The organism is Nanchangia anserum (assembly GCF_015240065.1).
Taxonomy (GTDB): Bacteria; Actinomycetota; Actinomycetes; order Actinomycetales; family Actinomycetaceae; genus Nanchangia; species Nanchangia anserum.
This window is the reverse complement of the sequence record NZ_CP060506.1, coordinates 863,968-979,310: the sequence shown is the minus strand read 5'-3', so window position 1 is coordinate 979,310 and position 115,343 is coordinate 863,968. Positions and strand designations below refer to the sequence as shown.

Annotated in this window: 96 protein-coding genes, 7 tRNA genes and 10 pseudogenes (2 of these 113 only partly in view); 18 read left to right on the top strand and 95 right to left on the bottom strand. The window is 66.7% G+C overall.

Annotated elements, in window-relative coordinates; genetic code table 11:
- Positions 1-10 carry the final stretch of a hypothetical protein gene (locus tag H8R18_RS04515; protein WP_191070913.1) on the top strand. The gene continues 1,313 nt to the left of window position 1, outside the view, so the window shows 10 of its 1,323 coding nt (coding positions 1,314-1,323); the start codon falls outside the window, past its left edge; its stop codon occupies positions 8-10.
- 6 nt (positions 11-16) lie between these two features.
- On the opposite strand, the gene treZ is transcribed toward H8R18_RS04515, so the two are convergent.
- The 5 genes from treZ to H8R18_RS04490 form a co-directional block, all read right to left on the bottom strand.
- Positions 17-1,747 carry a malto-oligosyltrehalose trehalohydrolase gene (gene treZ, locus H8R18_RS04510; protein ID WP_191070912.1) on the bottom strand — a complete coding sequence of 577 codons (1,731 nt, stop codon included), beginning with the start codon at positions 1,745-1,747 and terminating at the stop codon, positions 17-19.
- A complete protein-coding gene (gene treY / locus H8R18_RS04505; protein WP_191071937.1) occupies positions 1,740-4,244 on the bottom strand; it encodes a malto-oligosyltrehalose synthase in 2,505 nt (834 codons plus the stop codon). The genes treZ and treY overlap by 8 nt, the downstream gene beginning before the upstream one ends.
- Positions 4,244-6,373, bottom strand: coding sequence for a glycogen debranching protein GlgX (glgX, locus tag H8R18_RS04500; protein WP_191070911.1), 2,130 nt, complete (start codon positions 6,371-6,373; stop codon positions 4,244-4,246). Before glgX ends, treY begins: the two co-directional genes overlap by 1 nt.
- Positions 6,374-6,462: 89 nt before the next feature.
- Positions 6,463-7,368, bottom strand: a complete 906-nt coding sequence (locus H8R18_RS04495; RefSeq protein WP_191070910.1) for an SPFH domain-containing protein — start codon at positions 7,366-7,368, stop codon at positions 6,463-6,465.
- Between the two features lie 123 nt (positions 7,369-7,491).
- Positions 7,492-7,566: transfer RNA gene (locus tag H8R18_RS04490), tRNA-Val, on the bottom strand.
- A gap of 145 nt (positions 7,567-7,711) precedes the next feature.
- On the opposite strand from H8R18_RS04490, the gene H8R18_RS04485 reads away from it, so the two are divergent.
- Both H8R18_RS04485 and H8R18_RS04480 read left to right on the top strand, forming a co-directional pair.
- Positions 7,712-7,784, top strand: a tRNA-Gly gene (locus tag H8R18_RS04485).
- Between the two features lies 1 nt (position 7,785).
- Positions 7,786-7,860, top strand: a tRNA-Val gene (locus H8R18_RS04480).
- 114 nt (positions 7,861-7,974) lie between these two features.
- Here the strand turns inward: H8R18_RS04480 and H8R18_RS04475 are convergent.
- A tRNA-Pro gene (locus tag H8R18_RS04475) sits at positions 7,975-8,048 on the bottom strand.
- A gap of 107 nt (positions 8,049-8,155) precedes the next feature.
- On the opposite strand from H8R18_RS04475, the gene H8R18_RS04470 reads away from it, so the two are divergent.
- The 5 genes from H8R18_RS04470 to H8R18_RS04450 all read left to right on the top strand — a co-directional run bounded on the left by H8R18_RS04470 (position 8,156) and on the right by H8R18_RS04450 (position 13,842).
- Complete coding sequence (locus H8R18_RS04470; RefSeq protein WP_191070909.1) at positions 8,156-9,355, top strand: cation:proton antiporter; 1,200 nt, start codon at positions 8,156-8,158, stop codon at positions 9,353-9,355.
- Between the two features lie 46 nt (positions 9,356-9,401).
- Positions 9,402-11,924: an aminopeptidase N gene (pepN, locus tag H8R18_RS04465; RefSeq protein ID WP_191070908.1), complete on the top strand. Its 2,523-nt coding sequence runs from the start codon at positions 9,402-9,404 to the stop codon at positions 11,922-11,924.
- Positions 11,925-11,987: 63 nt separating this feature from the next.
- Complete coding sequence (locus H8R18_RS04460; protein ID WP_191070907.1) at positions 11,988-12,428, top strand: FHA domain-containing protein; 441 nt, start codon at positions 11,988-11,990, stop codon at positions 12,426-12,428.
- Entirely contained in the window at positions 12,425-13,180 is a 756-nt protein-coding gene (ftsR, locus tag H8R18_RS04455) for a transcriptional regulator FtsR (RefSeq protein WP_191070906.1), read from the top strand. Before H8R18_RS04460 ends, ftsR begins: the two co-directional genes overlap by 4 nt.
- 101 nt (positions 13,181-13,281) lie before the next feature.
- Positions 13,282-13,842: a MerR family transcriptional regulator gene (locus H8R18_RS04450; RefSeq protein ID WP_191070905.1), complete on the top strand. Its 561-nt coding sequence runs from the start codon at positions 13,282-13,284 to the stop codon at positions 13,840-13,842.
- A gap of 95 nt (positions 13,843-13,937) precedes the next feature.
- On the opposite strand, the gene H8R18_RS04445 is transcribed toward H8R18_RS04450, so the two are convergent.
- Positions 13,938-15,869 (bottom strand): solute carrier family 23 protein, encoded by a 1,932-nt coding sequence (locus H8R18_RS04445; protein WP_191070904.1) that lies wholly within the window; start codon positions 15,867-15,869, stop codon positions 13,938-13,940.
- Between the two features lie 189 nt (positions 15,870-16,058).
- Positions 16,059-17,567, bottom strand: coding sequence for an APC family permease (locus H8R18_RS04440; RefSeq protein WP_223875082.1), 1,509 nt, complete (start codon positions 17,565-17,567; stop codon positions 16,059-16,061).
- A gap of 154 nt (positions 17,568-17,721) precedes the next feature.
- Between H8R18_RS04440 and H8R18_RS04435 the strand changes: the two genes are divergently transcribed.
- Positions 17,722-18,087 carry an RNA polymerase-binding protein RbpA gene (locus H8R18_RS04435; protein WP_191070903.1) on the top strand — a complete coding sequence of 122 codons (366 nt, stop codon included), beginning with the start codon at positions 17,722-17,724 and terminating at the stop codon, positions 18,085-18,087.
- A gap of 5 nt (positions 18,088-18,092) precedes the next feature.
- On the opposite strand, the gene H8R18_RS04430 is transcribed toward H8R18_RS04435, so the two are convergent.
- The 6 genes from H8R18_RS04430 to H8R18_RS04405 are packed head-to-tail and all read right to left on the bottom strand — an operon-like array spanning position 18,093 to position 25,275.
- Positions 18,093-18,824, bottom strand: coding sequence for a polyprenol monophosphomannose synthase (locus H8R18_RS04430; protein ID WP_191070902.1), 732 nt, complete (start codon positions 18,822-18,824; stop codon positions 18,093-18,095).
- A 4-nt stretch (positions 18,825-18,828) separates the two neighbouring features.
- On the bottom strand, positions 18,829-20,349 hold the full coding sequence (lnt, locus tag H8R18_RS04425; protein WP_191070901.1) for an apolipoprotein N-acyltransferase: 1,521 nt from the start codon (positions 20,347-20,349) through the stop codon (positions 18,829-18,831).
- The gene (locus H8R18_RS04420) at positions 20,346-23,063 is read right to left on the bottom strand and encodes a DEAD/DEAH box helicase (RefSeq protein ID WP_191070900.1); all 2,718 of its coding nucleotides are present in this window, start codon (positions 23,061-23,063) and stop codon (positions 20,346-20,348) included. The genes lnt and H8R18_RS04420 overlap by 4 nt, the downstream gene beginning before the upstream one ends.
- The gene (locus H8R18_RS04415; protein WP_191070899.1) at positions 23,060-23,395 is read right to left on the bottom strand and encodes a hypothetical protein; all 336 of its coding nucleotides are present in this window, start codon (positions 23,393-23,395) and stop codon (positions 23,060-23,062) included. The genes H8R18_RS04420 and H8R18_RS04415 overlap by 4 nt, the downstream gene beginning before the upstream one ends.
- 10 nt (positions 23,396-23,405) lie before the next feature.
- Complete coding sequence (locus tag H8R18_RS04410; protein ID WP_191070898.1) at positions 23,406-24,338, bottom strand: helix-turn-helix transcriptional regulator; 933 nt, start codon at positions 24,336-24,338, stop codon at positions 23,406-23,408.
- Complete coding sequence (locus tag H8R18_RS04405; protein WP_191070897.1) at positions 24,331-25,275, bottom strand: helix-turn-helix transcriptional regulator; 945 nt, start codon at positions 25,273-25,275, stop codon at positions 24,331-24,333. The genes H8R18_RS04410 and H8R18_RS04405 overlap by 8 nt, the downstream gene beginning before the upstream one ends.
- A gap of 34 nt (positions 25,276-25,309) precedes the next feature.
- Here H8R18_RS04405 and H8R18_RS04400 point away from each other — a divergent pair, with 34 nt between their 5' ends.
- A complete protein-coding gene (locus H8R18_RS04400; RefSeq protein WP_191070896.1) occupies positions 25,310-26,446 on the top strand; it encodes a DUF3866 family protein in 1,137 nt (378 codons plus the stop codon).
- On the opposite strand, the gene hisG is transcribed toward H8R18_RS04400, so the two are convergent.
- From hisG to aspS, 33 genes and pseudogenes are all read right to left on the bottom strand, one after another.
- The gene (gene hisG, locus H8R18_RS04395) at positions 26,441-27,286 is read right to left on the bottom strand and encodes an ATP phosphoribosyltransferase (RefSeq protein WP_191070895.1); all 846 of its coding nucleotides are present in this window, start codon (positions 27,284-27,286) and stop codon (positions 26,441-26,443) included. The genes H8R18_RS04400 and hisG overlap by 6 nt on opposite strands.
- Before the next feature lie 8 nt (positions 27,287-27,294).
- Complete coding sequence (locus tag H8R18_RS04390; protein WP_191070894.1) at positions 27,295-27,558, bottom strand: phosphoribosyl-ATP diphosphatase; 264 nt, start codon at positions 27,556-27,558, stop codon at positions 27,295-27,297.
- Positions 27,559-27,606: 48 nt separating this feature from the next.
- Positions 27,607-28,272 (bottom strand): ribulose-phosphate 3-epimerase, encoded by a 666-nt coding sequence (gene rpe / locus H8R18_RS04385; protein ID WP_191070893.1) that lies wholly within the window; start codon positions 28,270-28,272, stop codon positions 27,607-27,609.
- A gap of 20 nt (positions 28,273-28,292) precedes the next feature.
- On the bottom strand, positions 28,293-29,663 hold the full coding sequence (locus H8R18_RS04380; protein ID WP_227712889.1) for an RsmB/NOP family class I SAM-dependent RNA methyltransferase: 1,371 nt from the start codon (positions 29,661-29,663) through the stop codon (positions 28,293-28,295).
- Positions 29,663-30,601 (bottom strand): methionyl-tRNA formyltransferase, encoded by a 939-nt coding sequence (fmt, locus tag H8R18_RS04375; protein WP_191070892.1) that lies wholly within the window; start codon positions 30,599-30,601, stop codon positions 29,663-29,665. Before fmt ends, H8R18_RS04380 begins: the two co-directional genes overlap by 1 nt.
- Positions 30,602-30,638: 37 nt before the next feature.
- The gene (locus H8R18_RS04370; protein ID WP_191070891.1) at positions 30,639-32,636 is read right to left on the bottom strand and encodes a primosomal protein N' family DNA-binding protein; all 1,998 of its coding nucleotides are present in this window, start codon (positions 32,634-32,636) and stop codon (positions 30,639-30,641) included.
- 33 nt (positions 32,637-32,669) lie between these two features.
- Complete coding sequence (gene coaBC / locus H8R18_RS04365) at positions 32,670-33,878, bottom strand: bifunctional phosphopantothenoylcysteine decarboxylase/phosphopantothenate--cysteine ligase CoaBC (protein WP_191070890.1); 1,209 nt, start codon at positions 33,876-33,878, stop codon at positions 32,670-32,672.
- A gap of 5 nt (positions 33,879-33,883) precedes the next feature.
- Positions 33,884-34,162, bottom strand: coding sequence for a DNA-directed RNA polymerase subunit omega (rpoZ, locus tag H8R18_RS04360; protein ID WP_191070889.1), 279 nt, complete (start codon positions 34,160-34,162; stop codon positions 33,884-33,886).
- A gap of 35 nt (positions 34,163-34,197) precedes the next feature.
- Positions 34,198-34,764: a guanylate kinase gene (gene gmk / locus H8R18_RS04355; RefSeq protein WP_191070888.1), complete on the bottom strand. Its 567-nt coding sequence runs from the start codon at positions 34,762-34,764 to the stop codon at positions 34,198-34,200.
- 40 nt (positions 34,765-34,804) lie between these two features.
- Positions 34,805-35,119 (bottom strand): integration host factor, actinobacterial type, encoded by a 315-nt coding sequence (mihF, locus tag H8R18_RS04350; protein WP_191070887.1) that lies wholly within the window; start codon positions 35,117-35,119, stop codon positions 34,805-34,807.
- 95 nt (positions 35,120-35,214) lie between these two features.
- On the bottom strand, positions 35,215-36,063 hold the full coding sequence (gene pyrF / locus H8R18_RS04345; protein WP_227712888.1) for an orotidine-5'-phosphate decarboxylase: 849 nt from the start codon (positions 36,061-36,063) through the stop codon (positions 35,215-35,217).
- A 3-nt stretch (positions 36,064-36,066) separates the two neighbouring features.
- Positions 36,067-39,353 (bottom strand): annotated as a pseudogene (gene carB / locus H8R18_RS04340) (carbamoyl-phosphate synthase large subunit).
- The gene (gene carA, locus H8R18_RS04335) at positions 39,346-40,515 is read right to left on the bottom strand and encodes a glutamine-hydrolyzing carbamoyl-phosphate synthase small subunit (RefSeq protein ID WP_191070885.1); all 1,170 of its coding nucleotides are present in this window, start codon (positions 40,513-40,515) and stop codon (positions 39,346-39,348) included. Before carA ends, carB begins: the two are co-directional and overlap by 8 nt.
- On the bottom strand, positions 40,508-41,812 hold the full coding sequence (locus tag H8R18_RS04330) for a dihydroorotase (protein WP_191070884.1): 1,305 nt from the start codon (positions 41,810-41,812) through the stop codon (positions 40,508-40,510). Before H8R18_RS04330 ends, carA begins: the two co-directional genes overlap by 8 nt.
- Positions 41,805-42,776: an aspartate carbamoyltransferase catalytic subunit gene (locus tag H8R18_RS04325; RefSeq protein WP_191070883.1), complete on the bottom strand. Its 972-nt coding sequence runs from the start codon at positions 42,774-42,776 to the stop codon at positions 41,805-41,807. The genes H8R18_RS04330 and H8R18_RS04325 overlap by 8 nt, the downstream gene beginning before the upstream one ends.
- 2 nt (positions 42,777-42,778) lie before the next feature.
- Positions 42,779-43,345, bottom strand: a complete 567-nt coding sequence (pyrR, locus tag H8R18_RS04320) for a bifunctional pyr operon transcriptional regulator/uracil phosphoribosyltransferase PyrR (RefSeq protein WP_227712887.1) — start codon at positions 43,343-43,345, stop codon at positions 42,779-42,781.
- Positions 43,346-43,410: 65 nt separating this feature from the next.
- A complete protein-coding gene (nusB, locus tag H8R18_RS04315) occupies positions 43,411-43,917 on the bottom strand; it encodes a transcription antitermination factor NusB (protein ID WP_191070882.1) in 507 nt (168 codons plus the stop codon).
- The gene (gene efp / locus H8R18_RS04310; RefSeq protein WP_191070881.1) at positions 43,917-44,480 is read right to left on the bottom strand and encodes an elongation factor P; all 564 of its coding nucleotides are present in this window, start codon (positions 44,478-44,480) and stop codon (positions 43,917-43,919) included. The genes nusB and efp overlap by 1 nt, the downstream gene beginning before the upstream one ends.
- Before the next feature lie 47 nt (positions 44,481-44,527).
- Positions 44,528-45,070, bottom strand: coding sequence for a shikimate kinase (locus H8R18_RS04305; protein ID WP_191070880.1), 543 nt, complete (start codon positions 45,068-45,070; stop codon positions 44,528-44,530).
- Complete coding sequence (aroB, locus tag H8R18_RS04300; RefSeq protein ID WP_194189400.1) at positions 45,067-46,737, bottom strand: 3-dehydroquinate synthase; 1,671 nt, start codon at positions 46,735-46,737, stop codon at positions 45,067-45,069. Before aroB ends, H8R18_RS04305 begins: the two co-directional genes overlap by 4 nt.
- Positions 46,734-47,938 (bottom strand): annotated as a pseudogene (gene aroC / locus H8R18_RS04295) (chorismate synthase). Before aroC ends, aroB begins: the two are co-directional and overlap by 4 nt.
- Positions 47,939-47,996: 58 nt before the next feature.
- Positions 47,997-48,380, bottom strand: coding sequence for an A24 family peptidase (locus H8R18_RS04290; protein WP_194189399.1), 384 nt, complete (start codon positions 48,378-48,380; stop codon positions 47,997-47,999).
- A complete protein-coding gene (locus tag H8R18_RS04285) occupies positions 48,355-48,642 on the bottom strand; it encodes a hypothetical protein (protein ID WP_194189398.1) in 288 nt (95 codons plus the stop codon). The genes H8R18_RS04290 and H8R18_RS04285 overlap by 26 nt, the downstream gene beginning before the upstream one ends.
- The gene (locus H8R18_RS04280) at positions 48,639-49,466 is read right to left on the bottom strand and encodes a shikimate dehydrogenase family protein (protein WP_191070876.1); all 828 of its coding nucleotides are present in this window, start codon (positions 49,464-49,466) and stop codon (positions 48,639-48,641) included. The genes H8R18_RS04285 and H8R18_RS04280 overlap by 4 nt, the downstream gene beginning before the upstream one ends.
- Positions 49,466-50,498: pseudogene (gene mltG / locus H8R18_RS04275) on the bottom strand (endolytic transglycosylase MltG). Before mltG ends, H8R18_RS04280 begins: the two are co-directional and overlap by 1 nt.
- 314 nt (positions 50,499-50,812) lie before the next feature.
- Positions 50,813-51,295 carry a Holliday junction resolvase RuvX gene (gene ruvX / locus H8R18_RS04270; protein ID WP_227712886.1) on the bottom strand — a complete coding sequence of 161 codons (483 nt, stop codon included), beginning with the start codon at positions 51,293-51,295 and terminating at the stop codon, positions 50,813-50,815.
- A gap of 4 nt (positions 51,296-51,299) precedes the next feature.
- A complete protein-coding gene (gene alaS / locus H8R18_RS04265; protein ID WP_191070874.1) occupies positions 51,300-53,999 on the bottom strand; it encodes an alanine--tRNA ligase in 2,700 nt (899 codons plus the stop codon).
- 38 nt (positions 54,000-54,037) lie between these two features.
- Positions 54,038-54,220 carry a hypothetical protein gene (locus H8R18_RS04260; protein ID WP_194189397.1) on the bottom strand — a complete coding sequence of 61 codons (183 nt, stop codon included), beginning with the start codon at positions 54,218-54,220 and terminating at the stop codon, positions 54,038-54,040.
- Positions 54,217-54,582 carry a DUF948 domain-containing protein gene (locus H8R18_RS04255; protein WP_191070872.1) on the bottom strand — a complete coding sequence of 122 codons (366 nt, stop codon included), beginning with the start codon at positions 54,580-54,582 and terminating at the stop codon, positions 54,217-54,219. The genes H8R18_RS04260 and H8R18_RS04255 overlap by 4 nt, the downstream gene beginning before the upstream one ends.
- Positions 54,583-54,679: 97 nt before the next feature.
- Positions 54,680-55,300 (bottom strand): 30S ribosomal protein S4, encoded by a 621-nt coding sequence (gene rpsD, locus H8R18_RS04250; protein ID WP_191070871.1) that lies wholly within the window; start codon positions 55,298-55,300, stop codon positions 54,680-54,682.
- 114 nt (positions 55,301-55,414) lie between these two features.
- Positions 55,415-56,754 (bottom strand): annotated as a pseudogene (locus tag H8R18_RS04245) (replication-associated recombination protein A).
- A gap of 14 nt (positions 56,755-56,768) precedes the next feature.
- On the bottom strand, positions 56,769-57,401 hold the full coding sequence (locus H8R18_RS04240; RefSeq protein WP_191070869.1) for an L-threonylcarbamoyladenylate synthase: 633 nt from the start codon (positions 57,399-57,401) through the stop codon (positions 56,769-56,771).
- A gap of 102 nt (positions 57,402-57,503) precedes the next feature.
- A pseudogene (gene aspS / locus H8R18_RS04235) lies at positions 57,504-59,281 on the bottom strand (aspartate--tRNA ligase).
- 181 nt (positions 59,282-59,462) lie between these two features.
- Between aspS and H8R18_RS10055 the strand changes: the two are divergent.
- Positions 59,463-61,219 (top strand): annotated as a pseudogene (locus tag H8R18_RS10055) (DEAD/DEAH box helicase).
- Here the strand turns inward: H8R18_RS10055 and hisS are convergent.
- On the bottom strand, positions 61,216-62,538 hold the full coding sequence (gene hisS / locus H8R18_RS04225) for a histidine--tRNA ligase (RefSeq protein WP_191070866.1): 1,323 nt from the start codon (positions 62,536-62,538) through the stop codon (positions 61,216-61,218). The pseudogene H8R18_RS10055 and the gene hisS overlap by 4 nt on opposite strands.
- A gap of 25 nt (positions 62,539-62,563) precedes the next feature.
- Positions 62,564-63,286 carry an MBL fold metallo-hydrolase gene (locus H8R18_RS04220; RefSeq protein WP_191070865.1) on the bottom strand — a complete coding sequence of 241 codons (723 nt, stop codon included), beginning with the start codon at positions 63,284-63,286 and terminating at the stop codon, positions 62,564-62,566.
- 141 nt (positions 63,287-63,427) lie between these two features.
- On the opposite strand from H8R18_RS04220, the gene H8R18_RS04215 reads away from it, so the two are divergent.
- Together H8R18_RS04215 and H8R18_RS04210 are read left to right on the top strand one after the other, a co-directional pair.
- Positions 63,428-64,780, top strand: coding sequence for a DUF349 domain-containing protein (locus H8R18_RS04215; protein WP_227712885.1), 1,353 nt, complete (start codon positions 63,428-63,430; stop codon positions 64,778-64,780).
- A gap of 80 nt (positions 64,781-64,860) precedes the next feature.
- Positions 64,861-65,397, top strand: coding sequence for a hypothetical protein (locus tag H8R18_RS04210; RefSeq protein WP_191070864.1), 537 nt, complete (start codon positions 64,861-64,863; stop codon positions 65,395-65,397).
- Here the strand turns inward: H8R18_RS04210 and H8R18_RS04205 are convergent.
- The 24 genes and pseudogenes from H8R18_RS04205 to H8R18_RS04085 all read right to left on the bottom strand — a co-directional run bounded on the left by H8R18_RS04205 (position 65,383) and on the right by H8R18_RS04085 (position 87,820).
- A complete protein-coding gene (locus H8R18_RS04205; RefSeq protein WP_191070863.1) occupies positions 65,383-67,695 on the bottom strand; it encodes a RelA/SpoT family protein in 2,313 nt (770 codons plus the stop codon). The two genes, H8R18_RS04210 and H8R18_RS04205, sit on opposite strands and share 15 nt — an antisense overlap.
- Before the next feature lie 115 nt (positions 67,696-67,810).
- On the bottom strand, positions 67,811-68,383 hold the full coding sequence (locus H8R18_RS04200; protein ID WP_191070862.1) for an adenine phosphoribosyltransferase: 573 nt from the start codon (positions 68,381-68,383) through the stop codon (positions 67,811-67,813).
- Positions 68,380-69,495: a protein translocase subunit SecF gene (gene secF / locus H8R18_RS04195; RefSeq protein ID WP_191070861.1), complete on the bottom strand. Its 1,116-nt coding sequence runs from the start codon at positions 69,493-69,495 to the stop codon at positions 68,380-68,382. Before secF ends, H8R18_RS04200 begins: the two co-directional genes overlap by 4 nt.
- Positions 69,492-71,312, bottom strand: a complete 1,821-nt coding sequence (gene secD / locus H8R18_RS04190) for a protein translocase subunit SecD (protein ID WP_227712884.1) — start codon at positions 71,310-71,312, stop codon at positions 69,492-69,494. The genes secF and secD overlap by 4 nt, the downstream gene beginning before the upstream one ends.
- A gap of 15 nt (positions 71,313-71,327) precedes the next feature.
- Positions 71,328-71,783, bottom strand: coding sequence for a preprotein translocase subunit YajC (gene yajC / locus H8R18_RS04185; RefSeq protein WP_194189395.1), 456 nt, complete (start codon positions 71,781-71,783; stop codon positions 71,328-71,330).
- 109 nt (positions 71,784-71,892) lie between these two features.
- On the bottom strand, positions 71,893-72,921 hold the full coding sequence (gene ruvB / locus H8R18_RS04180) for a Holliday junction branch migration DNA helicase RuvB (RefSeq protein WP_191070859.1): 1,029 nt from the start codon (positions 72,919-72,921) through the stop codon (positions 71,893-71,895).
- Positions 72,914-73,504, bottom strand: a complete 591-nt coding sequence (gene ruvA, locus H8R18_RS04175; RefSeq protein WP_191070858.1) for a Holliday junction branch migration protein RuvA — start codon at positions 73,502-73,504, stop codon at positions 72,914-72,916. Before ruvA ends, ruvB begins: the two co-directional genes overlap by 8 nt.
- A 33-nt stretch (positions 73,505-73,537) precedes the next feature.
- Positions 73,538-74,167, bottom strand: a complete 630-nt coding sequence (gene ruvC / locus H8R18_RS04170; protein WP_191070857.1) for a crossover junction endodeoxyribonuclease RuvC — start codon at positions 74,165-74,167, stop codon at positions 73,538-73,540.
- Positions 74,168-74,179: 12 nt separating this feature from the next.
- Positions 74,180-74,932: a sulfite exporter TauE/SafE family protein gene (locus H8R18_RS04165; protein WP_191070856.1), complete on the bottom strand. Its 753-nt coding sequence runs from the start codon at positions 74,930-74,932 to the stop codon at positions 74,180-74,182.
- Positions 74,933-74,935: 3 nt separating this feature from the next.
- The gene (locus tag H8R18_RS04160; protein WP_191070855.1) at positions 74,936-75,697 is read right to left on the bottom strand and encodes a YebC/PmpR family DNA-binding transcriptional regulator; all 762 of its coding nucleotides are present in this window, start codon (positions 75,695-75,697) and stop codon (positions 74,936-74,938) included.
- A gap of 81 nt (positions 75,698-75,778) precedes the next feature.
- Complete coding sequence (locus tag H8R18_RS04155; protein WP_223875081.1) at positions 75,779-76,333, bottom strand: NUDIX hydrolase; 555 nt, start codon at positions 76,331-76,333, stop codon at positions 75,779-75,781.
- A gap of 13 nt (positions 76,334-76,346) precedes the next feature.
- Entirely contained in the window at positions 76,347-77,168 is an 822-nt protein-coding gene (locus tag H8R18_RS04150; protein WP_265087402.1) for a PrsW family intramembrane metalloprotease, read from the bottom strand.
- Complete coding sequence (locus tag H8R18_RS04145) at positions 77,165-77,566, bottom strand: PrsW family intramembrane metalloprotease (RefSeq protein WP_194189393.1); 402 nt, start codon at positions 77,564-77,566, stop codon at positions 77,165-77,167. The genes H8R18_RS04150 and H8R18_RS04145 overlap by 4 nt, the downstream gene beginning before the upstream one ends.
- Complete coding sequence (locus tag H8R18_RS04140) at positions 77,563-78,177, bottom strand: hypothetical protein (RefSeq protein WP_191070853.1); 615 nt, start codon at positions 78,175-78,177, stop codon at positions 77,563-77,565. The genes H8R18_RS04145 and H8R18_RS04140 overlap by 4 nt, the downstream gene beginning before the upstream one ends.
- Positions 78,170-79,333, bottom strand: coding sequence for a glycosyltransferase family 4 protein (locus tag H8R18_RS04135; RefSeq protein ID WP_194189392.1), 1,164 nt, complete (start codon positions 79,331-79,333; stop codon positions 78,170-78,172). The genes H8R18_RS04140 and H8R18_RS04135 overlap by 8 nt, the downstream gene beginning before the upstream one ends.
- Positions 79,330-80,253, bottom strand: a complete 924-nt coding sequence (locus H8R18_RS04130) for a phosphatidylinositol mannoside acyltransferase (RefSeq protein WP_191070851.1) — start codon at positions 80,251-80,253, stop codon at positions 79,330-79,332. Before H8R18_RS04130 ends, H8R18_RS04135 begins: the two co-directional genes overlap by 4 nt.
- Positions 80,250-80,873, bottom strand: a complete 624-nt coding sequence (gene pgsA / locus H8R18_RS04125; protein ID WP_191070850.1) for a phosphatidylinositol phosphate synthase — start codon at positions 80,871-80,873, stop codon at positions 80,250-80,252. Before pgsA ends, H8R18_RS04130 begins: the two co-directional genes overlap by 4 nt.
- 14 nt (positions 80,874-80,887) lie before the next feature.
- On the bottom strand, positions 80,888-81,457 hold the full coding sequence (locus tag H8R18_RS04120; RefSeq protein ID WP_191070849.1) for an HIT family protein: 570 nt from the start codon (positions 81,455-81,457) through the stop codon (positions 80,888-80,890).
- Positions 81,447-83,441 carry a threonine--tRNA ligase gene (gene thrS / locus H8R18_RS04115; protein ID WP_191070848.1) on the bottom strand — a complete coding sequence of 665 codons (1,995 nt, stop codon included), beginning with the start codon at positions 83,439-83,441 and terminating at the stop codon, positions 81,447-81,449. Before thrS ends, H8R18_RS04120 begins: the two co-directional genes overlap by 11 nt.
- A gap of 79 nt (positions 83,442-83,520) precedes the next feature.
- Positions 83,521-84,847 (bottom strand): annotated as a pseudogene (locus tag H8R18_RS09215) (C1 family peptidase).
- A gap of 20 nt (positions 84,848-84,867) precedes the next feature.
- The gene (locus tag H8R18_RS04100) at positions 84,868-85,293 is read right to left on the bottom strand and encodes a PRD domain-containing protein (RefSeq protein WP_194189391.1); all 426 of its coding nucleotides are present in this window, start codon (positions 85,291-85,293) and stop codon (positions 84,868-84,870) included.
- Positions 85,290-85,721 (bottom strand): CAT RNA binding domain-containing protein, encoded by a 432-nt coding sequence (locus H8R18_RS04095; RefSeq protein WP_194189390.1) that lies wholly within the window; start codon positions 85,719-85,721, stop codon positions 85,290-85,292. Before H8R18_RS04095 ends, H8R18_RS04100 begins: the two co-directional genes overlap by 4 nt.
- A gap of 24 nt (positions 85,722-85,745) precedes the next feature.
- The gene (locus H8R18_RS04090; protein WP_191070845.1) at positions 85,746-86,240 is read right to left on the bottom strand and encodes a PTS sugar transporter subunit IIA; all 495 of its coding nucleotides are present in this window, start codon (positions 86,238-86,240) and stop codon (positions 85,746-85,748) included.
- Positions 86,241-86,251: 11 nt separating this feature from the next.
- Positions 86,252-87,820, bottom strand: coding sequence for a PTS transporter subunit EIIC (locus tag H8R18_RS04085; RefSeq protein WP_227712882.1), 1,569 nt, complete (start codon positions 87,818-87,820; stop codon positions 86,252-86,254).
- A 146-nt stretch (positions 87,821-87,966) separates the two neighbouring features.
- Between H8R18_RS04085 and H8R18_RS04080 the strand changes: the two genes are divergently transcribed.
- Positions 87,967-88,923: an acyltransferase family protein gene (locus H8R18_RS04080; RefSeq protein ID WP_191070844.1), complete on the top strand. Its 957-nt coding sequence runs from the start codon at positions 87,967-87,969 to the stop codon at positions 88,921-88,923.
- A 42-nt stretch (positions 88,924-88,965) separates the two neighbouring features.
- Entirely contained in the window at positions 88,966-90,210 is a 1,245-nt protein-coding gene (locus H8R18_RS04075; RefSeq protein WP_191070843.1) for a carboxylate--amine ligase, read from the top strand.
- Here the strand turns inward: H8R18_RS04075 and H8R18_RS04070 are convergent.
- The 4 genes from H8R18_RS04070 to H8R18_RS04055 all read right to left on the bottom strand — a co-directional run bounded on the left by H8R18_RS04070 (position 90,207) and on the right by H8R18_RS04055 (position 91,671).
- A complete protein-coding gene (locus H8R18_RS04070) occupies positions 90,207-91,358 on the bottom strand; it encodes a DegT/DnrJ/EryC1/StrS family aminotransferase (RefSeq protein WP_191070842.1) in 1,152 nt (383 codons plus the stop codon). The genes H8R18_RS04075 and H8R18_RS04070 overlap by 4 nt on opposite strands.
- Positions 91,359-91,405: 47 nt before the next feature.
- Positions 91,406-91,483 (bottom strand) — tRNA-Val (locus H8R18_RS04065).
- A gap of 1 nt (position 91,484) precedes the next feature.
- A tRNA-Cys gene (locus H8R18_RS04060) sits at positions 91,485-91,555 on the bottom strand.
- Between the two features lie 42 nt (positions 91,556-91,597).
- Positions 91,598-91,671 (bottom strand) — tRNA-Gly (locus H8R18_RS04055).
- Between the two features lie 243 nt (positions 91,672-91,914).
- Here H8R18_RS04055 and H8R18_RS04050 point away from each other — a divergent pair.
- A complete protein-coding gene (locus H8R18_RS04050) occupies positions 91,915-93,336 on the top strand; it encodes an MFS transporter (RefSeq protein WP_191070841.1) in 1,422 nt (473 codons plus the stop codon).
- A 75-nt stretch (positions 93,337-93,411) separates the two neighbouring features.
- On the opposite strand, the gene H8R18_RS04045 is transcribed toward H8R18_RS04050, so the two are convergent.
- From H8R18_RS04045 to xerD, 8 genes and pseudogenes are all read right to left on the bottom strand, one after another.
- On the bottom strand, positions 93,412-94,686 hold the full coding sequence (locus H8R18_RS04045) for a peptidoglycan bridge formation glycyltransferase FemA/FemB family protein (RefSeq protein WP_191070840.1): 1,275 nt from the start codon (positions 94,684-94,686) through the stop codon (positions 93,412-93,414).
- Between the two features lie 25 nt (positions 94,687-94,711).
- Positions 94,712-96,887 (bottom strand): annotated as a pseudogene (der, locus tag H8R18_RS04040) (ribosome biogenesis GTPase Der).
- Between the two features lie 41 nt (positions 96,888-96,928).
- Positions 96,929-98,030, bottom strand: a pseudogene (locus H8R18_RS04030) (prephenate dehydrogenase).
- Complete coding sequence (locus H8R18_RS04025; protein ID WP_191070836.1) at positions 98,027-98,770, bottom strand: pseudouridine synthase; 744 nt, start codon at positions 98,768-98,770, stop codon at positions 98,027-98,029. The pseudogene H8R18_RS04030 and the gene H8R18_RS04025 overlap by 4 nt, the downstream one beginning before the upstream one ends.
- 3 nt (positions 98,771-98,773) lie before the next feature.
- Entirely contained in the window at positions 98,774-99,346 is a 573-nt protein-coding gene (gene scpB / locus H8R18_RS04020; protein WP_191070835.1) for an SMC-Scp complex subunit ScpB, read from the bottom strand.
- The gene (locus H8R18_RS04015) at positions 99,339-100,145 is read right to left on the bottom strand and encodes a segregation and condensation protein A (protein ID WP_227712881.1); all 807 of its coding nucleotides are present in this window, start codon (positions 100,143-100,145) and stop codon (positions 99,339-99,341) included. Before H8R18_RS04015 ends, scpB begins: the two co-directional genes overlap by 8 nt.
- Positions 100,129-100,995: a ParA family protein gene (locus H8R18_RS04010; RefSeq protein ID WP_191070833.1), complete on the bottom strand. Its 867-nt coding sequence runs from the start codon at positions 100,993-100,995 to the stop codon at positions 100,129-100,131. Before H8R18_RS04010 ends, H8R18_RS04015 begins: the two co-directional genes overlap by 17 nt.
- Positions 100,996-101,039: 44 nt before the next feature.
- Positions 101,040-101,966, bottom strand: a complete 927-nt coding sequence (gene xerD / locus H8R18_RS04005; RefSeq protein WP_227712880.1) for a site-specific tyrosine recombinase XerD — start codon at positions 101,964-101,966, stop codon at positions 101,040-101,042.
- 153 nt (positions 101,967-102,119) lie between these two features.
- Between xerD and tkt the strand changes: the two are divergent.
- A pseudogene (tkt, locus tag H8R18_RS04000) lies at positions 102,120-104,200 on the top strand (transketolase).
- A gap of 103 nt (positions 104,201-104,303) precedes the next feature.
- Here tkt and secG read toward each other — a convergent pair.
- The 8 genes from secG to uvrC form a co-directional block, all read right to left on the bottom strand.
- Positions 104,304-104,546, bottom strand: coding sequence for a preprotein translocase subunit SecG (secG, locus tag H8R18_RS03995; RefSeq protein WP_191071926.1), 243 nt, complete (start codon positions 104,544-104,546; stop codon positions 104,304-104,306).
- Between the two features lie 104 nt (positions 104,547-104,650).
- On the bottom strand, positions 104,651-105,430 hold the full coding sequence (gene tpiA, locus H8R18_RS03990) for a triose-phosphate isomerase (protein WP_191070831.1): 780 nt from the start codon (positions 105,428-105,430) through the stop codon (positions 104,651-104,653).
- A gap of 4 nt (positions 105,431-105,434) precedes the next feature.
- Complete coding sequence (locus H8R18_RS03985) at positions 105,435-106,625, bottom strand: phosphoglycerate kinase (protein WP_191070830.1); 1,191 nt, start codon at positions 106,623-106,625, stop codon at positions 105,435-105,437.
- Positions 106,626-106,735: 110 nt separating this feature from the next.
- Complete coding sequence (gene gap, locus H8R18_RS03980) at positions 106,736-107,743, bottom strand: type I glyceraldehyde-3-phosphate dehydrogenase (RefSeq protein ID WP_191070829.1); 1,008 nt, start codon at positions 107,741-107,743, stop codon at positions 106,736-106,738.
- A 197-nt stretch (positions 107,744-107,940) separates the two neighbouring features.
- Complete coding sequence (gene whiA / locus H8R18_RS03975) at positions 107,941-108,942, bottom strand: DNA-binding protein WhiA (RefSeq protein WP_191070828.1); 1,002 nt, start codon at positions 108,940-108,942, stop codon at positions 107,941-107,943.
- 48 nt (positions 108,943-108,990) lie between these two features.
- A complete protein-coding gene (locus H8R18_RS03970) occupies positions 108,991-109,992 on the bottom strand; it encodes a gluconeogenesis factor YvcK family protein (RefSeq protein ID WP_191070827.1) in 1,002 nt (333 codons plus the stop codon).
- A 5-nt stretch (positions 109,993-109,997) separates the two neighbouring features.
- A complete protein-coding gene (gene rapZ, locus H8R18_RS03965; RefSeq protein ID WP_191070826.1) occupies positions 109,998-110,951 on the bottom strand; it encodes an RNase adapter RapZ in 954 nt (317 codons plus the stop codon).
- 4 nt (positions 110,952-110,955) lie between these two features.
- Positions 110,956-113,001 carry an excinuclease ABC subunit UvrC gene (gene uvrC / locus H8R18_RS03960; RefSeq protein WP_191070825.1) on the bottom strand — a complete coding sequence of 682 codons (2,046 nt, stop codon included), beginning with the start codon at positions 112,999-113,001 and terminating at the stop codon, positions 110,956-110,958.
- Positions 113,002-113,108: 107 nt separating this feature from the next.
- Between uvrC and glnA the strand changes: the two genes are divergently transcribed.
- On the top strand, positions 113,109-114,533 hold the full coding sequence (glnA, locus tag H8R18_RS03955; RefSeq protein WP_191070824.1) for a type I glutamate--ammonia ligase: 1,425 nt from the start codon (positions 113,109-113,111) through the stop codon (positions 114,531-114,533).
- 5 nt (positions 114,534-114,538) lie between these two features.
- On the opposite strand, the gene H8R18_RS03950 is transcribed toward glnA, so the two are convergent.
- Positions 114,539-114,865 carry an ArsR/SmtB family transcription factor gene (locus H8R18_RS03950; RefSeq protein ID WP_191070823.1) on the bottom strand — a complete coding sequence of 109 codons (327 nt, stop codon included), beginning with the start codon at positions 114,863-114,865 and terminating at the stop codon, positions 114,539-114,541.
- 36 nt (positions 114,866-114,901) lie between these two features.
- Positions 114,902-115,343, bottom strand: partial view of a methylated-DNA--[protein]-cysteine S-methyltransferase gene (locus H8R18_RS03945; RefSeq protein ID WP_191070822.1) — the 3' portion only. It continues 107 nt past the right edge of the window; only the last 442 of its 549 coding nucleotides appear in the window; its start codon lies beyond the right edge, outside the window; its stop codon occupies positions 114,902-114,904.

Sequence of the window (115,343 nt, the reverse complement as noted above, 5' to 3'; positions counted from 1 at the left end):
CTCACGCTAGCGCCGTCTAGGGTGCCCGCGTGATAAGGGTGGCCCCCGCGTTGAGCTGGGTCGGCGAATCGGCCGGATCTTGCCCAAACGACGCGATGACGTGCGAGCGCTCCACATCCGTCAGTGGTAGCCGGACATCGGTTAGCGAGACGTAGCACGTGTAGGGCCCGCGCCGCAGCGTAATGAGATCGTCGCGGCGCTTCAGCTCGCTGTCGGCGTCGCCGATGTCGGCGCGGATGGCGATCAGGCGGCGATACCACCTCTCCATGCGCGCGTGCGCATCCTCATCGCGCTCATCCCACGCCAACACGGCAGCCGCGCGGGTGCGGGGATCTTGAGGATCGGGCACCCGGGGAGCGTCCTCGCCCTCATCCCATCCGTGATCGGCGAATTCGCGTCGGCGGCCCTCGCTCACCGCCTGTGCGAGAGCGGGATCAGGAAAATCGGTGAAGAAGGTGAACGGCGTCGAGCACGCCCACTCCTCGCCCATGAACAGCATGGGGGTAAAGGGAGACAAGATGACGAGGGCGGCCTCGCCGGCCAGACGCGCCGGTGAAAGGTGGGCCTGGGGCCGGTCTCCGCTCGCGCGGTTTCCCACCTGGTCGTGATTGGAGGCGAAGGCGACGAAACGGCGCCGGTCGATGGTGGCCGGGACCCGCCGCCCCCACGTGCGCCCGCGGAAGCTCGAGTAGGTGCCGTCGTGGAAAAAGACGTCGCGATAGACCTTTTCTAGCGCTCCTGGCGTCGCAAAATCCTCGTAGTAGGCCTGCGTTTCGCCGGTGAACTCGACGTGCAGGGCGTGATGGATGTCATCGTCCCACTGGGCATCCATCCCCATGCCGCCCTCGGCCGTCGGCGTCACCATCGTGTAGTCGTTGAGGTCGGACTCGGCGATAACCGTGATGGTTCGCCCCGTTTGCGCGCGCACCTCGTCGATGCGGTTGGCAAGCTCAGCGAGCAGATGCGTGGGCGAGTCGTCGGCGATGGCGTGGACGGCGTCAAGGCGCAGCGCGTCGACGCCGAAATCGCGCACGAGCCGCAGGGCCGCACCGATGAGATACTCGCGCACCGGCGCGGACTCGGGACCATCCAGGTTGAATCCGTCGCCCCATGGCGTCGCGTGACGCGAGGTGAAATAGGGGCCGAACGGGGCGAGGTAATTGCCCTCGGGACCCAGGTGATTGAGGACGAGATCTTGGCAGACGGCGAGTCCGCGGGCGTGGGCGGCGTCGACGAAGCGGCGATAGGCCTCGGGGCCGCCGTAGGCGTGGTGGACCGCGTAGAGCCCCACGCCGTCGTAGCCCCATCCGGCGTCGCCGGCGAATGCGGCCACGGGCATGAGTTCGACGGTCGCTACGCCCAGGTCTCTAAGATAGTCGAGTCGGGCGATTGCGGCGTCGAGCGTGCCCTCGGACGTGAACGTGCCGACGTGAAGCTCGTAGATGACGTGCCCGAGGACGTCGCGCTCGCACGTGGTGGGCGCTGTTGGCGGCGTCCACGTGCGCGAGGGACCGTGGACGCCGTGAGGCTGCCAACGTGAGCGGGGATCGGGGAAGGGACCCTGGCCGTCGAGAACGAAGGCGTAGTCGGTGCCATCGGCGAGCGCTTCAGGTGCGAGCCACCACCCGTTACCGCTCGACTCCATCGCGACCCGACGTTCGCCGAGTGCCAGGTCGACGCGTGTGGTGTGCGGCGCCCACACGGGCACGCGATCACAGCCGGGGGAGTAGGAGTCGGCCTCACGCATCGTCCGCTCCCTCATCGCGGCGCAGAATGCTCGCCCCGCGCTCGCCGAGGAGATCGGTAACGAGCTGTTCCTCGCCTCCGGTCCACGTGCGGCCCGTAATGACGTCGCGCCAGGATCCCGGGGGCAGCACGACCGTCTGGGTGCTCCATCCACCGGGCAGCACACCGTACAGGCGCGCGGCGACCGTGACGACATGGGGCGTGGAATCGAGCCCCCGGGTGAAGGCGCACACGTGCCCCGACGACGTCGGCAACGGTTGATAAGAGGCGCGGGCCGAGACAAAAACCTCGGGCAGATCGCGGCGCAGCCGAGCGATCGCCGCGGTGAGCTGGAGCTTGCGTTCGTCCAGTGACGTCGGTGCCGCACCGGCATCGAGACGGTCCAGAAGATCGGAGCAGCCGGCAAAATCGACGCGACGTCGGTTATCCGGATCCACCAGGGACGTTTGGGTGATTTCGGTGCCCTGGTAGATATCGGCGACACCCGGCAGAGTCAGTTGCAGCGCCTTCGTTGCCTCCACTGTGACGGCGAGAGCGCTCGCCGTCGCCTGCTGCCACTGCGTCATGATGCGCGTGACCTCGGGGTCGTCGAGAACAGCAGTCGCAAAGACGAAGAGGGCGTTTTCGCGCTCGGTATCGGGTGCCGTCCACGTCGTCCACGTCTTCATCTCCCGCACGGCCTTGCGCAGGTAGTCGACGAAACGCTCGGCGCTGATCGGACCGGCTGGGGTCCACGTGCCGACGAGGGTCTGCCACAGCAGATGTTCCGCGCGCCCCTCCAGATCACTTGGGCGCAGGTGGGCGGTGACGGCTTGGAGCTGAGTGAGGGTCGCCGCCCACAGCTGGGGGAATTGCGAGGTGAGAACCAGGCGAGACCTCACGTCCTCGCCGCGCTTGGTGTCGTGGGTGGATCCGCACGTCATCGTTGCCGGCCAGTTTTCCTGCTGGGAGGCGGCGAAGGCGTGCAGCTCGTCGGGGGTAATGCCGAAGCGATCGGGAGAGGAGCCGACCTCGGTGAGGGCACCGAGGTGAGTCCAGCGATAAAACGCCGTGTCTTCGACGCCCTTGGCCTGGACGGCGCCGCAGACTTGCTGGAAGCGGACGACGGCCTCGACGCGGCGATCGTCGGAGGTATCCAAGCCCGCCGATCCCACCTCGTCGGTGAGCAACAGCGCCGTCAGTAGTTCCATCGTGTCGGCGTGGTCGGGGTCTAGGCGGGTGAGCGCGCGAGAGGCGGCGTCAAGAATGATCTGGCGCGAGTGGGCGGGCGCGGGTTCGCCGGGAACGACGTAGGCGCGGTAGACCGGCATCTCGATGATGAGGCCGCGCAGACACTCGATCACCGAGCGGTAGGTGTAGTCGCGCAGCCGCACGTCGTCCTGGCAGATTCCCCAGATGAGTTGACCGAGCCGGCGCACCTCGGCGGCCAGCGAGGTGTCGATGATCTGGCCCTTCGCCTCGGCGACGATATCGGGATAGGACGCCGGCGAGTCGCCGCTCACCCGCTGCATGAGAGCCCCCAGCGGCAGCGACGCCTGCGGATCCACCTGGAGCGCGGTCAGGCGCCACGCCGTGTCGTAGCCGGTCGTCCCCGCCACGGGCCAATCACTGGGCAGGGATTCGTGACCCTCGAGGATCTTTTCGGCGGCAATCCACGCCTTTCCCGTCGCCTGGGAAAGGTGACGGAAGTAGTCACGGGGATTGGCCAGCCCGTCGGGATGGTCGACGCGGAACGCATCGATGTAGCCGGCGTCGTAGAGCTCGAGCAACAGCGCGTGGGTGTCGCGAAACACCTCGGGATCCTCGACCCGGATCGCCGCGAGCGTGCCCACGTCGAAGAATCGCCGGTAGTTGAGCTCCTCATCGGCGACCTTCCAGTGAGCGAGCCGGTAGTGCTGGCGTTCGACGAGGACGGCGAGCGGCAGATCCTGCGTCCCCTCCGCGATGGGGAACACGTGGTCGTAATACGTCAGCAGCCACTGCTTGCCGCGCTCGGGCTCGGTGGGAATCTCGCGATGGACGACGCGCAGCTCCTGGTTGGCGATGACCTGTCCGATGCGCGCACCCAGGATGGGCATGAGGATCGGCTGGTCCATATCGACATCGAACCAGTTGGCGTAGGGCGAGTCCTTACCGCGCTTGAGAACCGACCACATCGCCCGGTTGTGCCACACGGGGGTGGGCACGGCCATGTGATTGGGAACGACGTCGACGACGATATTCATGCCTGCCGCATGAACGGCGTCGGCCAGGCGGGTAAACCCGTCGCGCCCGCCCGCCTCGGCCGAGATCGCCGAGTGCGAGACGACGTCGTAGCCGTGGGTCGACCCCGGCGCTGCCTGCAGGATGGGGGAGAGATAGACATCGGTGATCCCCAACCGGCAGAGGTAGGGCACGAGGTCGATCGCCTCATCGAACGACAGGTTCGGCCCGATTTGGAGCCGATAGGTCGTCACCGGCACGTGGGCGGTGTCTGCGGGCAGGTGGGGGTGATCCATCACGCTTGTTCATCCTTCGGGTTCATGAGTACGACCGTGGAGCGTCCTTCCACGCGCAACGAGTCGCCACCCAGGTGCTCGCGAATCTCAGCGTCTTCGCGCGCGGGAGCGAACGTGTTGACGACTTCGGTCCACACCCTGCCGTAGAGGCCGTCGGGAATGGTGAATACCACCGCATCGGGTGAAGCGTTGAACAACAGCAAAAAGTCGTCGTCGACGATCCTCAGCCCGTGCGGATCGGGTTCGCGAATGGCCTGGCCGTTGAGGAAGATCATGACCGAGCGTGCCGAGGCTTCGTTCCAGTCGGTCTCGGACATGTGCTGGCCCTCGGGGGTCAGCCACTCGATCTCGCCGAGCGCCGACTCGCCGCCGCGCTCGGGGCGCCCGGCGAAGAAGCGTCGGCGTCGAAACACCGGGTGATCGGTGCGCAGGGCGACGAGGTGCTTGGTGAACTGCGCCATGTCGCGCTGGTAGTCGTTGAGATCCCAGTGCACCCACGAGATCTCGTTGTCTTGGCAATACGCGTTGTTGTTGCCGCCCTGGGTGCGGGCGAATTCGTCGCCGTGAGAGATCATGGGGATGCCCTGGCTCAGCAGCAGGGTGGTGAGGAAATTGCGGTGCTGACGAGCGCGCAATTCGATGATTGCCGGGTCGTCGGTGGGTCCCTCAGCGCCGCAGTTCCACGAGCGATTGTTGTTGTCGCCGTCGGCGCCGCCCTCGAGGTTGTCCTCGTTGTGCTTGTCGTTGTAGGACACGAGGTCGTTCATCGTGAAGCCGTCGTGCGCGGTGACGAAGTTGATCGAGGCCATGGGACGGCGCCCGGTTTGCTCGTAGAGATCGGCCGAACCCGACAGGCGCGAGGCGAACTCGCCCAGGCGGGAGTATTCACCGCGCCAAAAGTCGCGCACGGTGTCGCGGTATTTGCCGTTCCATTCCGACCATTTCGGCGGGAATCCCCCGACTTGATAGCCGCCGTCGCCGACGTCCCAGGGTTCGGCGATGAGCTTGGTCTGGGACAGGACGGGGTCCTGGTGAATGATGTCGAAAAATGCCGAGAGCTTGTCGACCTCGTGGAACTGACGGGCAAGTGTTGAGGCGAGGTCGAAGCGGAATCCATCCACGTGCATGTCGACCACCCAGTAGCGCAGCGAGTCCATGATGAGCTGCAGCACCGCGGGGGAGCGCATGAGGAGGGAGTTGCCCGTCCCCGTCGTATCGAAGTAGTGGAAGGCGTCGTTGTCGACGAGGCGGTAATAGGCGCTGTTATCGATGCCGCGGAACGACAGGGTCGGGCCCAGGTGATTTCCCTCGGCCGTGTGGTTGTAGACGACGTCGAGGATGACCTCGATGTCGGCCTCGTGCAGCGACTTCACCATCTGCTTGAACTCTTGGACGGCGCTGGCCGGGTCCGGGGCCGAAGCGTAGCTGTTGTGCGGGGCGAAGAAGCCGATCGTGTTGTAGCCCCAGTAGTTCGATAGCCCGCGTTCTTGCAGGTAGGGATCGTTGACGAACTGGTGGACCGGCATGAGCTCCAGGGCAGTGATGCCGAGGTCTTTTAGGTGGGCGATCGTCGCCGGATGCGCGATGCCGGCGTACGTGCCGCGCTGCTCGGGCGGGATCTCGGTGTTGAGCTGGGTCAATCCCTTGACATGGGCCTCGTAGATGACGAGGTCGTGAACGGCGTGCCCCGGAGGTCGATCGCGCCCCCAGTCGAAATAGGGATTAGTGACGATCCCGACCATCGTGTCGTGGATGGAATCCTGCTCGCAGCGTTGGGAATGGTCCGACCAGTCGTAGGAATACAGCGACTGGGCGGTGCCGACGTTGCCCGTGAACGCCTTGGCATAGGGATCAGCCAGGAGCTTCGACGGGTCGCAGCGGTGGCCGTGTGCTGGGTCATAGGGTCCTTCCACCCGATAGCCGTAGGCCTGCCCGGGCAGGATCTGGGGGAGGTAGACGTGCCACACGTGGTTGTCGACCTCGGTGAGTTCGACCCGGGTTTCGTTGCGATCCTCGTCGAGGAGACACAGCCACACGCGCTGCGCGATCTCAGAGAACAGCGCGAAGTTCGTGCCCGTGCCGTCGTAGGTTGCCCCTAGCGGATAGGGGAGTCCTGGCCACTTATCCATACTCCTAGGTAATCATGAACTTTCGTCCAGGGCGCGAAAAGGCTCGGCACCCTGGAAGCTATCCGGGGCGCCGAGCCGGAAAAGTTGCCCTAGTTTTCGGGCATGTCGCGCGCGTATTGCGACGTCGCCATAGACGAGGACAGCAGTGAGTTGCGCAGCTCGGTCATGGCATCGGCCACACCGCCGGGATTCGACGGCAGCATGAGCGTTTGTGTGCGCGAGTGCTTGGCGATCTCTTGGAGCGTGTCGAAATACTGGGTGAGCAGGAGCATCTCTTGGGCCTCCGAGCCGATTCCCGCGTCGCGCAGCGACTCGTACTGGCTGACGAGACCATCGACGATCGCCTTGCGCTGGTTCGCGATGCCCTCACCCTGAAGCTTCTTCGACTCCGCATCGGCCTCGGCCTGCTTGACGATCTTGATCTTTTCCGCCTCGGCGAGCGAGATCGCGGCCTCGCGCTCACGCTGAGCAGCGTTGATCGAGTTCATCGAGGCGCGCACCGTCGGATCGGGGTTGATATCCGTCACGAGGGTGTTGACGATACGGAAGCCGTAGCCGTCCATCTCCTGCGACAGCGTCAACTCGATCTCGCGCGCGATGCGGTCTTTCGACGAGAACGCGTCGTCGAGGTCGAGCTGGGAGAGCGAGGAGCGCACGCGGTCGAAGACGTAGGCCGTGATCTGTTGCGACGGCGAGGCCAGCCGGTAGTAGGAGTCGGCGGCGTTGGAGACCTGGTACTGCACCGAGACGGGGATCGTGACAAAGACGTTGTCGTGCGTCTTCGTTTCCACCGTCAAATCGAGCTGCTGGATGCGCAGCTCGACGCGCTTGACGATGCGGTCGAAGAACGGGATCTTGACGTTCAATCCCGGCTGTGCAACGCGGTTGAACTTCCCCAGACGTTCGATGATGTAGGCCTGCTGCTGTTTGACGACGAACAGGGCTTGGGTCAACAACACCATGACGATGACGAGTACGGCGATAGTCGTGTACATGAGCTCCTCCCGAGCAATTCGATGGGCGAGGCACTCGCGCGAGCGCGCATGTCCCCATGCTACGGCAGAGGCTGAGCCGGCCTCGAGTACAAAAGAACCCGCGCAACAGCGCGGGTCGTAGCGTGGTGGGCGGTGCGGGGATCGAACCCGCGACCTCTTCGGTGTGAACGAAGCGCTCTACCACTGAGCCAACCGCCCAAGCGTCACTCAGGTTAACCCACGCCGCGGCCGTGACCAAATCGTGGGGACGGCGGTGCCTGGCTCGCACCACCGGTGTCGATTTTGACACCGCGAGACGACCTGCTACAGTTTCAACCGCTTGACCGAGGACGGTTCAAGACATGCGGATGTAGCTCAGTTGGTAGAGCATCACCTTGCCAAGGTGAGGGTCGCGGGTTCGAGTCTCGTCATCCGCTCGGGCGATTGGCGCAGTTTGGTTAGCGCGTTTCCTTGACACGGAAGAGGTCGCTGGTTCGAGTCCAGTATCGCCCACGAGAGCGCCGCTGTAAGCGGCGCTTTTTGGTATCTACCCGCCCCACATGCATCAACCACGATAGAAAAATCTCCCGGGTCGCGGATTGCACCGCCACCCGGGAGAGTGATTCGTCGGGCTGACAGGATTTGAACCTGCGACCCCTTGACCCCCAGTCAAGTGCGCTACCAAACTGCGCCACAGCCCGTTGCCTCACCAAAGGTACCCCGTTTGTCGGTGATGTCCAAATCGAATCGACGGCGTGCGCGATGGCGGGTGTACCGGAACAATAGGGCGATACCGAGAGGAGGTGCCGTGTCCGCGCTCAGTGCTCTGTTTGTCATCTTGGTTGGCTGCGTTCTTGCGGCCTCGATTGCCCACTTTGTCCCTCACCGGTTGTTGCCCGAAGTCATCGTCTTGCTCGGCTACGGCATCGCGGTCGGACCGCACGGGTTGGGATGGGTCCATCCGGGTGCCGAACTGGGGCTCATCGGCGAGATCGGCATGGCCTTTCTGTTTCTCATGGCCGGCTACGAGGTCGACCAGCGCGACCTCGTCAGCAGGCTCGGGCGCAACGCGACGTACACGTGGATCGTCTCCCTGATGCTGGCTGCCGGCGTCATCTGGTGGCGGGGACGCATCGACGTCATCTCGGTCGAAGGTGGTGCGACGATCATCGCGATGACGGCCACGGCACTCGGCACGCTGCTGCCAATATTGCGCGATCGCGGGATTCTTGGCAGCCCCCAGGGGCGCTTCATCATGACGCAGGGCGCGGTCGGTGAGGTCGGCCCCATTCTGCTCATCGCCCTCGTGCTCTCGGCGCGGTCGACGGTGATCTCGGTCATCGGAGTCATCGGTTTCGCCGTCGCGACCTTCGTCATCATGATCGTGCGCAAGCGGGTCGTCGAGGCGGGGGAGCGGATCGTCCGGATGATCCACCTCGAGGCCGAAACCACCGCGCAGTTGAGCGTCCGCCTCGCCGCGGTTCTCCTCGTCGGTCTCGTGGCACTGGCCGACGGTCTCGGCATCGATCTCGTCTTGGGGGCATTCGCTGCGGGCTTTATCGTGCGCCAGACCATCCCGAATGGGCGCGAGGAATTTGACGGCAAACTCGACGGGTTGGCTTACGGGTTCTTCATCCCCATCTTCTTCGTCATCTCGGGCACGGCGATCGATCCCGCGGTGGTGGTCAACGATTTCGCCGGCTGGCTGTGGTTCCTCGCCTGCCTCATCGCCGTGCGGGGGCTGCCCATTTTCGTTGCATCCTTCTTCCCGCTCACGGACGATCTCCACACCCGTCTGGGCTTCCGGGAACGGATATCGGCGGCCTGCTATGCGACGACGAACCTGCCGATTATCGTCGCCGTCACCCAGCTGGCCGTCAGCCAGGAGGCGATGTCGGTGACGACGGCGTCGACCCTCGTGTGCGCCGGTGCCGCGTCGGTGCTCGTCATGCCGTTGGCGGCCTTCCTCGTGGGGGCGCGCTCGCCCGCCTCCCGCGATCTTCGTTAGGCACGCGCGTTTTGGCCTCGCAGGTGCGCGACTTTAACCTGGAACAATGAGTGTGCTCACCCGGACCCAAGCCGCCCACCGCAGTGAATCCGTGACGCTCACGGCGATGGAGGTCGACGTCGATCTCACGGGCGCCACCGGGGAGGAGACGTCATACCCCGTTACCTCGACGTTCACCCTGAGCGTGGACGGTGGCGACCTCATGATCGACATCGCGGGCGAGGTCGTCTCGGTCGAAATCGACGGCACGACCTGGCCGTACGAGCGCGACGAGCACCACATCTACCTCGCCGATGTTCCAGACGGCGAGATCCGCATTCGCGTGCAGGCCCGGTGCGCGTACTCGACGAATGGCCAAGGCCTGCACCGCTACGTCGATCCCGAGGACGGGCGGGTCTACTGCTACACCCACTTCGAGCCGATGGATGCGCACACCGCGTGGCCGTGCCTCGACCAGCCCGATCTCAAGGCGTCCTGGACGTTCCATGTTCACGCGCCCCAGCACTGGATCGTGCGCGCCAATCAGCCCACCGAGTGCACTCGCCGCCTCGGTGAGACGGCGCTCACGTGGGACTTCGCTCCGACGCCGCCGCTGTCGGCCTATCTCACCTGTGTCATCGGCGGCGATTATCACGAGGTCCGCGGAACGCCGTGGCGCGGAACGTGTGCGGGGCGCGACCTCGAGATCGAGCTGACCTACCTGTGCCGGGCGGCGCTGGCCGTTGACCTCGACGTCGACGACATCGAGCGGGTCACCCACCAGGGCCTGAGCTTCTTCATGGAGCGTTACCGCTTCGCCTACCCGTGGGGTAAGTACGACCAGGTGTTTGTCCCCGAATACAACATCGGGGCGATGGAGAATCCCGGGCTCGTGACGTTCAACGAGCATTACATTCGCCGCGGTGGCCCGACGCGGGCCAGTCGGCAGGCACTTGCGGGCACGGTGTTGCACGAGATGTGTCACATGTGGTTTGGCGATCTCGTCACCCCGCGTTGGTGGGACGACCTGTGGTTGAAAGAATCCTTCGCCGATCACGAGGGCACCGAGGCGCTCACCCACGCAACGGAATACGCGACGGGATGGAGCGAATTCACGCTGCGACGCGAAGGCTGGGCCCACGTCGAGGATCAACTGCCGACGACTCACCCCATTCTCGCGACAATCGACGACGTCGAGGCGGCGAAACAGAACTTCGACGGCATCACCTACGCCAAGGGTGCGTGCGTATTGCGTCAGCTCGTCACGTGGGTCGGCCACGACCACTTCGTCGAGGCAACCCGTCGCTACTTCGCCGACCACGCGTTTTCCTCGGCGACGTTCAGCGACCTCATCGAGGCCCTCGCCTGTGCCTCCGGCCGCAACGTGACCTCGTGGGTGGAGGCGTGGCTGGCGACGTCGGGACCCTCGATCCTGGAGGTTGAGGGCGACACGCTGTCGCAGCGGGCGAACGATGTCGATCCCGAAGCAACCCTGCGCCCGCATCGGCTCGCGGTGGTGAGCCTGAGCCGTGCCGAAGATGGTCCGGCGCTGAGTGAGCGACGCGACATCGAGCTCGACCCGGTTCCCGCACCGACTTCGCTGAGCGGCACCGAGCCAATCGTGGTGAACGCCACCGGTGCGACGTATGCCATAACTCGCCAGGATCCGCGCGTGTGGGAGGCCTGTCTCGATGACCTCGCGCGTATCCCCGATCCCCAGGCGCGCGCCGTGCTGTGGCTGTCGCTGTTCGACGCTGCCCGTGACGGCAAAATCGGCATCGTCGACGTGCTCAGGCGCGGCTGGATTCAGGCCGATCGCGAGGATCCCGCCCTGCGGCCCTCCGCGATCGCCGGAGTGGGCGACCTCATGGCATTCATCCCGCGCAGCCTCCACGACGCCGTTGCCCGGCCGCTGAGCGGGGCCATTCTTGACGCGCTCGAGGGCGCGGATCGTACGCGGCTCGACGCGTGGGTCCCCCACCTGTGTCGGATTCTCATGCACGGGTGCCCCACGCCGGGTGAGCTCGACCGGCTCGAGGCGCTGGGGACCAGCCCGCTGCTGTCGCTCGATCAACGCTGGTTCATCGTCCGCGCCTGCGCCGCGACGGGGCGGTGGGACGCAGCCGATATCGACGCGTTCTACCGAGATCACGATTCGTCGGGTCGAGGCCGCATGCGCGCGCTCGCCGCCCGCTCATCGCTGCCCGGACGCGAGGCAGAGGTGCGCGAGCGGGTGTGGTCGGACACGAGCGCGTCGAATGAGGAGATCGACGCGCTCCTGGAAGGACTGTGGCTGCCGACACGCGAGCCGGCGCGAGACGCCCATCGCTACTGCCGCGACATCCTCGCCGCCTGGCAGGCGCGCCCGCTACACATGGCGATGAAAGTCGCCTACGGCGCATTCCCGGCTGCTGTCGATGGTGGCGATGGCGACGCGGCGACGCACCCGGCGGTGCGAGAGATCGCCGACTTCGTCACCACGGATATGCCCGAGGCCCTGCGCCGCGTCATCAGCCAGGGACTCGATCACCAGCGTCGTCGGCTCGCACGCCACCGCGAGGTTGCCGCGGCATCCGCGCTCAGCGCTTAACGATTTTGTGACCTCACCGCTATGATGTTGATACATACGTTTCGTTCGTGAGGAGGGCGCGTGATGTCGACTAACCCCCATGTGGATCCGACGCAGACCGCCGTATTCGGCGCCGTGCACACGGGTGAAATCGACGTGTCTCACCTCAATCTTCGCGAAGATGCCCGCACTGCCGTCGAGGCACTTCCGGCGGGATCGGCCCTCCTCGTCGTGCGGCGCGGACCCAACGTCGGTGCGCGCTTTCTCCTGGATTCCCCGCGCGTGACGATCGGGCGCAAGCCGTCATCGGACATCTTCCTCGACGACGTCACGGTCTCGCGCAAGCATGCCGAATTCAGTGCGCAGCCGGGCGGGGGATACGCTGTGCGCGATCTCGGCTCGCTCAACGGGACCTACGTCAACCGCGAACGGGTCGAAGAAGTCGGCTTGGTCAGCGGCGACGAGGTCCAGATCGGCAAATTCCGGATGACCTATTACCCGTCGTTGCAGGGATTCGCACAGTGAGTACGGCGGCCACCGCTGCCACGCACCCAGAGGATCCTCAGGCCGGCCCCTGGCCTCGCGGGGTCTCGCGCACGCCGCAGATGTCGATCGGTCAGGTCGTCACCCGGCTGCGCGCCGAATTCCCGACGGTCACGAACTCGAAGGTGCGTTTCCTCGAAGAGCAGGGCGTCGTCAGCCCGGCGCGCACGGCGACGGGATATCGCAAATTCAGCGAGTCCGACGTTGAGCGGCTGCGGTTTTGCCTGGCCTCGCAGCGCGACACCTATATGCCGTTGGCGAAGATCGTCCAACGTCTGCGCGCCCTCGACGCGGGTCACGAGGCCGACATCGAGCCGACGGCACGGATTGTCGCCTCGCAGGGGCAGCTGCGGGCACCGGTTCGCTCCGATCTGACGATCACCGCGCGCGAGCTGCGCGACCTCAGCGGAATCAGCGAATCCGAGCTCGGTGAGATCGTCTCGATCGGACTCGTCACGCCCGATCTCGCCGGCTATTTCCCCCAGCGCGCCCTAGCGATTATTCACGCGGTCGTCGCGTTGCGCAGCGAGGGAGTGCCGATTCGGAACCTGCGCTATCTACGCACGTTCGCCCAACGCAATATCGACCTCGCCGAGCAGATCATCGGTGCGGGCCGCCACGATCGTTCGGGCGCCGATAAGGAGCGCCGACTCGCAAGAACCGCCGAGCTGACGCAGGTGTTGACGACGCTCGCCACCGAGCTGACGCGCCACGAGGTCGACCAGCTAGATTAAGTTTCAACTGAAGGTTGAAGCTTTCCCGCGTGTGTCGTTGACCGGCCCCAGGGTGGGGCATAGGTTTGAGATGTTCAATCCCCGCAAGGAGTACACGTCTCATGTCTCGCACCACGGTTCCCGACGCTGGCGCGCCGGAACGCACTCAGGGTCTGTTATTCGGTGACCAGCCGGCGCTCGATGCGTTCACGGGATATCGCGGGCCGATCGCCTGCAAAGCCGCGGGAATCACCTATCGACAGCTCGACTATTGGGACCGCACCGGCCTCGTTCAGCCGAGCGTGCGCTCGGCCACCGGCTCGGGGTCGCAGCGGCTGTACTCCTTCCGCGACATCATCGTGCTCAAGGTCGTCAAGCGGCTGCTCAGCGCAGGCGTGTCGCTCCAGCAGATCCGCAAAGCGCTCGAATCCCTGTCGCAGCGCGGCGTCGAGGATCTCGCCGAGATCACCCTCATGTCGGATGGGGCCTCGGTCTACGAGTGCGTCTCGGCCGACGAGGTCGTCGATCTCATCCAGGGTGGGCAAGGCGTGTTCGGCATCGCGGTGGGGCGCGTCTCGCGCGAGGTCGAATCGGAACTCGCGGCGTTCCCGTGCGAACAGGCTCACGAAATCGGCGTCGTCGACGAGCTGGCGGCTCGGCGCGCGCGCAAGAACGCCGTGTGAGCAGCTGAGCGTCTCGCCGGCCGGATGATACGGCTCGGGCGGTGACCCGCAACCCGCATGGGGGAGTGAGTCACCGCCCGATTGTTTTTCGTGGCCTAGTTCAGCTGCTCGAACTTGCGTGCCCACGCCGTGCGCACGGGGTTGGCGTCGGCGAGCATGATGTCGAAGCGGTCCGAGACGACCTCACCGACCTCGCCGATGGCGACGATGCGCTCCATGGCGGGGGAGTTCTCCAAGCGGTGAAGACCCTGCTCGATGATGTCGTCAACAGAGTCCATGCGCTCGAGACACACGACGAACGGGATCCCGAACTTGTCGCGATAGGACGCCGAGAGCGCTTCGAGCTGCTCGCGCTGGTCGCCCTCGATGTCGCCGAGTGCGAAGGATCCGACGTCCTGGCTGATCGCGCGGGCCTGATCCTCGTCGGCGACGAGCATCTCGACGATGTCCGGGTAGTTCTGGACCAGGGCGTCCTGGTCGGTGCTCGATGCCGACAGCGCGGCATCTTGGAGGATCTCCTTGAGCTGGCCGACGTCGGTGAACGGACGCCGCTCCCACGCCCGCTCGAGCGGCCACGTCGCACCGTTGTACAGCGTCGTGAACGTGCGCACGAAGGCGTCCTTGTCCATGGCGTTGATCTGGCCGAGGCTGACGCGTCGACCCGTCGGCGACAACGCGATGTTTTCTCCGCGCTTGGGCCCCACGTGGAAGAACAACAGGTTGAGGACGATCGCCGTGATCGAGCCGACGGTGACGCCCGAGGCGAAGAAGATCTGCGCCCACGACGGGAACACGTTGGCGATGTCGGGCTTGAACGAGACGAGCATGGCGAGGCCGAGCGACGTCGTGAGGATCACCGCGTTGCGGGTGTCGGCGAGGTCGACGCGACCGAGCGTCTGGAAGCCGACAAGGGCGACGTTGGCAAACAGCGCGAGTGAGGCGCCACCGAGGACAGGAGCCGGAATCGCCGCGACGATCGCGCCGGCCTTAGGAATGAGGCCGAGGACGATCATGAAGACACCGGCTAGGGCCACGACCCACCGAGACTTCACGCGCGTGAGCCGGACGAGGCCGACGTTCTGGGCGAAGCACGTGTAGGGGAACGAGTTGAAGATGCCCCCAAGCGTCGTCGAGAGGCCGTCGGCACGCAGCGCGGCGGCGATGTGGTTACGCGTGATGCGCTTGCTGACGATCTCACCGGCAGCGAAGACGTCGCCCGTCGTCTCAACCATGGTGATGATCATGACGATGATCATCGAGATGCACGCGGTGGCCGAGAACTGGGGGAGACCGAAGTAGAACGGCGTCGTAAAGCCGAAAGCGGAGGCCTCGGACACCTGCGAGAACGACGCGTCACCGAGGATGAGGGCGACGGCGGTGCCGATGACCAGGCCGAGGAGGACGGAGATCGTCCCGAGGAATCCCTTGAAGAATCGCTGAACGATAATGATGATCACCAAGGTGAGGGCGGCGTAGCCGAGGTCACGCATGGCGATGGGCATCGGCGGGGACGCTTCGTCGACGCGGTTGATAATGTCGCCGGCCGACACGCCCAACAGGGTGATGCCCATCGTTGCCAGCACGGTGCCGATGACGACCGGGGGGAAGAATCGGATGATGCGGGCGAAGAACGGGGCGGCGATGAACGTGAAGATGCCCGAGACGATGATGGCGCCGTAAATCATGGGCAAGCCGTCGACGCCGCCGGCGGGGCCGGTGACCGCCAGGCCAATGGCGATCATCGGCGAAACCGCGGTGGTCGTCACGCCCTGAATGATCGGCAAGCGAACGCCGACCTTCCAGAAGCCGACCGATTGGATGAGCGTGGCAATACCGCACGTGAACAGGTCGGCATTGATGAGGTGCATCGTCGTGTACGCGTCCAGCCTGAGGCCGCCGGCGACCACGAGGGGCACGACGACAGCGCCGGCGTAGAACGCGAGGACGTGTTGGATGGAGAGGACGGTGAGTCGGCCGGGTTTCGGGACGCGGTCGACTGGATGAAGCGCAGCTGGGGCTTGAGACATGGGAAGATTCCTTCTTCGATGCAGTGCCGTCACCGACGCCTTAACCGTATCGACGCCTCGAGGCGAAACTGAAATTGGCCTCGAGGCGATCCCGTCCACCCTCAGGGGAGGTTCCTATGGACGTGAAATGTCATAATGTACATTATCGAACCGAAGGAGAAGTGTTGGATGTGCCTCGAACGGCGCCGCCTACGCCTCGTGCGACTGCGCAGCCTGGTGGGCACGTGAGTGCCGCCGGCCGTAGAAGACGTAAATCAACAGGCCGATGGCCAGCCATACGAGGAAACGGATCCACGTCATGACGCTGAGCGAACACATGAGTCCCAGGCACAGCAGCGCAGCCAGGATCGGCAGCCACGGCGCACCCGGAACGCGGAACGGACGCTCGAGATCCGGGCGCGTGCGCCGCAGCACAGCGACGGCGACCGACACGATGAGGAACGCGAACAGTGTGCCGATACTCACCATGTCGGCGAGTTCCGTCAACGGCACCGTGCCCGAAATCACGGCGACGGCCGCGGTGATGACGATCGTGATGCCAAGAGGCGTCCCCGTGCGCGGGTGCACCCGGCCCACGGCGGCCGGAATGAGTCCGTCGCGCGACATCGCGTAGAAGATCCGCCCCATCCCCATGATGTCGATGAGGATGACCGAGGTCAGCCCGCACAGCGCGGCGATGGCGATGAGACCGGCCGCCCAGCCGACACCCATCTGGCGGAATGCGTCGGCAATCGGCGCCCCCTCGTCGAGGTTGCGGTAGTGAATCATGCCGGTGACGACGAGGCTGACGCCCATGTAGAGCGCCGTACACAGCGACAACACGATGATGATGGCGCGCGGCATGTCGTGGGCGGGATTGCGGGCTTCCTCCCCCATGTTCGCCATGAGTTCGAAGCCGGAATAGGAGAAAAAGACGATGGCGGTCGCCATGAGGATCCCGCCGATCCCGAAGACATTCGGCTCGATGCCCGACAGGGCCTGCCACAGTGGTTGTGCCAGGCCGTGATGCGTTGACGATTCGGGTGCCGGCTGGGACGCGGGAACGAAGGGGAACCAGTTCGATGCCCGGACGAACCACACGCCCAGGACGATGACGAAGACGCAGATCGTCACCTTGATGAGGACGAGCGCATTCGTCACGGCCTTGGACTCGCGGATGCCGAGGGCGGCGATGGTGCCGAGAACGACGGTGATGATGACCGCCCCGACGTTGATCGTCGAGGATTCGCCGAACCACTGAGGCCACAAATCGAGGAGATTTCCGAGGTATCCCGACCACCCGCGCGCAACAACCGAGGCGCCGAGGGCGAATTCGAGGATGAGGTCCCACGCGATAACCCACGCGAAGATTTCTCCGGCGGTGACGTAGGCGTAGGTGTACGCCGAGCCGGCGGTCGGCACGGCCGAGGCCAGCTCGGCGTAGCACAGCGCGGCGAGCATCGCGACGATGCCGGCGATGAGGAACGAAATAACGACGGCGGGTCCCGCGTGGTTCTTGGCCTCAATGCCCGTCAGCGTGAAGATGCCCGTACCGATGACCATGCCGATGCCGACACCGACGAGGTCCCACATGCCGAGCTTTCGCTTCAGCTGCCCCTCCCCCGTGCGCGCGGGCGCGTCGTTTTGGTGGATGACGGTATCGACACTCTTCTTCGTGAAGATCCCCTTATCCGAAGGGGCAGGTGAGCGCATATTCATGCGCCCACCTTATCAACATGCGCCACGCTCGCCTGGTGATGCCGAATAGTGGCGGCGTCAGGATGGATATCTATACGCCAGCATCGTTGCTAGAATGGCGGTGGATATATGCGCCTGTGTGCGCGTCGTCGCGACTGGTGGGAGGACATCACTTATGGCCGAGAGGGCACTGCGGGGAACAAGTATCGGATCGAAGAGCCTCGAGTCCGAAGAGGGCGTGACGTTTGCCGCCCGCAAGGTTGCCACCTACCGCCTGCCCAATGGCGAGACCTTCGAGGTGACGTTCGCCGCCGAGGCCAACCCGCCCGCCGAGTGGGAATCCAAGTCCGGCGAGACGGCCCAGCTCGTCGGCGATGCCGCCGAGGAAGACGACGACAAGGCGGTCAAGCCCCAGCGCACCCACTGGGACATGCTGCTCGAGCGCCGCTCCGAGGCAGAACTCGCCCAGCTGCTAGAAGAACAGCTCGAGCTGCTCCACCAGGGCAAGCTGCGCGAAGGTCCGCACTACCGGATGCGCTAACGCCCTTAGCGCCTCATCACGCGATCACGGATGGCCCACCGGCTCACCTGGGTCAGGGCCTCGACGATGATCGCGCCCGACATTTTTGACGTCCCAAGCTGGCGCTCGTCGAAGGTGATGGGAACCTCGGCAATGCTCATGCCGGCGCGGCGGATTCGCCGCGTCAAGTCGATTTGAAAGCAGTAGCCGCGCGAGTCGACGCGGTCGAGGTCGAGGCGTGCCAGTGCGCCTGTCCGGTAGACCCGGAAGCCGGCCGTCGCATCGGCGACCCCGAGATGGAGCATGAGGCCGATGTAGGCGTTACCCGCGCGCGAGAGCACCTCGCGGTGACGGGCCCAGCCGACGACCGCTCCCCCGCGCACCCAGCGTGACCCGATGACGAGATCGGGATCATCCGGACCGGCGCAGCGCGCGAGCAGCTTTGGTAGCTGCTCGGGCCGGTGTGAGCCATCGGCGTCCATCTCAACGACGCGCTCGTACCCGCGAGCGCCGGCCCACCTAAAGGCGTCGAGGTAGGCGGGACCGAGCCCCGACTTGGCAGCGCGGTGGAGGACGTTGACGCGTGAATCGGTCGCGGCGATGTCGTCGGCAACTCGCCCGGTGCCGTCGGGCGAGTTGTCGTCGACGATGAGGACGTCGATGGCGGGGACAGCCGCGAACAGGCGAGCCAGCGTCAGAGGCAGCGACTCGACCTCGTTGTAGGTCGGGATGATGACGAGGGCGGGATGGGTGGGCACGGCGTTAGTCTCCTCGTTTATGCCGGCGGTAGGCGATGACGGGTGAGCTCAGCAGGGTCAAGCCGACCCAGGCGAGTGCAAGGGCCATCGTGGCGTATTCGAGGCCAGAGCCGATGCGGGCGGCGGGAGTCATCATCGTGGCTGGAGTGACATCGGCGATGAGGGTGCGCGCGGTGAAGAGTTGGGAACGGGCGCTGAGGCTGCCGTCGGGCCGCACGATCGCGGAGACCCCCTGGGTCGAAACCTGGATCGCGGGGCGGGCGTATTCGAGGGCACGCAGCCTCGTCATCTGGAGTTGTTGGACGGATTCCGCGCTGGTGCCGAAGAGGGCGTTGTTCGTCGGAACGACGATGATCTCGGCGCCATGCTGGACGTCGTCGCGGACGTGGCGGTCGAAGGCGGCCTCGAAGCACAGGGCGATGCCGAGGTTCACGGTGCCGTGTCGCGTCGCGACGGGCATGACTCCCCCGCTCTGGCCGGCAACCATGTCGGTGGTGATTTGGTCGACCTCGGAGGAGAGCCTGGCGTAAAAGCCGCGGTCGGGGATGTATTCGCCAAACGGCACGGGATGGCGCTTGGCGTAGGTGGCCTCCGGGTGTCCGGCCCAGCGGTATTCGCCCCACCGTCGCGTTCCCTCGGTGCGCACGGCCCCGTAGAGCAGCGGCGCGTCGAGGACGGCCTCGGCGCGCTCGAGCTGGGCGCGGGCGAACGCGTCCGTATCGGGGTCACGATCAGCCGCGTGTTCGCCCCACAAGACGATGTCGACGCTCGCGCCGTCCAGTGAGCGGACGGTCTCGTCGACGTGGTTGCGCAGCACCTGTCCGGATCCATACGTCTGCTTGACGGGACGATCGACGTTGCCTTGGACGGCGGCGACGCGCACGGGTGCTCCGCCGGCATCGTTGAGGGGCAGGACGCTCGCTGCGGCGACGAGGGCGATGATGATGGCGAGGCCGCCGATGCGGTGACGGATGCGCGAGAGCGGGGCAATCGCGAGGACGAGCCCGGCCGAGATCGCCGCGGCGACGATCGACAGCCCGACCTCGCCAATCCACGGTGCCAGGGACTTTAGAGGCGAATCGACGAGGGGGTAGGCAACGATGCCCCACCCGAAGCCACCGTAGGGAACGTGAGCGCGCAGCTGCTCGACTCCGGGATACGTCAGGCTCACAAGCAGCCACCACAGCCACGCATGGCGCCTGAGCGCGCGGGCGCTCCACACCCAGCCGAGCGCGATCGCCCACACGGTGACGATGGCAATCTGGACGCCCGCGAGCGCCAGCCACGGCCCCGCGGTGCCGACGGCCTCGCGTGCCCACGAGATGTGAGGGATGAAGAAGGCACTCCCCCACGCCAGCGCGGTGAGCCCGGCTTGGCGCGCGCCGCGAGCACGAGTGAGTCCGAACAGCAGGGCGAGTCCCACGAACACGAGCGGATAGAAGCCGCCGGCGGGACCGGGGAACGCCAGCCACAGGCACGCTCCGCCGAGGGCGCCGCCGATAATCGAGGTTGCGCAGCGGATCACCGGGGATCCCCCCACGCGACGACGCCGCGACGCAGCGCGGAAATCGCGGCCGTCGCGCTCGTCGCCATATCTGGGGCGGCGAGGCGGAGCTGACGCAGCAAGTCGATGACCTGTTTGATGTGGCGCACGAAGTCGCCCGGCGTCAGCCCCTCGACCTGGTCGAGGATGTCCTCGAGACCGGCGCCGCTCGCCCACCGGGTGACGGCGCGCGCCATCGCCGGATCGGGTTGGCCCGTGCGCGGAGCCTGGGCCTCGGATTCGACGGCTCCGATGCGGGCCTTCGCGTCCTCGATGGCGCCCAGCGCGCGATGAAGCGCCGAGCGGTGGCGCGTCGCCTGAATGCTCTCCCCCGTCGTCTCGGACCGCGGCACGTAGATGCACGCCGAAAGCGCCCCGGCGAGGTCGGCGGCTCCGAGCTTGGTCAGTGCACCCGCACGGATGACCTCGCTCAACAGCAGGTCGTATTCGGTGTGAATGAGGGCGAGCAGACGACCGGCGTCGGTGAGCGTCCCGTCCTCGGTGAGGTAGCCGAGCACCGTCAAGACCTCCCGCACGCGCTCAAACGTCGTCCCGATCGACGATGTCTGTCGAGCGATATCGCGATCAACTCCCTCGCGCTTGCGCATCCGCCTGATGTAGGTGCGTGCTTTCGCCTGATGAGCCTTGCGATCGGGGCAGCGATGACACGGGTGAGTGCGAACGTCCTCGCGCAACTGCTCAACCGTGGGCGCGAAAGGCGATGGGCTCCACCCCCACTCACGTTCGGCCCGGCGCAGCTGCGAGGCCAGGCGCTGGCGATCTCGCGGCCGCGTCGCCCGCAGGCCTGCCAGATCCAGGTGCCCGAGGACGGACATCGGGGCGTTGCGAGCCGACAGGGTGAGCACGCCGGCCTTGCGGGTGAGGACGTCGAGGCGAAACAGGCCATCGTCCTCACTCTGCGCGACGACGAGACCCGTGCGCTGAGCGCCGTCGTCATCGCGATAGGCAAGGACGTCGCCGACGCGTGCTGCCGTGATGAGATCACGTGCCTCGTCGCGTTGCGCCGCGTTGGGGCGGGCATGCTCCGCATCGCGCAGCCGCTGAGTGAGGCGGACGTAGGCGAGGAAATCACCGCGCGAGCACGTCAGCGACTCAGCCGCCCGCGCTATCTTGCGATCGAGGCGGGCCGCATAGGCCGCCTTCCCGACAACCGCGCGATCGGCCTGAAACTGAGCAAACGAACGCTCCATGAGCGAGCGCGCCTCGCTCACCGACATCCGCATGAGGAGGTTGACACTCATGTTGTAGGTCGGATGAAAGGCCGACACCAGCGCGTAGGAGCGCTTCGACGCCAGCGACGCGACCACCTCGGGCGGCTGGTCGCGCTGATAACACACGACGGCGTGGCCCACCGTGTCGAGCGAGCGCCGCCCCGCCCGCCCCGTCAGCTGGGTGTACTGCCCCGGGGTCAGGCGCACGCGCTCGCGGCCGTTCCACTTTTCTAGTGAGGGGATAACGACGGTCTTCGCCGGCATGTTGATGCCGAGGGCGAGCGTCTCGGTCGCGCAGACGACCTTGAGGAGGCCGGCGGTAAAGAGCTCCTCAACGAGATCTTTCAACAGGGGAATCATCCCGGCGTGGTGGGCGGCGATCCCGGCCTCGGCCGCGGCTTGAAACTCGGCCAGGCGCAGCGCCTTGCGCGTGGCGTGGTCGAGATCGGCGCATGCGTGAGTGATGTGGGCACCGATCTGCGCGGCTTCGGCGGGAGTCGTGAGCAGGAGCCCCGACGTCAGCAGCGCCGAGACCGTCTGGTCACACCCGAGACGCGAAAAAATGAAGCAGATGGCGGGAAGCATCTGTTTCTCGGCCAAATCGCCGACGATCTCGACGATCGACGAGCGCCTGATAGGCCGCCGCTCGCGGTGGCGCCGGTGCCCTGGACGCGGGCGCGAACCGGAAATTGTCGATGTCAGTGCCCGGTTGAGCTTCGAGGAACCGCCGTCGGCAAAAAGCGGGTAGATCTGCCCGCCCACGCACATGTGTTGCAGCAGCGGGACCGGGCGGCGCTCCGACACGATGACGTCGGTGTCGCCGCGGACTTCGCGCAGCCATTCGCCGAATTCTTCGGCATTGGATACCGTTGCTGACAGCGAGACGATGCGCACGTAGTCCGGGAGGTGCAAGATGACTTCCTCCCACACCGGCCCGCGGAAGTGATCGGCCAGGTAGTGGACCTCGTCCATGACGACGATGCCGAGATCGCTCACGCGCGAATCGCCGCGATAGAGCATGTTGCGTGCCACCTCGGTCGTCATGACGACGATCGGGGCGTGGGCATTGATCGTCACGTCACCCGTGGCCAACCCGACGGTGTCTTCACTAAAACGCGCGCATAAATCGCGATATTTCTGGTTCGATAGCGCCTTGATCGGCGTCGTGTAGAACGCCCGCTCCCCCGCGTCCACCGCACACGTCAGCGCGTATTCGGCGATGAGGGTTTTGCCGGCTCCCGTCGGTGCCGCCACGAGGACGCCGTGGCCGCGATCGAGAGCACGCATCGCGTCGAGCTGGTAGTCATCGGGAAAGAAGTCGAGGCCGTCGAGAAAGAAGCGCAGACGAGGCGAAGTCTCAGCCTGGCGACGGGTGAAGGCCGCGTAGCGCTGGGCTGGCGAGAGGTCTTCGTCTGCTCCCTCGGTCCCCGTTGAGCGCCGCCGGGGGCGTCGCGCCGGACTCACCGGATCAGCTCTTCATCGATGATGCCGGCATCGGCCCACCGCGCCAGTGCGGCGCGGGTGCGCGCGAGCCGGCGCGCAGCTCGGTGGGCGCGTACCTGCTCGCGAAGAGCGTGCGCGGCGGCTCGCCCCTCGCGACCGCGCGCCAGGGCTGGAGCAGCAAGCGGGGTGACCGTAGTTGCCGTGACGTCCGCCGAGGCGGCCGAGACCGCCTCGGCAGCCTCGGACACGGCGTGGCCTAACCCGGCAACCGCGCGCACGACGCGGACACCGGCCACTGCCAGCCCGGCGAGCGCGGCCAGCACCATGACGACGATGAGCGCGATAACGATCATGAGCTCTAGCCTACCTGGCGCCCATGCGGAAGGCCGCAGCTCGCTCGCGCACCGCCTGGGCGATCGCGGGTGGGGCGACAGCGAGGACCGCGTTGCCGAGGGAACAGATGTAGTTCACTGCCCACTGCGAGCTGTAGGCCTTGATCGTCAGCTCGACCGTGCCATCGGCCAGCTTCTGCGCACGTGAGATCTCGGGTTCATCGGCCAGATAGGCTGCCTCGCCACGCACGATGAGGGTGATCGTCTGGCGCTTGGAATCCCTGCGGGGCTTCGCGGGCAAGGTCCCGATCGGCTCCGTGGTGACCTCGAGCGAGGTTATCCGGGTCAGTCGCAGCTGGCGCCACCCCTCGGCGCGCATACACCACGCCGACAGGTACCACACGCCGTCGCGCACGAGCAGCGCCTCGGGCTTGACCCTGCGGTGGCTCGTCTCTCCCGACCGAGCGGTGTAGACCACGTCGAGACACATGTGAGTGGCCAAGCCCTCGTGGATGGCGTCGACGACGTGGTCAGGTGGAGGAAGCAGCGCTGTCGCTATCTCGGTGCTCGGTGCGGTGCCGGCGGAGCTGAGCAACTTGGCGGTGGCCGACGTCGCGGCTGCGAGCTCCTCACCCTCGAGGCCGACAGAGAGGACCCTCAGGGACAGGGCGAGGGCGTAGGCGGTTTCGGCGTCGAGCGCCACGCGAATACCGATCCCCTGCCCGTCGACGAGGACGACGTCGCCGTCGTCGTCGGGGTCGATATCGACGCGTACCGAATCCAGCGGATCGCGGGTATCGATGTGCACACCCGCGGCCGTCGTCACGATGTCGCGCAGTTCATCGCAACTCACCTGCAGGCTCGTCGCTGCCTCGCGAATCGGGGCGCACCCGTGTGGGCGCGACTCCAAGTAGCCGATGAGGGCGAGAACCTTCGTCAACAAGGTGTAATGCTTCTTAACCACGAACGTCCTCCAAACTGGCCCATGCCTCGGCGACGTCCGCACGCAAACTCGCCGGACTCACGACGTCGACGTCGGGACCGGCCGCCAGCAGTGTCGCGCGCCACTCGTCAGCAGGCCCGGGTTGCAGGGTGCATTCGATGTGATCGGGGCCAGCCGGCTCCTCACCGGTGGCCCGCATCCGCAGCGGCGCGTGTGTCCCGCGCGGCAGACGCACCCGCGGCGTGATGAGGGGCAGCTCGAAGAGGTCCCCGACGTCGTCGGGGATCGTGTAGCTGCCCTCAACGGCCTCGCTCGTGATAGCCGAGTGAATCCGCGCAATTCGGAACGTTCGCGCCTCGCCTCGGTCGCGATCGAACCCGCGCAGATAAAACTGCTCGTTCGCCTGGGCAAGGGTCCACGGTTCGACGTGGCGGGTCGCCTTCGTGCCCGTGCGCGCGACGTAGGTGAACGAGATGGCGCAGCGGCGATCGATGGCACGGGCGCACGCGGCCAAGACCGAACCGGCGCAGAAGCGGTAGTCGGGTGCAGTCGGAGTGTCCGGGGTCGATGCCAGGGCCGGCGACAATTCGGCGAGGACGCGCTCGGGATTGATCGTGCGATCCGACTTGGCCCACATGAGGACGGCGCGGCGAGCGAGTAGGGACTCCACGGCACTAAAACGCACGTCGGGCGTGGCCGAGCCGGGTTCTACCGAGTAGTACTCGGTATCGGTGAACACCTCGTCGAGCGTCGTGACGATGTCAATGCCGTACGACGTGCGCAGCGTGCGTTTATCGGTCTCGAACGCTCTCTTGGCCTCGTGAGGATCCTCGGGATAGCCGTCGACCGACTTGATGAGATCGCGCGAGGTTTGCCTGTTGGGACCGTAGGCGTTCCACGCCCGCATGAGGGCGACGAGGAGGCCGAGTCGGCGCCGCGCGTCGGAGTCATCCTTCATAATCTCTACGCTAACGGGTTTTACGATGGGCACCATGATGCTTCGAGACGCCCGTGTTGAACAGCTGGGGCAGTGCTGGCCCGGCGTACACACCGCTAGGGTCCGCATTACTCGTGCTCCCGCGAGCGCGACGCTGTGCCGAGACGGCGAGGTCGTGTGGGCCCTGGCCTACGTCGACACCGTCGGCACGCTGCGCGAGGGCGCGAGCGTGCGCATCGACGTCAGCGTCTTGGCCAAGCGACTGGGTACGGGCGGGCAGGCCCTTGTCACGGCCGTTCTGGATGGAGAGCTGCCCGACGACGTCCTTCCCGATCACGGTGGTCACATCGTCAAGGCCCGCTATACGCCGGCCCAAACGCTCGTGCTCGCCGCCGAGGAGCAGAATTCCCCCCACCACGCCGTTATAGCCGAGGCCCGCGATCTCGCCGGCCTTCCTATCATCGCCTGCGATTTGCATTCGATGGTGCCGGCGGTCATCGCGGGAATCCGTCTCGTTACCCCGAATGCGCGCGTCGCCTACGTCATGACCGATGGAGCCGCCCTGCCGGCGGCATACTCGCGCACGCTCGCCGGCCTGCGCGAGGCCGGCTGGATCAGCGACGTCATCACGTGCGGGCAGGCCTATGGAGGCAGCCTCGAAGCCGTCTCCATTCCCTCGGCTCTGCTGGTGGCCCGCCACGTCGGTGCCGCCGATATCGTCGTCGCCTCACAGGGGCCGGGTAACGCGGGCACGGGGACCCCCTGGGGTTTTTCGGGAGTCGACGTCGCGTGGGTGTTGACGGCGGCGGCCAGGCTCGGTGGTCACCCGATCGCCGCCCTGCGTGTCTCCAGCGGCGACCAGCGGGGCCGCCACTGCGGCATCTCGCACCACACGCGCGCGGCCGTCGGTACACTCACGCCTGTCGGCGTCGACGTGGCACTGCCCCTCTTTAGCGCCAGCAGTCAGCTTGACGCCGAGGCTCGCTCGGTTGTCGGCGACCTGCGTGCCGACGTGCGCGAACTCGCCGACAGGCGCCATCGCGTCGTCGAGGTTGATACGACCGGCCTAGCCGAGGCCCTGGCCGAGGTTCCCGTGACGCTGTCGACGATGGGGCGTTCGCTCAGCGAAGACCCGGCGACGTTCCTCGCCGCCGGAGCCGCAGGCATCGCCGGGGCGCGGGCGCTGTCATAGGCGGCACGACATGACTTCGGTGACGAGGATCGCCCGCGCCCCCACGGCGTAGAGGCGATCCATGACGTCGTTGACCTCGCGGCGCTCGACGAGCGCGCGCACGGCCACCCAGTCGGTGTCGCGCAGGTGCGAGATTGTCGGCGACTCGAATCCCGGGGTGACCTGGGCTGCCGTCTCGAGGCTATCGAGGCTGACGTTGTAGTCCATGAGGACGTAGTCGCGGGCCACCATGACGCCGTGGAGGCGGCGGTCCAGCACCGCCAAGCGGGGATCGTCGGCGCGAGCGGGCGTCGTGATGAGGACGGCTTCGGAGCGCAAAATGGGCTCGCCAAATACCTCGAGTCCCGCCGCCTTCAGGGTCGTTCCCGTCTCGACGACATCGGCGATGGCGTCGGCGACACCCAGCTGAATGCTCGATTCGACGGCGCCGTCGAGGTGGACGATCGAAGCCTCCACTCCGTGCTCGGCGAGGTAGCGGCGCACCAGCCAGTCGAAACTCGTCGCGATGCGTTTACCCGCCAGGTCGTGAATGCTGCTCATCGACCCCTGCGGTGCGGCGAAACGGAACGTCGATGCCCCAAAACCGAGCGGCCGAATCTCGCGAGCCTCGACATTGGCATCAATGAGAAGGTCGCGACCGGTAATTCCCGCGTCGATTGTCCCCGCCGACACCGCCACGGCGATGTCACGCGGGCGCAAGAAGAACAGCGTGACGTCGGCGCGCTCGTCGGTGATCGACAACTCGCGGCCGCGACGCTTCGTGCGGTAACCGGCCGCGGCGAGCATCGATACCGCGGCTTCCGAGAGCGCGCCCTTATTCGGGATGGCAAGACGCAACATGACTCCCCCTAGAGCTGGGCGTAGATATCGTCGAGCGTGAGGCCCTTGGCGACCATGAGGACCTGGGTGTGATAGATGAGCTGCGAAATCTCGAGGGCGAGATCCTCGCGGGTCTCGTATTCGGCTGCCATCCACACCTCGGCGGCTTCCTCAACGATCTTCTTGCCGATTGCGTGAACGCCCGCGTCGAGCTCGCGCACAGTGCCGGAATCGGCCGGACGCGTGGTTGCCTTCTCGGTCAATTCATCAAACAGGTCAGTAAAGGACTTCATATCTCCCTAGCTTAATCGGGGATGACGTCTTCCCCGTTCCTGCTTCGCTCACCGGATACCGCAGGCATGATCGGCGAGGCTGCGCAATGCCGCGATCTCGCCGGCGCGATCGGGGCTGCGGAAAATCGCGGAGCCGGCGACGAACACGTTGGCGCCGGCCTCACTCGCCCGCTCGATCGTCTCGCGCGAGATTCCCCCATCGACCTGGATAGCAACGTCGAGGTTGGCCTCGCTGATGGCGCGGCGAGTGCGGGCGATCTTCGCCAGCTGGTTGTCGAGGAAAGGCTGGCCACCGAATCCCGGTTCCACGGTCATGATGAGGATCATGTCGAACTCGGAAAGGAGATCGATGACCGGGGCGATGTCGGTTGCCGGCTTGAGTGCCAGGCAGGCGCGGGCGCCCAGGCGGTGGAGTTCACGCGCCAATCGCACGGGCGCGTGCGCGGCCTCGAGGTGGAAGGTCACCGATGCGCAGCCCGCTTCGGCGTAGGCGGGTGCCCACCTGTCGGGGTCCATCATCATGAGGTGGGCGTCGACGGGAAGCGGGCCGGCGACGACCGACTCGACGACGGGCAATCCCCACGAGAGATTAGGCACGAAATGGTTGTCCATCACATCGACGTGGACGGCGTCGGCCGAGGAAATCGACGCGACCTCGCTGCCGAGCGCGGAAATATCGCAGTTGAGGATGGACGGGTGAATGCGGTTCTCCATGGGGACCTCCTGGCATGACCCTAACTGACGCGCAGCAGCGCGAGGAACATCGCGTCGGTACCGTGACGATGGGGCCACAGTTGCACGTAGGGCCCCTGGCCAAAGTCGGCCTCGTGTGGCGCGAGTTTGCGGGCGATGGCGACGGCGTCGACAGGTTCGATCCTCCGTGCTGAGTCCGCCATCACGCGCTCGATGACCTTCAGGGTCTCGCCGACGTGGGGCGAACACGTCGCATAGCCGACGATCCCGCCGGGTCGCGTGAGGTCGAGGGCACGCGTGAGCAGTCCCACCTGGAGGTTCGCCAGCTCGGGCACCTGGGCGACCCGGCCGCGAAAACGTGCCTCGGGACGGCGACGCAGAGAGCCGAGTCCCGTGCACGGGGCATCGACGAGAACGCGGTCGTAGACGGCGGCGTCACCGAACGTGCGCCCGTCACCGGTGTGGACCTCCACGTCGCCGAAGGCCCGCGTGGAGTCCTCGACGAGGCGGGCGCGGTGCGCGGTGACTTCGTTCGCGACGAGTCGCACTCCGGCGGGTGCGAGGGCGCGCAGCAGCGCGGTCTTGCCGCCGGGTCCGGCGCACAGGTCGAGCCACGCCGATTCTTCGCCGTCAACGGGTGCGCTCGCGAGGATGCCGGCGACGAGTTGCGACCCCTCGTCCTCGATAGCCGCGGCGCCCGACGAGACCGAGGGCAGGCGCGCGGGATCACCGCCGGAGAGGGTGAGCGACCACGGCGACAATTGGCCGTAGGCAACCGAGACGTCGAGGACGTCCTCGGCCTCGTCGGCCAACTCGTCGGGCGTGACCAGGCCGGGGCGGGCGACGAGCTGAACCCACGGCGCGGCGTTGTTGGCGTCGAGGAGCGCATCGATCTCGCCCGCACGCCCGTGCGCTCTCAGGGCCGAATCGAGGGCGCGCACGACGTCGCGTGGATGCGACGTACGCACGGCCCGGCGCTGCCAGGGATCGTCGATCGCGTTGACGCGGTCCTCCCAGCGATCGGCCTCGCGAGCGATGCGGCGCAAGACGGCGTTGACGAGGCCGAGGGCGCCGCGATGAGTGAGCGCGCGTCCGGCGTCGATGGTTGCCGAGACGGCCGCGTGGGCGGGAACCCTCATGGCGAGGAGCTGGTGGGCGCCGATGCGCAACAGGACGCGCACCTCGGGATCGACGTCACCGAGGCGGCGGTTCAGGCACTGTTGAGCGATCCAGTCGTAATAGCCGGCAAGCCGCTGGGCTTCGTAGGTGAGTTTTGTCGCGAACGCGCGGTCGCGCGCGGACAGCGAGGAGCGGCTGAGCCGGGCCGGGAGCGCGAGGTTGGCGTAGGCGCCGTCGACCTCGCAGGCGAGGAGCACCTCGGCGGCAATCGTGCGTGCGTCGTCGCCTCTCACTAGTTTCCCCCGGTGTAGGTGAAACGCGGCTGTGCTCCCAGGCGTGCCCCGCGCGCCCAGTCGGCGGCCGGCATGACCTTCTTCCCCGGTGCGGCCAGCCTGGCGATGAGCAGGTCGCACGTGCCCGTGCCCACGCTCACGGCGTTCTTTGTCACGTGAACGCACCCGGGTTCGAGGTCCGCGCTCGGCTGGCAGACGACGCGGTCGATCTTGAGCCGCGTCTCGCCGAGCATCGCCCACGTGCCGGGGTTGTCCGCGCACGCGCGCACGAGGCGCTCGATGTCCTCGCCGGGGCGAGAAAAGTCGATTTCGGCATCGGCGGAACGGATGAGTCCCGCATAGGTGATTCCCTCGCTCGCCTGCGCCCGCGCCTGCGCCGTCCCGTGCTCCAGGGCATCGAGGACGTGGACGAGGACATCGGCGCCGTGGCGGGCTAATGCATCCATGAGCGTCGGCGTCGTCGCCTCGGGCAAGATCGGATAGGGATGTTGCGCATACACTGGACCGGTATCGAGTCCCTCCTCGATCTGAAACACGCTGACGCCCGTCATCGCATCGCCCGCCATGATGGCGTGTTGGACCGGCGAGGCACCGCGCCAGCGTGGCAACAGGGAGAAATGCAGGTTGATCCAGCCGTGGGTACACACATCCAGCGCGGCCTTGGGGATGATCTGGCCGTAGGCCACCACCGGGGCGACGTCGGCATTCCACGAGCGAATGCGCGCAATCGCCTCGTCATCGCGCAGGTGCCGCGGGGTGAAGACATCGACGCCGGCCTCGCGCGCGACCTCTTCAACGGGCGAGGCGACGACGCGGCGGCCGCGGCCGCGTCGTGCGGGCGGTTGCGTGAGGACGCCGACGACCTCGTGCGAGGATTCCAGCAGCGACGTGAGGGCAGGGACGGCGGCAGCGGGGGTACCCGCGAAGACGCATTTCATAGCGCAAGCCTAACCGCGGCGCCCCCCTCCCCCAATTTCACATGGTCGCGGGATCGACCTGGATGCGCACCCGGCGCAACCGGGAGATCGAGCGTGCGGCAGCGACCCGAAGGAGCTCGTCGGTGAATTCGTGCGACTCATCCGGTTTCGCCCGCACGATGGCCCGTGCCTCGCCGGCGCGCTCGCTCGGAAGCGGCCCGAGCACCGGCAGGTGCGGGTCGAGGCGGGCGAGAAAGTCAGCGACGTCGCGTTCGTCGCCGCTGACCGTCGCCAGGCGCGCGACCGGCGGAAACGCGAGTGCCCGGCGTTCCTCAAGGGCCGATGCCGCCAAGCCGGTGCCATCCCAGCGAATGCACGTCTGCGCCAGCCTCGTACTCACGTCACCGACGATGAGGAGGCGCCCCGTCGGGCGCACGAGCGCACCGATCGCGAACCACCGACGCAGCGCTTCTTCGGGAACCCACAGCTCGGGGCGGGCAAGCAACACGTGGGCGTCAAGGATGAGCCCAGCCGCGTAGCCGCCCTCGACATGCGGTTCTGCACCGGCTGTCGCGACGATGAGGCGCGGGCGGGAATCGAGAGAGTCGATGACGCCGGCGTCGCTGCTCGAGGAAATGACCGGCGTGCCGGCGAATGCCCGCCCCAGCTCCTCGGCCGTCCGCTCCGAGCCGACCCGCCCGGCCCGCCACCGCCGCTTACCGCACTGGGCGCACGCGGTCATCTCGCCGTCGCGCCCACACCACGCGCACGCGATCGCCCCGCCCCGCTGGGCCGCCAGTGGGCCTCCGCAGCTGCCGCAGCGCGCTGACGCGCCGCACTCACCGCAGCGGATGACGGGAATGTAGCCCGCGCGCGGAACATGAACCAACACCGGACCCGCGCGCAGGGCCTCGCGAACGATCGCCTGAACCCGCGCGGGAATGCGTCCCTTGCCACTGCCGCCGCGCTGAGCCCGCCACTCGTCATCGATGATGTCGACCTGGGGCGTCGCGGCGCGCACATGTGCGATCGGCGGCGAGATGGGGTGGGCCCACCCCGACTCGACGAGCAGCTGGGACGCGCACGTGCGCGCGTAGGAACCGATGAGGAGGCCACAGCGGGCGTGACGCGCCCGCGTCACCGCGGCCACCCGCGCATGAACATAGGGGGCGCGACGCGACGCGTACGCGTCGGCGCCGTCATCCCACATGACGATGAGTCCGAGGCGGGCAAGCGGGGCATAAACCGCCGATTGCATCCCAATCACCACCCGGGTCTGCCCCAGCAGCGCGCGCATAAACGCGCCGTAGCGTGCGCTCGGTGCCAGGCGGGAATGAAGGATCTCGACCGGCTCGCCCTGCCCGACCCGCTCACGCACGGCCTGCGCCGCCCGCTCGACAGCATCGATCGTCGGCGCCATGACGATGACGGAGCGCCCAGATGCGAGGCAGGCCTCGACGGCCGCGGCCATCATGGCCTCGGGCGAGGCCTCGCCGAGACCGGGCAGAGCCTGCCATACCGCGCGCGGGCTATCCCCGCCCGCCAGGTGAGCGAGAAAGGCCTGGCCCTGCCTCCACGTTTCCCACGCGGAGGCACCGAGGTGATGATCGGGAAACCGCACCTCGCGCCCGACCTCAAGAATCTTCTCCTCGGTGATGCCATGGCGCGGCGGAATCGCCTGGGCGAGGACCTCGGCCGTCACCCCGGCATAGCGATGCGCCACCTCGCGAGCAACCTCATAGATCTGCTCAGTCAGCACACTCACCGTATGCGACACGCTCGAGAGCGGCTGCAGCGTCCCCGTATGCGTCGTCGTATCGGTGCGCTCGAGAATCCACGCATCGACAAGTTTTCCCGCCAACCGCACCCGGGCGCGCCGCCCCGGCTGAGCACGCTCCGCCAGCTTCGCGGGCACGAGGTAGTCGAACGGGTGATCGAGGTGCGGTTCCGAGCGATCCAACAGCACCCGCGCCACGGGATCGGCGACGTCGGAGTCAATCGTGCGCTGCGCGTGCGTCGGCGCCCACAGGGCAAGCTGATCACGAGAAGCGCTCATAACTCCATTTAACCCGCCCGACACCCGATGGGGCTAGGACAGGCAGTGGGCAATGTGGGCGACGAGATCACGCGCGAGTTGCGGCTTCGATCCGGCCAATTCCGCCACGACCTCGCCGCGAGAATCGACCAGCACGATCCGGCTATCGACGTCGCCAAAGCCCGCGTCTGCCCCGACGTGATTGATCGCCAACAGATCCGCGCCCTTGCGCCTCGCCTTGGCCTGGCCAAGCTCGAGCACGCTGCGATCGTCGCCCGTTTCGGCGGCAAAGCCGACGATGAACTGACCCGCGCGACGCTCGCGGACGAGGCCGCGCAGAATATCCGGCGTCGCCTCTAACGTCAGCGTCAGTCGGGTCGAGCGTGTGCCCTCTTTCTTGAGCTTGGTCGACGAGGTGGTCTCGGGTCGATAGTCGGCGACAGCCGCGCACATGACGACGACGTCTGCCTCGCGCGAGGCAGCACGCATGGCGCGTTCCATCTCGGCGGCCGTGCCCGCCTCGACGACGCTCACCCCGTGAGGATAGCGAGCGGAATCGATGTGAGCCGCAACGAGGCACACCTCGGCGCCCTCCGCCAGTGCCGCCCGGGCGATCTCGCAGCCAAAGATGCCGCTGGAGCGATTGCCGATGAAGCGGACGGGATCGAGCGGCTCGCGGGTTCCACCGGCGCTCACGACGACCCGCTTCCCTCGCAACCGCTGGGGGCCGGCCGCGGCCTCGACGCGTGCGCACACGCGAGCGACGATGGCTTCGGGATCCGGAAGCCGACCGGCGCCGCGATCCCCCGACGACAACGCGCCGATATCGGGATCGACGACGTCGACGCCGCGCCGGCGCAGTGTCGCGACATTCGCCTGCGTGGCCGGGTGTTCCCACATGCCCGTATGCATGGCCGGAAACATCATGACGGGGGCCGTAGCTGCCAGCAGCGTCGACGTCAACAGGTTGTCGGCGATTCCGGCCGCGGCCTTGGCCAGGGTATTTGCCGTCGCGGGTGCGACGACGATGAGATCGATGCCGCGCACGCCGGTGACGTGGGAGACCTCGGCCGGGTGATCGAAAACCCCGGTCGCTACCGGGCGTCCGATCAGCGCCTCCCACGTGGGGGCACCAACCATCCGCAGAGCGGCCGGGGTTGGGATGACGTGAACGTCGTGACCCGCTGCGATGAGGCCGCGCACCACGGCCGTCGCCTTATAGGCGGCGATCCCGCCGGTGACGCCGACGATGATGCGGGCCATGAGACTCAGTCGGTCTCGGCGGTCTTCGGGGTCATGTCCATGGTGAGCAGCCCCTCGTTGACCTCACGCAGGGCAATGGAAATCGGCTTCTCGTCCGGGCTGGACTCGACGAGCGGACCCGGCGTCGTGAACATGCCGTCGGAGATCTGCTGGTTGTAGGTGTTGATTTGGCGGGCGCGGCGCGCAGCAAACACGACGAGCGCGTACTTGGACTCGACGTGGGTCAACAAATCGTCGATCGGGGGATTCGTGATTCCCACGGGCTGGGCGGTGATGCCGGACATGAGACCTCTCTTTACACTCGTCAATCGGCTCGATACTAGTCCAGACCGAGGATCGCGGCCAGTTCGCGTGCCGCCTGGTCGACGTCGATGTTGCGAATGACGTGGTCGAATTCGCTCCGTGAGGCCATTTCGCGCCTGGCCGTGAGCAGGCGACGATCGACTTCCTCCTGCGACTCGGTCGCCCGCCCGACGAGCCGACGAATGAGCTCATCGATGCTCGGCGGCTCGAGGAACACCGTCACCGCGTCGGGGCGAGCCGCACGAACTTGGCGGGCACCGGCCAGATCAATTTCGACGAGCACCGAATGCCCGGCCTCCAACTGCTCGCACACCGGCTCGGCGGGCGTTCCATAACGGTGGACTCCGTGCACGAGCGCCCACTCCAGCAGCCCGTCCGATTCGATGAGGGAATCGAAGCGGTCGGCACTGATGAAGAAGTAGTCGCGCCCCTCCACCTCGCCGGGGCGGGGTGGACGCGTCGTCACGGACACCGAGACGTAGACGTCGGGATGGAGCTCGCGCAGACGCCGGACAACGGTTCCTTTGCCGACTCCCGACGGACCGGCGAGGACGACGAGCTTCGCGTTGGTGGGACTAGTCATGGGCCTAGTGTGCCACGGGCGTCGCGGATGCCCCGACGTCCTAGTGGGAGAAGCGCCGGAGCAGCTCCGCGCGCTGGTGCTCGCCTAGCCCCCGAATTCGGCGAGCCTCGGAGATGCCGATCTCGTCCATGATCTCGCGAGCCGTGGTCGTGCCGACGCGCGGCAGCGCCTTCAGCAGGGAAAAGACTGGCATCTTCGCGATCGCCGGCTGGGACTCGGCCATCTCAATGACTTGGGCCAGGGTCAGCTCGCGGCGCTTCAGGCGCGCCTTGACATCGGCGCGTTCGCGGCGGGCCTGAGCGGCCTTTTCGAGGGCGGCGGCACGTTGTTGGGGGGTGAGGGAGGGCACGTCCATGACCCAAAACTTCCTTTGTTCGTAGGAATCGAGCTAATGAATAAGATTATGACGAATCGCGGGAGGAACGGAGCCGGCGACAAGTCGCGGGCAGTTTAGGCGATGAGGTCTTCGACCTCCTCCACCGTCTGCTTCGCGGCGTCACGCAGCGAGGTCGCGTCTGGACCCGCGCGGAGGACTCCCCGCGACGATGACGCGAGGACGTTCGCCAGAGCATCGGCGAAGACTTCCCTGACCTGCGCCGGCCCCGCGCCCTGGGCGCCCAGACCGGGTGCCAGCAACGATCCGTTCACCGCCGCCAGGTCGATTCCGCACGCGTTCACGGCCGATCCCGTGGTCGCGCCGACGACGAGACCAACGTGACCGAGGTGATGTTTCTCACGGGCGTCCGCATTGCGGGCAGCCGCTTCCTCGGCGATATCGCGCGCTACCGCGCGCCCGGCCGCGGTGGTGGCGTGCTGAAGGGTCACCGCCTCGAGATTCGACGTCAGGGTGAGGACATAGACTCCTCGCCCCGTCTGAGCGGCCAGATCGATCGCCGGGGCGAGCGAACCGAAGCCGAGGTAGGGCGAGATCGTGATGGCGTCGGCGCGCAGGGGGGAATCATCGCACAGATAAGCACGCGCATACGCCGCCATCGTCGAGCCGATGTCGCCGCGCTTGACGTCGAGAATCGTGAGGATCCCGGCGTCGCGGGCGTGGGCCAGCACGTCTTCGAGGGCGGCGATACCGGCCGAGCCGTATTCCTCGAACAGCGCCGACTGCGGCTTGACGACCCCGATGTGGCCCTCAAGCGCGTCGATGACGCGCAGCCCGAAGGCACGAACGCCCTCCGCCGAACGAGGCAGACCCCACGAGTCAAGCAATCCGGGATGCGGATCGATGCCGACGCATACGTGGCCGTATCGTCGTTGGGCTTCGTCGAGACGAACTCCATAACTCACGATTTACGCTGTCCTTTCACGCATGGGGACGGACTGGATCGGGTATACCTCGAAGTCGCCGCGGGCCTGTGCCTCGATCGCCTGGACCGACGCCTGTAGCTCAGCCATCGTTTGGACGAGCGGAATGGCCGAGGCGACGGCTGCGGCGCGCAAGACGTAGCCGTCGCGACGCGTGCTCGAGGAATCCGTCGTATTGACGACGAGATCGACGGCACGAGACTCGATGAGGTCGACGATGGTCTCGCCCTCGGTTTCCCCCGCCTCACTCGCCTTGGCGACGACGGTGACGGCGATGCCGGCGCGGCGCAGGATCCGCGCGGTTCCCGACGTGGCGACGATGGTGAATCCCAGCTCGACGAGCCGTGACACGGGCAGTGCCAGGCCACGCTTGTCGCGATCCGCGACCGAAACGAAGGCCACTCCCCCGTGTGGCAGCGCGCTGCCGGCTCCCACCTGGGACTTCGAGAAGGCTTCGGGAAGGCTCGCGCCAGTCCCATGACTTCGCCTGTCGAGCGCATTTCCGGGCCGAGCACGGTGTCAACCGCGCGACCGGCGCGGGTGAGGAACCGCGAGAACGGCAGGACCGCCTCCTTGACAGCAACCGTGTCGGGTTCTTCGCCCTCGACGGCGTCGAGTTCGGGCAGCATACCGCGAGCCTTGAGCTCAGCAATGGTCGTCCCCGTCATGATGCGCGCGGCCGCCCGCGCCAGCGTCCATCCCTGGGCCTTGGAGACGAACGGCACCGTGCGTGAGGCGCGGGGATTGGCTTCGATGATGACAAGCCGGTTGCCAGCCAGGGCAAACTGAATGTTGACGAGTCCGCGCACGCCGACCCCGCGCGCGATCGCTTCGGTCGCCTCGCGGATCTCGTGGAGAATCTTCACCGACAGCGACATCGGCGGCAACACGCAGGCGGAGTCGCCCGAGTGGATGCCGCAGGCCTCGATGTGCTCCATGACCCCGCCCATGAACAGCTCGTGGCCGTCGTAGAGGGCGTCGACGTCAATTTCAATGGCATCGTCGAGGAAGCGGTCGATGAGGAGCGGCCCGTTCATCGCGCTGCCCCACTGGTGGCGCTCCACGTAGTCGGCAAGCCCCGCCCGGTTATCGATGATTTCCATCCCGCGTCCACCAAGGACGAAGGATGGACGCACGAGGATCGGGTAACCGACCTGCTCGGCCTTCTCCAGCGCCTCGCTGGGCGAGAGCGCCGTGGCGTGGGCCGGGCTGGCCAATCCGGCGGCGTCCAACACGGCCCCGAACAGCTCGCGGTCTTCCGCGGCGGCGATGGCCGCCGGCGGGGTCCCGAGGATTCTCACCCCGGCGGCCTCCAGGCGCGCGGCCAGGGCGAGCGGGGTTTGCCCACCCAGCTGAACAAGAACGCCCGAGACCTCGCCGGCGCGCGACTCCGCCCGGTAGATCTCCATGACGTGTTCAAACGTCAGCGGCTCGAAATACAGTCGGGTCGAGATGTCGTAGTCGGTCGAGACCGTCTCGGGATTGCAGTTGACCATGATCGTGTCGTAGTCCGCGCGCAGCTCCTGCGTCGCGTGCACGCACGAGTAGTCGAATTCGATCCCCTGCCCGATCCTGTTCGGCCCCGATCCCAGGATGATGATCGCCGGGCGCGAGCGCTCGCGTACTTCGGTCTCGATGTCGTAGGTCGAGTAGTGATACGGCGTGTCGGCGGCGAATTCCCCGGCGCACGTGTCGACGCACTTGTAGACCGGGTGCAGCCCGAAAGCGCGGCGCACCTCGGCCACCGCGTCGGCCGAAATGCCGCGGATCTCGGCAATCTGGTCGTCGAGAAATCCCAGCCGCTTAGCCCGCCGCAGCAGGTCGGCATCCAGCGCCTCGGCGTCGGCGATCTCGGAAGCGAGATCGTTGAGCAGGCAGATCTGATCGAGGAACCACGGATCGATGCGGGTCGCCTCGTAGACCTGCTCGACGCTCGCGCCCCCACGCAGCGCCTGTTGGACGTCGACGAGGCGGTACTCGGTGGGAACCGCGGCGCGCTTGAGTAATTCCGCCACCTCGGCCTCGTCGGGAACCTCACCGCGCCAATGCAGCTGGGCTGCCGGCTTGTCCAGAGAGCCCAGGGCCTTGCACAGGGCCTCGGTGAAGTTACGCCCGATCGCCATGGCTTCGCCGACCGACTTCATCGACGTCGTCAGGCGCGGATCGGCCTGCGGGAACTTCTCGAAGGCGAAGCGCGGCGCCTTGACGACGATGTAGTCGAGGGCGGGTTCAAACGAGGCTGGGGTCGAATGCGTAATGTCGTTGGGAATCTCGTCGAGGGTGTATCCCAGGGCGAGCCGCGCTGCCAGCTTGGCAATCGGAAAGCCCGTCGCCTTCGACGCCAGCGCCGACGAGCGCGAGACGCGCGGGTTCATCTCGATGACGATGACCCGGCCCGAGCTCGGCTCGACGGCGAACTGGATGTTACAGCCGCCGGTGTCGACGCCGACCTCGCGGATGACCGCGATGCCGATATCGCGCAGGCGCTGGAGCTCGCGATCCGTCAGCGTCAGCGCCGGGGCGACGGTGATGGAGTCGCCCGTGTGGACGCCCACCGGGTCGATGTTCTCGATCGAGCACACCACGACGACGTTGTCGGCGCGGTCGCGCATGATCTCGAGCTCGTACTCCTTCCACCCGATGATGGCTTCCTCGAGCAGCACCTCGGACGTGATGGAGTCGTGAATGCCTTCCCCGGCGATGCGGTCGAGGTCGGCGGGCGTGTAGGCGATCCCCGACCCCTGCCCGCCCATGGTGAACGAGGGGCGCACGACGAGCGGGTAACCCAACTCAGCGGCCGCCTCATGACAGTCCTCAAGCGAGTGGGCAATGCGCGAACGCGCCACCTCAGCACCGCATTTTTCGACAATGCGCTTAAACGCCTCGCGGTCCTCCCCCGCGGTGATCGCATCGGCCGAGGCGCCGATGAGTTCGACTCCCCATCGCTCCAGCGCGCCCGATTCCGACAGGGCGATGGCGATGTTGAGGGCGGTCTGCCCGCCCAGCGTCGGCAACAGCGCATCGGGCCGTTCCTTGGCGATGATGCGCTCGACCGTTTGCGGGGTCAGCGGTTCGATGTAGGTGGCGTCGGCGAGGTCGGGATCGGTCATGATCGTCGCCGGATTGGAATTGACCAAGATGACGCGAATGCCCTCGGATTTCAGGACGCGGCACGCCTGAGAACCCGAATAGTCAAATTCGCAGGCCTGACCGATGACGATAGGTCCGGACCCGATAACAAGAACAGATGAAATATCGGTGCGCTTAGGCACGGTGAGTCTCCATCAACGCGAAGAAGCGATCAAAAAGATAGCCCCCGTCATGGGGGCCAGCAGCGGCTTCTGGGTGGAACTGCACGGACAGTGCCGGAACGTCGAGGCAGCGGATGCCCTCAACGACGCCGTCGTTGAGACTGACGTGAGACGCCTCGACGCGGCCGAAATCGGCATCGGCCGGCGCCTGGCAAGCCCCGTCGAGTGGCATGTCGACGGCGAAGCCGTGGTTGTGCGCCGTGATGTCGATGCGGCCGCTCGTGAGGTCCTTCACCGGCTGATTGACGCCGCGATGACCGTAGGCGAGCTTGTACGTGCCAAATCCCAGCGCGCGTCCGAGGATTTGATGTCCCAGGCAGATGCCGAACACGGGGATACGCCGGGTGAGCAGCGCCCGAGCCAGATCGACCTCGTGGGTGGCCGTCTCGGGATCGCCCGGGCCGTTGGAGAGGAACACGCCGTCGGGGCGATAGCTGAGGACGTCATCGAGGCTCGCCGACGCGGGCAACACGTGGACGCGCCCGCCGCGCTCGGCCAGGCAACGCGGGCTGCCCGCCTTCATTCCCAAATCCAGGGCGACGATCGTCGCGCGCGGCTCCATCTCGGTCGGTTCGATCGTGTAGGACTGATCGGTCGAGACCTCGTGGACCAGCGCGGTTCCCACCATCGGCGGCACCTGGGTGACGAGCGAGACGAGGACGTCGGTGACGTAGCCGGGCACGGGCCACTGGTTGGCCCCCTCGGGCAGGGCGTCGCCCGAGAAGATGCCGGCGCGCAGCGAGCCGACCTCGCGCAGGTGTCGCGTGAGGGCGCGCGTGTCGACGTCGCGTATACCGACGATGCCCTGGTCGCGTAGCAGTTCCTCGAGCTCGCCCGACGTCCGCCAGTTCGACGCCCGCGGAGAGGGGTCGCGCACGACGTAGCCCGCGACCCACACCTGACGCGACTCGCTATCCTCGTCGTTAATGCCCGTGTTTCCGATGTGCGGGGCCGTCTGGACGACGATTTGGCGGCGATAGGACGGGTCGGTGAGGGTCTCCTGGTACCCCGTCATGCCCGTCGAGAACACCGCCTCGCCGACCGTGCGCCCGCGCGCACCCCAGGCGCGCCCGGGCAGCACGTAGCCGTCCTCGCAGACGATGAGGGCGCAGTCCTCACTCATGGTCGCCCTGCTGGAGCTCGCCCTCGGCGACGGTGACGCGTCCAGCGTAGATCGTCCACTCAACCGAGCCGGGCAGGCTGCGGCCGACCCACGGCGTGTTCGTCGAGGCCGAGACCTGGTTGTCCAGCGTGATATCGCGCCTCGTCTCGGGGTCGATGAGCGTCAAGTTTGCAACCGAGCCGGCCTCGATGGGCTGACCCTGGCCGGCGACGCGACCGATGCGCGCCGGTGCCGAGGACATGACGCGGGCAACGTCAGCCCAGCACATCTTGCCCGGCGTCACCATCGTCTCGATGACGACGCTCAGCGCCGTCTCGAGGCCCGTCATGCCAAACGCGCCGACCTGCCACTCGCAGTCCTTCGACTCCAGCGGGTGCGGGGCGTGGTCGGTCGCGACGATATCGATCGTGCCGTCAACGAGGCCCTCGCGCACGGCCTCGACGTCCTCGCGTCGGCGCAGCGGCGGGTTGACCTTGAAGCGGGGATCGTAGCTCGTCGCCTGGTCCTCGGTGAAGTACAGGTGATGCGGGGTGACCTCGGCCGTGACATTGATGCCGCGCTTCTTCGCCCACCGCACGAGGTCGACCGAGCCGGCGGTCGAGAGGTGGCACACGTGCAGGCGCGAGCCGACGTGCTGGGCGAGCTGGAGGTCGCGGGCGATGATCGATTCCTCGGCGACCGCCGGCCATCCCGCCAGGCCAAGCCGGCCAGACAGCGGCGATTCGTTCATTTGTGCCCCGTCTGTCAGCCGCGGGTCCTGGGCGTGCTGGGCCACGACCCCATCGAAGGAGCGAACGTATTCGAGGGCGCGGCGCATGAGGACCGGGTCCCACACGCACTTGCCGTCGTCGGAAAACACCCGGACGTGCGCCTGGGACTGAGCCATCGCGCCCATGGCCGACAGGTGCTTGCCCTCAAGGTTTTCCGATACGGCGCCGACGGGACGGACCTCGACCCACCCGGCCTTAGCGCCCAGGTGCGCGACCTGTTCGACGACCGAAGCGTTGTCGGCGACGGGATTCGTGTTCGCCATCGCGTGCACACACGTGTAACCGCCGGCGGCCGCGGCACGGGTGCCCGACTCGACGGTTTCGGCATCCTCTTGCCCCGGTTCACGCAGGTGCGTGTGCAGATCGACGAGACCGGGCAGGGCGATGAGCCCATTGGCGTCGATGACGCGGGCGCCGGCCGGGGCCGTGGCATCGGGGCCAACCGCAGTAATCGTGCCGTTCTCGATGGCGATCGACGTCGGATCCTGTCCGAGGACGCGAGCGTTGGTGATGAACAGGTTAGTCATTGGTGGTTCCCTCCCCAGCGAGCAGCAGATAGAGCGCGGCCATGCGGACGTTGACGCCGTTCGCGACCTGTTCGACGATCACCGAGCGCGGCGAATCGGCGGCCTCGGCGCAGATCTCGAGACCGCGGTTCATCGGCCCCGGGTGCATGATGACGGCCTCGGGCTTGAGCATGGTGAAGCGTCGGTGATCCAGGGCATAAGAGCGGTGATATTCCTCGGGCGAGGGGAAGAATCCCCCTCCCGCCGCGCTCATGCGCTCGCGCTGGACCCGCAGCATCATGACGGCGTCGGGTTCGCACTTGAGGGCTTCGTCGAAGTCGAAGACGACGTCGCAGTCCCACTCGTCGATGCCGACGGGCAGCAGCGTCGGCGGCGCCACAAAGGTCACGTGGGCGCCGAGCATCGTCAACAGGTCGACGTTCGAGCGTGCCACGCGCGAGTGGAGGACGTCACCGACGATGACGACGTGGGCGTCCTTGAGGGTCTTACCGGGCTCAGCCGGTTCGCCGTCGCCGCGGTAGTAGCGGCGCAGCGTCATGGCGTCGAGGAGGGCCTGGGTCGGGTGCTGGTGCGTGCCGTCGCCCGCGTTGAGGACGGGCACGTCGAGCCAGCCGGCGTGGGCGAGGCGGTAGGCCGCGCCCGATGCCGAGTGGCGCACGACGATGCCGTCGGCGCCCATGGCTCCAAGCGTTAGCGCCGTGTCTTTCAGCGACTCCCCCTTCGACAGGGACGAGCCCTTAGCCGAGAAGTTGATGACGTCGGCCGACAACCGCTTGGCCGCGGCCTCGAACGACAGACGCGTGCGGGTGGAGTCTTCGAAGAACAGGTTGACGACGGTCTTGCCACGCAGCGTCGGCAGCTTCTTCACGCGGCGGCGCTGGGTGGCCGCCATGGCCTCGGCCGTGTCCAGCAGCTGGAGCGCTTCCGAGACCGACAGGTCGGCAATATCGATGAGATGACGCACAGTTACTTCCCCTTCCCAATGACAACGGCATCCACACCATCGGTTTCCTTCAGCAGCACGCTGACGGCCTCGCTGCGCGAGGTGGGAAGGTTCTTCCCCACATAGTCCGGGCGGATCGGCAATTGACGGTGACCGCGATCGACGAGCACAGCGAGCTGGACGGCTGCCGGACGTCCGAGATCGGACAGCGCCTCGAGGGCAGCGCGAATCGTTCGTCCCGAATAGAGAACGTCGTCGACGAGGACGACGGTCTTGGAATCGACCCCACACGCGGGAATCGAGGTCGGGTGCGGGGTGCGCGTCGGCTGGCGATCGAGGTCGTCGCGATACATCGTGATATCCAAAACACCCGCGGCCACGTTCGCGCCCTGCTGAGACAGCTTCTCAACGATTCGGGCGCCCACGTGAACACCGCGGGTGGGAATACCGAGAATCACCACATCGTCACCGCCGCCGGTCTTTTCGATGATCTCGTAAGACAGGCGCGTGAGCGATCGGTCGATGTCATCGGCGGCCAGCACTTGTTTGCCGGCAGCCACAAGGTCGTCAGCGGTGATGGACTCAGCCACTGATCGCCTCCTTCCCCGCCTCACTGGACGGACTTAAAGGAATATGTGGGTCTATGAAGTTGTGGTCAGGACACCGCGTCGGTGTCCGCGTCATCGGCCTCGTGCGCCGTGGAGGCCGGCGAGGCGACGTCTTCAGTGTACTTCGATCGCCGAATGGCGTCGAGGATCGCGTTGACGAATCCCGGCGATTTCGCGGTGGAGATCGCGCGCGTGATCGTCAGTGCCTCGTTAATCGCCACCGTGTCGGGCACGTCGTCATTGCACAGGATTTCCCAGGTCGCCACGCGCATGATCGCCAGATCGGTGCGCGCCATCCGGTCGAGCGACCACCGATGCGAGTGCGTGGCAATTGCGTCGTCAATCACATCGATCGCGTCCGCGACGCCGGTGACGATCGTGAAGGCGTAATCGGGAAGCGGAGTCTGTTGGGTGGTGATTTCGCGCCGTTTGTTGGCCAGGCCGCGCAGCGATTCGGGATCGCTCCCGAAACCGCGCACCTCGGCCTCAAACAGCGTGTCGACGGCGCGCGAGCGGGCCCGCGTGCGCGCCGTCAGTCGCTGCCGCTTTGCCATTAGTCCTTGACCCGGCTGATGTAGGCACCCGTGCGGGTGTCGACCTTGATCTTTTCACCCTGGTTGAGGAAGAGCGGAACCTGGATCTCGAAGCCCGTCTCGAGCGTCGCCGGCTTCGTGCCGGCGTTCGAGCGGTCACCCTGCAGACCCGGCTCGGTGTAGGTGATCTCGAGGACGACAGAAGCCGGCAACTCGACAAACAACACGTTGCCCTCGTTGAACCCGATGATGACGTTCTGGTTCTCCAGCATGAAGTGAGCCTGGTCGCCAACGACGGCGCGCGAGACCGTGATCTGCTCGTAGTCCTCAACGTCCATGAAGACGAAGTCTTCGCCGTCGTTGTACAGGTAGGTCATGTCTCGGCGATCCACCGTCGCCGTCTCCACCTTCACACCGGCGTTGAACGTCTTGTCAACGGTCTTGCCCGACAGCACGTTCTTGATCTTCGTGCGCACGAACGCCGGCCCCTTGCCGGGCTTGACGTGCTGGAACTCGACGACCTGCCACAGCTGGTTGTCCAGCTTGAGAATCATGCCGTTCTTCAAGTCGTTCGTTGTCGCCACGGGCGTCTCCTTGCGTCGGGGTAGGTCTCAGTAGTCCACCCGAGAGTCTAGTCCCGGGCACAGCGTGGCGAAAATCCGCGGCTCGCGAGCGCCTCGAGGACCGGCGCAATATCGGGACCCGCCGGATTCGACGTCGAGACGAGGAGAGGATCAAAACTCGCCCACACTGCATGGCGTTGCTCGCTCCATTCGCGGATCCATCGCCGCGGCGCGCCCATGCCAACGGGGCGCGGAGCATTGAGGCCCAGGCGGGCGACGAGAGCGGCGGGATCCGCCTGGGTGACGACAACCGGGACGCCGGTGGCGCGCAGCGCCGAGATGGCGGCAACATTCTCCTCGCGGTCGGTGGCCCCTCCCCCGACGACGACAATTCCCCGGCGCGCCAGCGCGTCGCGCAGCGCCTCGTCCTCGGCCCGGTCGAAAGCCTCCTGTCCGTGGGCAAACAGGTAGTCGTGCGCCGGCATTCCCGTGGCCTGAGAGACGAGGTCGTCAGTGTCGGTGACGGCCAAGCCGCTGGCGCGCGCGACCTCTTCAGCGAGTGTCGTCTTTCCCGACCCTGGCAACCCGAGAATGATGAGGTCGGGACTCACGCGCGCACTCCCACACGCCTGGCGGCCTCGATCAACAGGTCGAGATCGTCAATGGCGACGACGTCAGGGCGCTGCCACTCACGCAGCAACACGAAGCGTAGCCGATCCGAGCGGACCTTCTTATCGGAGAACATCGCCCCGATGAGGGTGTCGGCATCGGAACCGCGATAGCTCGTCGGCAACCCCACGGCCTCGAGCACACCGATCGTCTCCTCGACGAGGTTATCCGGGCCGATGCCCGCCAGGCGAGCGACGTGTGCGGCATACACCATGCCCTGGGCGACAGCGTCACCGTGGCGGACGCGGTAATCCTCGGCCCATTCAATCGCGTGAGCGAACGTGTGCCCGAGATTGAGGTGCTCGCGCCGTCCCGCCTCCTTCAGGTCGTCGGTCACGACGTCAGCCTTGACGCGAATAGCACGTTCGACGAGGTCGGCGAGTTCCGCCGTCGTCGGATCGAGGCAGGCTTCGGGCGCTGCCTTAACGGTGCGCACGATCGCCGGATCCGCGAGGAAGCCACACTTGATGACCTCGGCGAGTCCAGAGCGGTGCTCGTCCAGCGGCAGCGTGCGCAGATAGTCGAGGTCAGCGATGACGGCGCGCGGCGGATAGAACGCCCCCACGAGGTTTTTCCCCTGGGGCGTGTTGATGCCGGTCTTTCCCCCGACCGCGGCATCCACCATTCCGAGTGTCGTCGTCGGCACCTGGACGACGTCGATACCACGCATCCACGTCGCCGCGACGAATCCCCCCATGTCGGTGCTCGCCCCGCCGCCCAGAGCCACGACGGCGTCACGCCGGGTCACGTGGTGGCGCCCGAGGGCATCCCAGCATGAGGCAACGACGGCAATGTCTTTTGCGCCCTCACCCTCGGGATGCGTGTGCGAGATGACGCTGAGACGGGCATCGCTCAGACTCGCCCGCAAGCTTTCCGCCTCCTCACGCAGCGCCTCGGGGTGAATGAGGAGGACCCGACGGGTCTCGGGACGCAGCGACGAGACGACCTCGCTGGCGAGCCCGTGCCCGACACTCACGCGGTAAGGCGCCTCTCCGCCGACTCGAATCCTCACCGTCGCGCCCATCCCCGAGGCCGCGATGCGGCGCCCCTCGGCGGAGCGAGACAGGTCGTCGAGCTTGTCGACGCAGCGGGCGGCAATCTCGGCCGGAGTCAGCGAATCCGTGCGCACCGACAGCGTCGAGACCTCCGTGTAGTAGCGCTCGCGGCGCGCAAAGAGCTCGAGAAGAACCTGCTCGACACTCGCGTCCTCGCGCTCGAGCAGCGGGCGCGCGCCCTTCTCGCCGGCGACACGTTTTGCGGCCTGCTCGGGACTGACCTGTAGGTAGATGACGACGCGTCCGCGCAGCAGGTCGCGGTTGCGTCGCCTCTCCAGCGCGCCGCCACCGAGCGCGATGACGCCGCGCGTGACGGCGAGGGCGTGGTGCAGCGTCTCGGTCTCGATGTCGCGGAAGCCCTCTTCGCCGCGGGTGCGGAAGATCTCGGGGATCGTCATCCGGGTCCGGCGCTTGATCTCGGAATCGAGATCGCAGCCGGCTCCCCCGACCAGGCGCGACAGCTCGCGCGCCACCGTCGTCTTCCCGGCACCGGGCAGGCCGACGAGAACGAGCGGGAAGAATTCCTCAGGGAGACTGTGGGTTGGGGCACTCATGAGCGTTCTCCTAAGCGAGCACGGTAGGCCTCGAGATTGTCACTGACCTGAGCCAACGAATAGCCGCCGACGTGGTCAAGCAGCGCGGCTGCGAGCGTGAGGGCGACCTGGTACTCCGCGACGACCGCGCCGGGAACGACCGCGCACGCATCGGAGCGCTGGTGAAGCGCGCGCGCGCCGCCTCGCCGGTGTCGAGGTCTACCGTCGCCAGCGCGTGCGGCACCGTGGAAATAGGTTTGAAGGCGCAACGCACGCGCACGGGGCCGCCGCTGCTCATGCCCCCCTCGATGCCGCCGGCGTGATTGGACGTGCGCTCGAGGCCGTCGGGGCCCGGGACAATCTCATCATGGGCGCGTGAGCCAGGCGTGCGCGACTGGGCAAATCCGTCGCCGATTTCGACGGCCTTGACCGAGGGAATCGACATGAGCGCACCGGCCAGGCGGGTGTCGAGGCGACGGTCATATTGCGTGTGCGTCCCCAGTCCGATGGGGACGCCGTAGGCGACGACCTCGGCGACGCCGCCGATCGTGTCGCCGCTCGAGCGGGCGTCATCGATTGCGGCGATCATCTGGCGCTGCGTCTCCTCGTCGAGGCAGCGCACGGGGCTGGCGTCGAGGGCCTCGGCGTCAGCGGGGCGTGGACACGGCGCGGCCGACGTGACGGAGCCGATCGCGACGACGTGGGAAACAATCTCGATACCCGCGGCCTGGGTGAGGAAGGCCCGAGCGCACGCGCCGAGTCCCACGCGCATGGCCGTCTCCCGCGCCGAGGCGCGCTCGAGGACGTTGCGGGCGTCGGTGTGGTCGTAGGCGAGCATGCCGGCGAGATCCGCGTGCCCGGGGCGGGGCTTCGTCAGCCTCTTGTTCCGGGCGATCTCGCGCTCATCGCCCGTGCCAGCATCGATGAGCAGGTCCTCGGGGGCGACCGGGTCGGCGCTCATGACGACCTCCCACTTCGGCCATTCCGAGTTCGCGATGGTCATCCCGATCGGGGCACCCGTCGTCACGCCGTGGCGTACCCCGCCGCTCAGGGTGACCTCGTCGCGCTCGAACTTCTGGCGAGCACCACGACCATGGCCGAGGCGACGCCGGGCCAGTGCCGCGCGCACCATGTCGGTGGTCAAGGTGACGCCGGAGGGCATCCCATCCAAAATGCCGAGGAGGGCGGGGCCATGAGATTCACCAGCTGTGAGCCAACGCATGTTAGTCAGTGTCCCACGTTCACCGGCTCGTCGCTGCCGTCGCTCCCATTCGGACAGCTCACGACGCCGCGATGGCCGCGACGAGGCCGGGGATGATCCACGGTCCCATGGGCAGCGCCGACGACATCGTCGCGCGCTTGAGGCCGACGAGGATGAGCGCGGCGAGGCCGGCACCGACGAAGGTCACGATCGTCATGATGCCCAGACCTGTTAGCGAGGCCGCCGCCGCCATGCCGAAGGCCGAGGGGGCGAGCTTGACGTCGCCCATCCCAAAGCCCCCACGCACGAAGTTGGAGAGCAAAAACAGCAGGCCGAACAGCGCGCCCGCGCACACCATGCGCACGAGCCGCGTGGCGTCACCGTCGAGCGCGCTTGCGACGATAACGGCCGCGACGGTGGCCACGGCGAACGCGAGGTTAATGGCGTTGGGAAGACGGTGCACAGCGAGATCGATGAGCCAGTGTTGGGCCGAAAATGAGCACCGGAAGCGTGAGAACGACGTTCGCGCTCCCCCACGTGCCGGCGAGACAGACCGCGCCAATGGCGAGAGTAAGCACGGCGATCGCCGCGCGTCCGTCCCACCAGGTCGGCTCATGGGAGAACCGTTTACCGTAGATGCGCTGGGCGCGATACCCCGGACCCAGCGCATAGGCGAGCGCGCAGCCACCGACGATGATGCCCGCAAGCACCTGCATCCCCATCATGGCGTGATCCCCGCCTCCTCGAGCGCGCCATAAAGGATCTCGGGTGAGACCTGACGCGAGCTGAACAGCTGAACCTGCATGAGCGCCTGGTGAATCAGCATGTGGAGACCGGACAGCGCTGTCGCCCCGGCCTCGGCACACGCGCGTTCCCATGGAGTCGGGCGCGGTGCGTACGACACGTCGAGGACGACCGTGTCGGGACGGAGTTTCACCTGCGAGGCGATCGGCGCGGCCGCCTCGCCCGGCAGCGTGGAGATAACGAGATCGGCCTGCGCGAGCGCACGCTGCGCCGTGTCCGCGTGAGCGAGGGGAAAGAGGGTGGGGTGAACCCCCAGGCGGTGTGCGGCGGCAGCCGCGCGCTTGGGTCCGGAAAACGCCCGCGCGACGAGGCTGAGGTCGCGACATCCCAGCTGAATCGCCGCGGCCATCGCCGACGCCGCGGTTGCGCCGGCACCGAGAATGCATACGCGCGGCCACGTCCGCTCCCCCACTTGAGCGCGCACGGCCTCGACGATCCCGTAGACGTCCGTGTTGAAGCCCGCGAGCATTCCCGCGCTCGACACGACGGTGTTGATAGCCCCCGTGGCCTGCGCCAAGCCGTCAACGTGATCGAGGTGAGCCGCGAGGTCCTGCTTGTGCGGCATCGTCACGCTCAACCCCACGCAGTCCCCGTCGAGGTCGGCGAGCACGCGAGCGATCTCGCCCGCGCGCACACGCATCCGCCGGTAGTCCCAGTCGAGGCCGAGGTGCGCATACGCGGCGCGGTGAAGCAGCGGTGAGAGCGAGTGGTCGACGGGATCACCGACGACGGCGGCATAGGTCATCAGCACACGTCCGGGTGAGAGCTGCAATAGCGCTTGAGCTCTTCGGTGTTCTTCGTCTGCTCGTCCAGGGTCGAGGCAAACTTCGTCTCACCGGTCTCGAGATTCACCGTCACGTAGTACATCCAGTTGCCCGCACTCGGCTTCATGACGGCGGCGATCGCCTTTTCGCCGACGGCGCCGATCGGGCTGGGGGAGTCCCTTGTGTAGGTACGTGTTGTACGGGGTGTCCTTCGCGAGATCGTCGCGCGAGGGGATGCCGCCGGTCTTGCCCAAGCCATAGAGCACCGTCGAGTCCATCTGCAACAGCCCGTGCGTCTCGGGGTTGTCGCTCAACCGGTTCTCGACGACGCGGGCAACCATGGGGTAGTACTCGTCCTTGTTGACCTCGCGCTCGATAATCGAGCCCTTCGTCAGCACAGCCTGGCGATCGGCGGGGCTGACGCCGGCAGCATCGAGCCGCTTGATCGTCAAATTAACCATGGTCTTGAGCAACGACTCGGCCGATTCGTTCGGGCCGATCGTGTAGGTATCGGGGGCGAGCCACCCTTCGATGTTGCCGTTGGCCTCGGCGGGAATGCCCAGCGCCTGGGTGTTTGCCATCGCCTTGTCGACCTCGTCGGCACTGAATTGCCCGATACTCACGAGCCGGTCCTTGACCTGGGCCTTCGTGAAGCCTTCGGGGATGGTGATCGTCAGGTCGGCTTTCGAGGCCGGATTGAGCAGCATGGCGAGGGCTTCGGAGGCGGACATGTGCTTGCGCAGTGTGTAGGAGCCCGCCTGGATTCCCTTGGCCAGCGACGACGACGAATAGGCGTTTTCGAAGGCTTGCGGCGACGCGACGACGTCCGCGTCGGCGAGGATCTGCGCGATATCGCGACCCGTCGCGCCCTCGGGAATGGTGACCGAGACCTCGCCGCTGCCTCGGCCCTCGTAATCGTCGGCACCGGAGACGAGTGAGCGCAGCCCACCGAGATACCCGATCGACGCGATCGCGGCAACGACGACAGCCACCGCAACGGCGATGAGGATCATCGTTCGACGCCGTCGCTGCCGCTTGCGATCAATACCGCGCCTCGGCGTCGGCTGTCCCTCGGGACGCGCCTCACCGTGCGGGCGTTCAGACTCGACATGCTCGTGCGCCACGGCGGGCACGGCCTGCGGGATACCGACCTGCGTGTCCTCGTCCGATGACGTCACGGGAGTTTCGGAGGTCACCGGATCAGCTGCCTCATACGCGCCATCAGCGCGGTGGGCCTGCGAGGGCGCATCGACCTCAGCGTCGCTGCGCCTGCGCGATCGACGCGGCGGGTAGCGCTTCGCTGAGGCGTTGTGCGGATCGACGTCGCTCACCTGGCTTCCTCCTGTGATGTGTCGGACCACTCGGACAGCGCGGTGCCGGGGAGGCTTCCCGTGCGGCGCACGGTATCCAACGTGTGTTCCACCATAATAACTGCAGCTTGCTGGTCGACGACGGCGCGATGGTGTCGAGATGACAGCCCCGCACTGCGCAAATCGCGATGTGCCGACACCGACGTCATCCGCTCGTCGACCATCGTGATGTCGGCGTGGGTCACCGCGGCGAGTTCGCGGGCGAAGTCGAGTGCCATCGTCGCGGCCTCGCCCAGCTGTCCGGATAGCCGGCGCGGCATGCCGATGACAACGTGAGCAGCCCGGGCTGCCTCAATCAGTTCGGCGACCTCGTCGACGTGGCTGCCCCACTGATCAACGCGCACGGTCGCGACCGGCACTGCCATGATGCCGTCGGGGTCACATCGGGCCACACCGATGCGGGCCTTGCCCACATCGATCCCGACGATGACCCCGACCACCACGTTAGGCCCGCCCGCCGCGCGTCAGCTGGTCGCGGATAGCGGCGAGGGCGTCCTCCACGCGCGAGGCATCCTTGCCGCCCCCCTGTGCAACGTCGTCCTTACCGCCGCCGCCTCCACCCATGGCGGAGGCCGCAACGCGCACAAGGTCGCCGGCGCGCACGCCGGCATCGCGCGCGGCGGGCGTCGTCGCGACGACGACGACGGGGCGGCCCTTGGCGATGCCGATGATGACGGCAACGCCGGCAGCCGAACCGAAGCGCTCACGCACGCCCAGCGCAAAACTGCGCACGGCGTCGGCACCGGAGACCTCGCCGAGACTGTGAACGACAGCGCGGATGCTGCCGTAGGACACAGCCGCATCGACAGCCGCGGGGATCTGTGCGCTCAGCTGAGCCTCGGCGAGCTTGGCCATCTGCTTCTGCGTGACCTTGAGCTTGTCCATGAGCGCCTCGACGCGCGCCACCAGCTGATCGGGCGCCACGCCGACGAGGCCAGACAGCTGCGAGACGAGGGCATGTTCGCGGGCCTGATAGTCGTAGGCACCGTCGCCGACGAGCGCCTCGATGCGACGCAGGCCCGAGCCGATGGACGACTCGCCGAGCACCGTGATGCGCCCGATGTGGCCGGTCGTCGGCACGTGGGTGCCCGCGCACAGCTCGCGCGACCAGCCATCGCCGATGTCGACGACCCGCACGACGTCGCCATATTTCTCGCCGAACAGCGCCATGGCGCCCGAGGCCCGGGCCTCGTCGATCGGCATCTGGCGATCGGTGACGAGGAGATCGCCGGTGAGGCGCTCGTTCACGCGCGCCTCGATGGCCTCCATCGTGTCGGTGGGAATCTGCTGGCCGTGACGGAAGTCGAAGCGCATCCGCGACGGCGAATTCTCGGAACCGGCTTGGGTCGCCTGCTCCCCCAGGTGCTCGTGCAGCGCCTTGTGCACCATGTGCGTCGCCGTGTGTGCGCGGGCGATCGCCGTGCGCCGGGCGGTATCGATCGCGGCCACGACGGTGTCGTCGATCGCCAGTTCGCCCTCGCCGAGTGTGCCACGATGCACCGTCAGGCCCTTGATCGGCGCCTGCACATCGGTGACGTTCACCGTTGCACCGGCGGACGTGAGGGTTCCGTGATCGGGCTGCTGACCGCCCATCTCCGCGTAGAACGGGGTCTGGTCGAGAATGACCTCGACCTCAGCCGGACCGGTGACGGCAGCGACGGGCTGGCCGTCAACGAGAATGCCGACGACCCGCGCGGTGCATTCGGCATCGGTGTAGCCGAGGAACGTCACGGCACCGCCGACCTTGTCGGCGAGATCGTGGTAGACGTGCGTGTCGACGTGACCGCGCTTCTTCTCCAGCGCATCGGTGCGCGCTCGGGTGCGCTGTTCCTCCATGAGGGAGCGGAATGCCGCCTCGTCGACCTCGACGCCGCTCTCGTGAGCCATCTCGATAGTGAGGTCGATGGGGAACCCGTACGTGTCGTGCAGTGTGAATGCGTCCTCGCCGCTGACGACGCCGCGTTGGTCGTCGCCGCGCTCCTTCGCCCGCGACACCGCCTGGTCGAGGATCGTCGTGCCCGCGCTCAACGTGCGGCGGAAGGACTCCTCCTCGGCATAGGCGACCTGCTGGATGACGTCCCAGTTCTCGACAAGGTCGGGATAGGACGGCGCCATCGCCGCCTGCGAGACCGGCAGCAGCGTCGGCAGGACGGGATCGGTAACGCCGAGCAGCCGCATGGAGCGCACGGCGCGGCGCACGAGACGGCGCAGCACGTAGCCGCGCCCGTCGTTGCCCGGGCGCACGCCATCGTTGATGAGCATGAGTGCCGAACGCACGTGATCGGCGACGATACGCATGCGCACGTCGTCGGGGTTCGCCGTCGTCGTTCCGAGCGTGTAGGTCTTGCCCGACATCTCTTGAGCGGCCGCGATGACGGGGAAGACCTCGTCGATCTCGTACATGTTGTCTTTGCCTTGCAGGACGAAGGCGAGGCGTTCCAGCCCCAGGCCCGTATCGATGCATTTCGCATCGAGGTCGCCGATCAGCTCGTAATCGTTGCCGGTGCCGGGACCGCGCAGGAACTCGTCGAAGACGAGGTTCCAAATCTCGAGGTAGCGATCCCCCTTCGTGTCCGCTTCCGGTCCGCCTTCAGGACCGTACTCGGGACCGCGATCGAGGTGGATCTCGGCACAGGGACCGGCCGGACCGGGCTGCCCCGTGTGCCAGAAGATCTCCTCGCGCGGCAGCTCCTGCAAATGGGCGGGATCCAGGCCGATGTCGTTGAGCCAGATCCGGCGAGCCTCGTCGTCGTGCTCCCAGATGGTCACCCACAGCTTGTCGCCGTCAAGACCGTACTTGCCGTCGTCGAGCGAGCCGGTGAGGAGGTCCCACGCGTAGCGCGAGGCGCCCTCTTTGAAATAGTCGCCGAACGAAAAGTTGCCGCACATCTGGAAAAACGTCCCGTGCCGCGTCGTCTTGCCGACTTCGTCGATGTCGTTTGTCCGAATGCACTTCTGCACGCTCGCGGCGCGCGGCCACGGTGCCTTCTCCGTGCCGACGATGTAGGGGATGAACGGAACCATCCCGGCAATCGTGAAGAGAATCGAGGGATCCGACGACACGAGCGGGACGGAGTCACACAGCTGGTGATCGTTCTTACCGAAAAAGTCGAGCCAACGGCGACGAATTTCCGCAGTACGCATAGAGGAATACCTTCAGCAGATGTCAAAAACGTGGGAGGTCACCGCGCCAGGGGCAGCGATTCGCTCATGAGGACGGCGCGCAGCTGCTGCTGCTCGCGCTCGCTATAGGCCCGCGTAAAACGGGTTGCCGCGCTCGTCATGGCCGAGCGCACCGGAGGAATGGACCACGCGATTGCCCCGAGAGCGACGAGAGTCACCCCGGCACCGACGACGCGCTTCATCGCTGCTCACCCGAGCGATCGTCGGGACGCAGCAGGCTGCGCGTGGCGTGTGTGAACGCGGCAAGCTTAATGAGGGGGCCGCCCAACGTCGCCGAGACGAGAGCCGACAGCGCGGAGATGTCCTGGCTGACCTGAGCAGCCGACGTCGTCACCGCGTCCACCCGACTGAGCTGGGCATTGGCGTCGCGAACCACCTGATTGGCTTCAACAATCGTCCCGTTCGCGTTCGTCGCGACCTCGCGGATCGAGGCGCTCAGCTGGTCGAAAACCTTCCCCAGCTTGAGCAGGGGCACCGCCGTGATGGCGACGAGGACAACGAAGGCAAGAGCGGCGATAAGTGCCGCGATGCTACCTACGCTCATGGTCCAATCCTTTCGTGGGGAATCGCCGTTTCACACCCTATACCACCTATGCCTCGGCCCCGCCCGGTTATCCGGGCGGGGCCGAGAACACATGAGATTAGCGCGAGTAGTGCTCGACGACCAGCTGGACGTCGCAGATCACCGGAACCTCAGCGCGCTCGGGGAGGCGCTGCAGGGTCGCCTGGAGCTTCTCGAGCTCGACGTTGAGGTAGGGGGGCACGTCGGGCAGGACGTCGCGGTGCGCACCGGCAGCGGCCACCTGGAAGGGATCCTTCACCTGCGAGGTGGGCTTGATCTGGATGGTCTGACCGGGCTTGACGCGGAACGACGGGCGATCGACGATCTTGCCGTCAACGAGGACGTGGCGGTGCACGACCGTCTGACGGGCCTGCGGCATCGTGCGCGCGAAGCCCGAACGCAGAACGAGGGCGTCGAGGCGCGACTCGAGCAGGGCCACCAGGTTGTCACCGGTCTGGCCACTCATGCGGCGGGCCTCTTCGAACGCGCGGCGCATCTGGGCCTCGCGAATGTAGTACTGGGCGCGCAGACGCTGCTTCTCCTTGAGTCGAACGGCGTAGTCCGACTCGTTGCGACGGCGGGCACGGCCGTGCTCACCGGGGCCGTAGGGACGCTTCTCGAGGTAGCGCTGAGCCTTGGGGGTCAGGGCGATACCGAGGGCGCGCGAGAGGCGCACCTGCTTACGCGTGCGGGTCGACATAGCGAACCACCTTTTCTGTCTTCCGAAATCAACTGTTTCACCCCCGCGTGAGCGGGAGGTGGGGTCAGCCTCTCGGGCCAAGACCCCGGATTGCCAGGCGGCAACTCGGCAACCTTAGCGCATTCGTTGCAGCGCCCGCACCTTCTGTAGGCGATTCGTGAGCGTCGCCTCATAACCGCGCCCACTCGGGGTGTAATACGTCACGTCGGCGAGCTCGGCGGGAAGGTAGTCCTGAGCGACGACCGCGTGGGGGTAGTCGTGGGCGTAGCGATAGGCACCCGGCGTTCCCGGGCGCGGTGCACCCGGGTAGTGCGAGTCGCGCAGATGAGTGGGGACGGCACCGGTCTTACCCGAACGCACGTCGGCCAGCGCCTCATTGATCGCCTGATATGCCCGATTCGACTTTGGCGCCAGCGCGACGGCGATCGTCGCCTCCGCCAGCGGAATGCGCCCTTCCGGCATTCCGATCTTCTCGACTGTCTGGGCGGCGGCGACCGCCAGTTGAAGAATCGTCGGGTCAGCCAGGCCGACGTCTTCGGCCGCGCAAATCATGATGCGCCGAGCGATGAAGCGCGGGTCTTCGCCGGCGTCGATCATGCGTGCGAGGTAGTGAATGGCCGCATCCGGGTCTGAGCCGCGCATCGACTTGATGAACGCCGAAATTACGTCGTAGTGATCGTCGACGTCATAGGTCGAATAGTGCTTATTGGCCGCCGCCTCAATATCGGCGACGGTGATCTCGCCCCTGGCGGCGTCGGCGGCCGCGTGCGACGCGGCTTCGAGCAGGGTCAGCGAGCGACGCGCGTCGGCTCCGGCCATGCGCACGAGTGCGTCGGTGGCCTCGGTGGACAGCGTGAATGCCTCGGCGAGGCCCCGCCGATCGCGCAGGGCGCGGTCGACGACGCGACGCACGTCATCGGGGCCAAGCTCGTTCAACGTGATGACGAGCGAACGCGAAATCAGCGGAGAGATGACGGAAAACGCGGGATTCTCGGTCGTCGCGGCGACGAGGACGACCCAGCGGTTCTCCACCGCGGGTAGCAGCGCATCTTGCTGAGATTTCGAGAAGCGGTGAACCTCGTCGACGAAGAGCACGGTCTGCTCCCCCGACGCCCCCAGTCGTCGCTTCGCGTCATCGATAACGGCACGCACATCCTTGACGCCGGCGCTGACGGCCGAGACCTCGACGAAGCGACGGGCCCCGGCGCGAGCGATGAGGTAGGCGATCGTCGTCTTGCCCGTGCCCGGGCCACCCCACAAGATGACCGACGATGCCCCAGACGCCCCGCCCGAGCCGTCGATGAGGCGACGCAGCGTGATCCCGGTGCAACGAGGTCGTCCTGGCCGACGAGGTCGTCGAGAACCTGTGGCCGCATCCGTACAGCGAGCGGGGCACCCGCCGTGACGTCGGGAACTCCAGAAGCCTCGTGCAGGGCCGAATCGAAGAGATCCATTCGCTCCGATTCGCCTACGCCTGGTCGAAGTAAGCCGAGGCGTCGCCGGCACCCTGACGCACGACGACGGGCCCTTCGGGGCCGGTCATGTCGATGACGGTCGTCGCTCCGGCCTGGCCGATCTCGCCCTCAATGACGGCGTCGAGCAGGTAGCCGATCTCGTCGCGGATCGCCCAGCCGTTCGATTCCGGCTCGTTGCGATCGGGCATGATGAGCGTCGAGGACATGATGGGTTCGCCGAGTTCGGCAACGAGGGCCAACGCCGTCTTGTGGTTGGGAATGCGCGCCCCCACCGTCTTCTTCTTCGGGTTGAGCATAATCCGAGGAATCTCGCGGTCGCCCTTCATGATGAACGTGAAGGGTCCCGGCGTCAGCGCCTTGATGACCCGGTAGGCCGCATTATCGACGATGACCATGTGCCCGAGCTGAGAGAAGTCGTGGCACACGAGCGTGTAGTTGTGGCTCGACGGGAGCTTGCGGATCTTCTGAATGCGCTCCAGCCCGGCGCGGTTGCCGAGCTTGCAGCCAACCGCGTATCCCGAATCCGTCGGATACGCAATGACACCGCCGTCGTTGATGATGTCCACCGCCTTGCGAATGAGGCGTGGCTGGGGGTCGACCGGGTGAATATCAAGGTAGGCGCTCATGCCTCCATCGTAGCGATGACGGCCGCGCCGCGCCGGCCCCGACCGAATGTGCACGGCGCGCCCGGGACGATGCCCCGAGCGCGCCGCTACGATCGTGTCTGATCAGTCCTCGTCGTCGCCGGTGTAGTCGACCCCGGCCTCAGCGCGCTGCTCAGGGTGATCGGCGCCGGCGCGTCGGTCAGCGGATCGTAGCCGCCACCCGACTTCGGGAACGCGATGACGTCGCGGATGGAATCGGCGTGACTCATGAGGCCCACGATGCGGTCCCACCCGAAGGCGATTCCGCCGTGCGGGGGCGCGCCGTACTTAAAGGCCTCGAGGAGGAAGCCGAACTTCTCCTGCGCTTCCTCCGGCGCGATCCCCATCACCGAGAAGACGCGCTCTTGGACGTCGCGGCGGTGAATACGGATCGAGCCGCCACCGATCTCGTTGCCGTTGAGGACGATGTCGTAGGCGTAGGCCAGGGCGTTGCCCGGATCCTCTTCAAACTTATCCAGCCACTCGGGCTTGGGCGAGGTGAACGCGTGGTGAACCGCGGTCCATGCCGACGCCCCCAGCGCCACGTCGCCATCGGCCTTCGCGGCGGCCGAGGGCTTGAACAGGGGCGCGTCGACGACCCACACGAACTCCCAACGGTCGGGATCGATGAGGCCGCAGCGCTGCCCGATCTCGAGTCGTGCGGCACCGAGCAGCGCACGCGAGGCGTCGCGCTCCCCCGCGGCGAAGAAGATGCAGTCTCCCGCCGAGGCGCCGGTGGCCTCAAGCAGCCCGTCGCGCTCGGCCGGCGAAATGTTCTTCGCCACCGGCCCGCCCACCGTGCCGTCCTCGGCAACGGTGACGTAGGCCAGGCCCCTCGCCCCACGCGAGCGCGCCCAGTCCTGCCACTTATCGAAGGTCCGCCGCGGCTGGGAGCCACCGCCGGGCATGACGACGGCGCCGACGTAATCGGCCTGGAAGACCCGGAACGGCGTGTTCGCGAAGTAGTCGGACAGATCGATGAGTTCGAGGCCGAAACGCAGATCGGGCTTGTCGGTGCCGTACTTCTCCATGGCCTCGGCATACGTCATCCGCCGGATCGGGCGCGGGACCTTGACATCGATGAGGGCAAAAACGTTGTGCAGAACCGCTTCGGCGACCGCGATGACGTCTTCTTGGTCGATGAAAGACATCTCGATGTCGAGCTGGGTGAATTCAGGCTGCCGGTCGGCGCGGAAGTCCTCGTCGCGGTAGCAGCGCGCAATTTGGTAGTAGCGCTCAATCCCGCCGACCATGAGCAGCTGCTTGAACAGCTGGGGCGACTGGGGCAGGGCGTACCACGATCCCGGCGCCAGGCGCGCGGGCACGAGGAAGTCGCGCGCGCCCTCGGGGGTCGAACGCGTCAACGTCGGTGTCTCCACCTCGACAAAGTCGAAACCGGCGAGCGTATCGCGCGCGGCCTTCGACACCTTCGAGCGCAAGACGATCGCGTCGTGAATCGGCTTGCGACGCAGGTCGAGGTAGCGATACCGCAGCCGGGTCTCCTCGCCCACCTGTCCCGAGTCCTCGGCGTGCTCGGACACCTGGAACGGCAGCGCGGCGGCGGGATTGAGGACCTCCACGTTCGAGGCGTAGACCTCGATCTCGCCCGACGGAAGGGACGGGTTTTCGTTGCCGGCCGGGCGGGCGTGGACCTCACCGGTGACGGCGATGACGTATTCGGCGCGCAGCTGCGAGGCCACCTCTTCGTCGTGGATGACGACCTGGGCAATGCCGGAGGCGTCACGCAGGTCGATGAACGCCACCCCTCCATGGTCGCGGCGCCGATCGACCCACCCGGCGAGGGTGACGGTCGTTCCGGCGTCGGCGGCGCGCAGGTAGCCGGCGTAGTGAGTTCTCTCCACGATGCCTATCCCTTTCGTTTTCGGCCATGACAGCGATGATTGGCCCAGTCTACGGCGCTTGGGCATCGCGCGAAAAACGGCGCCGCCGCGTGGGAGAGACCACAACGGTGTCGCTAGGTGGCCATGAGGCGAATCGATAGGGTGGAGTGCCAGCCTGGCCCGAGTATGAAAGTGGCGCCGCATGTCCTTTGTCGACCTTCCCCTCCCCCAACCCCTCCTCGATGCCGTCGACGCGGCAGGGTATCGCGAGCCCACCGAGATCCAGCGCGAGGCGATCGGCCCCCTCATGGAGGGCCGCGATCTCGTCGGCGTCGCGCAAACGGGCACGGGGAAGACCGCGGCGTTCGGGCTGCCGCTGCTGGCCCAGGTGACCTCGCAACCCGGCCTCCAGGCCCTCGTTCTCGCCCCGACGCGCGAACTCGCCCAACAGTCGGCGAAGGCGCTTGAGGAGTTTGCCCGCGCACTCGATGACGTCCGCGTCGTCTGCGTCTACGGCGGGTCGGCCTACGGCCCGCAGATCGGGGCGCTGCGCCGTGGGGCGCAGGTGTGCGTGGGCACCCCGGGGCGCGTCATCGACCTCATGGAGCGCGGCGAACTCGTTCTCGACGGCGTCGATTTCTTCGTTCTCGACGAGGCCGACGAGATGCTGCGCATGGGGTTCGCCGAGGACGTCGAGCAGATCAGCGCCTTCATTCCCGATGGTGCACGCAAGGCGCTGTTTTCGGCGACGATGCCGCCCGCCATCCTCAAGGTCGCCGACCGCTACCTCACCGATCCCGTCTCGATCGAGGTCGCGCCGCAGTCCTCGACCGTGGACACGGTGACCCAGACGTACGCGGTGGTGCCCTTCAAGTTCAAGATGGAGGCCCTACAGCGCGTGTTGGCAACGAGCGATGCCGACGCCGCATCGTGTTCGTGCGCACCCGCGCCGATGCCGAGGAAATCGCCACCGACCTGCAGCAGGTGGGCATCAAGGCGGCCGCGCTCTCGGGTGACGTCGCCCAGGACGAGCGCGAGCGCATCATCGCCCGGCTGCGTTCGGCCAAGCTCGATGTTCTCGTCGCCACCGACGTCGCCGCGCGCGGCCTCGACGTCGAGCGCCTCGGGCTCGTCATCAACTATGACGTGCCGCGCGAGGCCGAGGCCTACGTCCATCGCATTGGCCGCACGGGCAGGGCCGGGCGGACGGGCACCGCCCTGACGTTCTTCACCCCGCGCGAGCGCTACCGGATGACGAAGATCGTCTCGCTCACGGGCACCGAGATGACGGAGACCTTCATTCCCTCCCCCGCGCAAGTGGCGGCCCATCGTGCCCAGGCGCTGCTCAATCGGTGTGGGCAGCGCCTCGATCAGGCCGAACTCGAGGTCTACTATCACGCCCTCCAGGACATTCAGCGCACCCAGGGTCTCGACATCGGCGACATCGCCGCGGCGCTGCTGGCGCTGGCGTGTGGCGATGCCGGGCCGACTCCGTCGAAGCGGACTTCGCCCGGGCGGATTCGCCGGGAAGAAAAGGTCGACGAGTGGGGCCGCTTCGTCTCGGCGTCCTTCGAAGGCGGGCGCGACAAGGCGCCCAAGTCTGGCCGCAAGAATCCCCGCCGCCAGGCCTCGCGTCCCCCGTCGATGCGCGGGGCACGCCGCTATCGCATCGAGGTTGGCAAGCGCGACGGCGTGGGGCCGGGCGCCATCGTCGGTGCCATCACGGGCGAGGGCGGCATCCCGGGCAAGGCACTCGGGTCGATCGACATCTATCCGTCGTTCTCGCTCGTCGAGATCGCCAATCTCGATCACTCGAGCGCAGCGAAAATCGCGCGGGCCCGCATCGGTGGGCGCGCGCTGAAGATTCGCGAGGATCGCGGCAGGCCCGACCGCGCGGGATCGCCGCGGGCCGGGCGCGGCACCAAGTCGCGGAAGAAGCCGCGCGAACAGCGCGACTAAGCCGGACGCACCTCGGGGTGCAGGTCGACCGCCGGCGGCATCCACGTGCCCGGGTCGGCAGCGACCTGCTCGCCCGTGCGAATGTCCTTGACCTCACCCGTGAGCGGAAACCACACATAGGGAATCCCCCGCTTGTCGGCGAACTTGATCTGCTTGCCGAATTTCTGGGCCTCGGGAGCGACGTCGCAGGCGATTCCGCGCTCGCGCAGCGCCTCGGCCACCGCGATCGAATCGGGGCGAGCCTCCTCGTCGGTGACGGCCACGAGGACGACCGTCGGTACCTTGCGCGACACGCTCACCATGGAGGCGCTGAGCATGCGCGAGACCAGGCGGGAGACCCCGATCGACAGCCCCACGCCAGGGAACGTTCGCTTGCCCTGACGAACCAGCGAATCGTAGCGCCCTCCCGAGCAGATCGACCCGAGGTCGGCGTGACCGGCGATCTCGGTTTCGTAGACCGTGCCCGTGTAGTAGTCGAGGCCGCGGGCAATGCGCAGCTGGGCACGCACGCGCCCGGGGCGGCGCCGATCGGTCTCCTCCAGCAGCGCGCACAGTTCGTCGACGCCCTCACGCAGGGTGGGCGAGTCGACCTCGAGGACGGCGAGTCCCTCGCGGACCTCGCTCGCGCCCCCGCCGATCTGGGCCATCTGCGCGAGCTTGGCGATGGCGTCCTCGGCAAATCCCAGCTCGCGCATCTCGGCGGCGACGCCGTCGGGGCCGATCTTGTCGAGCTTGTCGAGGCTACGCAGTGCCCCCTCGACGTCGTCGATGCCGAGCGCCTCGCAAAAGCCCTGCACGACCTTGCGGTTGTTGACGAGGATCGTTGCCTCGGGGATCGGCAGTGCCGCCAGGGCATCGGCCATGACGAGGGCGACCTCGACCTCGTAGGCGAAGGGCAGGGTGCCGTCGCCTACGACGTCGATATCGGCCTGGATGAATTCGCGGAAGCGCCCGTCCTGGGGTCGCTCGCCACGCCAGACTTTCTGGATTTGGTAGCGCTTGAAGGGGAAATCCAGGCGGCCGGCGTTTTCGCGCACGTAGCGGGCGAAGGGCACGGTCAGGTCGAAGTGGAGGCCCAGCTGCTTCTTCGATTGGGCGGCGCGCACGGGATCCTCTTGGAGGCGCCGCAGCAGGTAGATCTCTTTCGAGGTCTCGCCCTTGGCCAGTAGTTCCTTGACCGGCTCAACCGCTCGGGTGCTCAGGCGGGCAAACCCGTGGAGTTCAAAGGTGCGCTGGAGCGTGGAGACGACGAAGTTTTCGACGATGGTGGCCTCGAGGTCTCCCTCGGGGAAGCCGGAGAGGCTGACGAGATTTTCCATGGTGGGTTCTCCTGAATAGCGCCGGCTAGCCGACGTGGCGGGCCTGGTTGAGGTAGGGATTCGTCTGGGCTTCGCGGCCCATCGTTGTCGCCGGACCATGCCCGGGCAGCAGGACCGTCTCGGGATCGACGACATTGAGGAGCGTGCGCAGCGAATGCATCATCTGCCGGCTGTCGCCACCGGGCAGGTCGGTGCGCCCGATCGCGCCGGCAAAAATGACGTCACCGTCGAAGCAGATGAGCGCGGCGTCTTCGCCACACGCGACGGCGCTGCCCTCGGTAATGGGACCGGCGACGAAGAACACGGCTGACCCCTCGGAGTGGCCGGGTGCCGGTAGCATCCGCACCGCGAGATCGTCGACGAGCTCGACGGGCTGGCTGGCGGCCTGCGCGGGGACCGCACGGAGGTTCTCCGGTGTGCGCCATGGCATCGGCAGCTGGGAGAGCGCGGCGGCGAAGACCTCGCCCATATTCGCCGCCGATGCAGGATCGTCGAGACGGTAGAGATCGGGTTCAGGCACGTACACCGGCGCCTGTCCCGCCACCGCGGCCGCATCCCACACGTGATCGGGATGCCCGTGGGTGAGCAGCACCGCCCCGATCGAGAGGTCGTAGGCGGCAAGCCGGCGCGAAATCTCGGCCGCGGTGCCCGCCCCCGGATCGATGACGAGGGCCTGGCCACCGCGGGCCGGGGCCACGACATAGCAATTGGCGTCGAGGAAGTCAGAGACGATGAGATCGACGATCATGCCTCAAGCCTAATGCGCCACCGCGGCGACACTGAATCGGCCAAGATGACCTCATCCGCCCATTACGCCTAGACTAGGGATGAACTTCACACCCGGTGCGGGCCGACGTCCTTCGGTCCAGCCAACATGTAAGGAACAGCAGTGACCTCATCCGGTGAGTCCACCCACTTCCCGAAACCGCGTCCCTTCCCCATGCGCGGCCCCGTCATGCCCACGCCCGCGGCACCGGCTCCCACGCCTCCCGCCCCGCACCTCGTTGAGGCGGCGAAGGCGTTCGGTCGCGTCGATGACCAGGGGCGAGTGTGGGTCCGCGAGGCCGACGGCGAACGCGAAGTTGGGCAATTCCCCGAGCAGGTTCCGCCGGATCCGCTGCAAATGTACGTTCGCCGCTACCTGGAGCTCGTCTCCCAGGTCGATCTGTTCGAGAAGCGTCTTCCTCACCTGGGCGGACGCGAGATCGACCAGACGCTGGCGAGCCTGCGCGAGCAGGTTGAGGCGCCTGCCGCAGTTGGCGACCTGCCCGGGCTGCGTGAACGCGTCGAGCAACTGCATCGCGCCGGTGAGGAACGCAAGGAGCGCATTGGCATCGAGCGAGCTGAAGCGAAGAAACAGGCTCGTGAGCGCCGCCAGGCCATCGTCGACGAAGCTCGCCGCCTCGCCGAGCAGGATCCGGCCCGCACCCAGTGGAAGCAGTCGGGTCAGCGTTTCCGCGACCTGCTCGAGGAATGGAAGACCGAGCAGCGCACGAGCCCACGTCTGGACCGGGCGAGCGAAGACGAGCTGTGGAAGCAGTTTTCCTCGGCACGCTCCGTCTTCGACAAGCACCGCCGAGAGTTCTTCTCGAAACTCGACGCCGAACAGGAGCGGGCCAAGCGCCGCAAGGAGCAGCTCATCGCCGAGGCCGAGCGGCTGTCGACGTCGACCGAGTGGGGGGCAACGGCGGGTGCGTTCCGCGACCTCATGAGCCAGTGGAAGGCGGCGGGGCGCGCGTCCCGGCGCGATGACGATGCCCTGTGGGAGCGGTTCAACACCGCTCAGCAGCGCTTCTTTGACGCCCGCCACGCCCACACCGCCGAGCTCGATGCCCAGTTCGAGGACAACCTCAAGGTCAAGGAGGAGCTGGCCGCCCAGGCCGAAGCTCTGCTGCCGATCACCGATGTGCGCGCGGCCCGCCGCGCCCTCGCGCCGATTCAGGACGCGTGGGACGAAGCCGGGATGGTGCCGCGTCACGCCATGAGCCGCATCGATGCGCGCATGCGCGCCGTCGAGGATGCCCTGCGTGAGGCCGAGGAAGCCGAGTGGCGTCGGACGAACCCCGAGACGCAGGCCCGTGCTGAGGGAATGGCCGGGCAGCTGCAGACCCTCATCGCCGAACTCGAGGGGCAGATCGAGGCCGCGCGTGCTGGCGGCGACGAGGCGAAGGTTGCCGAACTCGAGAAGAACCTCGCGGCTCGTCGCGCCTGGCTCGAGCAGGTGCAATCGATCCAGCGCTAACGCGCGCACACCGTTATCCACACTCGCCACCTGCCCGCCCGCAACCGCGTGCGATCGGCAAAGCTGGGTGGGTGAGTTGTGTGGTTGTCACTGAAGTCTCGTCCCCGCCGCGCCCGCGCAGCCCCGCGGCCGCGCGCCTGCTTGAGGGCGCACGCCACGATGGGACTCTCATCGAGCCGCTCGTCGGTGTTCTCTGCCCGCCCGATCTCGTCGCGTCGATCGAGGGACGCGCCGCAGTTATCCGCGCCGGCGTCCCCACCCATGTCATCGTTCGCGGCGTCACGGCGCGGTGGCTGTGGACAGGCGGCGCGCCTCCTCGCCTGGCCGACCTCGCGGTGACACGTCAGTGGCGTACGGGTATCCGCAAGCATCTCGCTGTCGTGCCGAGCTCCTACGACGTCGATACCTCGTGGCGTGGTCTCGTCGTGGCTTCGCCGCGTCAACTCGTCGTTGACGCCGCGTGTGCCGCCGATGAGGCAGCCGTGCACGGGCTGCTTGGCGCCTTGGCGCCCACAGGTCTGCGCCCCGCCGACGCCCTCGCTCACGCGAGCGCCCAGCGTCAGCTCACCGGAGTTCCGGCTGCGCGGCGCCTGCTGGCGCGGCTAGTGGCCGAGTGACCGCTCAGCCGAGAACACCCCGTCAATGCGGCGAATCGCACCCAGCAGAGCCTTGAGGTAGCGCGCCTCCGCCATCTCGAAGCTAAAGCGGGTCACGGCGACGCGGTCGCGCGAGGTGCCCATGGATCCCGACAAGATGTTGACGTGATAGTCCGAAAGCACCTTGGTGATGTCGTTGAGCAGTCCCTCGCGGTCGAGGGAACGCACCTCGACCTCGACCCGGAACTTTGCCGCCGGGCGCGCCGTCCACGACACGTTGACGAGGCGTTCGGGATGGCGCTGGAGCTGCTTGGCATTCGTGCAGTCGTCGCGGTGAACCGACACGCCTTGGCCGCGGGTGACGAACCCGATGATGTCGTCGCCGGGAATCGGATTGCAGCATTTGGCGAGTTTCGACCAGATGTCGCCCTCATTCATGCCCTCAACGACGATGCCGGTATCGGTCGGACTCGAGAGATCCCGGGCCTCCCGCGGTGCCAGATCGGTCGGGGTAACCGCCTCGGCGAGCGTTTCCTCGGCCCCCGAGTAGCCGCCGTTGACCTCGATGAGGCGGCTGACCACCGTGGAGGGGTGAATATGGTGCTCGCCGACGGCCTGGTAGAGCCCGGAGACGTCCTGGTAGCCAAAATCGGCTGCCAGCGCGATCATCCCCTCGCGCGACATGAGCCGCTGCACGGGCAGGTTTGCCTTGCGCATGGCCGTGGCGAGAGCATTCTGGCCGCGCTCGGCCGCCTCCTCGCGGCGCTCCTTCGAGAACCACGCCTTGATCTTGTTGCGCGCCCGCGCCGAGGCGACGAAGTTCAACCAGTCGCGCGAGGGACCCGCCGCGTCGGACTTCGTCGTCAGCACCTCGACGGTGTCACCGTTATCGAGCTTCGTATCCAGCGGCACCAGGGAGCCGTTGACGCGCGCTCCCACAGTCTTGGCGCCGATCTCGGTGTGGACGGCGTAGGCAAAATCGACCGGAGTTGACCCAGCCGGTAGAGCTTTGACCTGGCCGGCCGGGGTGAAGACGTAGACCTGCGATCCCGACATTTCGTAGCGCAGCTGATCGAGGAATTCACCGGGATCCTGGGTGTCGCGCTGCCAATCGACGAGCTGGCGCAGCCATCCCATGTCGCCGGCCTCGTCGAGGACGGTCGACTTCGCGGGGGTGTCGCCCTTGGCATTCGGATCTTCCTTGTACTTCCAGTGCGCAGCCACGCCGTATTCGGCGCGCCGGTGCATCTCGTGAGTGCGAATCTGAATCTCGACCGGCTTGCCACCAGGCCCCAGCACCGTCGTGTGTAGCGACTGGTAAAGGTTGAACTTCGGCATGGCGATGTAGTCCTTAAACCGCCCGGGAATGGGGTTCCAGCGCGCGTGCAGCGCGCCGAGGACCCCGTAGCAATCGCGGACGGTGTTGACGAGGACGCGCACGCCAACGAGGTCGTAAATGTCGTCGAACTGGCGACCGCGCACGATCATCTTTTGATAGATCGAATAGTGGTGCTTCGGCCGCCCCGTCACCGCGCCGGTGATCTGGTTACGCCGCAGATCCGCCTCGATCTGGCTGATGACGTCAGCCAGGTACTGCTCGCGTTGGGGTGCACGCTCACTGACGAGGTGGTCGATCTCCTCGTAGATGTCGGGATACATCTGGCGAAAGGCGCGGTCTTCGAGTTCCCACTTGATCGTGTTCATGCCGAGGCGGTGGGCAAGCGGGGCATAGATCTCCAGCGTCTCGCGCGCCTTGCGCCTGGCCGATTCGGGCTTGACGTATTTCCACGTCCGCGCGTTGTGCAGCCGGTCTCCGAGCTTGATGACGAGGACGCGGATGTCACGCGACATCGCGATGATCATTTTGCGTACCGTCTCGGCCTGCGCGGCCTCGCCGTAGGTTACCTTGTCGAGTTTGGTCACCCCGTCGACGAGGAGGGCGATGTCCTCGCCGAAGTCGCGGGTCAGATCCGCCAGCGAGTACTCGGTGTCCTCGACCGTGTCGTGCAGCAGCGCCCCGGCCACCGTCGTATCGGTCATGCCGAGGTCGGCCAGGATTGTCGCGACGGCAACCGGGTGGGTGATGTAGGGCTCCCCGGATTTGCGCATCTGGCCGCTGTGCCAGTGTTTTGCCGTGTGATAGGCGCGCTTGACCAAGTCGATGTCGGCCTTGGGATGGTTGGCGCGAAGCGAACGCACGAGGCCCTGTATCTCGGGATCGACGCCCTTCGCACGTCCCCCGAACCACGCGAGTGACGAGCGCACCCGCGACGACGGCATAGCGACGGGATCGGTCGCGTTCGACGTATTCTCGCTCATACGCCAAGTTTAGCCATCGACGACACAAACGTGTGCGCGAGGCCACAGCGTGGGAGGACGCCTGAGGCGGCGGGGTAATCGAGTGGTCCCGATACCCGCCGCCTCACGGTTGGTGCTAGAGCGTCAGCAGCGCCTGACAGGCCACGCGCTCGGGAAGCCGCGCCCGGCCCCCGAGATCGGTGAGCTCCATGAGCACAAGGAACTCCTGGGCGATACCACCCGAACGCTCGATGAGATTGATGGATGCGTTCGCCGTCCCACCGGTGGCAAGGACGTCGTCAACGATGAGGACCCGCTGGTCTTCAGCGACGGTGAAGGGCTGGATCTCCATCGAGGCGGTGGCGTATTCGAGCTCGTAGTCCTCGCGCAGCACCGGGCCCGGCAGCTTGCCTGCCTTGCGAATCATGATCATGGGGAGACCAAGTTCGACCGCCAGCGGCGCCGCGAGGGGAAACCCGCGCGACTCCAGGCCGGCGATGGCGTCGATGCGACCGCGATAGTGAGCGGCGAGCATCCGGATGAAGCGGGCGAAATCCTCCCCCGCGGCAAACAGGGGGCTAATGTCGCGAAACAGCACGCCCAGCGTGGGAAAGTCGGGGATCTCGCGCATGTGCGAGGTCACGAGCTCTCCCAGCTCACTTGGCAGCGCGACGAGTTCCGTCACGGGCGCAGGAGTGGATGCCGTCATCGTTTGCTCCTCGGCTTTCGGCTCGGCTGGGCGGCCCGTCCCCGATGATGACCGGCGACGAGCGGCTTGGCGGCGACATCGTCACCGGCCTCGGCGGGATCGACGCTGACCGTGCCCTGGCGCAGCGCGCGATTCGAGATCCCCTGACGCCGCTGAAGGACGAGCTTCGTGTGCTCGGCGACCTTCTTCGTGCGCTCACGCATGAACACGAGGGCCGGGGAGGCGATGAAGATCGACGACCACGTGCCGACGATCGTGCCGATGAAGAGCGCCATGGAGATGTCACGTAGGGTTCCCCCGCCAAGCACCACGGTCGACACGAACAGAATCGCCCCGATGGGCAAGATCGCGACGACCGAGGTGTTGATCGAGCGCACCATCGTCTGATTGACCGACAGATTGACGAGTTCGGCGTAGGTCGAGCGCGACTGCTGCGTGAAGTCCGTCGTCAGCTCGCGCACCTTATCGAACACGACGACCGTGTCGTAGAGCGAGAACGCGAGAATCGTCAGCACACCGATGACGGTGGCGGGCGAGACCTCCACCCGGGTGATCGCGAAGATCGCCGCGGTGATGAGGACGTCGTGGCACAGGGCAAACAGCGCCGCCGCGGCCATCGTCACCGTCTTGAAGTAGATGGCGAGCATGAGTCCGACGAGGACGAAGAACACGGCGAGCGAGGTCGCCGCCTTCACCGTGACGTCGCGTCCCCACGACGGGCCGATCCCCGTCGAGGCAACCTCGTCGGCATCGACCTTGTAGGCCTTCGCCAGCCGGTCGACGACCTCACGCGAGTCGGACGTCGACATGGTCCCCGACTGGATACGCACACCCGACTGACCCAGTGACGTCACCGATGCCCCGTCCAGCTGCTTGAGTTCCGTGATGACGGTGCGCGCCGGGGCCTGGTTTGCCTCGCGCACGTGCGAGACCGTGAACTCGGTGCCGCCGCGAAACTCAATCGATTGGCTCAGCCCGGGAACAATGAGCAAGATGACCGAGAGGACGATGAACACCAGGCCGATCGACAGCCACTGTTTGCGGTGTCCGACAATGCTGTAGGAGCGGGTTCCCGCGTATAGCTCGTTACCCCACTGGGCGAACGACATCATCGCGCGTCCTCCTTTTCACTCGTGGCCGTCGCTTCCTCGGCGGGCTCCCCCGCGGCGTCTTCGGTCGCGTCCTCGCCGGTGCGGTAGGCCGACTTCACGCGCCGAACCTGGCCGCGGCCGGCGTAGGCGTATGTGCGTTTCGTCGCGCCGAGGTGTTCGGGATCGAGGCCCGACAGCCGGTGTCCCTCTCCGAAGAACCGCAGCTTGATGAGCAGGGCCATCATCGGGTGAGTGAAGAGGAAGATGACGATCAGGTCGATGATCGTCATGACCCCGAGGGTGAACGCGAAGCCCTGGACGCCGGAGACGGCGAGGAAGTACAGGACCAACGCGGCCAGCAGGTTGACGGCGTCGGAGGTGAGAATCGTCCGTCGCGCGCGCACCCAGCCCTCGGCCACGGCAGAACGCAGCGGGCGGCCGTCGCGTACCTCATCGCGGATGCGCTCGAAGTAGACGATGAACGAGTCGGCTGTCGTCCCGATCGAAATGATGATGCCGGCGACGCCCGCAAGAGACAGGCGGTATCCCATCGACCACGACAGCAGGGCGATGGCCAAGTAGGCCAGCGCCGCGGCGATGACGAGCGAGCCAACCGAGACGATCGCGAGGCCGCGATACTGCCACACCATGTAGAAGACGATGAGGATCAGGCCGATGAGGCCGGCGATGACGCCCCACCGCAGCTGATCCGCCCCGAGGGTGGCCGAGATCTGCTGTTCCTGCTGAACCTCGAAGTTCAGCGGCAGAGATCCGAACTGCAGCTGGTTGGCCAGCGTCGTCGCCTCGGTGCGGGTGAAGTCGCCGCTGATGCGCGCCTGCCCGTTGAGGATGGGATCGACGATGCCGGGAGCCGAGATGACGATGCCGTCGAGGACGATGGCAAACTGGTTCTTCTGCGAGTCGGGCATGCCCGTAACGGCGCTCGTTTGCTGGGATTGGCGGAACTCATAGAGCCGCTTCGACACCTGGGCGAACTGCTTGGCGCCGGTCTTGGAGAATTCGAGGGTCACCTGCCAACCGCCAGTGGCCTGCCCCTGATCGTTCGTCGCCGCGGTGCCCTGGGCCGACGTGATCTCGGCGCCGCGGACATCGACGGGCGAGAGGATGTACTTCTGCGTGCCCTGTTTGTCACACGTGACCAGCGGGGCCTTGGGATCGCCCGAGTCCCCACCCTCGCGCGCGGCCTTATTCGTGCAGTCGAGGGCGAGGTACTGCTCAATCACGCGTTCGGTAATCCACGCGTCATCCGAGGAATCCTTCGGGGTCGAGGCCGGCTTGTCCTCGATGACCCCGTCGTGGTTGATGTCGGCCTGGGTCTTGGCGTAGCTCGCAGCGTCGCCGAGCGCGGAGACATCGGCGTTGGCATCGGAGCTTTTTGCCTGAGCCACGGCCGCCGCATACGCCGACTGGGGGGAACCGACGGCGAGGACGGAGCGGAAGTTCAGCTCGGCAGACTGGCGGACGAGGTCGAGCGTTTCCTCGCTCGGGTTGCCGGGCAGCGAGACGACGATGTTGCGCGACCCCTGGGAGGTGATCTCGGCCTCGGCGACGCCCGAGGCATCGACGCGCTGGCGAATGATATCGATCGCCTGGGTCATGTCCTCGTCGCTCAGCGTCCCGCGCCCGCCGGCTTCGGCATTGACCTTCGGGGCGAGGATGAGTTGAGTCCCGCCCTCGAGATCGAGCGCGAGGGCCGGGGTCGGCGTCGTCTTCTTCATGACGACACCCGCGATCAACGTGCCCGCGAGGACAGCGATGAGAACAAATAGGACGATGAGTGTGCGCCCCGGATGAGAATGTTTCGTGCGGCTGGCCACTAGTGGTGTCTTCCTTTAAATTTCGGTGAGGGTCCGATGAGACCCGATCAGCATAACGCGTGGGCGCATCGGCCTAGTTCTCGCCCGCCTTGCCTGCCTGATCGGTGTTCTCGCGGAGAGGATCCTCGGGGGGGCCTCGACGTCGATAACGCCGGCCTCGCCCTCATCGACCGGCTGAGTCGTGTCGACCGGCTGGGCCGTGTCGAAGGGAAGCTCGTCGAGGACGTCGCGAACGGCGCGCTGATCCCAGTAGGTCTCGACCCCGTCCGCGGTCTCGAGGATGACGACCTGACCGTCGCGATCAACAAAGCGGCCGTAGAAGCCGGCGGTCGTCATGACCCACACGCCCGGGGCCAGCCGCTCGTCGCGGGTCTGCTGCTGCTCCTGCTGGCGCTTCTTCATCTGGCGCGACTGGAAGAACATGAAGACGATGAAGACAACAAAGATGAGTAGCAGGGATTCCAGACCCATGGTGCAGCTCCTCGATAGCGATTGACAAACGCCTGCGATTCTACGGGAGAAATCGGGCCAGCCCCATCTTTGTGAGGCATCGCGCCCCGCGAGAGTGGCAGCTGGCGGGCTAACCCGCCAGCCACGGCTGATCTGGCGGGGTCAATCCCAAGTGGCGCCACGCTTGAGGCGTGGCCACTCGCCCGCGCGAGGTGCGCTGAATGTAGCCCTCGCGAACGAGGTAGGGCTCGGCGACCGTCTCGACGGTCTCGGTCTCTTCCCCGACCGTCTGCGCCAGCGTCGTCAGTCCCACCGGTCCCCCGGCAAAGCGCCGGCATAGCGCGTCGAGCACGGCGCGGTCGAGACGGTCTAAACCCGCCGGATCCACCTCGAACAGATCCAGGGCCGCGCGGGCAATTGGCAGCGTGCCGGTTGGGGTGTCGCCATGCACCTGGGCGTAGTCCATGACCCGGCGCAGCAGCCGGTTGGCGATGCGGGGCGTCCCGCGCGAGCGCGACGCGACCTCGGTCGCGGCATCGGCGTCGAGGGTGAAGGCGAGCAGCGCCGCCGAGCGCGTGACCACCTGGGCCAGCTCCGTCTCGGAGTAGTAGTCGAGATGCCCGGTAAAACCGAAACGATCGCGCAAGGGAGCGGGCAGCAACCCCGCGCGCGTCGTCGCACCGACGACGGTGAAGGGCGGCAGCGTCAGAGGAATGGACGTGGCACCGGGCCCCTTCCCGACGACGACGTCGACGCGGAAGTCCTCCATCGCCAGGTAGAGCATTTCCTCGGCGGTGCGCGAGAGGCGGTGGATCTCGTCGATGAACAACACGTCGCCCTCTTGCAGCGACGACAGAATCGACGCGAGGTCACCCGCGTGTTGAATCGCTGGCCCCGAGGTGAGGCGCAGCGCCGTCCCCAGCTCCTGGGCAATGATCATCGCCAGCGTCGTCTTGCCCAGCCCGGGAGGCCCCGACAGCAGCACGTGGTCGGGGCACACGCCGCGCTGTTTCGCCGCGGTGAGGACGAGGTTGAGCTGCTTGCGCACGACCGGCTGACCGACGAAGTCCTCGAGAAGCTTCGGTCGCAGCGCCGCTTCCGCGGCGCGCTCGAGGTCGTCTGCGCCGGCGTCGACCGGCGACACGTAGGCGTCATCCACGCTGTGCTCCTAGGTATTGCAGGGCTCCGCGCAATGCCTGGGCATCGTCGGCACCGGGATTCGCGGCGCGCTCGGCTGCGACGGCTTCGAGTGCGCTCGCGTGGGGCCACCCGAGGTTCTCTAGCGCCGAGACGAGGGGATCCTCGGCCGTCGCCGCGGACATCGGCGGCAGGGGGGCCGCGGCGGGTCCCAGCTTGTCGCCGATGCTCGCTATCATCCGTCGCGCCGACTTCTTACCCACGCCGGCGATCCGGCACAGGGCGTCCTCGTCGCCCGTCGCCACCGCCGCGCGCAGCTCGTCGGGCGTGAGCGCGGCGAGGGCGGCAAGCGCAAGTTTTGGGCCGATGCCACTGACCGAGAGCAGAGTCAGGAAGGTGGCGCGCTCATCGGCGTCGGTGAAGCCGTACAGGGTCAGGGCGTCCTCACGCACGACGAGGTAGGTCGACAGGGTCGCCGACTGCCCAGTGTGCAGGCCGGCAGAGGTCGTCGGGGTCACGAGGACCTCATAGCCGACACCGGCGACATCGATGATGACGCGATCCGGTGTCACTGCGACGAGGTTCCCCGACAGCTGAGCGATCACGCACTCTCCCCTTCCTCGAACGTCTGTCCGATTCTAGCGGCGGCCTCGACGCGGATCCACCGCGCCCGTGCGCCGCGCCAGAGCCTGGGCCTGCGCCCATTGCTGCTGTGCCGGCGTCAGGGCCTTTTTCGTCGTCACGCCCCCCGACAGCGACACGCTGAATTGCTCGTCGCCGCCCTCTCCCTGGAGGTTGTCGCCGCGCCAGCCATGACAGATGGCAATCGCCAGGGCGTCGGCGGCATCGGCGGGACGAACGATTCCGTCCAACCCGAGGATGCGCGAGACCATGTGCTGGACCTGCGCCTTTGAGGCGACCCCCGATCCCGTCACCGCCGACTTCACCTGCGAAGGGGTGTGAACGGCCATCGCGAGGTTGCGCGTGCCGGCGCAGTACATGGCGACACCCATGACCTGCATCGTCGTCGTCACCGATTGCAGATTGTCGTGGGCGAAGACGCGTTCGATCGCCGCGACGTCGGGCGCGAAGCGATCGATTGCCGCTTCGATCTTCTGCCCGATGTCACGCAGCCGAAAATGGGTCGCCAGCGTCGCCGGCGAGCGGGCGACCTCGACGTGAACGAGGCGAGCGCGACGGTCCTCGCCCATGTCGATGACGCCGATCCCGCACCGGGTGATACCGGGATCAATACCGAGAATGCGCACGATCTGCCTCCCCTAGACAATGCCGACGATGCCGTGAACGCACGTGGCGACGGCTCCGACGCAGGCGACCGTCAACGCGAGCGTGCGCGCCAGCGAAATCGACACGTGCGCGGCAGCGAGCTCGCCGGCGATGATCCCGACGAGCACGCCGGTGCCCACCGTGGCGATGTAGACACCGTAGCCGAGCGGCGGCGCCGCAATGTCGATGCCGACTCCCTTGGCGAGAACGCTGGCGGCGTTCATGACCAGAAAGGACGGCTGCAGCGTGGCCTGAAACGTCCGCTGATCCCACCGCGTCGCTCGCTGATAGGCCACCATGATCGGGGCGGCCTGTCCGACTGTCGTATTGAGGATCGCGCCGATGAAACCGCATGCCCCCAGCGCCTGCTTGGGAATCCGCGGCAGATGCGACGCCATGAGGAGAGACGCTGCCAACGACGCGACGAGGCCTACCCCAATGGTCAGCTCGAGGACGCTGCGCGGCAGCCACGTCACCAGCGCCCACCCGGGGATCGTTCCGACGATCGCCCACGCGGCGATGACGCGCCAACGGTGCCACAAGATGTCGACGCGCAGGCTCCACGCGATCGCGAGACCGGCGACGAAGGCCGCGGCGTTGATCGTGAGGACGCCGAGTACCGGTCCCGTGACGAACACGAAGACCGGTACGGCGATGAGTCCCAGTCCCATGCCGCAGATGCGCTGCGCCATGGTGCCGATGATGACCGTCAGCGCCAATACGGCAAGAACCGCGGCGCCGGTCACGGATTACGCCTCGTCGGCGTATGCGGCGAGAACCTCGTCGGAAACGGACATCGACGTCGAGATTTCCTGGACGTCGTCGGAATCCTCAAGGGCGTCGTAGAGCCGCATGACGGACTTGTACTTGTCGAGATCGAGCTCGACGCTGGTCGAGGCGATCCACTTCGACTCCGCCGAATCGTACTCGATCCCCGCCTCCTGCAGCGCGGTGCGCACGGCGACGACGTCGGAGGCCTCACAGAACACGACGAAGCCCGCATCGGTGGCCTCGACCTCGTCGGCGCCCGCCTCGAGGACCGCCATCGTCACGGTGTCCTCATCCACGCCGTCGGCCGCGGGAACCTCGACGACACCGCGGCGGGTGAACAGGTAGGACACCGACCCGGGGTCGGCCAGCGAGCCGCCGTGACGGTTGAACGCCGTGCGCACATCCGAGGCCGCGCGGTTGCGGTTATCGGTGAGGCACTCGACGAGGAAGGCGACGCCGGCGGGACCATAGCCCTCGTACATGATCGTTTCCCAGTCCGCGCCCCCGGCCTCGGCACCCGAGCCACGCTTGACGGCGCGGTCGATGTTGTCGGCCGGGACCGAGTTCTTCTTGGCCTTTTGGATGGCGTCGTAGAGGGTCGGGTTTCCCGCAGGGTCGCCGCCGCCCGTGCGCGCCGCGACCTCAATGTTCTTGATGAGGCGGGCAAACAGCTTGCCGCGCTTGGCGTCGATCGCGGCCTTCTTATGCTTGGTCGTTGCCCATTTGGAGTGACCCGACATATACCCTCTCCTTGGTCATGATCCACCGCTCGGTGGCACGTTTATCGCCTCAAGTGTAGCGGAGAGAGTCGAAGCTGCCGCTCACGGCGTCGCCGCGTCAGCGCCGACCTCGTCGATGAGCGGACACGTTCCATCCCAGCCCTCTATCCACGAGGCCACCAGCTCGGGCAACACCGGTGGGTAGACGGTCGCCCCATCGCGCGCCGCGTGCGCCAGCTCGTCGACATCCCACCACGCGAGTTCGTCGAGGACGTCGCGTTCAAGCTCGGTCCACTCCCCTGCTCGCGGTCTCTCTTCGCGCTCCAGGCGCAACAGATAGAACACTTCGTCTTGGCGGGCGCTGACCTCGACAAACTCAAACCGCGAGTACCGCCTCAACACCGGCCCCTCGAGATCGTCGGGCCGGGCCCGGATCCCCGTCTCCTCGTAGAGTTCGCGCGCTGCTGCCGCGCGCGGATCCTCATCGGGACCGATACCACCGCCCACGGTGAACCACCAACGCCGAGTGGTGTCGGCGAAGTCGTGGCCGAGAACGAGGAGCACGCGCCCGGACGCCGCGATGGGGATGACCCGCGCCGCACGCCGATAGGGCGTCCCGTCTGGCCCGGGCTGCCATTCCGCGCTCAACCCCCTCATGCGTGCTCGCCCCTCATGCGTGCTCGCCACGCTCGGCCGCGACGACGCTGCGGGCAGCCACCAGCGCGCTCAACTCCGAGCGGGTCATCTCGGCGCGCTCGGGCGAGGACCCCAATCGGACAGAGGCGACGTAGGTCAACCCGAGGCGTGCGGCTGCGTGCTGGAAGTCTCGCATGGCCCGGGCGGCGCGCCGCGATACCGCCCGCGCCCGCCGCTTGGCAAAGCGTCGCCACGTCAGCGACGTCACCATCTCGACTTCACCGGGGTGGAGCCAGCCCGCCTCGGCGAATGCCTGTAGTCCTGCCCGTATCCACCGGCGCTGCTTGGCCGCCGAGAGCGAGATGATGAGGAACCACCCGAAAAAGAACGGCAGCCAAAAGAGGACGTAGCTCCTGACGAACGAGCCCTCGGTGAAGCTCGCGAGTCCGTTCCACAGGGAGTGAAGGACGACGGCGCTCGCCCACCCGACGGGAACAGTGCCCATCCACGCTCGGCGACGCCGCAAGCGCGTCAGGGCGATCGCCATAGCCAGCCCGATGAGGGAGGTAAACATCGAGTGACAAAACGGCGACAGTATTGCTCGCAGGATAAAGACCACGAGAATCTCGTCACCGGCGTTGAGGAAATAGAGGATGTTTTCGGTAAACGCGAAGCCCGCACCCACCAGGCCGGCGATGACGACTCCGTCGAGGGGAGAGGTCACAGAGCGGCGGCGCGCGAGCATGACGATGACGACACCGATCCCCTTGAGGGTCTCTTCGACAACGGGAGCGACGACGCTCGCCGTCAACGCCTCGGCATCATCGGGATTCGTCGTGGCCGCTCCCAGCATCATCTGCATTGTCGTGTTCGAGACGAGCGCCAGCGATGTCGCAACTCCCGCCCCCAGGCGAAGGCGAGGACACACAACCACACGGGTTCGGGTTCCCACCGATCGATCCACACGAATGTTCCCGTGACGACGAGGAGCGGAACAGCAGCGGCGATGATGCCCAGGGTGCTCGCCATCACCCCGCTGCGCGAGACGACGAGGCCGACGATAACGAGGAAGCCGACGACGCTTGCCAGAGCGATGATCCATTCCAGCCACGCGCGCGGGGATCGCGCCATCTTGCCAAGCGACGTGTGATAGGCCGCCGTCTCGACGAACTGCGGTTCAGGGATGAGGGGATCGGGGCGATAACGCGCGGCGAGGCGAAAACGCTGCGTGGAGGCCGACTCGGATGTGCTCACGCGCCCTCCCCCACGCTCGTCAAGGTGTCATCGATGTCGATGGTCTCGGGCCACGGCGCGCGTCCCGCCAAACGGAGGCTCCGCGCCAACACGCCCGCGCGCAGCTTGCGGGTTCGGGCGACGTGATCGTTGTGGAACCGGCGGGCATAGGCGACGCGCTGGTTTGCCTGCCACAATTCGGCAACGAGCGCCCGCCCGGGCGCATCGCTCTCGAGCTCGGCGCGAACCTGTCGCGACAGCGTGTGTCGGAGCACCTGGGTGAGAACCGACTCACAGACCTGACGCGGCTGTGAGTGGCGGGTCTCGGCGACGTCGGACAGGGTGTAGCTGCGCTGCGGTTGCATGGCATCGGCGGTGAGGGCGGGAGCCGCATCGAGGCAATCGCGCGCGGCCGAGGCGATGAGCGCCGCCGAGGCGGGATCGAGCAGCTCCGATGTTGCCAGCGCCATCGCCGCCCACGCCCGTCGCACGAGGAGGACGTCGAGGCCGGCGCGGGCCTGAAGCACCTGGCGATGCAGGCGATCGAGCCGCACGGCCTGGCGCCAGGCGAGGACGGCCGCCACGGCGAGGCAGACGAGAGCGAGGACGAGCCACCATGCGCTTTCACTCATGCTCGCTGCTCTCAGCCTCGTCGACCGCACCTGTCGCCAGCTCGCCACCGCCCGCCCGATTCATCGTTGCGACGGTGTCGTAGACGGCGACGATCTCGTCGCCCACGCGCCCCCAGTCGTACATCGCCGAGCGAGAGCGCCCACGCGCAGCCAGGTCGTCTCGTTGATCGGGATGCTCGAGGGTCTCGATGAGGACACGTGCAAGGTCGCCGCTATCGCCGGGGTTAAACAGCCTGCCCGCCCGACCCGAATCGAGAACCGCGGCGAAGGCCGGAATGTTCGAGGCTACGGTGAGCGTTCCCGCGGCCATCGCCTCGACGAGGACAATGCCGAAGGACTCCCCGCCCGTCTGGGGCGCGATATAGGCTGTCGCTCCCGCCAACAACTGGGCCTTTTCCTCGTCGCTAACAGGTCCGAGCAGCTCGACAGCGTCACCGTAGCGAGCCAACCCGAGGGAATCGGGCACCTCCCCGCGCCCGGCGATGAGAAATCGCGCTCCCGGGCACGCCGCGAGGACGGCCTCGATGGCACCGGCGAGGATCGGCAGCCCCTTGCGCTCCTCGTCAAGGCGGCCCAGGAAGGCGAACACGGGGCGCTCGGGGGTCGCCTGCCACGCCGGACGAGGCTCAGCCGCAAAGTCGGCGACCGCAACGCCGTTGGGAATGATGACGGCGTCGCCGCCGTGGTGGGTAACGAGAGTGCGTCGCGCCTCGGCCGAAACCGCGATGCGCGCCGTGATCTTCTCGGACAGCCGCGTGAGGAAGGGCACGGAGGCGACGTAGGCGTAGGAAAGCTCGTTGGCCAGGTGAAATGTCGCGACAACGGGGCATTCGGCGGCGGCGAGCGCAAGCAACGATACCGAGGGAATGAGGGGCTCGTGGATGTGAACGACGTCGAAGTTTCCCTGCGCGAGCCATGCGCGGGTGCGCGAGCGCGCCAACGGGCCAAAGCACAGCCGCGCCACCGAGCCGTTGTAGGGCACGCGCACGGCCGACCCGGCCGAGTGGAATCCCTCGATCCCCGGCTGCGTCGATGCCGGCGCGAAAATCTCGACGTCGTTACCGCGCCCGCGCAGCTCCACGGCGAGGTCGCGCACATGCGACTGGACCCCGCCGGGGACGTCGAAACTGTAGGGGCAGACCAGGCCGATCTTCACGCGTCCTCCTTGGCGAGCCTGGCGCGCGAACGCGCCAGTCGTTCGGGATCAAGCTCGTCGATGAACAGGGGCTGAAGCATGTGCCACGACGTCGGGTGCTGGCGCAACCGCTCGCTCACGGCGTCGACCCACCGCTGGGTCGTCGCCGCGACGTCGGTGACGGCGACGGGGTCGGCGAATTCGAGGGTAATGCCCCACGAGGCCCGGGCGAGAGAGCGCGCGGCACCGCTCAGGCGACGCTCGCGCACGTCGACGGGGATGAGGGGGGCGTTCAGGCGCGCAGCCAGCGCCGCCGGTCCCGCGGCCACGAGAGCACGCCCGCCGGCGAGGTCGACCTCGACGCCGCGCCCGGTAATGTCGCGGTCGGCAAGCAGCGCCACCAGGCATGAACGTCCGCGCACCCGCGCAACCAGGTCGTCGAAGATGCGCTGGCCCGGCGTGGCCGAGATGATTTCCATGCCGACGCCACGGCGCACGCGCATGAACATGTCGAACAGCTCGGGCGGCTCGATTCTCTCGGCGACGGTGACGACATCGGCGCCGTGTCGGGCGGCCCAGGCCCCGGCGAGATCCCAATTCGCCGAATGGGTCAGCGCGACGACAACGGGCCCCGCCTGCAAGCCGGCACGCACGGCGTCGATGCGCCCGCGCACCTCGACGCGGGCGTCGATCTCGTTGGCGCTGACTCCACCGAGCGAACAGGCCTGGGCGAAGTAGCGCATGTAGCTCGTCATCGCCTCGCGTACCTCGCCAGCCGAAGCCGGACGCCCCAGCAGTCGCGACAGGTGCGCGCGCAGGTAGTCGATGCCCTCTCCCCCGCGCGCAGCCACCGCGCTGCCGACGACGCGGGCACCGACCTCGAGGATGCGCGGTGGCGTCACCTCGGCCAGGCCCACGGCACCGGTGAGGAGCAGGCTCACCGCTCCTCCTCGATGTGACGGGCGACGTAGGCGATCCGCTGAACGACGGTGATGGTCGAGGCGCCGGCGACGATGAGGAGTCCCGCGGCAAGGAACCACTCGGACAGGCCGATGCCGGTGACAAACGCCAGCACCAACGAGATGACGAGGCGATCGGTGCGCTCGGCAATCCCAACCGAGGCGACGACCCCGACGGACTCTCCGCGCGCGCGGGCATAGGGCACGGCGGCGGCCCCGACGATTGCGACGATGCCCGCGAGTACCGCGCACGTGCGCGCCGCACTCGGTTCCAACCCCATCGCGGCATAGGCTGTCAGCGATCCGAAGACGGCGCCGTCACCGATGCGATCGAGTGTCGAATCGAGGAAGGCGCCGAACCGCGACGACGTACCGGTCAGACGTGCCAGCGTGCCGTCGAGGGAGTCGGCAAACAAGATGATGCCCAGCACAATCGGACCGATGATGAGGTGGCCCCACCCGAGCAGTACGATCGAGGCGACGACGGTGACAAGTGTGCCCGCCACCGTCACGTGGTTGGGCGTCACCCCCGCGCGAGCAAGCCCACGTGCGGGAGCCTCAAAGATCGCCTTCGTCACCGAGCGGCCGTGCTGTCCGAGCATTGCGTTCCTTCCCGTCACTCACCGTGCGCGTACGTATCCCAGTCGCGAGCCAACCGCTCCCGGGCCTGTCCGATGAGCTCGGGCACGGCCTTGACCTGGGCGATCAGGGGGAAGAAATTGGCGTCTCCGAGCCAGCGCGGCACGATGTGCTGATGGAGGTGGGCGGCAATTCCGGCCCCCGCGACCTGGCCCTGGTTCATCCCAAGATTGAGCCCCTGGCACCCCGACGAGCCTTGAATGACCCGGATGGCCTGAGCCGTCACCTCGCCAAACTCGGCGCGCTCGTCGGCGTCGAGGTCGATGTAGCCCGAGACGTGGCGATACGGGCACACGAGGACGTGGCCGGCGTTGTAGGGGAAGAGATTCATGAGGACGAAGACGTGGGTGCCGCGGTAGACGATGAGTCCCTCCTCGTCACCGCGCCCCGGCGCGGCGCAGAACGGGCACTCCTCGCTCGTGGCATCCTTTGGCTTCTCCTCGCCCGAGATGTAGACCCACCGGTGCGGGGTCCACAGACGCTCGAAGCCGTCGGTGTCACCGGCAAACGCCGACGCCGCCTCAGCCGGGGGAACCTCACAGGTCATTGACGCGCGTCCTCACGACCTCGACGATGCGCTCGATCGCCTCGTCAATGGCAACGCCATTGTCCTGGCGGCCGTCGCGGTAGCGGAACGACACGGCCCCGGCCTCGGCGTCCTCGCCGCCGGCGATGAGGACGAACGGGATCTTCTCAGTCGAGGCGTTGCGGATCTTCTTGCCGAAGCGATCGTCGGAGGTGTCGACCTCGACGCGGATCCCCTGGGCGCGAAGTTTCGCGGCGACGTCGGCAAGATAGTCGTTGAACGCGTCGGCCACGGGAACGCAGCGCACCTGCACGGGCGCCAGCCACGCCGGGAACGCCCCGGAGTAGTGCTCGAGGAGGACCCCGAAGAAGCGCTCGATCGACCCGAAGAGGGCACGGTGAATCATCACGGGGCGCTTGCGGGTGCCGTCCTCGGCCGTGTATTCGAGGTCGAAGCGTTCGGGCAGGTTGAAATCGAGCTGGATCGTCGACATCTGCCAGGTGCGCCCAATCGCGTCGCGTGCCTGCACCGAGATCTTCGGGCCGTAGAAGGCGGCACCCTCGGGGTCGGGAACGAGCTCGAGCCCCGATGCCTCCGCGACCTCGGCGAGCGTGGCCGTCGCCTCCTCCCACACGTCGTCGTCGCCGACGAACTTCTTGGGATTCTTCGTCGACAGCTCCAGGTAGAAGTCGTCTAGCCCGTAGTCGCGCAGGAGGTCGAGAACAAACGTCAGCAGCGACGACAGCTCCTCGCGCATCTGCTCGCGCGTGCAGTAGATGTGGGAATCGTCCTGGGTGAAACCGCGCGCGCGGGTGAGCCCGTGAATGACGCCCGACTTCTCGTAGCGGTAGACCGTGCCGAATTCGAACAGCCGCAGCGGCAGGTCGCGGTAGGAGCGCCCGCGCGAGGCAAAGATGAGGTTGTGCATGGGGCAGTTCATCGGCTTGAGGTAGTAGTCCTGCCCCGCCTTCGTCACGTTGCCGGCCTCATCGCGCTCCTCGTCGACGTGCATCGCCGGGAACATGCCGTCGCGATACCACTCAAGGTGCCCCGACGTCTCGAACAGCTGGCCCTTGGTGATGTGGGGCGAGTAGACGAACTGATAGCCCGAGTCGATGTGACGCTGGCGGGCGTAATTCTCCATCTCCTGCCGGATGATCGCGCCCTTGGGGTGGAACACCGGCAAACCCGAACCGATCTCGTCGGGGAAGGAGAACAGGTCGAGCTGCTTGCCGAGCCGGCGGTGATCGCGGCGCTCGGCCTCCTCGATGCGACGCTGGTACGCCACCAAATCGTCTTTGCTGGCCCACGCGGTGCCGTAGATGCGCTGAAGATTGTCGTTGTCCTGGTCGCCCTTCCAGTAGGCGGCCGAGGACTTCGTCAGCGCAAAACCGTTGCCGATGAGTTTCGTCGACGGCAGGTGGGGGCCACGGCACAGGTCGGTCCAGACGACCTCACCATTGCGGCGCTCGTTGTCGTACATCGTCAACCCGTCGCCGCCGATTTCGACTGCCGCCCCGTCGGCACCATGTCCCTTGGTCTCAATGAGCTCGAGCTTGTAGGGCTGTTCAGCCAGCTCGACCCGCGCCTGCTCGGCGGTGATGTCGCGGCGGACAAAACGTTGGCCCTCCTTGACAATGCGCTTCATCCGCTTCTCGATTTGCTTGAGCAGCTGCGGGGTCACGGCGTCGATGTTGCCGAAGTCGTAGTAAAAGCCGTCCTCGATAAAGGGCCCGATGCCGAGGTTGACGTCAGGGAACATCTCTTGAACGGCCTGCGCCATGACGTGGGTACACGAATGCCGCAAGATGTCGAGGCCTCGCGGAGAATCGATCGTGATCGCTTCGACCTCGGCGCCTTCGGGAATCGGCCGATAGAGATCGACCGGCGTGCCGTCGATCGCCATCGCGACGATCGCACGATTGTCGCCGAACAGGTCGGTCCCCGTCGTGCCCGGCTCGATCGTCGTCACCACTCCGTCGATCGTCGCGTTATATGCCGACACTGCGGGGTCCTTTCGTCACGGAATACTGTGGGCCACAGTCTACCCGCCGCTCCCAATACCGAGAAAGCGGCACCGCTCCTCACACGCCCGAGAAGAGAGGATCCCACGCCGCCAGCTCGACGGGTTCCGCATCGAGACCGCTCAGGTAGGCCGGGTCGATAAATTCCCGTTCGACCACGCACGTGACCATGTGGCGGACAAACCATGAGTGAGACATGGAGAAGATGCCCTTGCGTCCGTACTTTTCGCCCCAGGAGTTCTCCACCCGCCATGTCAGCGGCGTACCGTCGTCGGCGAGGTTGACCCCGGTGAACGTCATCGCGTGGCTCGGCTCTAGCGCCGCGTACCTCGCTCGATCGGCGTCGGGGAACTCCCCCAGCGGTGTCAGCGTCTCGTCCCACCGGTAGAGATCGGGATCCATGATGCCGGCCTCGCGATCGGTGTCGCGATCGACGTCGCAGCTGAAATAGACCGCTCGTCCCGCCTTGAGCTGGGCGATGCCCGCGCTCGCCATCGCATCCATGGGCACATTGAGGAGGCCCACGGCGCGGCCCTCGCTGACCGAACGATAGAACGGCACCGTCAACACGCGGCCAACCGGGTGTTCGGGGCGCGGGTCGCACCCGATGACGATGCGCTTGTCGAGTTCGGCCTCACCGATGTAATCGGCAAAGAATTCGCGCGGACTCGTCGGACCAATCCGATGAAACACCTTGTCTTTGTCGCGGTATTCGAACGTGAACGTGGTCGGCGGATTGCCCAGCGCCTTGCGCGCAATCGTATAGATGTCGGCCAGGGTCGCGTGGCGAATGTCCTCGATGTCGTCGTCGTGGCCTCGCGCATGTGCCTGGCGCATCTGGGCCGCGGCGCTTGAGCCGCAGCTCCATGTGGGTGACGAAGCGAGCGGAATCCGTGGCGTTGAAGCTGTCGGGCATCGCCTGGTGGGGCACGATCCCCCACTTGGCGATGAGCGACACAAAGTAATCCCAGTCCCCGCCGTCGCTGACGTGCGTTGTCAGCGCGAGCCTGAACGCGCGGTCGTCGTCGGGAGCGTCGAGGGTGTCGACAACGTGGTCGAGAAATGTCGCGGCCTTTTCGAGCTTGTCGTAAAAGAACAGATAAGACTGGGAAAACTCCATAGTCTCGACATTGAGGCGCGCCATCACCGCCGGGCGCAGCGAATTGAGGGAAGCAAACAGCCAGCACCGCCCGCTCTTGCGCTGATCGGTGATCTCGCCCGTGTCGACGCTGATCGAAAACTCGAACGTATGGCGCGCCAGCGCCGCCGGGTTGTACGCGGCACGCTCAATTCCCACGTGAGCGACGGCCCCCTCGACGAGTCGATTCGTCGGGTCGGCCTCGTAGGTCGCACGAAAATGATCGAGGAGTTCCGGAGTAAGCGTCATACCCGGATGATAGGACACGCCTACGACGTCGGCCGCGACGAGGCCGCGACGTGGTCGAGGAGGCGGTAGACGTGCAGGGCGACATAGGCCCACTCGTCCTCCCCGATGGGGCGGCCCCATTCCTCCTCGATGACGCGCGCGATAGCCGTCGTCGAGTCACGCACGCTGGCGTCGACCTCGCTCAGTGCGCGCGTCAGGGCCGAGGGGACGCTCACGACGTCCTCGCCCGAAGCCAGACGCACGAACAGGAAGCGCAGGTGGGTGACAAATCGCGCGGCTGGTTGATCCCAACGCGGCAGCGTCCGGCCCGCCTGCTCGTCGAGGCAGTCGAAGATGCGCTCCAGCGTCCGCGTCATCTTCACGGTGAGATCGACCGGCACTCGATCGAACTGGGCCCCGACGAAGTGCAGCGCGCAGGCGGTGGCCTCCGCCTCGGGCAGCCTCACCCCAGACGCTCCTCGACGATGCGCAGGGCTTCGTGGCCCGCGGCGAGTTCGGCCGGATACAGGTGGGCGACTTCCCACACGAGGGGAATGTCGACGACGATGCCCTCGCGTGCGCGCCGCTGGGCCTGGTCGAGGTGGTCGGCGAGCGCGAGAACGAGGACTTCGGGGCGTGTGAGCCCCAGGCGTCGCCCGGCCATCTCGCAGATGGCACGGGCGACGTCGAAGACGCGCGGGTCGCTCAAGCCCAGGGCCTGGGCGAGCGCTCCCGAGCGCGGGGAGGATTCGGGGACAAACACGGCTTCAATCGCGTCATCGCGAACGACATCACCGTGGCCGAGTCCGTAGGCCACGCCTTTGCCCGTGCAGATGACGACGCGCGAGTTCGCCGAATCGAAGGCGAGAACGACGTTCGTGTTGAACGTCCTCACGACGGTGTAGGTCCCCGATCTCATTTAGGCTTCCCGCACGGTGAGGACGGCCTCGCCCGGGCCCGCCGACAGATTCGGTGCCGACACGTCAAAGCCCTTGGCCGCGTTGGTCACGGCGACGACGACGGCGCTCGACGGAGCCTGCGTTCTCAGCGTGTCGAGGTCGATCTCGACGATCGCCTCGCCCGCGCTCACGCGCACCCCCGCGCGTATTCCCTCGACGACGTGGAAGCCGCGCCCGTTAAGCGACACGGTGTCGACGCCGATGTGGACGAGGACCTCGACACCGAGTTGGGTCGTGATGGCGAAGGCGTGCGCGGTGTCGGCAACGAGCATGATCTCACCGGCAACCGGGGCCGCCACGGTGGTCCCGTGCGGCTCCACGGCAAAGCCCGGGCCTAGTTTGCCCGACGAAAACAGGGGGTCGGGAACAGCGGCAAGCTCGATGAGCTGACCGTCGACGGGACTGATGAGGTCGTCGCCGCCAGCCGGCTGCGTCTTCTTTTTCCAGCCAAACATGTCAGCTCCTCCTAGTCGTCTCGACCCAGCATCTCGTTGATGTGGGATTTATACAGCACGGCCTTGCCTCCGTACACGGCCTGGACTCCCCCAGCCACCTCGAAGACGTCGACGGCGCCGAGCTGTTTGAGGCGGTCCTTGTCGACCTTGGCCGGATCGGTGACGGCGACGCGCAACCGGGTGATGCAGGCGTCGACGTCCTCGAGGTTATCGGCTCCCCCCAGCGCGGCGATGATCTCGCGCGAGGCCGCCTCCATGTCGCTTTCCCCGGAGCTGCCCGCAGCTGCCTGCGGTTCCGCCGTATCCGCGGGCGCATCCGTGTCCTCGAAGCGTCCGGGAGTCGCGACGTTACGCAGGGCGATGTAGCCCCTAAAGATCGCGTAGTACAGGGCGAACCACACGACGCCCAGCGGCAACACGTAGAGGAAGTGCGTCTTATCTTGCCCCTGCAAGATGCCGAACAGCGTGTAGTCGATAGCCCCACCCGAGAACGTGTTGCCGATCCGGATCTGCAACAGGTCCGCGATCATGAACGACAGCCCGTCCATCACCGAGTGGATGACGTAAAGCAGCGGGGCGACGAAGAGGAACATGTATTCGATGGGCTCGGTGATGCCCGTGATGAACGAGGTGAGGGCAACCCCGAGGAACAGGCCGGCATACTTCTTGCGCCGACCCTTGGGAACCGCGTGATACATCGCCAGGCAGGCACCGGGAAGCCCGAACATCATCGTGTCGAAGCGACCGGCAAAGTACTTCGTCCCGGCCGTGAACAGCCCGTGATGATTGGGATCGGCCAGCTGGGCAAAGAAGATCTTCTGCGCACCCGAGACCGTCTGGCCGGCAACGACTTCGGTGCCACCCAGCGGGGTGTACCAGAACATCGGGTAAATCATGTGATGGAGGCCGACGGCACCCGACAGGCGCAGCAAGAACCCGTAGAGGAAGGTGCCGAAAACGCCCATGTGCGAGATCTGCGCACCCGCGCTGACCATGAGGTGCTGGATGGGCGGCCACACGAAGAAGAACAGCGCACCCAGCGGAATCGCGACGAGCGAGACCGCGATGGGCACGAAACGCGACCCGCCGAAGAACCCGAGGATCTGGGGTAGTGCGATGTTGTGGTAGCGGTTGTGCAGCCACACGGCCAGCGCGCCGATGACGAGCGCGCCGACGATCCCGGTATCGACCGCCTCGCCCTCGGGATCGAAGACCGACAGCAGGGACGCCGTCGTCCCCGTCATGACGAGATAGCCAACGATGCCGGCGAGCGCGGCCGTGCCCTTGTCGCGCCTGGCCAGGCCGATGCACAGTCCGATGCTCAGCAGGAGCGCCAGGTTGTTAAAGACAACCGTCCCCGCGTCGGCCATGACCTTGAAGATTGTCTGGGCGACGACGTTATCCAGAACGGGATAGGCCTGAACAGTCGTCGGATTGGATAGCGCCCCGCCAATACCGAGCAAGAGGCCGGCTGCGGGCAAGATGGCGATCGGCAGCATGAACGCCTTGCCGATCTTCTGAGCTTGTTTGAATGAGGATCCCGCGCGCGTCTTCCATGACGCCGGGTGAGTGGTAGCCACGGCATACTCCCGTCGCGAAGTTGTGACGGGTCTTGCCTCGCGAGAGTCACAATCCCGATGTGATCCCACTATATCGACGTGTCAGGAGGCAGACAAGGAATCAGCCCTGCTCGGTGGCAGGCGCAGCGACACGTACGATGCTCTCTATGAATGCGCGGCAGGGCGCGACGGGCCGGCTCATCTGGCTCGACGCCATCAAGGGAATCACGATCGGGGCCGTCGTCCTCATCCACCTGCGGTTTTTCCTCGCCGCCTACACCGGCCGGCCACCGTCCGAGATCGAGGTGACCCTAAACGCCGCCCTGAAGTCGTTCCACCTGCCCGCGCTGTTCTTCGCCTCGGGACTGCTCATCCCCCGCTCGCTACGCCGTGGCCCCGCGCGCTTCCTCCTCGCCAAGTGCGACACGATCCTGTGGCCCCTCGTCATCTGGCACGTCATCAACCGACTACGTGCCGGCGGGCCCGCTGCCCTGGCGCGCGCCGACGTCCTCACCGACGTGTCCTACCTGTGGTTCCTCGAATTCCTCTTCCTCTTCTGCGCCCTCGCCTGCCTCAGCCGGTGGGTGCCCGCGTGGTGTCTCGCCCTCGTCTCGCTGCCACTATCGGCCCTACCGCTCGTCACCGGCTGGGATGAGCACCTCGGCTATGCGGCCTTCTTCTTCTGCGGCATGGCCCTGGCCGGACGCGTCCACGCACTCGCCTCTCGGGCTCCGAGCAACGCTGCCCTGGCGTGGCTGAGTCTGGCAGGCGCGCTCGCGGTCTCGGCGACCGCCACCATCTGGGGCATCGGTCCCGACTGGGTGCGGCTCATCCGGTGCTTCGCCGTCATTGCCCTGCTGTTGGCGTGGGCGATGATGCTGCCCGCGCACACCCGCGCGGCGAGGGCGTGCGCGTGGCTCGGCCGCGGCTCGTTGGCCCTCTACGTGTGCCACTGGCCGATCGGGTTATTCCTCGGCGTCACCCTGCGCCCGGTCCCCGGAATCGGCGTGCTCGTCTGCGTGGCAACCGTCGCGCTCTCGCTCGCCCTGACGGCGGCACGTGGGTACCGACCGCTGTCGTGGACGCTGTCGCGGCCTCACCGTGGTGGTGCCAAGCGCCGCTGATACGATGCAGCTAGTGCACTGGCGAGAAGCGGGAGGATGAGGATGGCTATCGCGGATGGGTACGGAAATGACGACTTTGTTCCCGTCATCCTCGGGACAGGGCTAGGCGCATACACGATCGCACGCAGCCTGCACATGGCCTACGGCGTTCGCTCGCTCGCGCTTGGGCGGGCGCGCCTCGGCGAGACCGCGCATTCGGCGATCCTCGACGTCATCGAGGTTCCCAACTTCGATCAACCCGATACCGTGATCGCCACGCTGCGCGAGGTTGCCGGGAAGTTTCCCACGCGCCGCCCGATTCTCTTTTCCACCATCGAGATGTATTCGACGATCATCGCCGAACATCACGACGAACTCGCCCGGCTCTACACCCTGCCGTGCATCGACGCCGAGGCCCAGCGCACCCTGGCCGAGAAGGATCACTTCTACGCGGCGTGTGATCGAGCCGGCCTCGTCTACCCGACGACGGACGTCCTCGGTCCCGGCGACGTCTGCGACCAGGCCCGTCTCGATGCTCGCGGACTGACCTTCCCCCTGATCCTCAAGCCGACGAACACCGACATCTATCCGCGGCTGAATTTCGCCGGGCGCAAGAAGGTCTATCTCATCTCGACCCTGGACGAGCTGGTGTCGACGATTGCGCGCATTCGCGCCGGCGGCTACGACGACGGGCTCATCCTCCAGCGCTATCTTTCGGGCAACGAGTCCGTCATGCGCGTGGCCAACACGTATTCCGACACCGACGGGCGGCTGCGCGCCATCTGCGTCGGCCAAGTGGCCGTGACGGATCGGCATCCGCAGCGCGTGGGCAATAACAACGCCATCGTCGCCCTTCGCGACGACGCCCTCACCGAGAAGATCCGATCCTTCCTCGACGCGCACAACTATCGCGGGTTTGCCAACTTCGACTTTCTCCTCGACCGCGACAGCGGCGATTACCACGTTCTCGAGGCGAATCTGCGGCTTGGGGCATCGTCCTTCTACACGCTGGCGGGCAACGTCAATCTCGTGCGCCACTGCGTCGACGACATGGTCTACGGCTCGCCGCGCCCATTCGAGGCGGCGGAGCAGGCAGGATTGTGGATGACCATCCCCTACCCCGTCGTCAGGCGCCACTGTGCTCCCGAGCTGCGCCCCCTCGTCACCGAAGCGGCCTCGCACCGGCGCCTGCACACCCTGTGGTACAGCAAGGACCTCTCACCGCAGCGCGTCGTGTCGAACCTGCGGATGGACGCCCGGCTCAGCCGCGACACCCTGCGTTACGCCGAGGCCGAGCTCAACTCCTAGCGCCCGCGCTCGACGAGATCGCGCACGGCACGCGCCGCCGCGCACACCTCGTCGGCGCTGCCGCGCAGCATGAGGTTGAGCACCTGCGCGGTCAAGCGGCGGGTCTCAGGAAGATCGGTGAGATCGGGATCGAGGTTGTAGTACCGGGGATCGGCGACCCCGGGGAAAAGGCTCGGGCGATACCACTTGCCGATGCGTATGCCGCCCGCGCTTAGCGACGCAAACGCCTCCTCACCGCTGAGCCCGCTCTCGTGCGGAATCGCCAGCGGCAGACGCGTGAGCGGCTGCCCTGAGCGAGCCAACGCGGGGATTTCGACGCTCGACCCGAGCACCTCCAGGGCACGCCGTGCGACGTCTCGACGGTGGGCGAGGTTGGCCGGTAGCTCGACAAGCGCACGCGACACCGCGCGCGTCATCGAGCGCGAGGCCGCGCGCGCGGGTGCCGACTCCCCCGCGGTCTCCCCCGCCGTGACCGGGGGCCAGAACAGGCCGGCGTGGCTGGCACGATCTTGCAGACGCTGCCCCCAGCTGCCCGTGCGCGAGTACACCCGCAGCTGCCACCGGTAGCTGGCCGCGGCCACCTTCTCGCGACCGCTGAGGGCCTGGAGCCGCCGCGCACGCGCGATGATGGCATGGCGCAGATTCTGGTCCTCGATGTCGGGATTGACCCACAGGGCACCGCCAAAGCTCGTCGGCAGGATTTTCTCGGCGCCGAACGAGTGCACGGACACGTCCGCCACCGGTTGTCCGTCGCGGCGTCCCAGTCGCGCGACGCAGTGCGCCGAGTCCTCGATGAGGATCGCACCCGCGCGGTGGGCACGCTCGGCCAGCGCAGCAGTTTCCTCGCCGATCATGCCGAACGTGTGTTGGGCAACGACGGCGCGCGTGCGCGGCGTCAGCGGCAACCGGGCCGGATCGAGCGCATACGTGTCGGGATCAATATCGCCATAGATCGGCGTGTGCCCCGTAGCGATGAACGGCGTGACGGCGCTGACACAGGTGAAGGCCTGCGTGACGACGTCGCCCGGCCCCCGGACGTCGGCCACAGCCTCACCGACGAGACGCAGCCCGTCGCGAGCACGCGCGAGAACGAACCAATCCGCAGCGCGCGTGTGGGTGTAGCGGGCCAGCTCATCGACAATCGTCACGATCGAGTCCTCCTCATACACCAAAGGGCCGCGTATTGCGGCCCCGATGGTGGGCGATACTGGACTCGAACCAGCGACCTCTTCCGTGTCAAGGAAACGCGCTAACCAAACTGCGCCAATCGCCCGAGGTGGGTACCGGATTCGAACCGGTGTATACGGCTTTGCAGGCCGCTGCCTAGCCACTCGGCCAACCCACCAAAGGAAAAAGGGCACCGGCCGAGCCGGTACCCTGCCCTTCGAGCGGATGACGAGACTCGAACCCGCGACCCTCACCTTGGGCAAGGTGATGCTCTACCAACTGAGCTACATCCGCAATGCACCATCATTTATAGCCACTACGCCGCGCGGATGGCAAATCGGATCCCCGTGCCGGTCGTCACATTCTGCCGCCGCCGATGCCAGCCGGCGCGATAGCCGATAGAGGCCAAAATTCGCCGTATAACGCCGATTCGCGGCCCTCGCGGCACCACGCGCGCCTGCTGCCCACCCGCCCCGCCCTAATCAGCATATGGACGCATCCGTGGCGGTTTGTGAGCGGCTTTTTAGCATCGCGACCATGAGTGCACCACGAACGACGGCGCCCGCTCCCCAGATTCCCCACGGACGCGCCAAAGCCCGCATCATCGTCTCCTCGCTGGTCGGCACGACCATCGAGTTCTACGACTTCTACGCCTACGCGACCGCCGCGATCAGCGTGTTCCCGCTGCTGTTCTTCCACGCGTCCTCGCGCACCGGTGCGCTCCTCGCCTCCCTGGCGACGTTTGGAGTCGCCTTCATCGCCCGCCCCATCGGATCGATCCTCTTCGGCCACTTCGGCGACCGGGTTGGCCGCAAAGTCACCCTCGTCGCCTCGCTGCTGACGATGGGCATCGCGACGGTCATCATCGGCCTGTTGCCGACCTATGCGCAGATCGGTCTGTGGGCCCCGGCCATGCTCGCGATCATGCGGTTTAGTCAGGGCCTCGGGCTCGGCGGTGAATGGTCGGGGGCGTCGCTGCTCGCCGGCGAGAACTCCCGCCCAGGCAAGCGCGGTTTCGACGCCATGTGGCCCCAGCTGGGAGCCCCGATCGGCTTTTTCCTCGCGAACGGCTTCTTCCTGCTGCTCACCCGCGTCATGAACTACGATTCGGCTAACACCGAGTCCTCCCAGGCGTTCCTCGTGTGGGGGTGGCGCCTGCCGTTCCTGTTCTCGGCCGTCATCGTCGCCCTCGGCCTCTATGTGCGTTTCAAGCTCGAAGAAACCCGTTCCTTCGCCCGGATCCAGCGTTCGGGCAAGGTTGCCAAGGCCCCGCTGCTCGAGGCGTGCAAGACCTCGTGGGTGCAGATGATCCAGGGCACCTTCGTCATGGTCGCCACCTACACGCTGTTCTACCTCATGACGACGTGGATCCTCTCCTACGCCATCTCTCCCGTCGAGGAGGGCTATCTCGGGATCTCCTACCACAAGTTCCTCGTCATTCAGCTCATCACGATCCTCGCCTTCGCTCTCATGACTCCCGTTTCGGGATGGCTGGGTGATCGCTGGGGCCGACGCCGCCTCCTCATCCGCGTCACCGTGGGAATGATCCTGTTTGGGCTGACGTTCGGTCTCTTCCTCGACGCCGAGCGGATGGGGACGGCGGAGCACGCAAACCTCGCCCTCATGACCGTGTTCATGTTCATCGGCATGGCGCTCATGGGCCTGACATTCGGCATCCAGTCGGCGCTGCTACCCGAGCTTTTCCCGACGAACGTGCGCTACACCGGTTCGGCGGTGGCCTACAACGTCGCCTCGATCATTGGTGCCGCGGTTGCGCCCTTCATCGCGACGTGGCTCGCCTCGCGCTACGGTCCCGGGACCGTCGGCCTCTATCTCGTCGTCATGTCGGCGATGACGCTCATCGCGTTGCTGACGATTCCCGAGACTCGGGTCCTCGACATCGACGAGCTCGAGACCTCGCACTCGCCGGCGCCCGCCAAGGTGCCAGCGCTCAACTAGCCAACCCCATTGGCCTTACGCGTGTGCCCGCCCCGGTCGGGGCGGGCACACGTCTATCTCGCGTATCTCGCGCTGCTACGAGGCGCCTCGGCGTCGCCGCCACTCGCGCAGGCGCTTGTAGGTGCGCGTCGCCGGCGTGAATGCGTGACCGATCCCCGGCAGGATGGGTCGGGTGAACTCGCCGACGTATTCGATCATGTCGCAGCCCCACGCCGCCTTAAACGTGTACAACCCGCCGTGTCGGGGGTCCTTGGCCGGATCGGTCTCGCCCGAGACACCGCCGAAATCGAAGACGAACTCGGATTCGACGCCGGCGAAGCGGCGAGCCGCCTGCTGCATGCGCGTCGAGATGAGGGCGTAGGGCGCGTAGTAGTTGCGCAGATCGTTCGTCGAGCCGCCATAGAGATAGCTGGCGCGGTTGCCACTGTAGAGGACGAGCGAGCACGCCAGCGGCAGCTCGGTGACATCCCAGCTGGCCAGCTCGGCGCGCTGCTCGCGCAGCCTCTCGATCCCCCGATCCAGGTCAGCGAGGCCAGCCTCGGCCTTCTTCGTCCATTTCGCCTCCAGCGACTTCGCCGAACGCTCGCGCTGCACCTGCTGTTTGGCCAGCGAGCGGTCGGCGTCCTCGATTGCGGCGGCGATGTCGAGATAGGCGACCGTCGCCTCGCAGTGTCCCTCAAAGGCCCGCATCATCTCGGCGAAGTATCCGGCATCGCGCATGGCGATCTCTTGACGCTGCGCCATGACGGTGATGACCTGCATGAAGTCGTCGAGATCGTCTGGTCCAACCGCACGATAGATAAACGGGCGCTTGCGTGCGCGCCGGGTGTATTGGCGCATCTTCTTCGGCAACGCGTCGTCAATGGCGTCGGGATCGCTCGGCAACGTCACCATCATCGAGGCGCGCGGCTGGATCTCGCGCATATCCGTGTAAAAGCCCTGATGGGCGTAGCCGAGCTGGCGAAGCGCTCGGTACAGCTCGCGCCCCTTCGCCCGCAATACCGGCGGGTCGACGTGGAGCACGAGAGCGCGCCGACGCAAGGCGAGACGGTGAACGTGACGGTACACCTCGACGTACCACTGAGCGGGAACGTCATCGCGGGCGAACACCGGGCCGCGCGCGGTGTAGGCGAGCGTCACCAGGCGACGCCCGCCGAGGCGGCGATAGAGCACCTGGCACGTCCCGACGAGGCGACCCTCGTGACGGATCCCGAAGCGCTCGGCGTCCCAGTCGGCGCTCTTGACTTCGGCCCACGCCGCGAGCTGCAATGGCTCCGGCGTCGGCGACGCCTCGACGATTTCGTCGAGCTCAGCGGCGGAACACGTCGCGTCAAATGTCAATGTCGGCATATCGAGCCTGGTCCTCACTCTCTCGTTAGCGACGGCGGCGCTTTTCGCGCACGCGCACGCCGATCTGAATCGGGGTGCCGACGAAGCCGTATTCTTCGCGCAGACGCCGCTCGATGAAGCGGCGGTATCCCGGATCGAGGAAACCCGTCGTGAATAGGACGAACCGGGGCGGGCAGGCGTGAACCTGGGTGCCAAACAGGATCCGCGGCTGCTTCCCTCCACGCACGGGGTGGGGATTGGCCGCCATGAGCTGTCCAAGGAACGCGTTCAGGCGTCCCGTCGGGATCCGGGTACGCCACCCGTCGAGCGTCTCGTTGAGCGCACGTTCGATCCGGTTCGTGTGCCATGTCGTCTTGGCTGAGATATTGATGCGCCGCGCCCACCCGACGTGCGCGAGTTCGCGCTCGTATTCGCGCGCCAACTCGTCCTGGCGGTCTTCGTCGACGAGGTCCCACTTGTTGTTGACGATGACGATGCCACGTCCAGCCTCGACGGCCTGGGAAACGATGCGCTGATCCTGTTCGCTCAGCGGCTGGGAGGCGTCCAGCAGCACCATCGCGATGTCGGCTTCCTCGATAGCCCGCGACGTGCGCAGCGAGGCGTAGAAGTCTGCCCCGCGCGACTTGTGCATTTTGCGGCGAATACCCGCCGTGTCGACAAACCGCCACGGCGTCTGCCCGATCATGACGGTTTCGTCGACGGGGTCGCGCGTCGTCCCGGCAACCGCGTCGACGACGACGCGCTCCTCACCCAACAGGGCGTTGAGCAGCGACGACTTGCCGACATTAGGGCGTCCGACAAGGGCCACCCGACCGGGCTGGGGTCCCGTGGGAACGGAGACACTGCCCCGTTCGGGAAGGATCTTCAGGCAGCGATCGAGCAGATCGCCGGATCCACGCCCGTGCAGCGCAGAAACGGGGAACGGCTCGCCCAGACCGAGCGACCACAGCGAGGCGACATCGGGCAGCTGCGAGGCGGAATCGACCTTATTCGCCGCGACGATGACGGGTTTGCCGCACCGCTGAAGCATTCGGGCCACCTGCATGTCGGTGTCCGTCGCGCCGACGACCGCGTCAACGACGAAGACGATCGCGTCGGCGTCGTCGACCGAGGCCTCCGCCTGACGAGACACGGCCTCGTCGAGGCCGTCGACGCCGATCTCCCATCCGCCGGTGTCGAGAAGGATGAAGTCGCGGCCGGCCCATTCGGCCGGGTAGCGCACGCGGTCACGCGTGACCCCGGGCATGTCCTGGACGACGGCCTGGCGCTGCCCCAATACGCGGTTGACCAGCGTCGACTTGCCAACGTTAGGACGCCCGACGACGGCTAGCACCGGCAAGGTCTTCTCGGGAGGCACAGGCTCCGGGTCGTATTCGGCCGCCAGCAGCGCGCGATCCTCATCGGATAGCGCGTAATCCTCTAGCCCTGCCTTGAGCGCCTCCGCGCTGCGGGCTTCCTGGTCAATCTCACTCACGCAGTCATTCTACGGGGCATCCCCGCAGCGCTCACACGCGCTCGTCAATGAGCGCCAAAACGGCATTGACGACCTCGGGGAGAGTCATCTGGGTCGTATCGATGAGCGTGACCCCCTCACTCGGGGTGATGAAGTCGTTGACCTGGGAGTCCCGCGCATCGCGCCGCGCCATCGAGGCCGCACTGGCCTCACCCGCTTCGGCGCGACGACGACGCTCACGCTCCTCAGCCGACGCCGTAATGAGGATGCGCACGTCGGCGTCAGGGGCGACGACCGTCGTGATGTCGCGGCCCTCGGCGACCATGCCCTTCCCCGACTCCCGCGCCTGGGCAATGAGGTGACGCTGGGAGGCGATCAACACCGAGCGCACCTCGGGATTAGCTGCGACCTCGGACACCGCTGAGGTGACGTCGACGCCGCGGATCTGCTGGGTCACGTCGACCCCACCGACGGCGAAGCGGGGAGCATAGGGAGCCGTGTCGATGTCGAGCGCACATTCGCGCGCGTGGCTGGCGACCCGCGCGTGATCGGTGACGTCGATTCGACGGTGCAACAGCGACCACGTCAGTGCCCGATACATGGCACCGGTGTCCAAATAAGATGCCGAGATATCGGCGGCGACCGTGCGCGCAACCGTGGATTTCCCCGACCCCGACGGGCCGTCGATCGCGATGACGAGACCGCGTCCGAGAGCGCGCTCACCGATGGGACGTGACGAAGTGGTCATTCTTCCTCCCGAATATGTGTGTCCGCCTATTATCGCGCCTGTCAGTGCGCCCCGTCGAGCACGGTCCACCCGTGATCGGTGAGCCAGGCTCGCGCCGGTGCCGCGGCGGCAGGATCGACGAGCACCCGTCCCACGCCCATGGGCGCGCCGGCGGAGTGCTCGAGGGCAAAGTCCTCGATGTTGACGTCGGCCTCCCCCAGTTCGGTGAACAACCGCCCCAGGTGGCCGGGGGTGTCGGGGACGAGGACACTGACCTCCGCGTAGCGTCGCGGGGCGCCACCGTGCTTGCCGGGGATGCGCTCGACGCCGTCGTTCCCCGCCTCCAGCACCTTTGTCACCTGCGCGACGAGGCCGGGGGCGAGCGGGTCGCCAGCGGCGGAGTCGAGGCTGTGGAGCAGGTCGAGCAGGTCGCGCGAAATGCCACGCAAAACCTCGGCGATCTCGCGCGAGTTGCCGCCGACGATCGCCGCCCACAGCCGCGGATCCGAATGGGCGATCCGCGTTGAGTCACGCAGTCCCTGCCCCGACAGCCCCAACGCCTCCTGCGGGGCGCGCGTCAAACTTGCGGCGAGCAGCGACGCCATGAGCTGGGGAACATGGGACACGCAGGCAACGGCGGCGTCGTGATCCTCCGCACGGTAGTCCAGCGGCAGGGCCCCGACGTCGAGGGCGAGGCTGCGCACGATGCGGATCGCGCGCTCAGCCGAGCCAGCCACGGGCGCGATAACCCACGGTCGCTGGCGAAACAGATCGCGCGGCGGCGCCCGCCCCGGAGCGCTCACGCCCGGCCATCGGATGAGAACCGACGTAGCGCGTCGTATCGGCCCCGCATGCCTCGAGCTCGCGCGCGATGATCGTCTTCACCGAAGCGACGTCCGTGACGATGGCACGCGGGTGTTCACGCAGCGCCTCGTCGATGACACGCGCGGTGACGTCGGGCGGGGTGGCCACGACGACGAGCGCGGGATCGACACCCTCGTGCGCGATCATGCCGGCACCCATGTCACGGGCCAACGCCAGCGCCGAGGGCGACGCATCGGCCAACTCCACCTCGACGCCGAGGCGGCGCAGGGCCATCCCGATCGAGGTTCCCAACAACCCGGTGCCGACGATGAGCACGGGACCTGTCGTCTGGGCGCTCATAGGCCGACCATCTCCATGAGCTCGGTCAGTTCATCGTCGGTGAGTCTTCGGGTCTCCCCCGGCGTGAGCGGATGCAGGCTGAGCGGGCCGATGTGGGTGCGTACGAGCCTCGCAACCGGGTGAGACACGGCCTGGCACATACGCCTGACGATGCGATTCTTGCCCGAATGCAGAACGATTTCGACGAGCGTGCGCCCACCGTGACGATCCTTGATGGTCACGCGATCGGCACGCGCGAGCCCGTCGTCGAGTTCCACTCCCTCGCGCAGGCGCTTGGCGTCGCCGGGCGTGAAGTCGCCCTCCACCTGCGCCAGGTAGGTCTTGGAGACCTCGTAGCGCGGATGCATGAGTCGGTTCGCCAGCTCACCGTCGTTCGTCAACACGATGAGGCCCTCGGTGGCCTGGTCGAGACGACCGACGTGGTACAACCGCTTGCCGTAGCGGGCGGCGTAGGGGGCCAGGGTGTTGCGCCCGCGCGGATCGTCCATAGCCGAAACCACGCCGGCGGGCTTGTTGAGGATGACGGTGAGGTGGTCGTCGGTGAGGAAGACGCGCCGGCCGTCAACGTGAACGATCGCGGTATCGGGATCGATGCGTGCCCCCAGCTCGTCAACGACCTCGCCGTTGACGCGGACGCGGCCGGCGGTCATCAGCTGCTCACATGCGCGCCGCGACGCCACCCCGGCACGCGCCAACACCTTCTGCACGCGTTCGCCACCGTTTCGCGTGGCCTCACTCATCTCTCATCCCTCCACCTGCGCATTCAGCGCATCGAGTTCGTCATCTCCGGGCAGATACGGGGCCAACGCGGGCAGATCGTCGAGGCTCGCCAGGCCCATCTTCTCGACAAACGCCTCGGTCGTGCGATAGGTGATGGCCCCCGTCGGCAGTGCTCCCGCCTCCTCGATGAGGTCGTGGGTCAGCAGGGTCCGCACGACGCCGTCGACGCTCACCCCGCGGACGTTGGCGATTTGTGCGCGGGTGACCGGTTGGCGGTAGGCAACGATCGCGAGGGTCTCGAGGGCGGCGGCTGACAGTTTGGCGGGGTGAGTCCCCACGACGAAGCGCCCAACAGCGTCGGACCACGCCGGTGCCGAGAACAGCCGCCAGCCCGTTGCGATCTCGCGCAGCACGAATCCTCGCGGGCGCGCACCTGCGGCCCCGGCATATTCGTCGGCGAGTGCCCGCAGCGTTGCCTCGACCGCGCGCTCGTCAGCTTCCAGCGCCACCGCGATCTCGCGGGCGCTCACCGCGCGCTCGGCGACCATGAGGATGGCCTCTACTCCGGCAGCGAGCATCGGCTGCGCCTCACTCATCGTCACCCCTCTCGCTCATGATGGCCCAATCGGGACCGCTCACACCGTCCCCCTCGGGAGTGTAGGTGACGCCGAGGGTGGCCAGCGCGCCGTCTTGGCTCAGCGACACGAGCCGTGCCCGATAGAGCTCGAGCAGGGCGAGAAACCGCGAGACGATGACGGCCGGCCGATCGGCATCGGCGATGAGCTCGTCGAACGTCTGGCTGTCCCGGCGTCCCAACGCCTCGAGAATCGCCCGAATTTGACTGCGCACGGGCACGACGGGATCGTGCAGATGGGTCAGTGCCACGCTCGGGCGGCTCTGTGACAACGCCAGCGCGGCGATGCGGGCCAGCTGCTCGGGTGTCGCGCGTACCTCGACCTCGGGCACGAGGCTGCGAAATCGCTCCTCTAGCTCGACGCCACGCGCAACGTAGTGCGATTCCGCATCGGCCAACCGGCGCAGCTGCTGCGCCGCCTCCTTGTAGGCCCGGTACTGCAGGAGACGCGCAAACAGCAGATCTCGTGCCTCGAGATAGTCGATGTCGTCCGGGTCGTCCTCGCTGCCGGGCAGCAGGCGCGTCGCTTTGATGTCGAGCAGGGTCGCGGCGATGACAACGAACTCCGAGGTCTGCGACAGATCGGGATAGCGGCGCATGTGCGCGAGGAACTCGTCCGTCACCTCGCTCAGCGCTACCTCGGTGATGTCGAGGCGACGACGGGTGATGAGGGACAGCAACAGGTCGAGCGGCCCCGTGAAATTGTCGAGCTCGAGAGAAAACTGGTCGAGCCGTCCCGTCGCCTCACGCGGCGATGCCACGGGCGACGACCTCGCGAGCAAGACGCCGGTAGGCCTCGGCTCCCGCGTGACTCGGTGCATACGTCGTGATCGGTTCCGAGGCGACCGAGGCATCGGGGAACTTGATGGTCCGCTTGATCTGGGTGTCAAAGACGAGATCGCCGAAGGTCTCGGTCAATCGCTGCAAGACCTCGCGGGCGTGGACGGTGCGGGTGTCGACCATCGTCGCCAAGAAGCCGTCGATCTTCAGCTTGGGATTGATCCGGTCGCGGACTCGCTCAATGGAATCGATGAGCAGCGCGACGCCGCGCAGGGCGAAAAACTCCGTCTCGACGGGGATGATGACGCCGTGAGCTGCGCTCAACGCGTTGACCGTGAGCAGGCCCAGTGACGGCTGACAATCGACGATGATGACGTCGTAGTTGTCGCTGACGACGCGCAGCACCCGGTCGAGCGCGTGCTCGCGGGCAACCTCGTTGACAAGCTGAATCTCAGCGGCTGACAACATGATGTTGGCCGGCAACAGGTCGAGACCGTCGACCGACGTGGGCTGGATGGCCTCGCTCGTCGACGGGCGGGCCGCGAGCAACAGGTCGTACACCGTCACCTCGAGATCATTCGCGTTGATCCCGAGTCCGACGGATGCCGCCCCCTGGGGATCGAAATCGACGAGGAGAACGCGGCGGCCGTATTCGGCCAGGGCCGCGGCCAGGTTGACCGACGTCGTCGTCTTGCCGACGCCGCCCTTCTGATTGCACATGGCGATGACGCGAGCAGGGCCGTGCTGGTTAAGGGGCGACGGCGACGGAAAGTCCGGGTCCTCGCCGCCGGCGGGCGGAACGGGAATCAGGCCAGGTTGTACGGTGCTCACCCCTCTACGTTATTACACTGCGCCGATACGCGAGCGCGCTGCCATCATCCGCGTGCGCGCGGGTGAGTCGTCGCGTAGACCTCGCGCAGCATCTGGATCGTCACCTGCGTGTATATCTGGGTCGTCACGACGGATGCGTGGCCGAGCAGTTCCTGGACGACGCGGACGTCGGCACCGCCCTCAAGCATGTGGGTGGCAAACGAGTGGCGCAGCGTGTGCGGCGATACGGCCTGCGAGATCCCCGCCGCATCGGCCACCTTACGCAAAATCCCCCACGCCGATTGCCGCGACAGCGCGCGCCCGCGGGTGTTGAGGAAGAGCGCCGGTGTTCCTTCTCCCCGTGCGGCCAGGTCGGGGCGGACGCGGACCAGGTAGTGTTCGAGCGCCTGACACGCGTACGTGCCCAGCGGCACGATGCGCTCCTTACGCCCCTTGCCCATGAGGCGCACGATCGGCTGGGTAGCGTGGACATCGACGTCGTCAACGGCGAGCGCGACGGCCTCCGAGATTCGCGCCCCCGTGCCGTAGAGCAGCTCGAGCAAGGCCCGGTTGCGAATGTCGATGGCACCCTCGCCCGAGCTGGCCGCCAACAGCCGGTTGACGTCATCGAGTGAGAGGGCCTTCGGCAGGCGGCGATCCTGCTTCGGTCGATGCACGCGGGCGGCCGGGTTGTCGGCGATCAGTCCCTCGTCGACGGAAAACGCGAGGAAGGATCGCACCGACGAGAGCATCCGTGCGCTCGACGAGGCAGCCAAGGAATGACGCCCGTCCGCCCCGGTCCGGCAGGCGGCGAGGTAGCTCTCGACGATCTGGGGCGTAATGTCGCGCAGATCGGTAATCTGCTCAACTTTCAGGTAGTCGCAGAAGCGATCGAGGTCGCGTCGATAAGCTGCACATGTGTGCGCGGATGCCTGGCGCTCGAGGGCCACGTGGTCGCCAAAACGCCGGCATGCCTGCTCAATCGCGTTCACGTGCACGATTGTATGTGGCCTCCACCGGCGTCCGCGCGCTGCGGGCCGGCATAAACGGCCGAGCTGCGGCGGGTGGCCTCGATACACTGGCAGAGGCTGCGCCGCTGTTCAAAGGCGACAGAGCGAAAACGAGGAAAAGAGGACAATCACACCATGACCCTGCAGTGGAACTCTCTCGATGACCGAGCAGTGACCCAGGCCAAGGTGCTGGCCGCGGACGCGGTCGAGCAGGCCGGCTCCGGCCACCCCGGAACCCCAATTTCGCTGGCCGCCGCCGCCTACCTCATCTATCAGCGTCACCTGCGCATTGATCCGGCAGACGATCAGTGGCTCGGTCGCGACCGGTTTGTCCTGTCGGCCGGCCACGCGTCACTGTTGCAGTACGTTCAGCTGTACCTGGCGGGCATGGGCCTCGAACTCGACGACCTCAAGAAGTTCCGCACGATGGGTTCGGCAACACCGGGACACCCCGAGTATCGCTGGACGAAGGGCATTGAAATTACAACCGGTCCCCTGGGATCGGGGCTCGCCTCCGCCGTCGGTTTCGCCATGGCGCAGCGCCGCGACAAGGGCATCTTCGATCCCGAGGGCGGCGATGACTCCCCGTTCGCCCACGACGTCTACGTCATTGCCGGCGACGGGTGCTTGCAGGAGGGCATCTCGGCCGAGGCGTGTTCACTCGCCGGCACCCAGGAACTGGGCAACCTCATCGTCATCTGGGACGACAACCACATCTCCATCGAGGACGACACGTCGGTGTCGTTCAACGAAGACGTCCTCGCGCGCTTCGAGTCCTACGGCTGGCACACCCAGCGCGTCGATTGGCTGAACTCCGATGGCTCCTACAGCGAGGACGTGGTCTCGCTCGATGCCGCGCTCACCGCCGCAAAGGCCGAAACGACGAAACCCTCGATCATCGCCCTGCGCACGATCATCGGCTGGCCCAGCCCGACGAAGCAGAACACGGGAGCGATTCACGGAGCCAAGCTCGGCGGCGACGAGCTGCGCGGCCTCAAGGAAGCGCTCGGCCTCGACCCCGACGCCATGTTCGCCATCGACGACGAGGCCGTCGCGCACGCGCGCGACAACGCGGCCCAACGTGGCCGCAGCCTGCGCGAGACCTGGGACGCGGCCTTTACGGCGTGGAGCGAGGCGAACCCCGACGGCGCGCGCCTGCTCGAGCGGCTGCGCGCCGACCGTCGCACCCCCGACATGCGCGAGAACCTGCCGACGTTTGAGGAAGGCAAGGCCCTGGCGACGCGCGCGGCATCAGGGGCGGTCCTCAACGCGTTGGCGCCGACGCTGCCCGAGCTGTGGGGCGGCTCGGCGGATCTCGCCGGGTCGAACAACACGGCGATCATGGGCGAGCCGTCGTTTATTCCCGCCTCTCGCCAAACCTCCATGTGGTCGGGTGGCCCCTACGGGCGCAACCTCCACTTTGGCGTGCGTGAGCACGCGATGGCGGCCATCATGAACGGCATTGCCCTTGACGGGCTCACCCGCGTCTACGGCGGGACGTTCTTCGTCTTTTCCGACTACATGCGCGGCGGCGGTGCGCCTGGCGGCGCTCATGGGATTGCCGGTGACGTACGTGTGGACGCACGATTCGATCGGCGTCGGCGAGGACGGCCCCACCCACCAACCGGTCGAGCACCTCGCGGCGTATCGCGCGATCCCTAACCTGTCGATCGTTCGCCCGCCGACGCGGCCGAGACCGCCGAGGCGTGGGCCTGCTCGCTCGAGCAGACGGCCGGCCCCGTTGGCCTCGTCCTCACCCGCCAGGCCCTGCCCAACCCGGCCCGCGGCGAGGGTGCGCTGGCCGCGGCCGACGGAGTCAAGCGCGGCGCCTACGTCCTGTCGGACCCGGCGGGCGATGTCGACGTCATCCTCATGGGCTCGGGATCCGAGGTCCAGTACTGCCTTGAGGCTCAGCGCCTCCTCGCCGAGCGGGGAATCGGCGCGCGCGTCGTCTCGGTGCCGTGCATGGAATGGTTCGACGACCAGGACCAGGCCTACCGCGATTCCGTCCTCCTGCCCGAGGTGAGCGCCGCGTGAGCATCGAGGCCGGCATTGCCGAACCGTGGCTGCGCTACCTGGGATGCACCGGCGAGGCCATCGCCATGACGGGCTTTGGTCAGGTTGGCTCGGCCGATCAGCTCTTCGAGCACTTTGGTTTCACCGCCGAAGCGGTTGTCGACGCGGCCATGCGCCAGGTTGAGGCTGCCGCGAAGTGACCGCCTAGCCGCCTCCGCTCCCCCGTCGCTGCACCCCAGGGTGCGGCGACGGGGACACGAAAGCCGGGACCACATGGTCCCGGCTTCGTCATATTCGCGATGACTACCCCAGGCGGGTCAGCACCCCGAGGATGATGACGACGACGATCCAGATGATCGCGAATCCCACGGTGATGCGGTTGAGGTTGCGTTCCGCCACGCCCGAGGATCCCGCGGTCGAGGTGAAACCGCCACCGAACATATCCGACAGGCCACCGCCTTTGCCCTTGTGCATGAGGACGGTGAGGATGAGGAACAGGCTGGACAGCACCAGCAGCACCTGGCACACAACCGTCACGATCCCGATAGCGTTCACTGGTCACCTCGCATGTGGGTAGTCAAACATAGCCACAATAGCGCAGTCGGGCCCCGCCAAGCACATTTGCTGGCGGGGCCCGGTGCGCGAAGCCGTTACGCCTGGGCGAAACGGGCGATCTTCGAGAATTCCTCAGCCTTCAGTGACGCGCCACCCACGAGGGCACCGTCGACGTCGGGCTTGGCCATGATGTCGGCGACGTTCGACGACTTCACCGAACCGCCGTAAAGAACCCGGATCTGGTCCGCGGCCTCAGCCGAGTAGAGCTCGGCCAGGGTTGCGCGGATGGCCTCGCAGACTTCCTGAGCATCCTCGGGCGTCGCGACCTCGCCGGTGCCGATCGCCCAGATGGGCTCGTAGGCAACGACAGTCTTGACGGCGTCCTCGGCGCTGATGCCGGCGAATGCGCCCTTGATCTGAGCGACGACGTGCGCCACGTGTTCGCCCGCCTTGCGGACGTCGAGACCTTCACCACAGCAGATGATCGGCGTCATCCCGGCGGCCAGGGCAACCTGAGCCTTCTTGCCGACGAGTTCGTCCGACTCGTTGTGGTATTCGCGGCGCTCGGAGTGGCCGACGACGATGTAGCTGCAGCCGAGCTTCTTGAGCATCGGCGCCGAGACCTCGCCCGTGTACGCGCCGTTGTCGTGAACCGAGACGTCCTGGGCGCCGTAGGCGATCTTCATCTCGTCGCCCTCGACGACCGTCTGGACGGAGCGGATCGAGGTGAACGGCGGGATCACGACGACATCCGCGCTGGACCAATCGAAGTTGTGGTCGCGAAGGTCGAGATCGAGCTGCTGGACCAGGTGAATCCCCTCGAGGTAGTCGAGGTTCATCTTCCAGTTACCAGCCATCAGGGGGGTGCGTGCCATGAAACTAGTCCTCCAAAACTGCGATGCCGGGAAGCGTCTTGCCCTCGAGGAGTTCGAGGGAGGCGCCACCGCCAGTGGAAATGTGGGAGAAGGTCGACTCGTCGAAGCCCAGCTGGCGCACGGCAGCGGCCGAGTCGCCGCCACCGATAACCGAGAAGCACGACGACTCCGACAGCGCCTGGGCGACGGCCTTGGTGCCGGCGGCGAACGCCTCCATCTCGAACACGCCCATGGGGCCGTTCCAGGCGACGGTCTTCGCCGAGGCGATCTTGTCGGCAAACAGCTTCGCCGTCTTCGGGCCGATGTCGAGGCCCATCTGGTCGTCCGGGATCGCGTCCGCGTCGACGACGCTGGCCGGAGCATCAGCCTTGAACTCGAGAGCAACGACGGTGTCGACCGGCAGGACCAGGTCAACGCCCTTCGCCGCGGCCGTCTCGATGTAGCCCTTGACCGTGTCGATCTGGTCCTTTTCGAGCAGCGAGGTGCCGACCGAGTACCCCTGAGCCGCGAGGAACGTGTAGGCCATGCCGCCGCCGATGAGAAGGAAGTCGGCCTTCTCGAGCAGGTTCTTGATAACCCCGAGCTTGTCGGAGACCTTCGACCCGCCGAGCACGACGCCGTAGGGACGCTCGGGGTTGTCGGTGGCGCGACGCAGCGACTCGATTTCCTTGACGACGAGTTCGCCCGCAGCGCTGGGCAGCAGCTTGGCCACGTCGTAAACCGAGGCCTGCTTGCGGTGGACGACACCGAAGCCGTCGGAGACGAAGACGTCGGCGAGCTTGGCGTATTCTGCGGCCAGCTCGGCGCGCGCCGCGTCATCCTTGGAGTTTTCGCGCGCGTCGTAGCGGACGTTTTCCAGCAGGGCGATTTCGCCCTCGCCGAGGCTCGCGACCACGGCCTGCGCGCTGTCGCCAACGACGTCGCTGGCCAGCGTCACGGGGGCATCGATGAGTTCACCCAGGCGCTTCGCGACGGGCGCCAGCGAGAATTCGGGCTTGACCTCACCCTTGGGGCGGCCCAGATGGGCGAGGATGACGACCTTGGCACCGGCCTCGACGAGACGCGTCAGGGTCGGCAGCGCAGCCTTGATACGGCCGTCGTCGGTGATGACGCCGTCCTTCAACGGGACGTTGAAATCGGAGCGGACGAGAACGCGCTTGCCGCGCAGATCGCCCAACGTATCGATTGTTCGCATGGATTCTCCTGTTTCCTTCTGCTGGCGTCACCGCCGGTAGCGAACACGCCCGCACACCCCAAGGTGCACGGGCGTGTCCCTCACAGCGGATTCGCCATCCGAGGCTGGACTTAGAGGCGCTCGCCGATGTACTCGGTCAGCGACACGAGCTGGTTCGAGTAGCCCCACTCGTTGTCGTACCACGACACGACCTTGACCTGGTCACCAATAACCTTGGTCAGGCCCGAGTCGAAGATCGACGGGTGCGGGTCGGTGACGATGTCGGTCGAGACGATCGGGTCCTCGGTGTAGGCGAGGATACCGGCGAGGTCGCCCTCTTCCGAAGCCTTCTTGACGGCCGCGTTGACGTCCTCAACCGTGACCTCCTTGGAGGCGGTGAAGGTGAGGTCGGTCATCGAGCCCGTGATCACCGGGACGCGGACGGCGTAGCCGTCCAGCTTGCCCTTGAGCTCGGGGAGGACGAGCGCGACGGCGCGGGCGGCACCCGTGGTCGTGGGGACCATGTTCTGGGCGGCGGCGCGGGCGCGACGCAGGTCCTTGTGGGGCGCATCCTGGATGCGCTGGTCGCCGGTGTAGGCGTGGATCGTCGTCATGAGGCCACGCTCGATGCCGATGGCATCGTTGAGGGCCTTGGCCAGCGGCGCGAGGCAGTTGGTCGTGCACGAGGCGTTCGAGACGATGTTGTGCTTGGCCGGATCGTAGTCCTTGTGGTTAACGCCGACGACGAAGGTGGCATCTTCGTTCTTGGCCGGAGCCGAGATGATGACCTTCTTGGCGCCACCGTCGAGGTGAGCCTTGGCCTTGGTGGCGTCGGTGAAGAAGCCGGTCGACTCGATGACGATGTCAGCCTTGACGTCCGACCAGGGCAGGTTGGCCGGGTCCTTCTCGGCGAACACGCGGATGCGGTTGCCGTTGACCGTGATCGACTCGTCGTCGTACGCGACCTCGCCCTCGAGGCGGCCGAGGATCGAGTCGTACTTCAGCAGGTGAGCCAGCGTCTTGTTGTCGGTCAGGTCGTTGACCGCGACGATCTCGAAATCGGCCCCACGCTGCACGGCGGCGCGGAAGAAGTTACGGCCGATGCGGCCAAAGCCATTAATACCAACGCGGATGGTCACTATGTCCTCCTGACATCTGCCTGGGGCAGGTCGTGTTGCGTTCACAATCTGTGGAGCGGGGTCCGCTCCTGGCAGTCACGTTCATGACGCCAGCACGTTCCAATGTACACGCCCAAGCCGCCTCATGTCGGGTCAATAGTCCGCATTAACGCCGGCGTTATCGGACAATGGCGACAACAACTGTGGCGACGATCACGCTATTTCGCGCTGAGCGAAGAACCCGGGTCGTCAAGGTCCTCACCGATGCCCGATTGGGTGTCGGCGATGCCGAGTTCTTTGGCCCGTTTATCAGCGGCGGCCAGCAGCCGTCGGATCCGCCCGGCGACCGCATCCTTGGTGAGCGGCGGGTTGGCTGCCTTGCCGAGCTCCTCCAGCGAGGCGTCGCGATGAGCCAACCTCAGCTGTCCGGCCGCGCGCAGGTGGTCGGGAATGTCGTCGCCGAGGATCTCGAAGGCGCGACTGACGCGAGCCGCCGCCGCAACAGCGGCGCGGGCGGAGCGACGCAGGTTAGCGTCGTCGAAATTCGCCAGGCGGTTCACCGACCCGCGAGCCTCGCGCTTTTCCTGAAGGGACCGCCAGTTTTCCAGCGTCTGTTGTGCCCCCAGTAGCTCGATGAGCCGCCCGATGGCCTCGGTTTCGCGAACGACGACGCGATCGGCGCCGCGTGCCTCGCGCGACTTCGCGGCGACGTCGAGCCGCCGAGCCGCCCCAACGAGGGCGAGTGCCGCCTCCGAGCCCGGACACGAAATCTCCAACGAACACGACCGCCCCGGCTCCGTGAGCGACCCGCGCGCGAGAAACGCGCCGCGCCACACGGCCAGGGCCTCGCCGATCCCGCCCGACACGACCGAGGGAGGCATTCCCCTGACCGGGCGCCCGAAGCGATCCAGCAGACCCGTCTGCCGGGCCAGGTGGTTGGCTCCTTCGACGACGCGCACGAGATAGCGGTCGTAGCGGTGGATGCTGCCGGCCTTGACGAGGATGACGTTCGGGTCGATGCCGTACAGGGAGCGCAGGTAACCGATGAGCCGCAGTGCCGCCAGGCGCGAATCGAGTTCGGATTCAATGATGATGCCGCCCTTGACCAGGGTCAGCCCGCCGGCGAAGCGCACGAGGGCGGTGACTTCCGCCTTCTGCTCAGAGTGCTTCACGCACCGGGCGCGAGCCAACTCCTTCTTCATGTCCAACGTCAGCGACATGATGCCCCTTTCGTCCCTCACTAGCCGGCGCCGAGTATTCTAAGCGAGCTAGCGGCGCACTTCGCGTGTGCCGACGTCGGCGAGGAACCCCTCGAGCGCATCGCGCAGGGCGGCGGCCAGACGCAGCGGGTCGTGACGCGACGAGCCGTCGCCGGCGCGAACCTGGCGCAGCAACACGTGTCCCCCGGCCTCCTCGGCGACGGTGTCGAGATCGTCGTCATCGTCGAGCACGGAGGGGTCGCAGACAACGACGTCGAGGGCCAAATCGGGGGCGTAGGAGCGCAGGGTGCGCAGGTGGTCGGACACGCTCAGCCCCTCGGTCTCCTTTTGCGCCTCGAGATTCATCACGACGATGCGGCGCGCCGCGGTCTCCCGCAGCGCCTCGGCCAAGGGGGCGACGAGCAGGTGGGGAATGACGGAGGTGTACCACGATCCCGGCCCCAACACGACGGCGTCGGCCTCACGCACGGCGGAAATGACCTCGTCGTAGACCGGCGGGTCGTTGGGGATGAGGCGAATGTCGCGGACCTCGCCGATGGCCGTGGCTACCCGCGCTTGGCCGCGCACGCGCGAGGAATGCCCGTCGTTGACGATCGTCGCCTCGATATCCATCGGCACCGCCGCCATCGGCAAGACTCGCCCGTGGCAGCCGAGCAGACGCGCCACCCAGTCGAGGCCGTCGATGGAGTCGCCGAGCAGCTCCCACAGCGTGACGATGAGGAGATTGCCCAGGGCGTGACCGTCGAGATCGCCCTCGGAGGTAAATCGGTGCTGCATGGCGTCGCGCCACGTCAGCCCCCATTCCGTCTCATCGCACAGGGCCGACAGCGCCATGCGCAGGTCTCCGGGCGGCAGCACGCCGAGTTCATGACGCAGCCGCCCCGACGATCCCCCGTCGTCTGCCACCGTGACAACTGCCGTCAGCCGGCGGGTGACGTGGCGCAGCGCGCGCAGTGTCGCCGACAGACCGTGACCGCCACCAAGCGCGACGATGCGCGGCCCCGATGCGCCCCGCGTGACCCACCCGGCCGAATCAAGCAGCGTATCCATGATGCTTACGCCTTCCCCATGTCGCGGTGCAGCGTCCGAACGGGCAGTCCCTTCTCTCGCAGCGCCGCGGCGATGAACTCGGTCATGGCGACCGAGCGATGCCGGCCCCCCGTGCACCCGATGGCCACCGTGATGAACGGCTTGAGCTCACGGGCAAAGCCGTCGAGGATCGGGGTCAGCATGGCGACATAGGCGCGGCCGAACTCCTTGGCACCGGGCTGATTGAGGACGTAGTCGGCCACCGGCGCATCCAATCCCGTGAGGTGGCGCAGCTCGGCGATCCAGTAGGGGTTTTGCAGGTAGCGCATGTCGGCAACCCAGTCGGCATCAAGAGGAATCCCGTGCTTGAACCCAAACGACATGATCGTCAACCGCACCTGTTCCTCGGTCTCGCCCGCGACGACGTCGCGCATGTGGCGAGCGAGGTCGTGGACGTTCATGTGCGAGGAGTCGATGAGGACGTCGGCGCGCGAGCGAACGGGGGCCAGCAGGGCGCGCTCGCGACTGATCCCCGTCATGATCCGCCCACCGTCCTGCATGGGGTGGGGGCGGCGATTCGACTCGTAGCGCCGAACGAGGGTGTCGTCGTCGGCGTCGAGAAAGACAATGCGGTAGTTGACGTCGCGCACCTGGAGGTCGTCGAGCACCGCGGCCAGGCGGTCGAAAAATTCGCCCGAGCGCGCGTCCACCACGGCGGCCAGGCGGTGCACGCCCCCACCATCGGGAGTCATCAGGTCGGCGAAGGGAATGAGCATATGCGGGGGCAGATTGTCGACGACGTACCAGTCGAGGTCCTCCAGCGCCTGCGCCGCCCGCGATCGACCTGCTCCCGACATGCCCGTGATGATGAGCAGCTCGGGCTGGTGAGGGGTCGGCAACACCTGATCGGCGTCCAGCTGCGGCACGCCCTCGGGAACGGTGGGAGGAGACAGCGCGGAATCATTCGGGTCGACACTCATGGCTCTATTGTGCCGTGGTCGCGGCTTTTGCACCCCCACTTGCGTCATCGCGATGAAGGAGCTCATAGAGATTCTCCGCCAACCGTGGCCCGATTCCCGGAGTTTTCGCCAGCTCGCCCACGTCGGCCCGACGCATCTTCGCCACCGACCCGAACGCGCGCAGCAGGGCCTGCTGGCGCGCCGGGCCGAGTCCGTCGACCTCGTCAAGGAGAGAACGCGTCATCGCGCGCGCACGCTTCTTGCGGTGGGCGGTGATTGCGAAACGGTGGGCCTCGTCGCGCACGTGCTGGAGCATGTATAGGGCCGCGGACGTGCGGGGCAAGATGACGGGATAGTCGTCGTCGGCCACCCACACCTCCTCCAGGCGCTTGGCCAGCCCGATGACGGCGATGTCGACCCCCATCTCGGTCAACGTCGCGCGCGCGGCGTTGACCTGGGGCAGCCCGCCGTCGACGACGACGAGGTCGGGACGATAGGAAAAGCGCCGGGGCTTGCCCGTAGCCTCGTCAAGGGGACCCGAGCGCAGGGCGACGCCGTCCTCGTCGATCCCCTCCTCCCCGGCCTCCTCGGCCTGGAGCCGGCGGAATCTCCGCGTGAGCACCTCGGCCATGGCCGCGGTGTCGTCACTGGCCCCCTCGCCGCGCTCTCCGCGCACCGTGAAATGCCGGTAGGCGCTCTTGCGCGGGGCACCGTCCTCGAAGACGACGAGGGACCCCACCTGATGGGTGCCCTGCGTGTGCGAGATGTCGTAGCACTCGATCCGCAGCGGCGCGCTCGCCAGCCCCAGCGCCTCCTGAAGCTCCTCGAGGGCTTGCGAGCGCTGGGTGAGGTCGCCGCTGCGGCGGCTCTTGTGCAGGCGCAGCGTGTCGTGAGCGTTTGCCGTCACCGTCTCCATGAGCGCACGCTTCGCGCCGCGCTGGGGAACGCGAATGCTCACCCCGGCCCCGCGCAACCGCCCCAGCCACTGCTCGAGAGCTGCCGCGTCGGCGGGCATCGCCGAGACGAGGATGTCGCGGGGAACCTGATCCGTCGCCGTGTGGACGACGTCGTCGACGCTGCGTGCGTCGTCCCGTGCCGCTCGCCGCGTCCCGCGCAGCGGCCGTTGCGCCTCGGGAATATCGCCGTAGACCTGCTGGAGGAGGCGAGCCATGAGGTCGCCGGGACCCGAGTCATCGACGCGTTCAACGACCCACCCGCGCTCGCCACGAATCCGCCCGCCGCGCACGTGAAAGACCTGCACCGCGGCCTCGAGTTCGTCGGCGACGAGGGCGAAGACGTCGGCGTCGGTGCCGTCGTTAAAGACGACGGTGTTCTTCTCGTTGACCGTGCGCAGCGCGGCGAGGTCGTCGCGCAGCTTCGCAGCCGCCTCGAAATCCAACCGAGCCGCGGCCTCGCGCATATCGGCTTCGAGTTTGCGCTCGAACGGCGCGGTTTTGCCCGCGAGAAAGTCCCCGACCTGGTTGGCGAGGTCGCGATGAGCCTCCTCGGTGATCTTTCCCACGCACGGTGCCGAGCACTTGTCGATGTAGCCGAGTAGGCACGGGCGTCCCTGGGCGTGCGCGCGGGCAAACACCCCGTTCGTGCACGTGCGCACGGGGAAGACCCGCAGCAGCAAATCGACGGTGTCGCGAATCGCCCACACTTTCGTGTACGGCCCGAAATACCGGGTGCTCGCACGCTTGCGTTCGCGCGTGATGTGCATTCGAGGAAATTTCTCGCGCATCGTCAACGCCAGATAGGGATAGGACTTGTCGTCGCGATACATGACGTTGAATCGCGGCGCGAATTCCTTGATCCACGCGTATTCCAGCGACAGCGCCTCGACCTCGGAGGCCACGACAACCCACTTGACGGCGCACGCGGTAAACACCATGCGGCGGGTGCGCGGATGCAGGCCGGCGGGATCCTGAAAGTAATTCGCCAGCCGCGCCGCGAGGTTTTTCGCCTTGCCGACGTAGATGACGCGGCCGGTGGGATCGAGGAAGCGATAGACCCCGGGAGCCTTGGGAATCTCGCCGGGTGAGGGGCGATAGCTTGCGGGATCGGCCATGGCTCCCACAGTAGCCGGCCACCACGTGAGCGCACAGCGGAGCACCCGGGTGACGCTGGTAGTCTGAGGGAGCTTTGAGCGATGCCTCACGGAAGGACCCGCGATCGATGTTCACGACTCGCGAAGAGATCATCTCGTTTATTTCCGATCACGCCATCGAGTACGTCGATGTGCGCTTCTGCGATCTGCCGGGTGTGCAGCAGCACTTCACGATCCCGGCGGCTGAATTCGTCGAGGCGGGCATCACCGATGGCCTCATGTTCGACGGGTCCTCCGTTCGCGGCTTTACCGAGATTCACAAGTCGGACCAGAAGCTCATCCCCGACATCACGACGGCGTTCGTCGATCCATTCCGTCAGGCGAAGACCCTCGTCGTGACGTTCTCGATCGTCGACCCCTTTACCAACGAACCCTTCTCACGCGATCCGCGTCAGGTCGCCGCCAAGGCCGAGGCATTCTTGACGTCCACGGGCATCGCCGACACGTGCTTTATCGGCGCCGAGGCCGAGTTCCACCTCTTCAACGACGTCCGCTATCAGATTGCCCCCGACAACACGTTCTACCGGATCGATTCAGCCGAGGCGTACTGGAACACCGGACGCGAGGAAGCCGGCGGCAACCTCGGTTACAAGCAGGGCGTCAAGGGCGGGTACTTCCCCGTCTCCCCGCGCGACCAATTCGCCGATCTGCGCGACGCGATGGCGACGAAGCTCACGCAGGTGGGGCTGACGGTCGAGCGCGCGCACCACGAGGTCGGCTCGGCGGGCCAGCACGAGATCAACTATCGCTTCGCCTCACTGCTGAAGGCAGCCGACGACATGATGACGTTCAAGTACGTCATCAAGAACACCGCGTTCCAGGCCGGAGCCTCGGCGACGTTCATGCCCAAGCCGATCTTCGGCGATAACGGCTCGGGCATGCATACGCACATGTCGCTGTGGAAGAACGGCGAGCCGCTGTTCTACGACGAGCGCGGCTACGGTTCGCTCTCGGACATGGCTCGCTACTTCATCGGCGGCCTGCTCGAGCACGCCCCGGCCCTGCTGGCCTTCACCAACCCCTCGATCAACTCGTTCCGCCGGTTGGTTCCCGGGTTCGAGGCCCCGGTTAATCTCGTCTATTCGGCATCGAATCGCTCGGCGTGCATTCGCATTCCCGCCACCGGCACCTCGCCGAAAGCCAAGCGCGTTGAATACCGGGTTCCCGACCCGTCAGCAAACCCCTACCTGTCGTTCGCAGCGTGCCTCATGGCGGGCATCGACGGTATCCGCCAGCGCATCGAGCCGGCCGAGCCGATCGATAAGGATCTCTACGAGCTTCCCCCGGCCGAATACGCCGACATCGCGAAGCTGCCGGCAAGCCTCGAGGAGGCGCTCGACGCGCTCGAGAACGATCGCGAGTTCCTCACCGAGGGCAACGTCTTTACCGACGACCTCATTGAGACGTGGATCGACTATAAGCGCACCAACGAGATCGAGCCGATGCGCATCTACCCCCACCCGCTGGAGTACCAGCTCTACTACGACCTCTAGGGCGCCTAGGCCCGCTCGTCCACGAGCATGTGGTCGATGTGGTCGAGCACGTTGGTGACGAGCGCCGCGATGTGTTCGTCGGGCTGAGAGTAGAAAATCGTCGTTCCTTCGCGACGTGTCGCGACGAGGTGGCCGGCGCGCAGCTTCGCCAGGTGTTGTGACACCGAGGGCGCCGGCCGCTCGAGCGCCTCGGCGATTGCCGACACGGACATCTCGCCCTCAGAGATCATCGCGAGGATCGCCAGGCGGGTCCGGTCTGCCAACAACCGCAAGATCTCGACAGACATGGCCAAGGTGGCATCGTCGGGTACGCGCGGATGTGTGGGTGTCATGGGGCCATTGTTGCACGATGCGGCAAATAGAACCCGTCAGAAAAGGGCGCGTTGCCCCTCGCTCACATCCCACTCGCGATCCGGGCGGTGGAGCGCCTCGTGTTCGAGGAGCGCGCGCTTCGTCTCGCTGCCGGCGACGTAGCCGCCAAGGCGCCCGTTCGAGGCGACGACGCGATGGCAGGGAATGATGAGGTGAAGGGGATTCGCCCGCACCGCCTGTCCGACGGCTCGCGCGCGATGGCGATTGCCGAGCGACGCCGCCAGCTGTCCATACGTCACCGTGTGCCCATACGGAATCTGACTGACCTTTTGCCACACACGCTGGGCAAACGGCGGCCCCTCCTCAACGCGCACATCGAGATCGAATTCCGTGCGAGTCCCCGCGACGTATTCCCCGACCTGGGCCGTGATCTTCTCGATGAGCGGATCGGCCGGATGGGCCCACAGCTTGACGTCTTCGCCGGTACCGCCGGCCTGC

Excerpts from the sequence above, each read along its gene's own strand:
- aroB (WP_194189400.1), bottom strand. The coding sequence starts at position 46,737 with ATGAGTGCCCCAACCCACAGTCTCCCTGAGGAATTCTTCCCGCTCGTT.
- H8R18_RS04080 (WP_191070844.1), top strand. The coding sequence starts at position 87,967 with ATGAATGCGCGGCAGGGCGCGACGGGCCGGCTCATCTGGCTCGACGCC.
- H8R18_RS04450 (WP_191070905.1), top strand. The coding sequence starts at position 13,282 with ATGTCTCGCACCACGGTTCCCGACGCTGGCGCGCCGGAACGCACTCAG.
- treZ (WP_191070912.1), bottom strand. The coding sequence starts at position 1,747 with ATGCGTGAGGCCGACTCCTACTCCCCCGGCTGTGATCGCGTGCCCGTG.
- H8R18_RS04400 (WP_191070896.1), top strand. The coding sequence starts at position 25,310 with ATGATGCTTCGAGACGCCCGTGTTGAACAGCTGGGGCAGTGCTGGCCC.
- H8R18_RS04405 (WP_191070897.1), bottom strand. The coding sequence starts at position 25,275 with ATGAAGGATGACTCCGACGCGCGGCGCCGACTCGGCCTCCTCGTCGCC.
- H8R18_RS04495 (WP_191070910.1), bottom strand. The coding sequence starts at position 7,368 with ATGTACACGACTATCGCCGTACTCGTCATCGTCATGGTGTTGTTGACC.
- H8R18_RS04370 (WP_191070891.1), bottom strand. The coding sequence starts at position 32,636 with ATGAGCGCTTCTCGTGATCAGCTTGCCCTGTGGGCGCCGACGCACGCG.
- H8R18_RS04285 (WP_194189398.1), bottom strand. The coding sequence starts at position 48,642 with ATGATGGGGATGCAGGTGCTTGCGGGCATCATCGTCGGTGGCTGCGCG.
- H8R18_RS04200 (WP_191070862.1), bottom strand. The coding sequence starts at position 68,383 with ATGACGGCATCCACTCCTGCGCCCGTGACGGAACTCGTCGCGCTGCCA.
- H8R18_RS04255 (WP_191070872.1), bottom strand. The coding sequence starts at position 54,582 with ATGAGCGTAGGTAGCATCGCGGCACTTATCGCCGCTCTTGCCTTCGTT.
- rapZ (WP_191070826.1), bottom strand. The coding sequence starts at position 110,951 with ATGAGTGTCGACCCGAATGATTCCGCGCTGTCTCCTCCCACCGTTCCC.
- hisG (WP_191070895.1), bottom strand. The coding sequence starts at position 27,286 with ATGTTGCGTCTTGCCATCCCGAATAAGGGCGCGCTCTCGGAAGCCGCG.
- H8R18_RS04260 (WP_194189397.1), bottom strand. The coding sequence starts at position 54,220 with ATGAAGCGCGTCGTCGGTGCCGGGGTGACTCTCGTCGCTCTCGGGGCA.
- hisS (WP_191070866.1), bottom strand. The coding sequence starts at position 62,538 with ATGGAAAATCTCGTCAGCCTCTCCGGCTTCCCCGAGGGAGACCTCGAG.
- H8R18_RS04445 (WP_191070904.1), bottom strand. The coding sequence starts at position 15,869 with ATGTCTCAAGCCCCAGCTGCGCTTCATCCAGTCGACCGCGTCCCGAAA.
- coaBC (WP_191070890.1), bottom strand. The coding sequence starts at position 33,878 with ATGGCCCGCATCATCGTCGGCGTCACCGGCGGGATCGCCGCCTATAAG.
- pepN (WP_191070908.1), top strand. The coding sequence starts at position 9,402 with ATGAGTGTGCTCACCCGGACCCAAGCCGCCCACCGCAGTGAATCCGTG.
- H8R18_RS04330 (WP_191070884.1), bottom strand. The coding sequence starts at position 41,812 with ATGACTAACCTGTTCATCACCAACGCTCGCGTCCTCGGACAGGATCCG.
- H8R18_RS04160 (WP_191070855.1), bottom strand. The coding sequence starts at position 75,697 with ATGTCGGGTCACTCCAAATGGGCAACGACCAAGCATAAGAAGGCCGCG.
- fmt (WP_191070892.1), bottom strand. The coding sequence starts at position 30,601 with ATGAAATGCGTCTTCGCGGGTACCCCCGCTGCCGCCGTCCCTGCCCTC.
- glnA (WP_191070824.1), top strand. The coding sequence starts at position 113,109 with ATGTTCACGACTCGCGAAGAGATCATCTCGTTTATTTCCGATCACGCC.
- H8R18_RS04280 (WP_191070876.1), bottom strand. The coding sequence starts at position 49,466 with ATGACCTATGCCGCCGTCGTCGGTGATCCCGTCGACCACTCGCTCTCA.
- H8R18_RS04150 (WP_265087402.1), bottom strand. The coding sequence starts at position 77,168 with ATGATGCTGGGAGCGGCCACGACGAATCCCGATGATGCCGAGGCGTTG.
- H8R18_RS04120 (WP_191070849.1), bottom strand. The coding sequence starts at position 81,457 with ATGACCTGTGAGGTTCCCCCGGCTGAGGCGGCGTCGGCGTTTGCCGGT.
- mihF (WP_191070887.1), bottom strand. The coding sequence starts at position 35,119 with ATGGACGTGCCCTCCCTCACCCCCCAACAACGTGCCGCCGCCCTCGAA.
- yajC (WP_194189395.1), bottom strand. The coding sequence starts at position 71,783 with ATGGGTCTGGAATCCCTGCTACTCATCTTTGTTGTCTTCATCGTCTTC.
- rpe (WP_191070893.1), bottom strand. The coding sequence starts at position 28,272 with ATGGAGAACCGCATTCACCCGTCCATCCTCAACTGCGATATTTCCGCG.
- whiA (WP_191070828.1), bottom strand. The coding sequence starts at position 108,942 with ATGTCGCTGACGTTGGACATGAAGAAGGAGTTGGCTCGCGCCCGGTGC.
- H8R18_RS04140 (WP_191070853.1), bottom strand. The coding sequence starts at position 78,177 with ATGAGTGAAAGCGCATGGTGGCTCGTCCTCGCTCTCGTCTGCCTCGCC.
- rpsD (WP_191070871.1), bottom strand. The coding sequence starts at position 55,300 with ATGTCGACCCGCACGCGTAAGCAGGTGCGCCTCTCGCGCGCCCTCGGT.
- scpB (WP_191070835.1), bottom strand. The coding sequence starts at position 99,346 with ATGAGTGAGGCGCAGCCGATGCTCGCTGCCGGAGTAGAGGCCATCCTC.
- pgsA (WP_191070850.1), bottom strand. The coding sequence starts at position 80,873 with ATGCTCGGACAGCACGGCCGCTCGGTGACGAAGGCGATCTTTGAGGCT.
- H8R18_RS04045 (WP_191070840.1), bottom strand. The coding sequence starts at position 94,686 with ATGCCGACATTGACATTTGACGCGACGTGTTCCGCCGCTGAGCTCGAC.
- carA (WP_191070885.1), bottom strand. The coding sequence starts at position 40,515 with ATGAGTGAGGACTGCGCCCTCATCGTCTGCGAGGACGGCTACGTGCTG.
- H8R18_RS03950 (WP_191070823.1), bottom strand. The coding sequence starts at position 114,865 with ATGACACCCACACATCCGCGCGTACCCGACGATGCCACCTTGGCCATG.
- nusB (WP_191070882.1), bottom strand. The coding sequence starts at position 43,917 with ATGGCAAAGCGGCAGCGACTGACGGCGCGCACGCGGGCCCGCTCGCGC.
- H8R18_RS04075 (WP_191070843.1), top strand. The coding sequence starts at position 88,966 with ATGGCTATCGCGGATGGGTACGGAAATGACGACTTTGTTCCCGTCATC.
- H8R18_RS04090 (WP_191070845.1), bottom strand. The coding sequence starts at position 86,240 with ATGTTTGGCTGGAAAAAGAAGACGCAGCCGGCTGGCGGCGACGACCTC.
- H8R18_RS03970 (WP_191070827.1), bottom strand. The coding sequence starts at position 109,992 with ATGGATACGCTGCTTGATTCGGCCGGGTGGGTCACGCGGGGCGCATCG.
- tpiA (WP_191070831.1), bottom strand. The coding sequence starts at position 105,430 with ATGGCACGCACCCCCCTGATGGCTGGTAACTGGAAGATGAACCTCGAC.
- H8R18_RS04220 (WP_191070865.1), bottom strand. The coding sequence starts at position 63,286 with ATGATCGTCGATCTCATCGTCTCTGACTTCCTCGACGCCAATTGCTAT.
- H8R18_RS04415 (WP_191070899.1), bottom strand. The coding sequence starts at position 23,395 with ATGATCGTTATCGCGCTCATCGTCGTCATGGTGCTGGCCGCGCTCGCC.
- treY (WP_191071937.1), bottom strand. The coding sequence starts at position 4,244 with ATGGATCACCCCCACCTGCCCGCAGACACCGCCCACGTGCCGGTGACG.
- H8R18_RS04435 (WP_191070903.1), top strand. The coding sequence starts at position 17,722 with ATGGCCGAGAGGGCACTGCGGGGAACAAGTATCGGATCGAAGAGCCTC.
- alaS (WP_191070874.1), bottom strand. The coding sequence starts at position 53,999 with ATGCGTACTGCGGAAATTCGTCGCCGTTGGCTCGACTTTTTCGGTAAG.
- H8R18_RS04460 (WP_191070907.1), top strand. The coding sequence starts at position 11,988 with ATGTCGACTAACCCCCATGTGGATCCGACGCAGACCGCCGTATTCGGC.
- secF (WP_191070861.1), bottom strand. The coding sequence starts at position 69,495 with ATGATGTCGTTCGCCCAGTGGGGTAACGAGCTATACGCGGGAACCCGC.
- H8R18_RS04240 (WP_191070869.1), bottom strand. The coding sequence starts at position 57,401 with ATGAGCGCCTACCTTGATATTCACCCGGTCGACCCCCAGCCACGCCTC.
- H8R18_RS04440 (WP_223875082.1), bottom strand. The coding sequence starts at position 17,567 with ATGAATATGCGCTCACCTGCCCCTTCGGATAAGGGGATCTTCACGAAG.
- uvrC (WP_191070825.1), bottom strand. The coding sequence starts at position 113,001 with ATGGCCGATCCCGCAAGCTATCGCCCCTCACCCGGCGAGATTCCCAAG.
- H8R18_RS04390 (WP_191070894.1), bottom strand. The coding sequence starts at position 27,558 with ATGAAGTCCTTTACTGACCTGTTTGATGAATTGACCGAGAAGGCAACC.
- gmk (WP_191070888.1), bottom strand. The coding sequence starts at position 34,764 with ATGACTAGTCCCACCAACGCGAAGCTCGTCGTCCTCGCCGGTCCGTCG.
- glgX (WP_191070911.1), bottom strand. The coding sequence starts at position 6,373 with ATGGATAAGTGGCCAGGACTCCCCTATCCGCTAGGGGCAACCTACGAC.
- H8R18_RS04050 (WP_191070841.1), top strand. The coding sequence starts at position 91,915 with ATGAGTGCACCACGAACGACGGCGCCCGCTCCCCAGATTCCCCACGGA.
- H8R18_RS04155 (WP_223875081.1), bottom strand. The coding sequence starts at position 76,333 with ATGAGGGGGTTGAGCGCGGAATGGCAGCCCGGGCCAGACGGGACGCCC.
- H8R18_RS03985 (WP_191070830.1), bottom strand. The coding sequence starts at position 106,625 with ATGCGAACAATCGATACGTTGGGCGATCTGCGCGGCAAGCGCGTTCTC.
- rpoZ (WP_191070889.1), bottom strand. The coding sequence starts at position 34,162 with ATGTCCGGCATCACCGCCCAGCCCGTGGGAATCACGAATCCCCCGATC.
- H8R18_RS04025 (WP_191070836.1), bottom strand. The coding sequence starts at position 98,770 with ATGAGTGAGGCCACGCGAAACGGTGGCGAACGCGTGCAGAAGGTGTTG.
- H8R18_RS04205 (WP_191070863.1), bottom strand. The coding sequence starts at position 67,695 with ATGAGCGAGAATACGTCGAACGCGACCGATCCCGTCGCTATGCCGTCG.